The 115343-nt window shown below is 70.5% G+C and carries 82 protein-coding genes, 2 rRNA genes and 4 pseudogenes (2 of these 88 only partly in view); 33 read left to right on the forward strand and 55 right to left on the reverse strand.

Annotated elements, in window-relative coordinates; genetic code table 11:
* From NI25_RS10575 to thyX, 5 genes are all read right to left on the reverse strand, one after another.
* Positions 1–3050, reverse strand: a 23S ribosomal RNA gene (locus NI25_RS10575); it reaches 73 nt to the left of the window's first position.
* A gap of 306 nt (positions 3051–3356) precedes the next feature.
* Positions 3357–4883 (reverse strand): 16S ribosomal RNA (locus NI25_RS10580).
* The 16S and 23S rRNA genes sit together here, the layout of an rRNA operon.
* Positions 4884–5376: 493 nt before the next feature.
* Entirely contained in the window at positions 5377–7062 is a 1686-nt protein-coding gene (locus NI25_RS10585; RefSeq protein ID WP_061442222.1) for a ribonuclease J, read from the reverse strand.
* A 153-nt stretch (positions 7063–7215) separates the two neighbouring features.
* Positions 7216–8115, reverse strand: coding sequence for a 4-hydroxy-tetrahydrodipicolinate synthase (gene dapA / locus NI25_RS10590; RefSeq protein ID WP_061442223.1), 900 nt, complete (start codon positions 8113–8115; stop codon positions 7216–7218).
* A gap of 226 nt (positions 8116–8341) precedes the next feature.
* Positions 8342–9082 carry an FAD-dependent thymidylate synthase gene (gene thyX / locus NI25_RS10595; protein WP_061442224.1) on the reverse strand — a complete coding sequence of 247 codons (741 nt, stop codon included), beginning with the start codon at positions 9080–9082 and terminating at the stop codon, positions 8342–8344.
* 191 nt (positions 9083–9273) lie between these two features.
* Here thyX and NI25_RS10600 point away from each other — a divergent pair, with 191 nt between their 5' ends.
* Together NI25_RS10600 and NI25_RS10605 are read left to right on the forward strand one after the other, a co-directional pair.
* Positions 9274–9513, forward strand: a complete 240-nt coding sequence (locus NI25_RS10600) for a hypothetical protein (RefSeq protein WP_061442225.1) — start codon at positions 9274–9276, stop codon at positions 9511–9513.
* A 117-nt stretch (positions 9514–9630) separates the two neighbouring features.
* Positions 9631–10185 (forward strand): hypothetical protein, encoded by a 555-nt coding sequence (locus NI25_RS10605; protein WP_061442226.1) that lies wholly within the window; start codon positions 9631–9633, stop codon positions 10183–10185.
* A 75-nt stretch (positions 10186–10260) separates the two neighbouring features.
* Here the strand turns inward: NI25_RS10605 and NI25_RS10610 are convergent, their stop codons facing one another.
* The 6 genes from NI25_RS10610 to NI25_RS10635 form a co-directional block, all read right to left on the reverse strand.
* Positions 10261–10716, reverse strand: a complete 456-nt coding sequence (locus tag NI25_RS10610; RefSeq protein WP_061442227.1) for a hypothetical protein — start codon at positions 10714–10716, stop codon at positions 10261–10263.
* A 13-nt stretch (positions 10717–10729) separates the two neighbouring features.
* On the reverse strand, positions 10730–11482 hold the full coding sequence (dapB, locus tag NI25_RS10615) for a 4-hydroxy-tetrahydrodipicolinate reductase (protein ID WP_061442228.1): 753 nt from the start codon (positions 11480–11482) through the stop codon (positions 10730–10732).
* A gap of 39 nt (positions 11483–11521) precedes the next feature.
* Entirely contained in the window at positions 11522–12901 is a 1380-nt protein-coding gene (locus NI25_RS10620) for a M16 family metallopeptidase (RefSeq protein WP_061442229.1), read from the reverse strand.
* Positions 12898–15114: a polyribonucleotide nucleotidyltransferase gene (locus NI25_RS10625; RefSeq protein WP_061442230.1), complete on the reverse strand. Its 2217-nt coding sequence runs from the start codon at positions 15112–15114 to the stop codon at positions 12898–12900. Before NI25_RS10625 ends, NI25_RS10620 begins: the two co-directional genes overlap by 4 nt.
* A gap of 282 nt (positions 15115–15396) precedes the next feature.
* A complete protein-coding gene (gene rpsO / locus NI25_RS10630) occupies positions 15397–15684 on the reverse strand; it encodes a 30S ribosomal protein S15 (protein ID WP_003973291.1) in 288 nt (95 codons plus the stop codon).
* Between the two features lie 173 nt (positions 15685–15857).
* A complete protein-coding gene (locus tag NI25_RS10635; RefSeq protein ID WP_158508439.1) occupies positions 15858–17354 on the reverse strand; it encodes a PQQ-binding-like beta-propeller repeat protein in 1497 nt (498 codons plus the stop codon).
* Between the two features lie 182 nt (positions 17355–17536).
* Between NI25_RS10635 and NI25_RS10640 the strand changes: the two genes are divergently transcribed.
* On the forward strand, positions 17537–17833 hold the full coding sequence (locus tag NI25_RS10640) for a DUF397 domain-containing protein (protein ID WP_061442232.1): 297 nt from the start codon (positions 17537–17539) through the stop codon (positions 17831–17833).
* Positions 17834–17968: 135 nt separating this feature from the next.
* Here the strand turns inward: NI25_RS10640 and eccD are convergent, their stop codons facing one another.
* Positions 17969–19486 (reverse strand): type VII secretion integral membrane protein EccD, encoded by a 1518-nt coding sequence (eccD, locus tag NI25_RS10645; RefSeq protein WP_061442233.1) that lies wholly within the window; start codon positions 19484–19486, stop codon positions 17969–17971.
* A gap of 314 nt (positions 19487–19800) precedes the next feature.
* Here eccD and eccCa point away from each other — a divergent pair, with 314 nt between their 5' ends.
* Both eccCa and NI25_RS10655 read left to right on the forward strand, forming a co-directional pair.
* Positions 19801–23775 carry a type VII secretion protein EccCa gene (gene eccCa / locus NI25_RS10650; RefSeq protein WP_061442234.1) on the forward strand — a complete coding sequence of 1325 codons (3975 nt, stop codon included), beginning with the start codon at positions 19801–19803 and terminating at the stop codon, positions 23773–23775.
* Between the two features lie 336 nt (positions 23776–24111).
* Positions 24112–24876, forward strand: a complete 765-nt coding sequence (locus tag NI25_RS10655) for a hypothetical protein (RefSeq protein ID WP_061442235.1) — start codon at positions 24112–24114, stop codon at positions 24874–24876.
* A gap of 82 nt (positions 24877–24958) precedes the next feature.
* Here the strand turns inward: NI25_RS10655 and NI25_RS10660 are convergent, their stop codons facing one another.
* From NI25_RS10660 to NI25_RS10675, 5 genes are all read right to left on the reverse strand, one after another.
* Positions 24959–25258, reverse strand: a complete 300-nt coding sequence (locus NI25_RS10660; RefSeq protein WP_061442236.1) for a WXG100 family type VII secretion target — start codon at positions 25256–25258, stop codon at positions 24959–24961.
* Between the two features lie 113 nt (positions 25259–25371).
* Positions 25372–25725, reverse strand: coding sequence for a WXG100 family type VII secretion target (locus NI25_RS10665; RefSeq protein ID WP_061442237.1), 354 nt, complete (start codon positions 25723–25725; stop codon positions 25372–25374).
* Positions 25726–25781: 56 nt separating this feature from the next.
* Positions 25782–27077: a S8 family serine peptidase gene (locus NI25_RS10670; RefSeq protein ID WP_061442238.1), complete on the reverse strand. Its 1296-nt coding sequence runs from the start codon at positions 27075–27077 to the stop codon at positions 25782–25784.
* A gap of 24 nt (positions 27078–27101) precedes the next feature.
* A complete protein-coding gene (locus tag NI25_RS37510) occupies positions 27102–28790 on the reverse strand; it encodes a WXG100 family type VII secretion target (protein ID WP_078884587.1) in 1689 nt (562 codons plus the stop codon).
* Between the two features lie 2 nt (positions 28791–28792).
* Positions 28793–29239: a hypothetical protein gene (locus NI25_RS10675; protein WP_061442239.1), complete on the reverse strand. Its 447-nt coding sequence runs from the start codon at positions 29237–29239 to the stop codon at positions 28793–28795.
* Positions 29240–30715: 1476 nt separating this feature from the next.
* Between NI25_RS10675 and NI25_RS40760 the strand changes: the two genes are divergently transcribed.
* The 3 genes from NI25_RS40760 to NI25_RS39230 all read left to right on the forward strand — a co-directional run bounded on the left by NI25_RS40760 (position 30716) and on the right by NI25_RS39230 (position 31971).
* Positions 30716–30904 carry a hypothetical protein gene (locus tag NI25_RS40760; protein ID WP_420710818.1) on the forward strand — a complete coding sequence of 63 codons (189 nt, stop codon included), beginning with the start codon at positions 30716–30718 and terminating at the stop codon, positions 30902–30904.
* 327 nt (positions 30905–31231) lie between these two features.
* Complete coding sequence (locus tag NI25_RS10690) at positions 31232–31471, forward strand: hypothetical protein (RefSeq protein WP_107071686.1); 240 nt, start codon at positions 31232–31234, stop codon at positions 31469–31471.
* Positions 31472–31674: 203 nt separating this feature from the next.
* Positions 31675–31971, forward strand: coding sequence for a hypothetical protein (locus tag NI25_RS39230; protein WP_148315119.1), 297 nt, complete (start codon positions 31675–31677; stop codon positions 31969–31971).
* 59 nt (positions 31972–32030) lie between these two features.
* Here the strand turns inward: NI25_RS39230 and NI25_RS40130 are convergent.
* A pseudogene (locus tag NI25_RS40130) lies at positions 32031–32377 on the reverse strand (IS982 family transposase); the annotation flags it as partial.
* 59 nt (positions 32378–32436) lie between these two features.
* Here NI25_RS40130 and NI25_RS10695 point away from each other — a divergent pair.
* A complete protein-coding gene (locus NI25_RS10695) occupies positions 32437–32790 on the forward strand; it encodes a hypothetical protein (RefSeq protein WP_061442240.1) in 354 nt (117 codons plus the stop codon).
* A 131-nt stretch (positions 32791–32921) separates the two neighbouring features.
* Here the strand turns inward: NI25_RS10695 and NI25_RS10700 are convergent, their stop codons facing one another.
* Positions 32922–33539, reverse strand: coding sequence for a hypothetical protein (locus tag NI25_RS10700; protein WP_233520713.1), 618 nt, complete (start codon positions 33537–33539; stop codon positions 32922–32924).
* Positions 33540–33762: 223 nt separating this feature from the next.
* Between NI25_RS10700 and NI25_RS10705 the strand changes: the two genes are divergently transcribed.
* The 3 genes from NI25_RS10705 (at position 33763) to NI25_RS10715 (ending at position 37290) form a co-directional block, all read left to right on the forward strand.
* Positions 33763–34278: a hypothetical protein gene (locus tag NI25_RS10705; protein WP_061442242.1), complete on the forward strand. Its 516-nt coding sequence runs from the start codon at positions 33763–33765 to the stop codon at positions 34276–34278.
* A 78-nt stretch (positions 34279–34356) separates the two neighbouring features.
* On the forward strand, positions 34357–36672 hold the full coding sequence (locus tag NI25_RS10710; protein ID WP_061442243.1) for a hypothetical protein: 2316 nt from the start codon (positions 34357–34359) through the stop codon (positions 36670–36672).
* A 3-nt stretch (positions 36673–36675) separates the two neighbouring features.
* Positions 36676–37290 (forward strand): hypothetical protein, encoded by a 615-nt coding sequence (locus NI25_RS10715; protein ID WP_148315120.1) that lies wholly within the window; start codon positions 36676–36678, stop codon positions 37288–37290.
* 61 nt (positions 37291–37351) lie between these two features.
* Here the strand turns inward: NI25_RS10715 and NI25_RS10720 are convergent.
* Positions 37352–37747: pseudogene (locus tag NI25_RS10720) on the reverse strand (S8 family serine peptidase); the annotation flags it as partial.
* A gap of 197 nt (positions 37748–37944) precedes the next feature.
* Here NI25_RS10720 and NI25_RS10725 point away from each other — a divergent pair.
* Complete coding sequence (locus NI25_RS10725; RefSeq protein ID WP_078884588.1) at positions 37945–38568, forward strand: hypothetical protein; 624 nt, start codon at positions 37945–37947, stop codon at positions 38566–38568.
* A gap of 51 nt (positions 38569–38619) precedes the next feature.
* Here NI25_RS10725 and NI25_RS10730 read toward each other — a convergent pair.
* A pseudogene (locus tag NI25_RS10730) lies at positions 38620–39358 on the reverse strand (S8 family serine peptidase); the annotation flags it as partial.
* 84 nt (positions 39359–39442) lie between these two features.
* Between NI25_RS10730 and NI25_RS39675 the strand changes: the two are divergent.
* From NI25_RS39675 to NI25_RS37520, 3 genes are all read left to right on the forward strand, one after another.
* Complete coding sequence (locus NI25_RS39675) at positions 39443–39772, forward strand: hypothetical protein (RefSeq protein WP_199561144.1); 330 nt, start codon at positions 39443–39445, stop codon at positions 39770–39772.
* The gene (locus NI25_RS39235; RefSeq protein WP_148315121.1) at positions 39772–40467 is read left to right on the forward strand and encodes a hypothetical protein; all 696 of its coding nucleotides are present in this window, start codon (positions 39772–39774) and stop codon (positions 40465–40467) included. Before NI25_RS39675 ends, NI25_RS39235 begins: the two co-directional genes overlap by 1 nt.
* Positions 40468–41609: 1142 nt before the next feature.
* A complete protein-coding gene (locus NI25_RS37520) occupies positions 41610–42080 on the forward strand; it encodes a hypothetical protein (RefSeq protein ID WP_233520714.1) in 471 nt (156 codons plus the stop codon).
* A gap of 162 nt (positions 42081–42242) precedes the next feature.
* Here the strand turns inward: NI25_RS37520 and mycP are convergent, their stop codons facing one another.
* Positions 42243–43505 carry a type VII secretion-associated serine protease mycosin gene (gene mycP / locus NI25_RS10740; protein WP_199560877.1) on the reverse strand — a complete coding sequence of 421 codons (1263 nt, stop codon included), beginning with the start codon at positions 43503–43505 and terminating at the stop codon, positions 42243–42245.
* Positions 43506–43534: 29 nt separating this feature from the next.
* Positions 43535–45061 carry a type VII secretion protein EccB gene (gene eccB / locus NI25_RS10745; protein WP_061442248.1) on the reverse strand — a complete coding sequence of 509 codons (1527 nt, stop codon included), beginning with the start codon at positions 45059–45061 and terminating at the stop codon, positions 43535–43537.
* A gap of 218 nt (positions 45062–45279) precedes the next feature.
* Between eccB and eccE the strand changes: the two genes are divergently transcribed.
* Both eccE and NI25_RS10755 read left to right on the forward strand, forming a co-directional pair.
* Entirely contained in the window at positions 45280–46620 is a 1341-nt protein-coding gene (gene eccE / locus NI25_RS10750; RefSeq protein WP_078884590.1) for a type VII secretion protein EccE, read from the forward strand.
* Positions 46620–47396 carry a hypothetical protein gene (locus NI25_RS10755; RefSeq protein ID WP_061442249.1) on the forward strand — a complete coding sequence of 259 codons (777 nt, stop codon included), beginning with the start codon at positions 46620–46622 and terminating at the stop codon, positions 47394–47396. The genes eccE and NI25_RS10755 overlap by 1 nt, the downstream gene beginning before the upstream one ends.
* A gap of 46 nt (positions 47397–47442) precedes the next feature.
* On the opposite strand, the gene NI25_RS10760 is transcribed toward NI25_RS10755, so the two are convergent.
* Positions 47443–49020, reverse strand: coding sequence for a PQQ-binding-like beta-propeller repeat protein (locus NI25_RS10760; RefSeq protein ID WP_061442250.1), 1578 nt, complete (start codon positions 49018–49020; stop codon positions 47443–47445).
* 422 nt (positions 49021–49442) lie between these two features.
* On the opposite strand from NI25_RS10760, the gene NI25_RS10765 reads away from it, so the two are divergent.
* The 6 genes and pseudogenes from NI25_RS10765 (at position 49443) to NI25_RS10790 (ending at position 59260) form a co-directional block, all read left to right on the forward strand.
* Positions 49443–52715, forward strand: coding sequence for an SCO5717 family growth-regulating ATPase (locus NI25_RS10765; protein ID WP_420710811.1), 3273 nt, complete (start codon positions 49443–49445; stop codon positions 52713–52715).
* A gap of 304 nt (positions 52716–53019) precedes the next feature.
* Complete coding sequence (locus NI25_RS10770; RefSeq protein WP_061442252.1) at positions 53020–54885, forward strand: ABC transporter substrate-binding protein; 1866 nt, start codon at positions 53020–53022, stop codon at positions 54883–54885.
* Positions 54886–54979: 94 nt separating this feature from the next.
* Positions 54980–55936, forward strand: a complete 957-nt coding sequence (locus NI25_RS10775; RefSeq protein ID WP_233520846.1) for an ABC transporter permease — start codon at positions 54980–54982, stop codon at positions 55934–55936.
* Complete coding sequence (locus NI25_RS10780; RefSeq protein WP_061442254.1) at positions 55933–56865, forward strand: ABC transporter permease; 933 nt, start codon at positions 55933–55935, stop codon at positions 56863–56865. The genes NI25_RS10775 and NI25_RS10780 overlap by 4 nt, the downstream gene beginning before the upstream one ends.
* Positions 56862–57914 (forward strand): annotated as a pseudogene (locus NI25_RS10785) (ABC transporter ATP-binding protein); the annotation flags it as partial. The gene NI25_RS10780 and the pseudogene NI25_RS10785, both read left to right, overlap by 4 nt.
* Positions 57915–58228: 314 nt before the next feature.
* A complete protein-coding gene (locus tag NI25_RS10790; RefSeq protein WP_061442255.1) occupies positions 58229–59260 on the forward strand; it encodes an ABC transporter ATP-binding protein in 1032 nt (343 codons plus the stop codon).
* 81 nt (positions 59261–59341) lie between these two features.
* Here the strand turns inward: NI25_RS10790 and NI25_RS10795 are convergent, their stop codons facing one another.
* The 9 genes from NI25_RS10795 to rimP all read right to left on the reverse strand — a co-directional run bounded on the left by NI25_RS10795 (position 59342) and on the right by rimP (position 72073).
* Positions 59342–60298 (reverse strand): bifunctional riboflavin kinase/FAD synthetase, encoded by a 957-nt coding sequence (locus NI25_RS10795; protein ID WP_061442256.1) that lies wholly within the window; start codon positions 60296–60298, stop codon positions 59342–59344.
* Between the two features lie 156 nt (positions 60299–60454).
* Positions 60455–64696 carry a hypothetical protein gene (locus tag NI25_RS10800; protein WP_078884591.1) on the reverse strand — a complete coding sequence of 1414 codons (4242 nt, stop codon included), beginning with the start codon at positions 64694–64696 and terminating at the stop codon, positions 60455–60457.
* 255 nt (positions 64697–64951) lie between these two features.
* Positions 64952–65857, reverse strand: a complete 906-nt coding sequence (gene truB, locus NI25_RS10805) for a tRNA pseudouridine(55) synthase TruB (RefSeq protein ID WP_061442257.1) — start codon at positions 65855–65857, stop codon at positions 64952–64954.
* Entirely contained in the window at positions 65854–66336 is a 483-nt protein-coding gene (gene rbfA / locus NI25_RS10810) for a 30S ribosome-binding factor RbfA (protein WP_061442258.1), read from the reverse strand. The genes truB and rbfA overlap by 4 nt, the downstream gene beginning before the upstream one ends.
* A gap of 56 nt (positions 66337–66392) precedes the next feature.
* The gene (locus NI25_RS10815) at positions 66393–66686 is read right to left on the reverse strand and encodes a DUF503 domain-containing protein (protein WP_061442259.1); all 294 of its coding nucleotides are present in this window, start codon (positions 66684–66686) and stop codon (positions 66393–66395) included.
* A 152-nt stretch (positions 66687–66838) separates the two neighbouring features.
* Positions 66839–69898 carry a translation initiation factor IF-2 gene (gene infB / locus NI25_RS10820; RefSeq protein WP_061442260.1) on the reverse strand — a complete coding sequence of 1020 codons (3060 nt, stop codon included), beginning with the start codon at positions 69896–69898 and terminating at the stop codon, positions 66839–66841.
* 161 nt (positions 69899–70059) lie between these two features.
* Positions 70060–70365 (reverse strand): YlxR family protein, encoded by a 306-nt coding sequence (locus NI25_RS10825; protein WP_061442261.1) that lies wholly within the window; start codon positions 70363–70365, stop codon positions 70060–70062.
* 179 nt (positions 70366–70544) lie between these two features.
* Positions 70545–71543: a transcription termination factor NusA gene (gene nusA, locus NI25_RS10830; RefSeq protein ID WP_061442262.1), complete on the reverse strand. Its 999-nt coding sequence runs from the start codon at positions 71541–71543 to the stop codon at positions 70545–70547.
* Between the two features lie 2 nt (positions 71544–71545).
* Entirely contained in the window at positions 71546–72073 is a 528-nt protein-coding gene (gene rimP, locus NI25_RS10835) for a ribosome maturation factor RimP (RefSeq protein ID WP_061442263.1), read from the reverse strand.
* A 535-nt stretch (positions 72074–72608) separates the two neighbouring features.
* Here rimP and NI25_RS10840 point away from each other — a divergent pair.
* Genes NI25_RS10840 through NI25_RS10850 form a run of 3 tightly spaced genes read left to right on the forward strand, consistent with a single transcriptional unit; the run spans position 72609 to position 74602 of the window.
* A complete protein-coding gene (locus NI25_RS10840; RefSeq protein WP_061442264.1) occupies positions 72609–73142 on the forward strand; it encodes a hypothetical protein in 534 nt (177 codons plus the stop codon).
* Positions 73139–73651 (forward strand): ferritin-like domain-containing protein, encoded by a 513-nt coding sequence (locus NI25_RS10845; protein WP_061442265.1) that lies wholly within the window; start codon positions 73139–73141, stop codon positions 73649–73651. The genes NI25_RS10840 and NI25_RS10845 overlap by 4 nt, the downstream gene beginning before the upstream one ends.
* Before the next feature lie 39 nt (positions 73652–73690).
* The gene (locus NI25_RS10850; protein WP_061442266.1) at positions 73691–74602 is read left to right on the forward strand and encodes an aminoglycoside phosphotransferase family protein; all 912 of its coding nucleotides are present in this window, start codon (positions 73691–73693) and stop codon (positions 74600–74602) included.
* 713 nt (positions 74603–75315) lie between these two features.
* Here the strand turns inward: NI25_RS10850 and NI25_RS10855 are convergent.
* The 7 genes from NI25_RS10855 to NI25_RS10885 form a co-directional block, all read right to left on the reverse strand.
* Positions 75316–77019 carry a proline--tRNA ligase gene (locus tag NI25_RS10855; RefSeq protein WP_061442267.1) on the reverse strand — a complete coding sequence of 568 codons (1704 nt, stop codon included), beginning with the start codon at positions 77017–77019 and terminating at the stop codon, positions 75316–75318.
* Between the two features lie 73 nt (positions 77020–77092).
* Positions 77093–77638, reverse strand: coding sequence for a GNAT family N-acetyltransferase (locus NI25_RS10860; RefSeq protein ID WP_061442268.1), 546 nt, complete (start codon positions 77636–77638; stop codon positions 77093–77095).
* A 64-nt stretch (positions 77639–77702) separates the two neighbouring features.
* A complete protein-coding gene (locus NI25_RS10865) occupies positions 77703–78551 on the reverse strand; it encodes a GNAT family N-acetyltransferase (RefSeq protein ID WP_061442269.1) in 849 nt (282 codons plus the stop codon).
* A gap of 98 nt (positions 78552–78649) precedes the next feature.
* Positions 78650–79807, reverse strand: a complete 1158-nt coding sequence (ispG, locus tag NI25_RS10870) for a flavodoxin-dependent (E)-4-hydroxy-3-methylbut-2-enyl-diphosphate synthase (RefSeq protein WP_061442270.1) — start codon at positions 79805–79807, stop codon at positions 78650–78652.
* 255 nt (positions 79808–80062) lie between these two features.
* A complete protein-coding gene (locus NI25_RS10875) occupies positions 80063–81355 on the reverse strand; it encodes a M50 family metallopeptidase (RefSeq protein WP_107072043.1) in 1293 nt (430 codons plus the stop codon).
* A gap of 8 nt (positions 81356–81363) precedes the next feature.
* On the reverse strand, positions 81364–82620 hold the full coding sequence (dxr, locus tag NI25_RS10880; RefSeq protein WP_061442272.1) for a 1-deoxy-D-xylulose-5-phosphate reductoisomerase: 1257 nt from the start codon (positions 82618–82620) through the stop codon (positions 81364–81366).
* Positions 82621–82835: 215 nt separating this feature from the next.
* A complete protein-coding gene (locus tag NI25_RS10885; protein WP_061442273.1) occupies positions 82836–84785 on the reverse strand; it encodes an acyl-CoA dehydrogenase family protein in 1950 nt (649 codons plus the stop codon).
* A gap of 291 nt (positions 84786–85076) precedes the next feature.
* On the opposite strand from NI25_RS10885, the gene NI25_RS10890 reads away from it, so the two are divergent.
* Positions 85077–86090, forward strand: a complete 1014-nt coding sequence (locus NI25_RS10890) for a LacI family DNA-binding transcriptional regulator (RefSeq protein ID WP_061442274.1) — start codon at positions 85077–85079, stop codon at positions 86088–86090.
* Between the two features lie 58 nt (positions 86091–86148).
* On the opposite strand, the gene NI25_RS10895 is transcribed toward NI25_RS10890, so the two are convergent.
* The 6 genes from NI25_RS10895 to NI25_RS10920 are packed head-to-tail and all read right to left on the reverse strand — an operon-like array spanning position 86149 to position 94839.
* Positions 86149–86871, reverse strand: a complete 723-nt coding sequence (locus NI25_RS10895) for a glycoside hydrolase family 12 protein (RefSeq protein ID WP_061442275.1) — start codon at positions 86869–86871, stop codon at positions 86149–86151.
* A 38-nt stretch (positions 86872–86909) separates the two neighbouring features.
* The gene (locus tag NI25_RS10900; RefSeq protein ID WP_061442276.1) at positions 86910–89150 is read right to left on the reverse strand and encodes a glycosyl hydrolase family 95 catalytic domain-containing protein; all 2241 of its coding nucleotides are present in this window, start codon (positions 89148–89150) and stop codon (positions 86910–86912) included.
* Positions 89147–91117, reverse strand: a complete 1971-nt coding sequence (locus NI25_RS10905) for a beta-galactosidase (protein ID WP_061442277.1) — start codon at positions 91115–91117, stop codon at positions 89147–89149. The genes NI25_RS10900 and NI25_RS10905 overlap by 4 nt, the downstream gene beginning before the upstream one ends.
* Complete coding sequence (locus tag NI25_RS10910; RefSeq protein WP_061442278.1) at positions 91117–92091, reverse strand: carbohydrate ABC transporter permease; 975 nt, start codon at positions 92089–92091, stop codon at positions 91117–91119. The genes NI25_RS10905 and NI25_RS10910 overlap by 1 nt, the downstream gene beginning before the upstream one ends.
* A complete protein-coding gene (locus tag NI25_RS10915; protein ID WP_061442279.1) occupies positions 92088–93125 on the reverse strand; it encodes an ABC transporter permease in 1038 nt (345 codons plus the stop codon). Before NI25_RS10915 ends, NI25_RS10910 begins: the two co-directional genes overlap by 4 nt.
* A 28-nt stretch (positions 93126–93153) precedes the next feature.
* Positions 93154–94839 carry an extracellular solute-binding protein gene (locus tag NI25_RS10920; RefSeq protein WP_061442280.1) on the reverse strand — a complete coding sequence of 562 codons (1686 nt, stop codon included), beginning with the start codon at positions 94837–94839 and terminating at the stop codon, positions 93154–93156.
* Between the two features lie 331 nt (positions 94840–95170).
* On the opposite strand from NI25_RS10920, the gene NI25_RS10925 reads away from it, so the two are divergent.
* A complete protein-coding gene (locus NI25_RS10925; RefSeq protein ID WP_061442281.1) occupies positions 95171–98023 on the forward strand; it encodes a glycoside hydrolase family 3 C-terminal domain-containing protein in 2853 nt (950 codons plus the stop codon).
* 52 nt (positions 98024–98075) lie between these two features.
* Here the strand turns inward: NI25_RS10925 and NI25_RS10930 are convergent, their stop codons facing one another.
* Both NI25_RS10930 and NI25_RS10935 read right to left on the reverse strand, forming a co-directional pair.
* Positions 98076–98753, reverse strand: coding sequence for a response regulator (locus NI25_RS10930; RefSeq protein WP_061442282.1), 678 nt, complete (start codon positions 98751–98753; stop codon positions 98076–98078).
* Positions 98750–100000 (reverse strand): sensor histidine kinase, encoded by a 1251-nt coding sequence (locus tag NI25_RS10935; RefSeq protein ID WP_061442283.1) that lies wholly within the window; start codon positions 99998–100000, stop codon positions 98750–98752. The genes NI25_RS10930 and NI25_RS10935 overlap by 4 nt, the downstream gene beginning before the upstream one ends.
* Positions 100001–100142: 142 nt before the next feature.
* Between NI25_RS10935 and NI25_RS10940 the strand changes: the two genes are divergently transcribed.
* Together NI25_RS10940 and NI25_RS10945 are read left to right on the forward strand one after the other, a co-directional pair.
* Positions 100143–101273, forward strand: a complete 1131-nt coding sequence (locus NI25_RS10940) for a glycosyltransferase 87 family protein (RefSeq protein WP_061442284.1) — start codon at positions 100143–100145, stop codon at positions 101271–101273.
* On the forward strand, positions 101270–102484 hold the full coding sequence (locus tag NI25_RS10945) for a glycosyltransferase family 4 protein (RefSeq protein WP_061442285.1): 1215 nt from the start codon (positions 101270–101272) through the stop codon (positions 102482–102484). The genes NI25_RS10940 and NI25_RS10945 overlap by 4 nt, the downstream gene beginning before the upstream one ends.
* A gap of 46 nt (positions 102485–102530) precedes the next feature.
* Here NI25_RS10945 and NI25_RS10950 read toward each other — a convergent pair whose 3' ends face one another.
* From NI25_RS10950 to NI25_RS10960, 3 genes are all read right to left on the reverse strand, one after another.
* Complete coding sequence (locus NI25_RS10950; protein WP_061442286.1) at positions 102531–103976, reverse strand: aldehyde dehydrogenase family protein; 1446 nt, start codon at positions 103974–103976, stop codon at positions 102531–102533.
* A gap of 140 nt (positions 103977–104116) precedes the next feature.
* On the reverse strand, positions 104117–105766 hold the full coding sequence (locus NI25_RS10955) for a PucR family transcriptional regulator (RefSeq protein WP_061442287.1): 1650 nt from the start codon (positions 105764–105766) through the stop codon (positions 104117–104119).
* A 159-nt stretch (positions 105767–105925) separates the two neighbouring features.
* A complete protein-coding gene (locus NI25_RS10960; protein ID WP_061442288.1) occupies positions 105926–108352 on the reverse strand; it encodes a hypothetical protein in 2427 nt (808 codons plus the stop codon).
* Between the two features lie 267 nt (positions 108353–108619).
* Here NI25_RS10960 and gabT point away from each other — a divergent pair, with 267 nt between their 5' ends.
* Positions 108620–109954 carry a 4-aminobutyrate--2-oxoglutarate transaminase gene (gene gabT / locus NI25_RS10965; RefSeq protein WP_061442289.1) on the forward strand — a complete coding sequence of 445 codons (1335 nt, stop codon included), beginning with the start codon at positions 108620–108622 and terminating at the stop codon, positions 109952–109954.
* A 494-nt stretch (positions 109955–110448) separates the two neighbouring features.
* Here the strand turns inward: gabT and NI25_RS10970 are convergent, their stop codons facing one another.
* Positions 110449–111270: a tetratricopeptide repeat protein gene (locus tag NI25_RS10970; RefSeq protein ID WP_233520716.1), complete on the reverse strand. Its 822-nt coding sequence runs from the start codon at positions 111268–111270 to the stop codon at positions 110449–110451.
* A gap of 44 nt (positions 111271–111314) precedes the next feature.
* On the opposite strand from NI25_RS10970, the gene NI25_RS10975 reads away from it, so the two are divergent.
* The gene (locus NI25_RS10975; RefSeq protein ID WP_061442290.1) at positions 111315–112022 is read left to right on the forward strand and encodes a phosphatase PAP2 family protein; all 708 of its coding nucleotides are present in this window, start codon (positions 111315–111317) and stop codon (positions 112020–112022) included.
* Here NI25_RS10975 and NI25_RS10980 read toward each other — a convergent pair.
* The 3 genes from NI25_RS10980 to NI25_RS10990 all read right to left on the reverse strand — a co-directional run.
* On the reverse strand, positions 111961–113793 hold the full coding sequence (locus NI25_RS10980) for a chitinase (RefSeq protein ID WP_061442291.1): 1833 nt from the start codon (positions 113791–113793) through the stop codon (positions 111961–111963). The two genes, NI25_RS10975 and NI25_RS10980, sit on opposite strands and share 62 nt — an antisense overlap.
* Before the next feature lie 87 nt (positions 113794–113880).
* Entirely contained in the window at positions 113881–114348 is a 468-nt protein-coding gene (locus NI25_RS10985) for a hypothetical protein (RefSeq protein ID WP_061442292.1), read from the reverse strand.
* Between the two features lie 130 nt (positions 114349–114478).
* A protein-coding gene (locus NI25_RS10990; protein ID WP_061442293.1) for an NAD(P)/FAD-dependent oxidoreductase crosses the window boundary here: on the reverse strand, positions 114479–115343 show its 3' portion. It continues 563 nt past the right edge of the window; only the last 865 of its 1428 coding nucleotides appear in the window; its start codon lies beyond the right edge, outside the window; the stop codon is at positions 114479–114481.

A 115343-nucleotide genomic window follows, 5' to 3' on the forward strand; every position in this document is an offset into this window, starting at 1 on the left:
CCAGTCGTCTACTGGGAGCCTTACCCCATCAAGTGGGTGGGAGTCCTCATCTCGAAGCAGGCTTCCCGCTTAGATGCTTTCAGCGGTTATCCCTCCCGAACGTAGCCAACCAGCCATGCCCTTGGCAGAACAACTGGCACACCAGAGGTTCGTCCGTCCCGGTCCTCTCGTACTAGGGACAGCCCTTCTCAAGACTCCTACGCGCACAGCGGATAGGGACCGAACTGTCTCACGACGTTCTAAACCCAGCTCGCGTACCGCTTTAATGGGCGAACAGCCCAACCCTTGGGACCGACTCCAGCCCCAGGATGCGACGAGCCGACATCGAGGTGCCAAACCATCCCGTCGATATGGACTCTTGGGGAAGATCAGCCTGTTATCCCCGGGGTACCTTTTATCCGTTGAGCGACGGCGCTTCCACAAGCCACCGCCGGATCACTAGTCCCGACTTTCGTCCCTGCTCGACCCGTCGGTCTCACAGTCAAGCTCCCTTGTGCACTTACACTCAACACCTGATTGCCAACCAGGCTGAGGGAACCTTTGGGCGCCTCCGTTACTCTTTAGGAGGCAACCGCCCCAGTTAAACTACCCATCAGACACTGTCCCTGATCCGGATCACGGACCCAGGTTAGACATCCAGCACGACCAGACTGGTATTTCAACGACGACTCCACCCACACTGGCGTGCGAGCTTCACAGTCTCCCAGCTATCCTACACAAGCCGAACCGAACACCAATATCAAACTGTAGTAAAGGTCCCGGGGTCTTTCCGTCCTGCTGCGCGAAACGAGCATCTTTACTCGTAGTGCAATTTCACCGGGCCTATGGTTGAGACAGTCGAGAAGTCGTTACGCCATTCGTGCAGGTCGGAACTTACCCGACAAGGAATTTCGCTACCTTAGGATGGTTATAGTTACCACCGCCGTTTACTGGCGCTTAAGTTCTCAGCTTCGCCCAGACGAATCTGAGCTAACCGGTCCCCTTAACGTTCCAGCACCGGGCAGGCGTCAGTCCGTATACATCGCCTTACGGCTTCGCACGGACCTGTGTTTTTAGTAAACAGTCGCTTCTCGCTGGTCTCTGCGGCCACCCCCAGCTCAGAGTGCAAGACTCATCACCAGGCGTGGCCCCCCTTCTCCCGAAGTTACGGGGGCATTTTGCCGAGTTCCTTAACCATAGTTCACCCGAACGCCTCGGTATTCTCTACCTGACCACCTGAGTCGGTTTAGGGTACGGGCCGCCATGAAACTCGCTAGAGGCTTTTCTCGACAGCATAGGATCATCCACTTCACCACAATCGGCTCGGCATCAGGTCTCAGCCGTATGCAAGGCGGATTTACCTACCTTGCGGCCTACACCCTTACCCCGGGACAACCACCGCCCGGGATGGACTACCTTCCTGCGTCACCCCATCACTCACCTACTAACCGCTTGGGTCGGCGGCTCCACCACTCCCACTGACGGCAAAGCCGACAGCGGGCGGTTTCACGGCCTTAGCATCACGATGCTCGATGTTTGACGCTTCACAGCGGGTACCGGAATATCAACCGGTTATCCATCGACTACGCCTGTCGGCCTCGCCTTAGGTCCCGACTTACCCTGGGCAGATCAGCTTGACCCAGGAACCCTTAGTCAATCGGCGCAAACGTTTCTCACGTTTGTATCGCTACTCATGCCTGCATTCTCACTCGTCAACCGTCCACAACTACCTTCCGGTGCTGCTTCACCCGGCAGACGACGCTCCCCTACCCATCCATACAGGCGTTGGCCCTATTGTATGAATGACACGACTTCGGCGGTACGCTTGAGCCCCGCTACATTGTCGGCGCGGAATCACTAGACCAGTGAGCTATTACGCACTCTTTCAAGGGTGGCTGCTTCTAAGCCAACCTCCTGGTTGTCTGTGCGACTCCACATCCTTTCCCACTTAGCGTACGCTTAGGGGCCTTAGTCGATGCTCTGGGCTGTTTCCCTCTCGACCATGGAGCTTATCCCCCACAGTCTCACTGCCGCGCTCTCACTTACCGGCATTCGGAGTTTGGCTAAGGTCAGTAACCCGGTAGGGCCCATCGCCTATCCAGTGCTCTACCTCCGGCAAGAAACACACGACGCTGCACCTAAATGCATTTCGGGGAGAACCAGCTATCACGGAGTTTGATTGGCCTTTCACCCCTAACCACAGGTCATCCCCCAGGTTTTCAACCCTGGTGGGTTCGGTCCTCCACGACCTCTTACAGCCGCTTCAACCTGCCCATGGCTAGATCACTCCGCTTCGGGTCTTGAGCGTGCTACTGAAACGCCCTATTCGGACTCGCTTTCGCTACGGCTTCCCCACCCGGGTTAACCTCGCAACACACCGCAAACTCGCAGGCTCATTCTTCAAAAGGCACGCAGTCACGAGACACGTGCAAGCACGCATCCGACGCTCCCACGGCTTGTAGGCACACGGTTTCAGGTACTATTTCACTCCGCTCCCGCGGTACTTTTCACCATTCCCTCACGGTACTATCCGCTATCGGTCACCAGGGAATATTTAGGCTTAGCGGGTGGTCCCGCCAGATTCACACGGGATTTCTCGGGCCCCGTGCTACTTGGGTGTCTCACAAGCAAGCCGCTGACATTTCGACTACGGGGGTCTTACCCTCTACGCCGGACCTTTCGCATGTCCTTCGCCTACATCAACGGTTTCTGACTCGCCCTGTTGCCGGCAGACAACAGAAGTGAGATCCCACAACCCCGCACACGCAACCCCTGCCGGGTCTCACACGTGAACGGTTTAGCCTCATCCGGTTTCGCTCGCCACTACTCCCGGAATCACGGTTGTTTTCTCTTCCTGCGGGTACTGAGATGTTTCACTTCCCCGCGTTCCCTCCACACTGCCTATGTGTTCAGCAGCGGGTGACAGCCCATGACGACTGCCGGGTTTCCCCATTCGGACACCCCCGGATCAAAGCCTGGTTGACGACTCCCCGGGGCCTATCGTGGCCTCCCACGTCCTTCATCGGTTCCTGGTGCCAAGGCATCCACCGTGCGCCCTTAAAAACTTGGCCACAGATGCTCGCGTCCACTGTGCAGTTCTCAAACAACGACCAACCACCCATCACCCCGGGAAAAACTCCCGAGTGCACTGGGGCCGGCAACTGAAGGAAATTCATTCCCTCAGACACCCAACAGCGTGCCCGACCGCAACCCGTCCGGTGATCGTGCGTTCCACGCTCCGAAGAGCAGTACTAGCAGCCACCGACCCGTGGTGCCGACCGAGTAGTCAACGTTCCACCCATGAGCAACCAGTGCGAGACGTTCGCTCGCATGCTGGCCTCTGACCAGTCCGAAGACCGGTAAGAAGTGCTCCTTAGAAAGGAGGTGATCCAGCCGCACCTTCCGGTACGGCTACCTTGTTACGACTTCGTCCCAATCGCCAGTCCCACCTTCGACAGCTCCCTCCCACAAGGGGTTGGGCCACCGGCTTCGGGTGTTACCGACTTTCGTGACGTGACGGGCGGTGTGTACAAGGCCCGGGAACGTATTCACCGCAGCAATGCTGATCTGCGATTACTAGCGACTCCGACTTCATGGGGTCGAGTTGCAGACCCCAATCCGAACTGAGACCGGCTTTTTGAGATTCGCTCCACCTTGCGGTATCGCAGCTCATTGTACCGGCCATTGTAGCACGTGTGCAGCCCAAGACATAAGGGGCATGATGACTTGACGTCGTCCCCACCTTCCTCCGAGTTGACCCCGGCGGTCTCCCGTGAGTCCCCAACCTCCGAAGAGTTGCTGGCAACACGGGACAAGGGTTGCGCTCGTTGCGGGACTTAACCCAACATCTCACGACACGAGCTGACGACAGCCATGCACCACCTGTACACCGACCACAAGGGGGGCACCATCTCTGATGCTTTCCGGTGTATGTCAAGCCTTGGTAAGGTTCTTCGCGTTGCGTCGAATTAAGCCACATGCTCCGCCGCTTGTGCGGGCCCCCGTCAATTCCTTTGAGTTTTAGCCTTGCGGCCGTACTCCCCAGGCGGGGCACTTAATGCGTTAGCTGCGGCACGGACAACGTGGAATGTTGCCCACACCTAGTGCCCACCGTTTACGGCGTGGACTACCAGGGTATCTAATCCTGTTCGCTCCCCACGCTTTCGCTCCTCAGCGTCAGTATCGGCCCAGAGATCCGCCTTCGCCACCGGTGTTCCTCCTGATATCTGCGCATTTCACCGCTACACCAGGAATTCCGATCTCCCCTACCGAACTCTAGCCTGCCCGTATCGACTGCAGACCCGGGGTTAAGCCCCGGGCTTTCACAACCGACGCGACAAGCCGCCTACGAGCTCTTTACGCCCAATAATTCCGGACAACGCTTGCGCCCTACGTATTACCGCGGCTGCTGGCACGTAGTTAGCCGGCGCTTCTTCTGCAGGTACCGTCACTTTCGCTTCTTCCCTGCTGAAAGAGGTTTACAACCCGAAGGCCGTCATCCCTCACGCGGCGTCGCTGCATCAGGCTTGCGCCCATTGTGCAATATTCCCCACTGCTGCCTCCCGTAGGAGTCTGGGCCGTGTCTCAGTCCCAGTGTGGCCGGTCGCCCTCTCAGGCCGGCTACCCGTCGTCGCCTTGGTGAGCCATTACCTCACCAACAAGCTGATAGGCCGCGGGCTCATCCTGCACCGCCGGAGCTTTCGACCCGCCAAGATGCCTTGGCGGGTCAGTATCCGGTATTAGACCCCGTTTCCAGGGCTTGTCCCAGAGTGCAGGGCAGATTGCCCACGTGTTACTCACCCGTTCGCCACTAATCCCCACCCGAAGGTGGTTCATCGTTCGACTTGCATGTGTTAAGCACGCCGCCAGCGTTCGTCCTGAGCCAGGATCAAACTCTCCGTGAATGTTTACCCGTAATCGGGTGACACCACGAGAGCGGAACATCGGGAGGAATAATCCCGACGTTCACAGCGTCCTCGCTGTGTGTTTCAAAGGAACCTCAACCCGATCGAACCGATCAGGTCGGGGTATCAACATATCTGGCGTTGACTTTTGGCACGCTGTTGAGTTCTCAAGGAACGGACGCTTCCTTTGTACTCACCCTCTCGGGCTTTCCTCCGGGCGCTTCCCTTCGGTCTTGCGTTTCCGACTCTATCAGATCTTTCCGATCCGATTTCCTCGGTGCTTTCCAGGTTCCCGCTTTCGCGTTTCCCTTTCCGGCGAGTCCGACTTTATCAGAGATTCTGAGTCGGGATTTCCGCCCCCCGGGGCGGCTCCGAACCACGAAGTGATCGGGTGCCCGTCCGAGCGGAGATGTAAACGTACTGGAGCGGGGCGCCCCGATGCAAATCGGGGCGCCCCGCTCCAGGTTGGCGCTGTCGGTGGTCCGACGGGCCGTCAGACCTCCACGACGACCGGCAGGATCATCGGCCGGCGCCGGTAGGTGTCCGACACCCACTTGCCGAGGGTCCTGCGCACCAGCTGCTGGAGCTGGTGCGGCTCGACGACCCCGTCCTGGGCCGAGCGTTCCAGTGCCTCGGTGATCTTGGGGAGCACCGCCGAGAAGGCGGAGTCGTCGATGCCCGAGCCGCGGGCCTGGACATGGGGTCCACCGGTGATCTTGCCTGTGGAGGAGTCCATGACCACGAAGACCGAGATGATGCCCTCGTCGCCGAGGATCTTGCGGTCCTTGAGAGCCGGCTCGCCGACGTCGCCGACCGAGAGGCCGTCGACGTAGACGTACCCCGCCTGCACCTTGCCGGTGATCTTCGCCTTGCCCTCGACGAGGTCGACGACCACGCCGTCCTCGGCGATGACGATGCGGTCGTGCGGGACGCCGGTCAGGGCGCCCAGTTCGGCGTTGGCGCGCAGGTGGCGCCATTCGCCGTGGACCGGCATCAGGTTCTTCGGGCGGCAGATGTTGTAGAAGTACAGCAGCTCGCCGGCCGAGGCGTGGCCCGAGACGTGGACCTTGGCGTTGCCCTTGTGGACGACGTTGGCGCCCCAGCGGGTCAGGCCGTTGATCACGCGGTAGACCGCGTTCTCGTTGCCCGGGATGAGGGACGAGGCCAGGATCACCGTGTCGCCGTTGACGATGCGGATCTGGTGGTCGCGGTTGGCCATGCGGGACAGGGCGGCCATCGGTTCGCCCTGGGAGCCCGTGCAGACCAGGACCACCTCGCTGTCGGGCAGGTCGTCGAGCGTCTTGACGTCGACCACCAGACCCGGCGGCACCTTCAGGTAGCCAAGGTCCCGGGCGATGCCCATGTTGCGGACCATGGAGCGGCCGACGAAGGCGACCCGGCGGCCGTACTCGTGGGCGGCGTCCAGGATCTGCTGGATGCGGTGGACGTGGCTGGCGAAGCTCGCCACGATGATCCGCTTGCGGGCGCCGGCGAAGACCTGGCGCAGGACGTTCGAAATGTCCCGCTCGGGCGGGACGAAGCCCGGCACCTCGGCGTTGGTCGAGTCCGAGAGGAGGAGGTCGATGCCCTCCTCGCTCAGGCGCGCGAACGCGTGCAGGTCCGTGAGGCGGCCGTCCAGCGGGAGCTGGTCCATCTTGAAGTCGCCGGTGTGCACCACCATGCCCGCCGGGGTGCGGATGGCGACGGCCAGCGCGTCCGGGATGGAGTGGTTGACCGCGACGAACTCGCAGTCGAAGGGGCCGACGCGTTCGCGGTGCCCCTCCTCCACCTCGAGGGTGTAGGGGCGGATGCGGTGCTCCTGGAGCTTGGCCTCGATCAGCGCGAGGGTCAGCTTGGAGCCGATGAGCGGGATGTCCGGCTTCTCGCGGAGGAGGAAGGGGACGCCGCCGATGTGGTCCTCGTGGCCGTGGGTCAGGACGATGCCCTCGATGTCGTCGAGGCGGTCCCGGATGGACGAGAAGTCCGGCAGGATCAGGTCGATGCCGGGCTGCTCCTCCTCCGGGAAGAGCACGCCGCAGTCGACGATCAGCAGACGGCCGCCGTACTCGAAGACCGTCATGTTGCGGCCGATCTCGCCGAGGCCGCCCAGCGGCGTGACCCGCAGGCCGCCCTTGGGGAGCGCCGGGGGCCGGCCCAGTTCAGGATGCGGATGACTCAAAAGACTCTCCTCACCACGCGCGCCACGTACCGGTGGCACGTGGCGCGCGTGACGTTCGTGCAGAAGCAGTTGTCGTTGTGGGGTGCGGGCACCGGTGGCCCGCTTATTCAGTTGTGAAGTCCGTGCGGTCGTGCGGTGGTGCGAAGTCTGTTGTCAGAGCTGTACCCCGCCGGCTGCAAGATCGATCTTGAGCTGCTCGGTTTCCTCGGGCGTGAGGCCGACCATGGGGGCGCGCAGCGGTCCGGCGGGCAGTCCCTGGAGGGCGAGCGCGGCCTTGGTGGTCATGACGCCCTGGGTGCGGAACATGCCGGTGAAGACCGGGAGCAGCTTCTGGTGGATCTCCAGGGCCTTCTGTACGTCACCCGCGACGAACGCGTCCACCATGGCGCGCAGCTCGGGGGTGACGACGTGGCCGACGACGGAGACGAAGCCGACCGCGCCCACGGAGAGCAGCGGCAGGTTCAGCATGTCGTCGCCGGAGTACCAGGCGAGGCCGGAGCGCGCGATGGCCCAGCTGGCCCGGCCGAGGTCGCCCTTGGCGTCCTTGTTGGCGACGATCCGCGGGTGCTCCGCGAGGCGGACCAGGGTCTCCGTGTTGATCGGGACGCCGCTGCGGCCGGGGATGTCGTAGAGCATGACCGGGAGCCGGCTGGCGTCGGCGATGGCCGTGAAGTGCTGATACAGGCCCTCCTGCGGGGGCTTGTTGTAGTACGGCGTGACGAGCAGCAGGCCGTGGGCGCCGGCGCGCTCGGCGGCGCGGGCCAGCTCGATGCTGTGCTGGGTGTTGTTGGTGCCGACTCCGGCGACGACGTGCGCCCGGTCGCCGACGGCCTCCAGGACGGCTCGTACGAGGTCCGCTTTCTCCGCGTCGCTGGTGGTGGGGGACTCGCCGGTGGTGCCGTTGATGATCAGGCCGTCGTTGCCTGCGTCCACCAGGTGGGCGGCGAGCCGCTGCGCGCCGTCGAGGTCGAGTGCGCCGTCCGCCGCGAAGGGCGTGACCATGGCGGTGAGGACCCGCCCGAAGGGGGTCTGCGGAGTGGAGGTCGGAGCCATGGGTTACACGCTACTCGTTGCCTGGGCCGGGGTCTGCCCTCGGGGGAGGCGGCAGGTCGGAACGGAAGTGGAGCCCGGCACTGCCTGCTCGGGGGTTCAAGCAGTGCCGGGTCCCTTTGATCAGGCTAGATGAACTTCTCCAAACGCCGCAATCCGGACACTTCGGATGGTTGATGCGTACATCTGTGCCCGGCCGGGCGACGCCGGAGGCCGGCCCTCGCTCTCCTTACGGCGCCACGCGGCCGTTGGCATTGAAGGCGGCGTGGGTGAGCGGCATGAGCCTGGCCCACTCCTCCTCCATCTTCTCGCCGACCATCTCGATCTCCCGCTGCGGGAAGGAGGGCACCTTGGCCAGCTCGTGCTGGGTGCGCAGGCCCAGGAAGTGCATCAGCGAGCGGGCGTTGCAGGTGGCGTACATCGACGAGTACAGGCCGACGGGGAGCACCGCGCGGGCCACCTCCCGGGCTACGCCCGCGGCCAGCATCTTCTGGTACGTCGCGTAGGCCTGGCGGTAGGAGTCCTCCATCGCGCCGCCGACCAGTTCGTGCTGCTCGGGGGTGCCCTCGACGAACTCGTACTTGCCGGGACGGCCCTGCTGCACCAGCTTGCGGGAGGTGTCCGGCACGTAGAAGACCGGCTGGAGCTCCCGGTAGCGGCCCGACTCCTCGTTGTAGGACCAGCCCACGCGGTGCCGCATGAACTCCCGGAAGACGAAGATCGGGGCGCTGACGAAGAAGGTCATCGAGTTGTGCTCGAACGGGCTGCCGTGCCGGTCCCGCATCAGGTAGTTGATCAGGCCCTTGGAGCGCTCCGGGTCCTTCTTCAGCTCGTCCAGGGACTGCTCCCCGGCGGTCGAGACGCGGGCGGCGAACAGCACGTCGGAGTCGGTCGCGGCGCTCTTGACCAGCTCGACGGTGATGTCGCTGCGGAGTTCGATCTTGGGATCGTCGGCGGGGATGTCGGTCACGGTGTGGAGGGCCTTCCCAGTCAATCTCGGCGCTTGGCGAGGCCACTCTACGGCCCGCCACATGGCGCCGAATCGGGCGTTCGATGCTGTGCCGCAATGAAGTCGGTGAAACAGGGCACCTGGAGGGCCGTTCGTTCGTCTGTATGAGTAACAGCACTTCATTCCAGTCCCTGAAGGGAGACGCAGCCCCTATGATCCGCCGGCGTGAACCCGTGCCGTTCGCCTTCGTCGCCGAGGCCGACAGGTTCCGCAGCAATGTCACACCCCCGCCGCGCGAGCGGGCGTCCTTCGGCCAGCTGGCCGGACGCTGGCTCCTCGGCCTCACCGTCGTCGCCGGTCTCGTGGGTTCCCTGGTGATCGGGATGCCCGCCCTGTCCGCCGACCAGCCCTCCCCGCACAAGCAGCCGTCGCAGGCGTCCGAGGGGCGCTAGAGGTACGCGGGGGCGGACGGCCCGGCTCCGTCCGGACCCCCGAGGGTGGTGACGGGAGACACAGGTCGGTAGCCTCACCGGGCACAACACTTGCCATGGAACGAGTGAGGACCAGCCGTGCCCCTGCCCTTCCTGACGGCCGACCGCGCCTTTGACACGGCCGACGACGTCGCGCTGCCGTACGACGACCGCGACCAGTGGCGCCGGCCCTACCGCCCGGGGCCGTGGCGCGTGGGGGCGGCGGCGCTGATGCTGCTGCTGGCCTCGTTCGTCCTGTTCGCGGCGGTGATCATCGCGGCTACGGGCGGCCCGTCCTCCGCCGGGGTGGTCTTCGGCATCGCGGTCGTCGTCATCGTCTGCGCCCTGCGGATGCTGCGCATGGGCGCGTGGGTGAGCGCGCACGGGGTGCGTCAGGTGGGCTTCCTCAGCACGCGCACGGTGGCCTGGCAGCAGGTCGGGAGCGTGCGCACGGTGCAGCAGCCGGTGCGCTGGCTCGGACTGCCGCGCACGGTGCAGGGGCAGGCGCTGCTGCTCGTCCGCAAGGGCCGGTCCACGGAGCCCATGGCTCCCCTGCTGACCACGCACAACTCCGACTTCCTCGCGCGCGACGGCGCCTTCAACCGGGCCGCCGATGCGGTGGAGGCGTGGGCAGACGAGTACCGGCGGGGCTGAACGGCCGAGACCGAAAGGCCGGGGCCCGGACCGCACAGCTGCGGTCCGGGCCCCGGCCTTTCGGCTCCTGCCGGCTCAGGCGGCCTCGACCTGCTTGCCGTCGTGGAGGGCGATCGCCCGTTGCATCGCCTTGCGGGCGCGCGGGGTGTCGCGGGCGTCGTGGTAGGCCACGGCGAGGCGGAACCAGGTGCGCCAATCTCCGGGGCGGTCCTCCGTCTCGGCCTTGCGCAGGGCGAAGACCGCGTCGGCCGACTCCCGGTCGACACGGCCGCTCGGAGTGCGCTTCAGCTCGTCGACGGGCAGTCCGCCCTCGGCGTCGAGCTCGGCGGCGAGGGCGTTGGCCCGGCGGACGAACTGGGTGTTCTTCCAGAGGAACCACAGGCCGATCACCGGAAGGATCAGCACCGCGACGCCGAAGGTGACGGTGAGCAGGGTGCCGGTCTTGATGAGCAGCACGCCGCGGCTGCCGACCAGGACGAAGTAGAAGACCAGGACGGCGGCCGTGACGAGGTAGGTGATCTTCGCGCGCATCAGGGTGAGGGTCTCAGTTCAGGTCCAGGAAGTGTTCCAGGCCGAAGGTGAGGCCCGGGGTGCTGACCACCCGGCGGGCTCCCAGCAGGATGCCCGGCATGAAGCTGCTGTGGTGCAGGGAGTCGTGCCGGACGGTGAGGGTCTCGCCCTCGCCGCCCAGCAGGACCTCCTGGTGGGCGAGCAGGCCCCGCAGCCGGATCGCGTGGACCGGGACACCGTCGACGTTCGCGCCGCGCGCGCCGTCCAGGGCGGTGGCAGTGGCGTCGGGCGCCGGTGCGGAGCCTGCCTTCTGCCGGGCCTGGGCGATGAGCTGGGCGGTGCGGGTGGCGGTGCCGCTGGGGGCGTCCACCTTGTTCGGGTGGTGCAGCTCGACGACCTCGACGGATTCGAAGTACGGGGCGGCGATCTGCGCGAACCTCATGGTGAGCACGGCGCCGATGGAGAAGTTGGGCGCGATGAGCACGCCGGTCCCCGGGGAGGCGTCGAGCCACGCGTTGAGCTGCGCGAGCCGCTCGTCGGTCCAGCCGGTGGTGCCGACGACGGCGTGGATGCCGTGGCGCACGCAGTAGTCGAGGTTGTCCATCACCGAGACGGGGGTGGTCAGCTCGACGGCGACCTGGGCGCCGGACTCGGCCAGCGCCTCCAGGCCGTCGCCGCGGCCGAGGGCCGCGACCAGTTCCATGTCCTCGGCGGCCTCGACCGCCCGTACCGCCTCGGAGCCGATCCGGCCCTTGGCGCCGAGGACGGCCACGCGCAGCTTGCTCATGTCACATGCTTCCTTCTCGAACTTCTCGGAAAGGGACCGTCAGGCGACGGCGTCGTGCAGCCGGGCCGCCTGCTTGTCCTTGAGCGGGCCGATGACCGACAGGGACGGCCGTCGCCCCAGGACGTCGCGGGCGACGGCGCGGACGTCGTCCGGCGTGACCGAGGCTATCCGGGCCAGCATGTCGTCGACCGACATCTGCTCGCCCCAGCACAGCTCGCTCTTGCCGATACGGTTCATCAGCGCGCCCGTGTCCTCCAGGCCGAGGACCGTGGATCCCCGGAGCTGGCCGATCGCGCGGCCGATCTCGTCGTCCGTGAGGCCGTGCTCGGCGACGTGGTCCAGCTCGTCGCGGCAGATCTTGAGGACGTCGTGCACCTGGGAGGGCCGGCAGCCCGCGTACACGCCGAAGAGGCCGCAGTCGGCGAAGCCGGAGGTGTACGAGTACACGCTGTACGCCAGGCCGCGCTTCTCCCGCACCTCCTGGAAGAGGCGGGACGACATACCGCCGCCGAGGGCGGTGTTCAGGACCCCCATCGCCCAGCGGCGCTCGTCGGTGCGCGCCAGGCCCGGCATGCCGAGGATCACGTGGGCCTGCTCGGTCTTGCGGCCGATCAGCTCGACGCGCCCGGCGGCACGGACGGTGCGCCGGCCGTCGCGCGGGGCGAGCGGCCGCGCCGCCGGGTCCTTGAGGGCGCCGGCCTTCTCGAAGGCGGCGCGGACCTGGCGTACGACCTTGGTGTGGTCGACGTTGCCGGCCGCGGCGACCACCAGGTGGGTGGGGTCGTAGTGCTTCCGGTAGAAGCGGCGGATGCGGTCGGCCGTGAGGGCGTTGACCGTGTCGACGGTCCCGAGGACGGGCCGGCCGAGGGCGTTGTCGCCGAACATGGTGTGCGCGAACAGGTCGTGCACGCAGTCGCCGGGGTCGTCCTCGGTCATCGCGATCTCTTCGAGGATGGCGCCGCGCTCGACGTCGACGTCCTCCTCCCGGATCAGCGAGCCGGTCAGCATGTCGCAGACCACGTCGATGGCGAGCGGCAGGTCGGTGTCGAGCACGCGCGCGTAGTAGCACGTGTACTCCTTCGCCGTGAACGCGTTCATCTCGCCGCCGACCGCGTCGATGGCGGAGGAGATGTCCAGGGCGCTGCGCTTGCGGGTGCCCTTGAAGAGCAGGTGCTCCAGGTAGTGGGTGGCGCCGTTGAGGGCCGGGGTCTCGTCGCGGGAGCCGACGTGGGCCCAGATGCCGAAGGTCGCCGAGCGGACCGAGGGCAGGGTCTCGGTGACGATGCGCAGGCCGCCGGGGAGGGTCGTCCTGCGGACCGTGCCGATGCCGTGCTCGCCCTTGATGAGGGTTTGGGTACGGGCGACGGCCCGCGCCTCCGAGGAGGTGCGGGCCGTCGCCTTGGCGCTACGGGACGTCACTTGTCGGCGTCGTCCTTCTTGTCGTCGCCCTCTTCGCCCTCGATGACGGGGATGAGGGAGAGCTTGCCGCGGGAGTCGATCTCGGCGATCTCGACCTGGACCTTCTGGCCCACGCCGAGGACGTCCTCGACGTTCTCCACGCGCTTGCCGCCGGCGAGCTTGCGGATCTGCGAGATGTGCAGCAGACCGTCCTTGCCGGGCAGCAGGGAGACGAACGCGCCGAAGGTGGTCGTCTTGACGACCGTGCCCAGGTAGCGCTCGCCGACCTCGGGCATGGTCGGGTTGGCGATGCCGTTGATCGTGGCGCGGGCGGCCTCGGCGGCCGGGCCGTCGGCGGCACCGATGTAGATGGTGCCGTCGTCCTCGATCGTGATGTCGGCGCCCGTGTCCTCCTGGATCTGGTTGATCATCTTGCCCTTGGGGCCGATGACCTCACCGATCTTGTCGACCGGGATCTTCACGGTGATGATCCGGGGCGCGTTCGGGGACATCTCGTCCGGCGTGTCGATCGCTTCCATCATCACGTCGAGGATGTGGAGGCGGGCGTCACGGGCCTGCTTGAGGGCGGCGGCCAGGACGGAGGCGGGGATGCCGTCCAGCTTGGTGTCGAGCTGGAGCGCGGTCACGAACTCCTTGGTGCCGGCGACCTTGAAGTCCATGTCGCCGAAGGCGTCCTCCGCACCGAGGATGTCGGTGAGGGCGACGTAGTGCGTCTCGCCGTTGATCTCCTGGGAGATCAGGCCCATGGCGATACCGGCGACGGGGGCCTTGAGCGGCACACCGGCGTTCAGCAGCGACATGGTGGAGGCGCAGACGGAGCCCATGGACGTCGAGCCGTTGGAGCCGAGGGCCTCGGACACCTGGCGGATCGCGTAGGGGAACTCCTCGCGCGTCGGCAGCACCGGCACGATGGCGCGCTCGGCGAGGGCGCCGTGCCCGATCTCGCGGCGCTTCGGGGAGCCGACGCGGCCGGTCTCGCCGACGGAGTACGGCGGGAAGTTGTAGTTGTGCATGTAGCGCTTGCGGGTCACCGGGGAGAGGGTGTCCAGCTGCTGCTCCATGCGGAGCATGTTCAGGGTGGTGACGCCCAGGATCTGGGTCTCGCCACGCTCGAACAGGGCGGAGCCGTGCACGCGCGGGATGGCCTCGACCTCGGCGGCCAGGGTGCGGATGTCGGTGACACCGCGGCCGTCGATGCGCTTCTTCTCCTTGATGACGCGCTCGCGGACCAGGGACTTGGTCAGCGCGCGGTACGCGGCGGAGATCTCCTTCTCGCGGCCCTCGAACTCCGGCAGGAGCTTCTCGGCGGCGATGCCCTTGACGCGGTCCAGCTCGGCCTCGCGCTCCTGCTTGCCGGCGATGGTGAGCGCCTGGGCCAGCTCGGGCTTGACGGCGCCGGTCAGCGCCTCGAGGACGTCGTCCTGGTAGTCCAGGAAGATCGGGAACTCGCCGGTCGGCTTGGCGGCCTTGGCGGCGAGGTCGGCCTGGGCGCGGCAGAGGACCTTGATGAAGGGCTTCGCGGCCTCCAGACCGGCGGCGACGACCTCCTCGGTGGGCGCCTCGGCGCCGCCCTCGACCAGCTTGATCGTCTTCTCGGTGGCCTCGGCCTCGACCATCATGATCGCGACGTCGCCGTCCTCCAGGACGCGGCCCGCGACGACCATGTCGAAGACGGCGTCCTCGAGCTCGGTGTGCGTCGGGAAGGCCACCCACTGGCCGCGGATCAGCGCGACGCGGACGCCGCCGATCGGGCCGGAGAAGGGCAGGCCGGCCAGCTGCGTGGACGCGGAGGCGGCGTTGATCGCCACGACGTCGTACAGGTGGTCGGGGTTGAGCGCCATGACGGTGGCGACGACCTGGATCTCGTTGCGCAGGCCCTTCTTGAAGGACGGGCGCAGCGGGCGGTCGATCAGGCGGCAGGTGAGGATCGCGTCCTCGGAGGGCCGGCCCTCGCGGCGGAAGAAGCTGCCGGGGATCTTGCCGGCGGCGTACATCCGCTCCTCGACGTCCACCGTGAGCGGGAAGAAGTCGAGCTGGTCCTTCGGGTTCTTGGAGGCGCTGGTGGCCGACAGCACCATGGTGTCGTCGTCCAGGTACGCCACGGCGGAACCGGCGGCCTGACGGGCCAGGCGGCCCGTCTCGAAGCGGATGGTGCGGGTGCCGAAGGTGCCGTTGTCGATCACGGCTTCGGCGTAGTGGGTCTCGTTCTCCACTAGTGATTTCTCCGATGCTTGTCGTCTTTTGTCCCGCGCCGCCCGTGTGGCGGAGGGGACGGTACGGAGAAGCGTTCCGTGCAATGCGGGCCGGTCTTCGATCGAAGCACCCGGGGATCTGCCCCCGGGGGCCACTACCGAGGACCGGCGGCGGCGTGAGGGTCCGCTTCTCCTCATACGTCGTTGTGTTCTGTTACCACACTACAAAGGGGCGGCGACAGCACGCACGTACAGCAAAGGGAGCGGCCCCCGAACGATGGGAACCGCTCCCTTCACGGCGTCCTAGCGGGCGCCCGCCGCACCGCGGCGGATGCCGAGGCGCTCGACCAGCGCACGGAAGCGCTGGATGTCCTTCTTGGCGAGGTACTGCAGCAGCCGGCGGCGCTGGCCGACCAGGATGAGCAGACCACGACGGGAGTGGTGGTCGTGCTTGTGGGTCTTGAGGTGCTCGGTCAGGTCGGAGATCCGACGGGACAGCAGAGCGACCTGGACCTCGGGGGAGCCGGTGTCGCCCTCCTTGGTACCGAACTCGGTGATGATCTGCTTCTTCACTGCGGCGTCGAGCGACACGCGTACTCCTCTTGGTCTGTGACGGGCCACCGAGTGCCCCCGGTCTACGTCTCGGGGGATCTTCCACGACTCGGAAGGCGGGGATCCGCTGGGCGCGACCTCCAGGGCTCGGGGCTCCGGGGGCGCGTACACAAACGGCCGTCACACAGGGTACCAGTCGGGAGACGCGCCACTCACCCGGCGCTTTCGATGCCCACCGCGACCTGGTCGGTCGCACCGACCTCGCCCTCGTCGTAGGGGCCCACGACGGTGCGCGCGCCGAAGAATACGCGCCCGTGCTCGTACACGATGTCGTTCTGCGCCGGGTCGTCGAGTGCGCCGGTCTCCGCTCCCCCGGCGAACAGGAGCAGAAGGGTCTCCTCGCCGGAATCGGGGTCCAGGGCGACGACCGCGTCGGGGCGGCCCAGCCCCCGGCCCGGGCGGTAGGCGATCAGCCGCTCCCCGCTCATCCTCAGCGGGTGCATCTCGCCGCCGGCGGGCGCGTCGAACTTCCCGGCGGGCCGGCCGGTGGCCAGGTCGTGGGCGACGATGTGGTCCTCCTCCGACAGGTACAGCCGGTCGTCGTCGACGACGATCGCGCCGCAGCTCTCGACCACGGCGCTGAAGGTCCGGTCGCAGTCGAGGACCTGGTGGTCCCGGTTCAGGCGGATGGTGGCGCGGCGCTCGCCCCGCTCGTCGAGGGAGATCAGGTCGGTGACGACGACGTCGCCGGCGGCCACGGCGACGACGGCGGGTGAGCTGGAGACCAGGTAGACGCCTTGGACGCCCCGGGCGACCCGGTACGTCCACTCGGCGTCGCCGGTGCGCGGATCGATCTTCTGGACGCGGTAGGCGGGATCCGCCGAGTCGCCGCAGGAGAGGAGGGCGAGAAGGTCGCGGCCACCGGCGAAGCCCTCGTCCGCGCAGGCCGACGGGTCGGTGTCCGCCCACAGCCGCTTGCCGCCGGTCAGCTCGTACGCCGCCGAGCCCTCGCCCCATGCGGTGACGACGGTGCCGTGCGTCATCGTCACGTTGACGGCCAGGGAGGAGCCCGCTCCGGCCAGCCTCGTGTCCCACATCTTCTTGCCGGTGTCGATGTCGAACACGGCGAGCCGGTCGCAGACGCGGGTGAGCGGGTCGGTGTCCGGCCCGCCGTCCGCGGTCGCGTCCCCGCCGTCGCCCCCGCCTTCCCCGGCGTAGACGATGGCGGTACGGCCGTCCACGCTGACATGGCGGGTCACCGCGCAGAGCGGTCCCGGGAGGGTGAGGCGCCAGGCGATCTCCGACGCTTGGGAGCCGCCGAGCCGGAAGCCCTTGATCTCGTTGCCGAAGCCCTTGGCGAAGACCTCGTCCGTGGCCCAGGTGCCCATCGCCGAGACGTTCCGCCCGACGGTGCGGAGGGTCTCCTCGTACGACACGACCGCGGTGCCCTCCGGGGACGGCGGCCGTTTCTCGACGGTCTCCCGGATGTCGTCCGGTGCCTGGCGACCCGCCGCCGCACGCGCGTCCGACGGGGAGCCACCACCGGCCCCTCCCGGTCCGAACGCCCACACTCCGGCGGCCAGGGCCGCGAGCAGGACGGCCGCGACCGCACCGACGGCCGCCCTTCGGCGCCCGGTGCGCGGCGGCGGGCCGGAGGAGGCGTCCGAGCCGGGCACGTGGTAGGGGGTGGGCGGTGGCCCGAAACTCACGGCGGACGCCTTTCGCATCAAAGAGTCGGCATCTCGAGGGGTCGAGAGTCGAGGAGTCGAGGAGTCGACAGCGTCATCACTCCCGGCCTGGTGAGACCTGCGCGAACCGCGGGGCAGGGGGATGGGCAGCAAGTAGGGTAGCCGCACAGTTCGTTGGCACAGCAGGAAGGACCGCAGCCGCGATGGCCGATGCCGAGGACACGGAACTCCGAGCACGCAAGGACCGGGAGCGGGACGAGCTCTACGCCCTCGACATCTCCGGCGTCGAATGGCACAGCGCCCCCGGCACCGAGACCCATGAGGAGCGGGTCGAAATCGCCTACCTCCCGGAAGGCGCCGTCGCCATGCGGTCGTCCCTCGACCCGGACACCGTGCTGCGGTACACGGAGGCGGAGTGGCGGGCCTTCGTACTGGGCGCGCGGGACGGGGAGTTCGACCTGGAGCCGGCGCCCCGGGAGAGCGGGAACGGCGCCGAATGACGCTGCGGGCGGGTGGCGGCGTCGAATGACGCCCGGAGCGGGCGCGCACGATGCCGCCCGCCCGCCGTTCCGCGCGGCGGGAGGGCGAGATGCGGATCCGGCCGCCTGGCGCCCGGTGCCGCGTGGGCGCCGTTCTCAGTCGCTCGTCATCGACCGTACCGAGGCGTAGACGTCGAAGACCGCCAGAGCCAGGGGGATCAGCGTCAGCAGCACGAAGACCTCAGCGATCTCCATGAACCGGCCCCAGAACGGCGTCACACCGCGCCGGGGAGTGATCAGACCGATCGCGGTGACCAGGACCACCGCCACGCCCACCGCCGCGACCAGCCACACGCTGCGGATGTCGAGGGCTGCGGTGTCGCCCTGGAGCGCGTCGCGCCAGTACTCCACGGGCGGGCTCATCGCCAGCCCCAGGCCGAGGGCGATCAGGCAGGCGAGCCCTGCGGCCAGCGTGGCGGCGACCTGGGTGGTGTAGCGGAACAGCTGCGCCCGCATCACCATCGCGATCCCGGTGGCGAGCGTCAGCAGTTGCGCCCACACATTGTTCGTGAAGCCGAGGACGAGCGACGCGCCCACGGAGACCAGCGCGCAACCGCCGACCAGCCCCGCGAGGAGCTCGTGACCGCGACGGGCCTGGGCAGCGACACGCTCGGCGTCCACGGGCTCGGGCGCGGCGGCCTCGTCCGACGCGTAGGAGCCGCGCGGCTGGTTGGGCGGCTCGAAGCCGATCGGCAGTCGCGCGAAGCGCACCGACAGACCCGGCAGGAACGCCAGCGCGCACACGGACAGGACCGCACACACCGCGGCCGTCTCCATGGGCTTCAGGTGCGTCAGCATCCCCACGAACGTCGCGAGCAGACCGATCGCGGAGGAGAAGACGAATGCGACGAAGGCGCTGTCGCCGCTCGGTGATACCAGGGTGAGCACGACCGAGGCGACCAGGACCGCCGCGCAGGCGAGGAGGAACTGGAGCCGACCAATGCCCTGGCCGTCGCTGAGCGGGAGCAGTCCGGAGCCCGCCACGGCCACGTTCGCGAGTCCGCCCAGGCCGAGGGCGAGCGCGGAGCCCCGGTCCGTGTAGACGCGCGCCCGCACGCAGGCGAAGGTCACGAGCAGTACGCCGGCCACCGCGGCGAGAATGCCCTGCAGGCTGTGCATGTCGTGACGGACCTGGGAACTCCAGGCCACGAACGCCAGCAGGACGGGGAGGACCCCCGCCCCCACCAGGCAGGCCACCCGGGTGAGCGCACCGTCCCACAGCGTGCGGTCGTGGACGACGGCGGAGGCGACCGCCTCCGAGACGTCGTCGAAGACGGCCGGGGGCAGCGAGTCGGCGAACGGGCGCAGCGTGAGCAGCTCACCGTCAAGGATGCGCTGCGCCGCGAAGGAGCGGGCGCTGTCGAGGACGGTTCCGTCACGGCGTACGAGGTGGTAACCGACGGGCGCGCCCTCGGCGGGGCTCTGCCGGGAGAACCGCAGGATCTCCGGGTACAGGTCGGCGACCGGCACGTCGTCGGGCAGGGCCACATCGATACGGCTGTCGGGCGCCACGATCGTGACCCGGCAGAAGCCGAGCCCCGAACCCGCTGCGGCCGGGCTTCCGGCACCCGTGCGTGCTCCGCCTGTCGCGCCGGTCGGCGCGGAGGCCGTCATGCTCACCCGTCGTCCCCCTCGTGAGTGATGGCGGCAAGGTGCGGCACGGCGCGCCCTGCCTCTCGGTAACGATCCTGCTCGGTTGTTCGGCGGCGCCCCGCAGCACTGCGCGGGGAGCAGCCCGTGTCCAGCGTCGCGCCGCCCGCGGGATCTCATTCCCTCCCGGACGGGTTCGCAACTGCTCACGCGTCTCACGGCACCCTACCGCCCCCCGCCGTCCGCAGGTGTCAGTAGGATCGCCCTTTGCGATCGACGTGCACCGGGAGACGGGCGGTGGACGGAACGGGTCGGGCCGGCAAGGGAATTGGTGCGAAGTGAGTCACATCGTCGTCAAGCGCCCACCTCGGGCACTGCCGAAGAACGTGCCCACGGAGGAGGTCCACCTGCAGTCCCCGCCGGAACTCCCGCGCGGGCAGCAGGAGGGCGCGTGGATGCAACTCCTGCCCATGCTCGGCATGGGCGGGTCGGTGGTGTTCTTCTTCAACCCCTCGGCGCAGCCCATCATGAAGATCATGGGCATGGTGATGATCGCGTCCACGATCGCCATGGGCATCGCGATGCTGGTGCGCTACCGCCGCGGCAACCAGGGGCAGATGGCCGACACCCGCCGCGACTATCTCCGCTATCTGTCGCAGACCAGGCGCACCGCCAACGAGACGGCGAAGGCCCAACGTGACGCGCAGTTCTACCTGCATCCGTCGCCGGACCAGCTGTGGGCACTGGTCGCCGAGGGCAGCCGCCTGTGGGAGCGGCGCGCGGGCGACGAGGACTTCGCCCAGGTGCGCGTGGGTCTCGGCCCGCAGGCCCTGGCCACTCCCCTGGTGCCGCCGGAGACCGCGCCGGTGGACGAGCTGGAACCGCTGACCGCGGGCGCCATGCACCGCTTCCTGGCCACGCACAGCACCCTCGAGCACCTGCCGATGGCGGTCTCCCTGCGGGCGTTCTACCACCTGACGATCAGCGGCGACCCGGTCACCGCGCGCGGCACCGCCCGAGCTGTCGTCGCCTCGCTCGCCGCATTGCACTCCCCCGAGGATCTGGTGATCGCCGTCGCCACCGGGCAGGAGTCGGCGACGGAGTGGGAGTGGGCGAAGTGGCTCCCGCACGCACAGGCCAGCGGAGCGGAGGACGGCGCGGGCTCCCGGCGCCTGATGACGACCGACCCGACGGCACTCGAGGAACTGCTCGGTACCCGTCTCGAGGGCCGGCCCCGGTTCCATCCGGAAGGCCGCCCGGTACCCGACCAACCGCACCTGGTCGTCGTGCTCGACGGGGTCTCCTTGCCGCCGACGTCACTGCTGGCGAGCCCCGAGGGCATGCAGGGTGTGAGCGTCCTCGAGTTGATCCCCGGCACCCTCACCACAGGACGCGGGGACCTCTCGGTCGTCGTGCGACCGAATGAACTGCGCCTGGAGGCCGTACACGGTGCGGTCTACGAGGGCACCCCCGACGTCCTCTCCCAGGAAAGCGCGGAAGCACTCGCGAGGCAGCTCGCGCCACTGCGCGCGGGAACAGGCGGTGACGAGGACGAGCCGCTCCTCGCGAATCTGGAGTTCACCGATCTCCTCAACCTCGGCGACGCCGCCTCCGTCGATCCGCGGCGCACCTGGCGCCCCCGCTCACAGTCCGAACGGCTCAGGGTGCCGATCGGCGTCGGCGAGGACGGCCGTCCCGTGATGCTCGACCTCAAGGAGGCCGCGCAGGAGGGCATGGGCCCGCACGGCCTGTGCGTGGGCGCGACCGGCTCCGGCAAGTCCGAGCTGCTGCGCACCCTGGTCCTCGGCCTGGCCGTGACCCACTCCTCCGAGACCCTCAACTTCGTGCTCGCCGACTTCAAGGGCGGCGCGACCTTCGCCGGCATGGCGCAACTGCCGCACGTGGCGGCCGTGATCACCAACCTCGCCGACGACCTGACCCTGGTCGACCGCATGGGCGACTCGATCCGCGGCGAGCTCAACCGCCGTCAGGAGATGCTCCGGGACGCGGGCAACTACGCCAACATCCACGACTACGAGAAGGCCCGCGCGGCCGGCGCCGCGCTGCAGCCCATCCCTTCCCTCGTCCTCGTCATCGACGAGTTCAGCGAGCTACTCACGGCGAAGCCGGACTTCATCGAGATGTTCGTCCAGATCGGCCGTATCGGACGATCGTTGGGCGTCCACCTGCTCCTGGCCTCACAGCGCCTGGAGGAGGGCCGCCTGCGCGGCCTGGAGACGTACCTGTCGTACCGGATCGGTCTGCGCACCTTCTCCGCGGCCGAATCCCGGTCCGCGCTCGGTGTCCCGGACGCCTACGAGCTGCCGAACGTCCCCGGCTCCGGCTTCCTGAAGTTCGGCACGGACGAGATGGTGCGTTTCAAGGCCGCGTACGTCTCGGGCGTGTACCGCACGACCACTCAGCAGGCGGCGTCCCCCGGCGGTCCGCGACCGGTTGACCGGCGACCCGTGCTGTTCACCGCCGCCGAGGTCCCGGTGCGATACGTGGCGATACCGTCGCAGCGCGAGGAGACTCCGGACACGACGGGCGACGCCCTCGCCGACACCGTCCTCGACGTCGTCGTCCGGCGCCTGGAGGCGCAGGGTCCCGCGGCCCACCAGGTCTGGCTTCCCCCGCTGGACAGCCCGCCGTCGCTCGACACCCTGCTGCCCGGCCTCGCCCAGGTGGCGGGGCGCGGTCTGACCCAGCCCGAGTACGAGGGCGCGGGGCAGCTCGTCGTGCCCGTCGGCATCGTCGACAAGCCGTACGAGCAGCGCCGGGACCCGCTCTGGTTGAACTTCGGCGGCGCCGCCGGGCACATGCAGATCCTGGGCGGCCCGCAGTCCGGCAAGTCGACGCTGCTGCGCGCGATCGTCGCGTCCTTCGCGCTCACCCACACTCCGCACGAAGTGCAGTTCTACGGACTCGACTTCGGCGGTGGCGGCCTGTCGGCGCTGGCCGGCCTGCCCCACGTCGGCGGCGTGGCCTCGCGCCTCGACCCCGAGAAGGTACGGCGTACGACCGCCGAGGTCTACGGCGTGCTGACCCGCCGCGAGGAGTACTTCCGCACGGCCGGCATCTCGTCGATCGCGGAGTTCCGTGCACGCCGCGCACGTGGCGACATCTCGGTGACCGACCAGCCGTGGGGTGACGTCTTCCTGGTCATCGACGGCTGGGGCAACTTCCGCGCGGACTACGAGGGCCTGGAGTCGCTGGTCCTGGACATGGCTGCGCGCGGCCTCGGCTACGGCATCCACGTGATCCTCACCGCGTCCCGCTCCATGGAGGTCCGCAGCAACCTCAAGGACCACCTGATGAACCGCCTCGAACTGCGCCTCGGTGACACGATGGACTCCGAGTTCGACCGCAAGGTCGCGGCGAACGTGCCGACGGGCGTTCCGGGGCGTGGCCAGACGCCGCAGAAGCAGCACTTCATGGCGGCGGTCCCGCGCATCGACGGGCTGTCCTCCGACACGGACCTCGCCGAGGCCACGCAGGCACTCGCGACCGAGGTCGCGCGGCACTGGCAGCAGCCGGGCGCGCCCGCGGTGCGGCTGCTGCCGCGCGAGTTCCCGGCGCAACAGCTTCCCCCGGGCGACCGGTTCCCGCGCCGTGGGGTGTCCTTCGCACTCGACGAGGACAACCTGGAGCCGGTGTTCGTGGACTTCGAGCAGGACCCGTTCTTCCTCATCTTCGGAGAGAGCGAGTCCGGCAAGTCGAACCTGCTGAAGCTCCTCATCCGACGGCTCTGCGAGCGCTACGACGGCGACTCCTGCAAGCTGTTCGTCATCGACAACCGCCGTTCCCTGCTGGGATTCACTCCGCCGTCGCACCTGGCCGAGTACGTTCCGATGTCGAACCAGATGCAACACCACATGGAGGCGCTGGCCGAGCTGATGCAGCGCCGCACACCGACCGCCGACGTCACGCCGGAGCAGTTGCGCGACCGCAGTTGGTGGCAGGGGCCGACGGTGTACATCATCATCGACGACTTCGACCTGGTCGCTACGTCGAGCGGCAACCCGCTGGCCCACCTCACCGAGCTCCTGCCCTTCGCGCGGGACGTCGGCGTGCGCTTCATCATCGCCCGCTCGACCGCGGGCGCGGGCAGGGCCGGCTACGAGGCCTTCATGCAGCGCCTCAAGGAACTCGGCGCGCAGGGTGTCGTCCTCAGCGGCGACGCGGCCGAGGGTGACCTGCTGGGCGGGGTGCGCCCGCGTCCGATGCCGGCGGGCCGGGGCGTGTTCGTGTCGCGTCGGCGGGGGAAGCCGTTGGTTCAGGTGGGGTTGGTGGAGGACGGGAACCAGCGCTGAGAGCGCTCCGCAGCGTCGGGCTCTGCGGCGTCCTTCCTCTGGCGCTCGCCCTCACAGCCGCGTACGTCTGGTACCGGGTGAGCGACACCGGCGGAGCACGGCGGCCTGGTACCGGGTGAGCGACACCGGCAGAGGACGGCGGCCTGGTACCGGGTGAGCGACACCGGCAGAGGACGGCGGTACCAGGACAAGCTCGCGACGTACTGCGGCGGGCTGATCCCGCCACGACGAGTCGGCAGTCTTACCGGCCTCAGCACCGAGGTCGGCCTCTCGCATGACGCGGAACACGGGTAGGACGAGGACGAATTCCACTCCTGCCGCGTCGCGGACCTCACGGTGAGTGTCGGCCCGGTCCGTGCCGACGCGGTCCGGTCCGACGTCTCTCCTGGCGTGCTGAAGGTGCTGGACAGCGGTTCGTCAGACCACCCGCCCACCGCGCTGGGCGGCGGCCGGCACGGCTACACGGCTCTGCGCGACACGGGAGTCGTACCGCCGTGCGCCAACAAGGACGCGTCTGTGGTGGTGAGCGTCGCGGGCGACGCGTCGCATGAGAACGGCGAGGAGAGCCGCGCCGTGGCGGAGCTGGCCACCGCCGTTGCTCTCGAGGCAGCCGGCCGGCGATCGTGCGAGACGGCCTTCGGTGGACGCATACCGGAACTCTCGCTGTCGAAGGGACAGACAGCTCCGGCCGCCGCCTCGGGCACCTGCGAGGGTATCCGGATACCGGAGGCCCAGTGGGTCGACTGGCTCCAGGAGAGCGAGGCATCCGACGGCGCGCCACTGGAACGCTGTCTGCTGGGCGAGACGAAGGCGCGGGACGAAGTCCTCTACTCCCTGGAGGCCCAGTTAGGCCCCTACGCACAGTGTCTCCGGTCGGCCGACCATGACGAGCACTGGCCGGAACCGGGCATCACGCACGGCAGCGCTCAGGCCACGGCGTCCCGCCCCAACAGCAGCGTTCCGGCCGTCTTCCGCATCCACCGCATCCACGCGACGGTCTACGCCGCTCCGGCCGAGCAGTTCCTCCGCTCGGCCCTGCACACCTTCGCCGAACGGTTGGCGGTCCGGCACGGCTTTGCGAACCTCGAGCTGCCCGACTGACCGCGGCCCCGAAAACGCCGCGAGGGTGGGCGTCTCCCGCGCACGCCCACCCTCGTTGCTGTCCTTGCCGCTGTCCCCGCGACTACTGCAGGTACCTGGACGCAGCCAGGTCGCCCTCCATGTACGTACCGCCGGAGGTGCCGACGACATGTCCGATGCCCATGAGGGCCTGGTGGATGTCGCTGGTCTCCTTGCGCCAGGCTTCCAGCTTGATCTTGAAGGCATCCTGGGCCTTGCCCGCCCAGTACTGCTGGCTGCCTTCCACCAACTTGGTGAGGTGCTGAATGTCCTCGTCGAGCAGCTTCGCCTCGTTGGCGAGGGTGGTCGCCGCGAAGTCGAGTCCGTCGTACGTTACCTGCAGACCATCGGCGTTACGGCTCATCTCTGCCTACCTCGATTCGTTCCGGAGGTGATCCGGCTGTGGCTGATGTCTGCGCCCCGAGCTTGCCCGAGTCTTGCCCGAGCGGCTCATCGGCGCCTGTTTGACCGCGTGTCTCAGAACGAGCTGAGGGGCGACGTCTTGAGGCTGGAAGCACCGTCGTAGGCGTCGATCTTGTTCACGGCAGCACGGACTTCGTCTTCCTTGCTGTCCTTGATGTTGCGCGTCGCGGTCATCGCGTCCACGACTTCCGCGAGGATGCGGCCCATGTTCTGCAGCGAGGTGTTGATCTCATGCTGCTTCTTGTCGAACGCGGCACGGCCGACGCCCTGCCACTGACCACCGGACTCAAGGGTGTCGATCACACCCTGCAGGTTGTGCACCCGCTTACGGATGTTCTCGAACTTCTCGTACATGTCCTTCTGCAGCTTGACTACCGCTGCATCTTCGAGCTTCTGGTCGACGGCCATGATCCGCCCCTGCCCTCCCTGTTCCTTCTCTCGTTACGACACCGACGACGCCGGTGTCAGTTCGCGCGCTTGGCCCGCAGCACGGCGAAGGCGCCGCCTCCGAGCACGACCACGGCTGCAGCGACGCCGAGCACGATCCACAGCGTGCTGCCGCTGTCACTCGACGCGTCGGACGCCACGGTCTTCGCGTCATCCGATCCTGCGGCCGCCTGCCCGTCCTTGGGCGCCCCTTCCGCACCTTGTGACGTAGCTGTTGCACCCGCGGACGGCTCCTCGGAGGCGGCCGCGGACGCCGGCGGAATCTCCGTGACCAGCTTCTCCCCCTCCTGCATGTTCTCCTTACGCAGCGGGTCCGAGTACGGCTCGCCGGGGTCGTAGTCCGGGTTCGCCAGCACCGAGCGGGGGCGGATGGTCCCGTAGCCGGCGGTCGAGGTCGGCTTGTCCTTCGGCCACTTGCGACCGGCCGTGTCGATCAGTGCCCGGGTGACCTGGTTCGCCGTCCAGTCCGGGTGCGCGGACCAGATGAGGGCGGCTGCGGCGGAGGTGATGGCGGTGCTGAAACTGGTGCCGTTGAGGTTGTGGCAGTACGTCTCGAAGTTCCCGTTGCAATAGGCGGGGAGGTTCTCGCCCGGCGCCACCAAGTCGACGTAATTGCCCGACTGACCAAAGTCTGAGATGCGGCTCTTGTCGTCGATGGACGACACGCCAAGGACGTATGGGTACGCCGCTGGGTATTCAATGTAGCCGCTGTCCTGGCCACCGTTCCCAACGCTCGCGACCAGAATCTTGCCCTTGGACGCGGCATACTTCACTGCTTCTGCATCTTCTGCTTCATAGGCCACGGAGCCGATGGACATGCTGATGATGCGTGCGTCGCTGTCCGCGGCTGCCCTGATCGCTTCGGCTGAGGTCGGCGCCAGTTTCTCCTCCTTGGCGCTGAGCTCGTTTCCCAGCGGAACTCTGTAGGGCACGACCTCCGCGCCAGGCGCCAACCCTCGAAGTCGTCCACCCGCCCCGGTACCGACGATCAACTCCGCCATGGTCGTCCCGTGGCCTGCATAGTCGTCGGTGGCACCGTACGCGACTTGCTTCGGTACTTCGTCAGTCAGAACCTGCCCTTTGAGGGAAGGCGTGTCGGGGTTAACTCCGGTATCGATTACTGCGACCTTGATGCCCTCCCCCGTACTGGTCTTCCACATCTTCTCGGCCTGCATCGGTCCCAGGTACCACTGCTCCGACTGCACGTCGGCCGCAGTGGCACCTGGAGCGAAGCTCACGCCAACGGCAATCAGGGCACTCGCGACGGCGCCCGCTACGCGTACTCGCAGCCCTCGGCGTGTTGCTGACTTCATGATGGGGTGAGTCCTCGCTCGCGCTCAGTTGACAACCGGCGGCACGTCGCGCCGCGGATTCGTAGGCAGGTGTGTCTCTTCGTCCTCGACCAGGTAGTCGGGTCGCTCCGCACCTTCCTCCCTGCGTTCGTCACGACGGCGCCCACGCCCGCCCGGTCCGCGCACGAGCCCCGCACCACCACGGGTCATGCCGTTCCGTTCGGCACGGGCGGCAGACCCCGCCCCCGTAGGCGCACCGGTGATACCGGGCTTCGCCGTGGAGCGACCCTTGCCCGGCTGAGACCCGGCGTCGGCCCCGACGACCGTGCCACGGGGAAGCTTCGGCCCACTTCGTCCCGTTGCACCTGTGGTGCTCGTCGGCCGACCGCCGACCACACCACCGGTCCGGCCGGCTCCGGTGACCGGGCCGCCCGCCGGTCTCGGCGCCATCGCTGGGTTAGGACGCGGAGTACCGCCGCTCACCCCGGGCCCCATGAGGGACGGCTTGGCTCCTGACGCAATTCCCCTCGCGACGGGCTGCTGCCCGGCAGGCGTCGGACGTCCCACCTGATTGAAGGGCCCCTGGCCGCCCTGACGCCCCGGGCCCCCGCCCTGGGCGGGAGGAGTCACACGCCCCTGGGCCGAAAACGGCGCCCTGGTACGACCGGGTCCGCCATCAGCCCGGCCGGAGCGTCCAGGAGGCAGCGGAGAACCGAAACTCGGACCGAACGGGCCAGTCGGTCCACCACCGTCGCCCGGGGGTAGCGTGGTTGGCAACGCGGGGCCGGGAACGGGAGCCGTAGGGAGCGTTGGCGTACCAACACTGTCGATGTTCGTCGCAATGGGAACGTCGGTGTAAACGGCCGGCTGTGTGATGCTCCCCGATGCGTCAGCGGTGCCGTCCGTTGTATTCGGCCGAGCCCTGTCCTCCATGACGGTGCGCGAATGATCGCCCGTAAAGCTTCCGCTCTCACGCTCCTGAACGGGGCCCGGTTGGCGAACATCAGGCATCCCGATTCGGTAATCCTTTTGAGGCTTCGGCACTCCCACATCCGGCATGGCCGTGAACTTGGGCGGCTCCATCCCCGCGAGCAATTCCTCAGACACGGCGTAGTAGGACGACAACCGATTCATCTGGTTGATCGCCTCTTGGCGGTTCTTCTCGACACGAACCGCTTCCGCGTACTCGCTGTTGCCCTCGACCTGCTTGGGCGCGGGGAGCTGCTCGGGCCGCAGAGCCTTGCTCGTCGGCCTCGTATCACGTTCCGGCATGGCCGTGCGCACATTCGCCAGGCCGACGGCGGCAGCGGTGATCTGGTCTCCCGCCCCGCCGGCAAAGGCACTCAGGCCATGCGTGCTGGTGACAAGAGCGCGCCCCCACTTGCGAAAGGCTTCACCCGCCTCGCCTACCCAGCGAACATTACCGATGTGACCGTCCAGCTCCTTGGCTGCCTCTTTGATGGCGTCCCGCGCGTCCCACAGCGCTTTGCCGGAGCTCTCCAGATCTTCTGGATTCGTCTGTTCTACAAGGTCGACCATCTCGTTGAGGTCGTGATTTTCGAAGTTTGTCCGGCCTCGCATGGCCGAACCCAGCGGCGTCGATTCGACAGCAGACTTCAGTATCCCACCGAAGAGCCCGAACGAAGGGCGTTCTTCCAGGCCCCGCGTCAGGTCGGCAGCGGTGTTCTGCCGAGAAATTCGGTCGTAGTCCGCCTCGTGACGCTTGTCGGACATGTCTACAGGCCCCCGCTGACTGTCGATTCGGTGCGCTGCTTGCCGCCCCTGGCATCCTCGATCTGCTTGAGCTGGGTCTGGATCAACTCGAAGCGGCGGCGCTGTTCCTCTTCGAGGTTGTCGAAGCCCACGTGCGCGCCCCGGACGGCGATGCCGATCGCCTCGATCTGAAGGTGCAGTGTCTTCGAGAGGCTGGTGAGCTCTTCGTGGACCCGGTTGTACTGCAGGTACAACGCGTGGGCCTCCGGGAAGGCGGACGCACTGCCGCTGTTGAGCGAAGAGGGCTTGATCCTCTGCGCGCCGATGCGCGTCGGGTCACCCGCCGAACCCTCGAGATTGCGAAGCGCGCTGTCCACCCGCTTCACGAACGTCGACAGCGCCTCGCCCGTGACCTCCAGGTTGGCCGCCCTGGCGGCGGACACCCCTCCCGCCATTTCAGCTGGAAGCATGCTGCTACCTCCCCCGCTTCCCCGTACACCCATCGGCTGAGCCGGACTGAACGGCTCCACCCACAACTGATCGTAACCTTGAGGCTTCGACACTGTAGTCACCGGGTAGCCCGCATCCAACTGCCATTCGTGCCAGCCTTGTTGCAATCGCGCAATGGTTGCAAGTTCTACTATTTTGGCCGTCGAGCCTCGCCGCTTCCCGCCGACCTCACTGTCGGCCGGTTTCCCCGCCCCCAGCGCACCGGACACGCTTCCCTGGCGGGGAAACCACCTCCGACCCAACTGCACGAGCAGAGCGCCTGAGCCAAGCCTGACCGTTGCGTCACCGACGCGCCATGAGTATGCGTACTCACTTCAGGTGCCGACCGCACTACAAAGGTGCCATGTCACCGGGCTCCCCACTACCCCACTGCGTGCGGAGAGCGATCGTTCGGTGCCGTATGGGGCAGCCTCCAGTAAGCGACACTCAGCGTGTCCTGCGCAGCTACACAGGAGCGAAGCGCATGCGCAGCAGGGTTGCTGAAATTCGAGCCCGCCCAGGGCAAGTGCCGTCAGCACCACCTTGACGCGGCGATCGACTGGCCGCCGCCCGACGCTGCGACTCGTTCACAGCTGCCAACCCAGCCGCGTGTAGAAGTGTTCGGTTCCTGATTGACGTATTGCTCCGAAACGGTTTGGGTTCTGGGTCGCTGGTGGTGTGTGAGCGAGCTGGTGGGGCACGCGCGGCATCTGTCGCCGTCGGCGCAGGAGACCGTGCGGTTGCGGGCGGTGGCCACGTTGGTGGCTGGGCGGGACCGTGAGGACGTAGCGGCGGTGTTCGGGGGGGTCGCTGAGGGCGGTCGACATCTGGTGGGCGAAGTGGCAGGCGGGTGGGCGTGAGGCGCTGGTCATGCGTCCTCGCGGCAAGCCGGTCGGGGTGCACCAGGTGCTCGGGGCGGCCGAGCGGGCCGCAGTGCGGCAGGCCGTCCTCGATCACCGGCTCCGTGACGTGGGGCTTTCCGGTCGTTGTGGACGTGGCGGCTGGTGGGCGACTGATCGCGAAGCTGTACCGGGTGCGGCTGACCGAACCCGGGGTGGGCAAGTACCTGAAACGGTGGGGGCTGTCCTTCCAGCGCCCGGACAAGCGGGCCGTGGGACAGGACCCGCAGGTCGTGCGTCGCTGGCACGAGGAGACCTGGCCAAAAATCCGGGCGAAGGCGAAGAGGGACGGCGGCGAGTTTCTGTTCTCCGACCAGGTCGGCATCCGTTCCGACCAGGTCACCGGCCGCACCTGGGGCCAGAAGGGGAAGACGCCCGGTGGGCGGCGGCCCGGGAACGGGTTCTCGGTGAACGCGATGCCGGCGATCAGCACCAGGGGCCGGATGCACTTCATGGTCTTCACCGCCGAGGTGATATGCCGTTCCCGGACCGGCTCGCCGGCCACTTCGACCACAAGGTCCACCTCGTCGTCGACGGACACTCGCCCACCGTTCCAAGATGGTCCGCGACTGGCTCGCCGCTCACCCCGACGAACTGATCAACGCCGACCTCAAGCACAGCCTGCCCAAGCAGCACCGGGCTCGCGATCAGGCCGAACTCGCCGCCGAGACCCGCCGCTTCTTCCACAGACGCCAGCGCCAGCCGCGCATCGTCCGCGGCTACATCGCCGACCCGCACGTCCGCTAAGTCCTCGATGAGACCCCATCAGCTTCTGACCAATAGCCAGGAGGCTCGATTGCGCTCTTCATCAAGTGCGGGCCGTACTGGAGCCATGACCGAGAGTCCACGCCGTGTAGCCTCTCCTCTGCTGTGACCGTATGCACTCACGCGTCGACAGATGCGTTGTCAACCGTTAACCGAACGGGGCCGTTGGCGGTGGATGCTGAAATGGGCGGGACAGTCGGTATGAGACTCAATCAGCTCCCGGCCGATCCAGGTGGGCCGACCGACGTCACGGGACCTGCGGGCCGGAAGAAGGACCTGGCCTCATCGCCTGCAGAGAAGGCAGCCGCAGTGAAGGCGATCGAGGAACACATCCAGCCCGACACGGCCAAGGCCGGGAGGTGGGCGGACGAGGACACGGGGAGCGCGGTCAAGACCTTCGGCCCCAAGGACGGAGACGGATGGGTGATCTCCACGGCGCTGAAGACGGCGCACAAGACCTGGGGCGCACAGGTGAAGAACCTGATCGACCGGCTCGATGCGGAGAAGGGCGCGCTACACATGTTCAACGACACTCGATGCGGGCAATAGCTGCATTGTCGATGATCCTTCCCGTGACATCGTGCACTCATTCCTCACCCCCGACAGTTCCCGAAAGAATCTGTGGGACCGCCGTCGCCCCTGCACTCACCGAGACGCTCGTCGAGTCCGGCGGAGAATGGAACGAGTACAATAAGGTGAACCGAGGAACAATGATTTCAGCTCCATGCGTTCTACTGTCCGGCAAGGAGCGGGTGCTCGAATTTCGTTTCTGGTGGACAGAAGATAAGCCCGACCTGATGTACCTGGCTCGGAGTGGATCAGTCGCAGGCATCAATTATCCGCAACGTATCGACCTTGCAGAAGATTCGATGACAGGAATCGACGGCGCACTCTCGACGACTGCATGTAAGACGGAGAAGGGAGAATACTTCACTCTCACTCTGCAGTTGCCTCAGATTCAGCTCACCGACAGCAGCCACCGCAAAGACATCGAAACGTTCATGCGCGCCTACTTCCCCGCCACCGTCAAAACACTGAATTGCGAGTGAACTCCACCCATGAGGTTGCTGCCTCCAGGGCCAGGAACATATCCGGCGCCTGAAGAACAGTCCCCTGCGAAGGCTTCGAACTCCCAGTCGGCGAAGCCTTTGTCGGCCAGGATCACCTGTCCTGCCCGGGCGAGGTGATGATCGCGTTCCAGCAGTGCGGTCATCACCGCTTGTTCCCCGAGTTTTGGGTTGGCCAGGCACCAGGTGACAGGGATGCCCCGGCGGTGGTGACCTGGTAGAGCCGGAATCCCCAGAAGAACCGGGAGTGGCTGCGGCAGTAACCGTAACCGGCGTGCCCCGCCAGGCCGGAGCGCTTGACGGTCTCGCGGGACGCAGCACAGGGCAGCGACGTCGAGTCGATCAGCCGGAGGCTGTCGTGCCAGGCCGGCACCTGCCTGCCCAGGGCGCAACTCGGCAGCGTCCCTGGACTTCTTCAACGCCTCGACCGGCCAGGGCGACGACAAGATGAGCAACTTCGACTACCTCGCCGGGCACGAAAAGGGTGCCCGTGAATGGCCGGAGGGCGACGATGGAAAGCCGATCGGTTACGACAACCTCGGCCACGCACTGGAGTCCGCGGCCCTGGGGTACGCCTACGACGATCCGAACCCGCAGATCCCACCGATGAAAACCGAGCAGCAGATCGCGGCCCGCGAGGCCCGCCTGGACTTCGTCTCCGACGTCATGGGCAACTACAAGACGTCCGACATCATCGACTCCCAGCCCGGTGTCCGGGACAGCCTCGCCAAGATCGCGGCAGGCAACATCGACAGCATCAACTACTCCAATGAACCCTCCGTTCCCCAGCAGCTGCCCTGAATCCTGCCCAACGACCGGAACAGTCTGGAATTTCGTCCGTCACCGAGCAGCACGCCCCGGACATCCTCCGCGGAGCGGGGAACAGTCCCGTCGACGGGGCGACAAGTACCAGCGGTGGCGACCAGGACGTCTCAGCAATCGCCTGGTCGGCTCGACACGGCGAATGTGTACTTCGGCAGCTTCACCGCCGCTGCGTCGCCGGAGAGTCCGGGCGCCACCGTTTCGATGTACCCGTCGTGCGTACGCTTGACGTCCATGCAGAAGACCGCGTCCGCTCCGTCGGCTGTGATGCGGTACTCGCCCTGGTCGGACATCGCCGGGCCGACCGATGTGGCGGCCACGCCCATTTGAGGAGCGTCCCCGCCACCGTGCTCGACGACCTCCTGCTCGACCTTCCTGGCGTACTCACCGTCGAAGTCTGCCGGCGCTCCGTCCTTCAGTGGGTCTCCGTAGGTGAAACTGCCGTCCAGGGCCTGCGTCGCGCCCTCGACCGCGCTCGTCAGTTCGTCGTCGCTCCACTCCCCGTCGTCCTGCACGGCCAGCCCCTGGAAACCGACGACGACACAGACGGCGGCCATGAGGATCAGGACAGCTCGTCCGACCACGAAGGCCGCGTCCGGGAGGTCAGGAGCGGAGGGGTTCAGCACCTCGCGCCAGGAACGTACGCGGTCCGCCTTGACGCAGGCCATGAGGACCAGCAAGGCGGCGAGCACGAACAGGAAGATCGCCAGCCCTGTCAGTTCTGACACGTGTGGCCTGCCCTTCTGCAGCATGGCCGCCGGGCACGGGGGCGCGTCATAGCCAGGTACCCCCCTGAGAGCCGTCGGCGCAGATTCGTATGTCCGTGACTGGCCTTGGCCCTACGCCGCTCCGCCCAGCCATTGCTAGGTTATGGCACAGTCCGGTCACCGCACGGCGTCCTCCGATCAGCGACGGCGTCGACGGTCCTGCACACGGGGAAGGTAGCCGTCCATGGCATGGGACGAGTGGGAGCAGCTCAAGGCCGACGCGTTGGAGCGGCAGCAGGGTGGCTCCGCGCACATGCAGTTGAACCAGTTGGACGGCGGTGGTCCCGTGCGGGCACCGAGCCAGTACGGGGATCTGAAGGTGCAGAACGATGCCCTGACCAAGGTCGGCAAGGACGCTCACACCCTGTACAACCAACTCTGGGACAAGGCGCGCGTCCACATCGTCAGCAGCGACAGCGCCGCTGGGGATCTGTCGAAGCAGGGCTTCGCGCTGGGTGCCGGGCTCAAGCACGTGTCGACGCGGTGGGACGAGCAGTTGAAGTCCCTGATGGACGCGTGCGCCCAGATCTCCAACCACATGCAGGTCACCAAGAAGACCCATGACGGTGACGAGGGCTACATCCTGAGGCAGATGAGCAGCATCGCCACGCTGGACGCCGGTTTCGACGAGCGAGTCGGGCCGCCCGGAAAGCACAACGACATCTACGGCGAGCAGAGCAAGGAGAAGAAGAAGGACTGATGCGCCACGCCCGCCGCCGTTGGGCGCGGCCGATCCCGGTTCTCCCTCGTCTCCGACTCATGAGGAACGAATAGCTCGATGGAACTCGAAGCACTGCGCGATGCCAACTTCAAGCTGATCGACGATGCTCTGACGGACTGGTCGACGCTCGTCCGCAGTCTGGCGGAGATGAAGAAGGACGCCGAGGACAATCTGCACCAGGGTGCCAACAAAGCCGACTGGGCCGGCGTGAACGCCAAGGTGTCCAAGGAGTTCATCGGGAAGACGGCGGGTGAGTTTGCCGACGCCCACACCCAGGCGGAGTCCATCTACAAGATCCTCAACGACACGGTCGGGGAACTGAAGGACTACCATCGCCAGCTCCTCGATGCCCTGGAGGGCGGCCGCAAGAAGAACCTCACGGTCATCGGCTACGAGGGCGGCTTCACCGTCACCACGAACGCACCGCCCGAAGCTCGCAGCAAGATGGACCAGGACAACAAGGGCGACATCACCGCGCTACGGGACCAGATCCAGGGCATTCTCAACAAGGCCACTGAGAGTGACAACTCGGCCAAGACCGTCCTCCAGGCCATCGCCGACCAGAGCTCGCTGGGCTTCTCCGACGCCAACTACAAGGACAGGGACTCCGCCGCCGAGGCCTTGAAGCAAGCCGAAGAGCTGGCGGCACTGGCGAAGAAGAATCCCGACGACCTCAGTGTCAAGGACTTCGACAAGCTCACCGCGGGACTCAAGAAGTACGCCGACGACGAACTGTTCGCCGAGCGGTTCGCCACGACGCTGGGCCCCAAGGGGACGTTGGAGTTCTGGACTGGAGTCACCGACCCGCAGCGGGGGAACTGGGACTTGGGGCGTGAGCGCCTCGACAAGTTCGACGACCTGCAGCGCAGTCTGGGCATGACGCTGGCCACGGCGTCTCAGAGCGACTCGACGGCGATGGGCACCTGGAAGCACACGATGATCGATATCGGTGACAAACCCCTGTACGGCGACCGGGGTGGACCGATGGGCTTCCAGGTCATGAGCAACCTGATGCGGACCGGAGACTACGACGACGGGTTCCTCAGGGACTACGGCACCAAGCTCATGGAGACCGAGCGGAAGCTGACTGGCAATGGCGAGCACCCCAACCTTATGTGGCGTCGCACGGGTATGGACCCGTACCTGAACCGAATCGGGGACGACAGCGGATCGGACCCACTGACGGGTTACTTGAAGGGGCTCTCCAACAGCCCGGACGCCGCCACCGACTTCTTCAACCAGCAGTTCGTGTCGAAGGACGACCCAGACAACCCGTTCGAGCGCGACACCGACGACGACAACGACTACAAGGGCAAGGTTTCCTTGTCCAACTTCCAGTACCTGTTCGAAGAGCGGGACTGGCCTCAAGAGGCCAACCTCAAAGGCGACGAACTTCACACGGGGCAGAATAATCTGGCGCTTGCCCTGGAGGCAGCGACCACAGGACACCCGGCGGGCGAGATGCCGACTGCGGACACGCCAGCGCACAACGACGGCCAGGCCAAGCTCATGCAGAGTGTCGTCTCTTCCATCTCTGACGACCCGTCCCGACTTACAAAGAATAGCTATATGTCCGACAGTATGGGTCAGATCGCTGCCGAATACATGCCGGACATGCATCGCGCCCTGCACCCAGGCGTGGAGGGTGAGGAAAAACTATTTCCTGTCGCAGGATCGGCAGCCCGACTTAGCGAGACGGATACCACCCGCTTTCTGTACTCTGTGGGCCGAAATCCGGAGGGGTACGCGGCCGTCAACCTGGGTCAACACAGTTACACGACAAGCCTCATGCAGTACCACTTCCAACATCCGGACGCGTATCTCAACGATCCGAACTTCTCGCCAGATGAGAATCTCAAAAAGACCATCGAAGATGTTGCACGCACTGCTGGTGAGATCGAGGGAATGATCGGAGCAGGTCGAGCCTACGAAGGTGAGCTCGAAGGGGGCAAGAAGGACGAGGACTATAACGCAGTCATCGATAAGATCGGTACCTGGGGCGGAACCGCTGTCGGAATCGGTGTCGGGCTCGGCACTGCTCCGTTCACTGGACCTGGCGGTGTGGTTGCAGGCGGCGTAGCTGGAACGGCGGCGGACGAAATCATCGGCGCCATCATCGGCGGCACCGTCAAGGATAGTTCAGAAGAAGTCATTTACCGTAATGGGCAGGATTTCGAAGGCACCAAGGACTCGACCTACATGCTGGTCGAGTCAGCAGCCAAGAAGGCCGGCGAGAACACCGGCAATCCCTCTCCCATGATCGTATCTGCTGCGGCTACAGCAGCAGAGCAAGGTTTCAATAATGCAGGGAAGAATGTCCACGACGCTCTTGAAGGCGAAGGAATTCCTCGGCAGCTGGAAAAGGAAAACTGACCTGTGAATGCCAAACGCAACGGGTATGTGGTCACTATCGCCGCCGTCGCAATCGCAGGCGTGTGCGCAGCCGCTGCCCTCCTCAAAATCCCGCCGTTCAGCGATGATGCGGGGAAAATTGAGGCAAGTGAGGTGTGCGAGTCACTGGGATCGACATCCAAGTCTGTCGACGCACTGAGGTCCGTACTCCCGGAAGAATCGTCGTACTCTTTCAACGACGACGTGAACGTTCGCGTGGACATCCACGACGACAGCTACCGCTCGGATTGCTTCGTCTCGGCCGGTGGTCGCCAGCTCCTGGGAGCACGTACGCAGATGATGCGCGACGAGCCGACCCAGAGCTGGATCGATAGCGAAGTGGCCGGGAAGACGGACCAGCTGAAGCCGTTCTCCTCGGACGTCCATGGTGTTGCCTCGTCATCCGTGGCTGCCGTCTTCCTGCCCTGTACTTCGGCCGGAAACATCCCTGGCGGCCAGTACAACTTGAGTATCGTCATCCACCTCGAAGAGGCAGGCAGCACAGGAACTCCCGAAACGCGAGCGGGTCTTGTCGAGCTGGCGAAGAGTGCGGCCTTTTTTGCACACGAAAAGGCGAAGTGTGACATCTCTCTGAGCTGACTGGGGAGGAGACGTAACGTACCGGCCCGCGTGCGCGGATTTAGGCGCGTGATCGCCGCGGTCAATGTGACGGCGACTTACTTCCCCGCCGTCGCGAATCCCGTACCGCCACCGCCGTTCCGCCCAGGCCGGCTGTCAGGACCAGGGCGCCGACGGCTACGTAGGTGCCCAAGCGGGTGTTGCGTTCCTCTGCGGTCTCGCCGAGGTGGAGGGGTGGGACGTCGGGGGCTTTGGCGTGGACGTCTGATTGTTCGGCTGCGGGGGACTCCACCGGGTGGGCCGGGTCCACGTCCGTCAGGGCCTTGACCGGGTCGATCACGCCCCAGCCGACGAGGCGGTCGTGGCCGGGGATGGAGCGTTCGGCAGTCTGCTCGATCTGGGCGACGATCTGCTCGGCGGTCCACTTGGGGTAGGCCGACTTCAGCAGCGCCGCCACCGCCGCCACGTAAGGCGCGGATACGCGGAACTCTACCTACCAGGTAGTCGAGGAAGCTTCCCAGAAGGCAGGAAAGGCGGCCGGCAACCGCCATCCTCTCATCGAAGCATCCGTTGGATCAGCTGCAGAAAGTGGCTTCAGTGCCGCCCGGGACAAGGTAAGGGTCTACCTCAAGGGCGAGGGTATCCCTGGAGAACTCGACAAGGAAGACTAACAAAATGAAGATCACTGACCGAATGGTCACCGTTCCTCTCGGGATCTCTTTGGTCTTGGCCCTTGGCGTCGGACTCCTCTACGCTCTCGACTTGCCGCCCTTCGGAAAGGAACGAGGGGCGATCCGGACCGACGCGGTGTGCGCCACGCTTGGGGATGACAAGTCTGCTGCCGACGCTCTCAACGAGATCTTGCCGGATGCATCGTCCTACGACTTCGAGGACAGCACGACAGACCGGCGCGCAGGAGGACTGGACGACACGTACGAAAGCTCCTGCTTTGTGGATGATGACGGCCCCCTGCTTCTCTCGGCAAGGGTGACGATGCTGGAGTACGAGGACCCGGACGATTGGATGAGGGATGCGGTAGTACCCTTCGAATCGGAAAACGCACTTGAACCCTTCACCGCTGGTGAGAAGTCCGTCGCTTCGGACAAGGTCGCCGCCATCTACAGCCGTTGTACGTCCCACGGCAGGAATCGCCACCTCAGTGTGATCGTTCGCCTGACACGGGAAGGCGGCGCCGGTGCGGCAGCACAGCGACAAGGATTGATCGACCTGGCCCGGGGAACTGCGTCCTACGCTCACGACGCCGCGCGTTGTGACGTGGCCGTCGACTCCGCACAGTGAGTTTGGATCCGATCACCCGTCTCCGGACAGCTGAGCGCTCGGGAAGCACTGTCATCCTCGGCTCTCCCGTCCGTCCCGCCGCCGCGAATCCCGTACCCGCCACCGCCGTTCCGCCCAGGCCGGCTGTCAGGACCAGGGCGCCGACGGCTACGTAGGTGCCCAGGCGGGTGTTGCGTTCCTCTGCGGTCTCGCCGAGGTGGAGAGGTGGGACGTCGGGGGCTTTGGCGTGGGCGTCTGGTTGTTCGGCTGCGGGGGACTCCACCGGGTGGGCCGGGTCCACGTCCGTCAGGGCCTTGACCGGGTCGATCACGCCCCAGCCGACGAGGCGGTCGTGGCCGGGGATGGAGCGTTCGGCAGTCTGCTCGATCTGGGCGACGATCTGCTCGGCGGTCCACTTGGGGTAGGCAGACTTCAGCAGCGCCGCCACCGCCGCCACGTAGGGCGCGGAGAAGCTGGTGCCGTTGTCGGAGCAGTGGCCGCCGCCGGGGACCGTGGAGATCATGTCGACGCCGGGGGCGGCCACGCCGATGAACTCGCCGGCCTGTGAGAAGGACGCCCGTTCGTTGTTGCGGTCGGAGGAGGCGACGGCCAGGACACCGTCGTACGAGGCCGGGTAGGTCGTCTTGTCCTTGCCGCCCAGGCCGTCGTTGCCCGCCGAGGCGACGACCACGACCTCCTTGCCCAGGGCGTAGTCGACGGCGGACTCCAGGGACGAGTCGGGTTTCACCGCCTTGGCCGTGTCCTGGGAGATGTTGATGACGTCGGCGCCTGCGTCCACGGCGTAGATGATGAAGAGGCACGTAACAAAGCGCTCGAAAAGCAGGGCGAGTGGTGCAAGTTCGCCGCTGGTGCCGCGATCGGGGTCGGTGTCGGCGTGGCTTCCGGAGTCGTCATCCCCGCCGGGGTGGCGGCGGCCGTAGCGGTCCCTCTGGGCTTTGAGACGCTGGGCGGAGCCGGCGAGACGGTCATGGGAACCCACACGATCGACTGGCTCCAAGAGAACGAGTACAAGAACGACCAGGAATCGATCGATTCGATTCAAGATGCCAAGGAACAGGGGCAGCGCAACGCCATGACGCCGCTCCTGAATTATGCGGAAGACGAGAACATGTCTCCGCACGAAGTGCGCAGATTGACCCAGGACCCACAGGCTCGGTACCTGATTGGCGAAGATCACACCGACACCGACAACAGTCGAGGTTAATGACGTTGAACAGTAAGAGCACCATCGCTACGTCGACACTCGTCGGTCTACTGATCGCCACCACGGCATGTGATGCCGGGACGAAGAACAGCAGTTCACCGAGCGCTTGCGAGCGGCTGCTCGGACAGTCTGGTATCGCATGGCTGGAGCGCAGTCGAGGGCAAGAGGCTGACTCCTCCGAACGTGGCGGCCTGAAGGACGCCAAGGAGGATTTCTACCGATATGCAAGGGATTGGAAACCCGGCAGCGATAAGACCCCCGCATTCCTCCGCACAGAGGTGTGCAGGTTTTCGACGCCCGACAAGAGCAACGAACAGAGAGCTCTGTCGCTTAGCTACGGCGCCTCGATACTCCCCTTCGACTACCCGTTCAATGAAGAAAAAGACATCTACTCGTCTGTTTCCGTCGTATCCGTGAACTCTGATGTGAAGCTGGTGACCCGGGACGACGACGGAACGCTCGAATACTCCGTCTACGTCAAGTGCCAGGTGTCCGACGCATCGCCAGGTCAGGAACGGGGCGTACCCATCGAGGGGACCATGCGGGACGCACTCACCGGCGACACCGACACCAACACACATCTCACCTACTTGCTGAAGTCGGCACGGGCGGTCGTCGACGATTTCAGCTGCAAGAAACGAACCCTCTGTTCCCGCGCAACTACCTTCGGACTGACAGCGCCTAACAACGGCTAACACGATGAGGTGGATCGCTCCTGGTTGCCGTGACCGGGGCGGGAGTTGAGCGTTCGGTCGGGTGTGGGGGCGTCGCCGTGGCTCGTGTCGGGGCAATGCGCCTCTTCACCTGGACCAGCCGTTTCGCGTGCTCGTGACGGGTACACAGGGCGGCCGTCAGCACGGCGCTGGTCAGGTCGAACGGGGCCGGCACGGCGCGGTGACCGCGAAGATCTTGTTGTCTTGTCCAGCACCCGGAGTTGACTTCGCGACCCGGCCCACGGCCGTGACGACGGACGCCGGGCAGGCGGCGGGGCGTAATCGGTATATGAGCCGCGGACCCTACAAAAGGCCGCGTCTGCCCCCCATCGGCTGTGAAGCGACACTCGCGCCGGTCGGCCACCGCCGGGCCGACCGATGTGGCGGCCAAACCCAGTTGTGGAGCGTCCCCGCCATTGTGCTCGAGGGCCTCCTGCTCCGCCTTCCTGGCGACTCACCGTTGCAGTCGGCCGGGGCCTCGTCTTTCAGTGGGTCTGAGGGAGATCGTCGGCTCTGTCAGTTCTGGCACCTGCGGCCTGCCCTTCTCCAACATTGTCGCCGGGCAAGAGGGGTGCGTCATGGCCAGGGATCCACTCAGAGAGCCTCGAAGAAGACTCGTGTGTCCGCGGCTGGCCCCCGGGCCTTACGTCTCCCTGCCCAGCCGTTGCTAGGTTATGGCACAGTCCGGTCACCGCACGGCGTCCTCCGATCGCACTGGCGTCGACGGTCCTGCACACGGGGAAGGTAGCCGTCCATGGCACGGGACGAGTGTAATCGAGGAGGTTTTCAAGGACGCCGAGGGTCACGCCTTGGATAAAGCTGCTGACGAAATGGGGGACCGTTGGCAGGCGGCCCTCACGCAGAATAATAGCTATGTAGGCGTAGGCGCGAGAACCACTGCGGAGCAGTACGGGCTGGGAAATACCGACGACATCGAAGCTTGGGCTCGCGGGGGCGCAAGGCAGGGGTTCATCAACGCACGCGCCTTGTTGGATGGTCAGGCCCCTGGCAGTACGACCAACTTCGGATAGCTCTGCACTTCGAGTGAAATAAAAGTGACAAGACTTCGCAATTGTAGCCACCATGCCCGTCTTGTTGTTACAGCGGGAACCACTCTCCTCCTGTTGGCTATTTCCGCATGCAGCGGCGACCAGGAGCACCGGGAGTACGCGGTTCCGGACTCACTATGCGGAACTGAAATTGACGCGCAGAAGTTCTCCGCCTTCTTGCCTTCCGGGGAGAAGCTAACAACCAAGGCTTCCAGCCCGACGCCGAATTCCAAGAAGTGTGCCATCTCTGTCGACGGGGAGCTGATCGCCCAAACCTCGCAGGAATGGTGGGATGATATGGGCATTCAAGAATTCGCTCGTGGCCTGACGTTGGACAGTCAAGCGAACCAGTCGAAAGATGGAAAGTACGCGTATTCCGGTGACCAGGCGTTTGGAAAAACAGCAGGATGCACCTCTAACGAGCATCCGAGCCAGGTCCTCTACACCGCCATCCAGTTCCCTGGCTCCGACCATCGTGACGCAGACAGCATGAAGGAAATGATCACTGCCTACACCAAATCTGTCCAGGAGTCTTCCGCTTGCTGATGTGTAGCGGGCAGCATAGAGGGGATAGGTCCTACGCCATCACACTCTGCACTCCAGCCACCCCATCAACCTCTTCCTGATCTCGTGACCAGATGACGCCGGGCGCTCTGCCATCTCAACGCGGGCTATGAGGCTCCTTAATTCTGCGGGGTGAGTACGCCGTCAACTCCGGTTCGCCCGCCGCCGCGAGTCCCGTACCGCCACCGCCGTGCCGCCCAGGCCGACTGTCAGGACCAGGGCGCCGACGGCCACGTAGGTTCCGAGGCGGGTGTTGCGTTCCGCTGCGGTCTCGCCGACGTGGAGAGGTGGGACGTCGGGGGCCTTGGCGAGGGTGCCTGGTTGTTCGGCGGTGGGGGACTCCACCGGGTGGGCCGGGTCCACGTCCGTCAGGGCCCTGACCGGGTCGATCACGCCCCAGCCTACGAGGCGGTCGTGGCCGGGGATGGAGCGTTCGGCCGTCTGCTCGATCTGGGCGACGATCTGCTCGGCGGTCCACTTGGGGTACGCCGACTTCAGCAGTGCCGCCACCGCCGCCACGTAGGGCGCGGAGAAGCTGGTGCCGTTGTCGGAGCAGTGGCCGCCGCCGGGGACGGTGGAGATCATGTCGACGCCGGGGGCCGCCACGCCGATGAACTCGCCGGCTTGCGAGAAGGACGCGCGTTCGTTGTTGCGGTCGGAGGAGGCGACGGCGAGGACACCGTCGTACGAAGCCGGGTAGGTCGTCTTGTCCTTGCCGCCCAGGCCGTCGTTGCCCGCCGAGGCGACGACCACGACCTCCTTGCCCAGGGCGTAGTCGACGGCGGACTCGAGGGTCGAGTCGGGTTTCACCGCCTTGGCCGTGTCCTGGGAGATGTTGATGACGTCGGCGCCCGCGTCCACGGCGTAGCGGATCGACGTGGCGAGAGTGGCGGCCGTGCCGTTGCCCTCCGCGTCGTTCTGCTTGATGGGGATGATCGTGGTCTCCGGCGCCAGACCGACGAATCCGGTGCCCTCGGCGGGGCGGGCCGCGATGATGCCGGCCACGCGTGTGCCGTGGCCGACGGTGTCGGTGGTGCCGTGGGCGTTACCCCGGTCGATCTTCTCGCCCTTGTCGTTCTTCTCGGGCAGGTAGTTCTTGCCCTTGGAGGCGTTGACGGCGTCGGTGAGTTGGGGGTTCTTCACGTCTACGCCGGTGTCGATCACGGCAACCTGGACGCCTTTGCCCTTCGACTGTGCCCACAGCTCGTCCAGGTTGACGCGCTGGAGGGTCCAGGGTCTGCCCTCGTAGTCCTTGGAGGGGAAGGTGCACTGTCCGCTGTCGGCCGCTCGGGCCGCGGGGGCGGCCGGGAGGAGCGTGAGTACGGTCGGTGCGGCCAGCACGGTGGCGGCAAGTATGGCTGTCGTCATACTCCGGGCGCCGGCGCGGGTGGCCTTCTGCTTCTGCATGGTTTCCGTCTTCCGGGGAGCCACGGTCGTCACGAGCCCTGCGGCTGGCGTGCGTCCGCCTCGGACAGGCGTGGGCCGGTGGGCAGGAACGTCGACCACTGCACCGGAACGGGTGATGGTTCCACCTTCTCGTAGCCGAGCCGTGTCTGGGCGATCCGGGACTCGCTCAGTTGCCGCTCGCGCTTCTTGTCGGACGTGCCGATGCCCTTGTCGTCGCCGGCGCTGTCGCTGTTGGACTGCAGGGCGTAACGCAACCCGGTGTCGGTGACCAGGAAGACACCGCCCGCCTTCGTCTCGCTGCCCTGGAACTGCCGGTAGAGCTGGCCGGAGCCCGGGGTCACGTACGCGCTGGAGGAGCCGGTGGGCAGTTGGGCCGGGAAGTCGGTGCTCGCCCAGGTGGACAGGGTCGTCGTGCCGTTCTTGGCGTCCACCGCGCGCAGGACGTTGCAGACGGTGTTGCGGCCGGAGGTCGCGGAGGTGCCGTCGTTCACCGTCTTCGGACGGTACGTCGGCCAGTTCCGTTGCCCTTCGAACTCAACGCTGTCGACGACCGCCCCGGGGCTGACCTGCTGGGCCTCTCCGGCCTGGCCGACGTCGACGAGGGCTCCGCTGTTGAGGAACAGGGTGGCCGTGAACTCCGAGATACGGGCCACGGCGCCGCTCTGAACGACGTAGTACTGCATTCTCCGGCCGTCGTACGCCTTGATGACCATGCCGACCTTGTCGTACTGCCCGAGGGCGTCGGAGGCTCCCGCGTCCGCGCCGGGCGTGCCCTTGATCCGGGGGATCTCGATCGGGTCACCCTTGTGGAGGGTATCCAGCCAGTCCTGGGAGACGCGCTGCGGTGCCCGGCCCTGGGTGTCCAGGGCCTTGAGGAGTTCCTTGTCGGCCGGGTCGGCCAGCGGGTAGGCAGAGCCGCGGGAGTCGACCACGTAGGGCGACTTGCCGTCCGGTCCGACGACGTACATCAGGTCGCCGCCGGTGAGTTTGTTCTTGCCCTCCGTCCTGGACCATTCCTTCTCGGCGAGTACGAACGCCGCCTTCTGGATGGCCCGGCCGCCGGGGCCGGGGCGTTCGCAGACCGCCCAGCGCTTGGCCTTCTCGGCCTCGTCGGGGCCGGGCAGGCGGTCAGGGGCGTACGGGATGCCGATCGTGGCGCCGTGCGGTGGTTCGCCGCTGTCGAGGACGCCCTCGTCGACCGTGATGACGCTGTCCTTGTCGGGGTCGAGGAGAAGCTTGGCGGAGGCCATGTTGAGGACCGGGTGCAGCTGCTTCTTCCCATCGGTCTTCAGGACGACGTACCGCGTCGTGGAGTCGCTGGCCACGATCACGTGCCCTCCGACATCGTCCCAGCCCTTCGGTGCGGTCGGGCTGAACAGTCCTATCGCACCGAACACGGCGAGGACGACGACCCCGACGACCGCGCCGGGCACGATCGCCCGCAGCGGCCTGGGAGCGCCTTCCTCCGAACCGGAGGGTGACGGCTGCAGGAAGGACGCGAGTGTGCGGCGCTTCGCGAAGATGTAGGCGTTCAGTTCATCGCGCCGTGATGCCATGTGTGTTCGTAGTCTCCCCGTACGCGGGCTTGGCGGAGCGGGGGCGCAGTGGTCGCCACTGTTCCCTCTCCCGCTCCGGCTGCCTCCGGAACCTCGGCTGTCGGACCCGGCCCCTACTATGCCTGTTGCCGGACAGTGCGGGTGGCACGGGTAGGCTTCGGGGGGCTGCCGTGTGCTGAGCACACTATCTTCGGTGAGAGTTCGGGGGAATTGGAGTGATGGCTTCCGCGTCGCGGACCCGGTCACGCATGCATCCGGCACCTCGGCGTGCCGGCACGCAGCCGGACGCGCCGCCGGACACCGCTCGCACGGCCTCTGCTGCGCGAGCCTCTGTCACACCGCGCTTGCAGGCGCGTCCGGCGCGCGGTGGTTCTTCCGTCCTGCAGCGTTTGGTACTGCTCGAGTTCGCCGCCGCGCTGGCCGTCTGCGGCTGGCTGGGCGGGCCGGTGGCGATGGTGCCGTCGATGGTGGTCGCCGTGGTGCTGGTGCTGCTGGCGGTGGTACGTCGGCGTCGGCGCTCGCTGCCCGAGTGGCTGGCCAGCCACCTCGCCCTGCGCGCCCGTCGACGAGGCGCAGCACAGGTTCCGGTGCCGCAGGGCATCGATGCCGGCCTGGTCCCGGCGGTGGAGTGTGAGCCGAACCTGCGCACGTACAGCTTCGTCCACCGGGGCGAGCGCGATCGTCGGCCCGTGGGGATGGTGGGTGACGGGGGTTTCCTCACCGCCGTGCTTCAGGTGGAGGCCGACGCAGGGGCCCTGCGTGCCGAGCGCGGCCGCAGACCTGTGCCTCTGGCGCTGGTCCGGGACGCGCTCGACGTGGACGGCATTCGTCTGGAGTCGGCGCAGATCGTCTTGCACACGCAGACCGCGCCCGCGCCCCATCTGCCGCGGCAGTCGGTCGTGGTGGCCAACTACGCGCAGTTGCAGTCCGAGGTCGCCGCCCCCGCCGTCCGCATCATGTGGATCGCCTTGAAGCTCGATCCCGAACTCTGCCCCGATGCGGTGGCCATGCGGGGCGGCGGACTGCCCGGCGCGCAGAAGTGTCTGGTGCGGTCGGCCGAGCACCTGTCCAGCCGACTGACGGGTGCTGGTTTCCGGGTGAACCTGCTGACCGAGGAGGAGGTGTCGTCCGCCCTCGCCACCTCGATGTGCGCCAATCCGATGGTGACCGTCCAGTCGGGGCAGGACGACACGCCCCGGCGGCGGACCGAGGAGTCGAGCCGCAGCTGGCGCTGTGACAACCGGCGGCACACCACGTACTGGGTGCGTCGCTGGCCGCAGTTGGGTAGTCAGGGTGCCGGCTTGCCCCAGTTGGTGGCCCAGTTGACCGCGGTGCCCGCGCTGGCGACCACGTTCAGCCTCACTCTGGCGCCGAGCGGGCACCAGGACGTGGCGATCACCGGGCATGTGCGGGTCACCGGCCGCAGCAGCACGGAGCTGGCCGACGCACGCCGGGGCCTGGAGAATCTCGCACGCCAGGCGCGGACCGGACTCGTACGTCTGGACCGGGAACAGCTGCCCGGCCTCCTTGCCACCCTGCCCCTCGGAGGTGCCCGCTGATGGCTGCCACGCCGTCCATCGCTCCCACTCCCCCGGCGGCCTCCTCCGGGCAGCCGGTCACGACGCTTCGGGAGCGTCTGCGCGCCGGGTTCGGGCTCCTGGGCCCGCGTCATCCGCGGCACACTCTCTCCATGGCGCAGGTCGACACGCTCGGTCTGCCCGTCGGGGACGACGGTGTCGTGGTGGGGGTCAACAGCGAGGGCCAGCCCGCCGTGCTCGGGGTGAACCGCCCGACGCCCTTCGACATCCTGCTGATCGGCGGACTGTGGACGACGCAGGTCCTGGCGTTGCGCGTCGCGGCGACCGGGGCCCGGGTGGCCGTGGAGACGGGCCGCCCGGCGCACTGGGCACAGGTGGTACAGGCGGTCGGCGGCGGTCAGTCCGGCATGACCGTGCACGAGGTGGGCCGGGTCCCTCCCCAGGGCGCGTCGGCGACGGCCCCGGTCCTGGTCATCCGGGACTGCGGCATGCGTCCGCCCCGCGGACGGGTGGTTTCGGCACCCTGGCAGTCCGTGCTGACACTGCTGCCCTACCTGAGCCCCCTCGCGCCACGGTTGATGCGTCAGGCGCGCCTGGTGGGCGTGCAGCGTGTCTCGCCGGACGAGTCGGTGGAGATCGGACGAGTGACCGGCCTGCCCCGCTCCGAGTACGAGGCGTTGCCGACCCTCGCCGACGGGGTCACCCTGTGGTGTACAGAACGGGACCGGCAGTACGTGATGACGCAGCCGACCGATGTGGAGGCCGGGCTTCTGGGAACCCCTCGCCGGATGGACTGATCGACTGGTGCCTCACCCCATCATCCGGCCGGTCCGGGCCGGTCCGTCAAGGCTTCCGCAGTGCGCTGCTTCCGATACCCAGGACGACGTAGCTCCACTGCTTGGTCTTGGCGTCGGCGGGGCCGTCCACGGCTTTGACACCGAAGAAGAGGCGCCCGTTCTGGTACACGATGTCGTTGTGCTCCATCATCCTCATCAGCCGCGCCTCGTCGGGCAGTCCGAAGTAGAGGTACGGCACTTGCGCGCCCGTACTCGTGTCCAGGGCGACCAGCGCGTTCGGTGCGATGTTGTCCTCGCTCACGCTCAGGGCGAGGAGCCGGTCACCGCTCATGCGCACCGGGTAGAGCAGTGCGCCCCGGCCGGAGTCGAACTTCTTGGTGGTCTTTCCGGTCGCGAGGTCGAAGCCGATGATCCAGTTCCACGTCGGCACCTCCGACTGGTCCTTGCTCCGGATGAAGACCTGGCCCTCCCCCACCGTGATGGTCGGGCAGTCGTCGATCAGGAGATAGTCGGTGAGGAGGCACTCGGCGACATAGGCGCCGTCGCGGAGGCTGATGGTGGCGCGGTTGTGGCCCTGGTCGTCGAGGGAGATGAGGTCGGTGATCTCGCTGTCGCCGGCGGAGACGGCGACGACCGCCGGGTCGACGGAGGGCACCTGGACGTCGCGGACGCCCTTGGCGGGCGAATACGTCCACAGGGCCTTGCCCGTGGCCGGGTCCAGCTTGCGCAGTTTGTACGTGGTGGACCGCCAGGTTCCCGCGGAGAGCGGGTCCTCGCCGCTCGCGCACTGTTCCCGGACGATCAGTCCGCGGCCCCCCGCCACCCCCATGTCCTGGCAGGGCGCGGTGGTCGTCGTGGACCACCGGGTGTCGCCCTTCTCCATGTCGTACCCGAGGGTGCCGCCGCCCCAGGTGACGGCGACCGTCCCGTGCGCGAGGGCGACGCCGGGCCGGTCCTTGTCGGTCCCCGTGGCGTCGCCCGACTCGGGTCCGGCCTGGGAGACGGGGACTTCGGCCTCCCAGACCATGCGGCCGTCGTCGAGGTCGACGAGGGCGACCTGGTTGCAGAGGGCTTCGTCCGCCCAGTCGTTCGCACGGAAGAGGACGGCGGTGCGGTTGTCACCGGTGACGTCGCGTGTGTAGCCGCAGATCGGGCCGTCGAGTGCGAGCCGCCACTTCTCGTCGCCCGGCGCGGCGTCGGTGCCGATGCTCAGGCCGACGAGTGTCTTGTTGATGCCCTTGGCGAGGATGCGGTCCGTGGCCCACATTCCGGGCATCTCCACGTGCTCCCCGGGCTTCATGTCGTCCACGGAGAACCGGAACGCCATCTTGCCGCTGGTGCTCGCGGGCTTCTTCTCGACCGTCTCGCGGACGTCGAGCGGTCCCTGTGGGGCCGGTGCCTGCGCCTTGCCCGACGCGTCGGAGCCTTCGCCGTCGCGCCCCCAGAGCAACCAGCCGCCGGAGCCCAGGGCCCCGACGAGGATGACCGCGAGCAGCCCGATCAGCAGCTTCCGGGGACTCTTCCGCCCCGCACCGCCGCCGTCGAGGGGGCCGTGCCGGTTTTCGGTGGGCTCGGGGGCGGTTGCGGGGCCCGGGGGCATGGACGGGGGCGGGCCGAAGCTCACTCGGGGCCTCTTCCTCTTTCTGGGAATTCCGGTGGCTCTGTCATGGAATTCGTGCGACGGGACGACGAGATCGTCCCCAACTATGCCGGGTTCACGATCACCCGTTGGAACCGGGTCGTGACGGGCGGGGTCATCCTCCTTACGGGGGCGGGCAGATGAAGCGGTGTGACGCTCACGAGACGCCAGGGACGCGGTGGGCGGGACTTCGGGGGAGGGCGGGGGCTGCCGGGGCGGGGCTCGTGATGATTAGGCTGGTGTCGGGCGCGACACCAGAACCCGTCAGCGGGCGTCGGCGTCTCAGGGGGAGAACCGGTGGATCGGACGACCTCGGACAACTTCGGATGACATGCAAGGGTCGCCCCAGCACGGCTTGAGGGTGCTCGACCACACCAGGAGGAACTGTGAGCAGCGATCGGGACGGGATGCGCGGGGGCTGGGCTACACCCGGCGATGACCAATCCGACGCGGAGTCCTCCGTCGAGACGACCGGCGAGTTCACCATCGACTACGCGCCGCCCGCCTGGTACACGCAGAACGCGTCCGGCGACGGTGGGCAGGCGGAGAGCGGGGGTGAGGGGTCCGAGCCGTCTTCCGGGTCCGCTTCCGGTTCGTCTGCTTCGTCCGCTGCCGCCTCCGGTTCGGCCACTCCTTCTTCCTCTTCCGGTCCGGCCGTTCCGCCGCTGCCCGGGTTGACTCCGCCGCCGCACGCGACGCCCAACGGGGCTTCCTCCGCTCCGGCTTCCACTCCGGGGGCGCCGTTCACGCCGCCACCGCCGGCTCCTGCTCCGGGTGCCGCCTTCACGCCCCCGCCGCCGGCGCCCCCGCCGCCGGCGCCCGCGCCGGAGGCCTCGTTCACGCCGCCCCCGCCGCCGGGGCCGGGTGCGCCGTTCACGCCGCCCGCGCCGCCCGCGCCGCCGAGCGGGGTGCCGGCCGGGGTGCCCAGGCTGCCGGTGGGCAGCGGGTTCGAGCCGCAGGCTCAACCGGCGGCGCCGGCGGAGCCCGAGGCCGAGCCGGAGCCGCAGGCCCGGACGCCGGAGCCCGAGCCGGAGGCCGAGCCGGCGCCTGCCGCGGATCTCGGGTCTCCCACCGCCCTGCCGGCGTTTCCCGCCGGCGGGTTCCAGCTCCAGGCCCCCGCTCCGCCCCCGCCGCCGGCCGCGAAGCCCGAGGCGGTCGCCGAGACCTCGGCAGCCGCCGAGCCCGACGCCGGTGATCTCGGCAACGGCGACCTCGAGAGCGGCGCCACCATGCGCTTCTCCGCGGCCGCGCTCAAGCGTGAGATCGCCGAACGGGCCGCCGCCGAGGACGGCATCGAAGACGGCACCGAGAAGGAGTCGGCCGACGGTTCCGACGCGGTCGACGACACTCCGGACGAGGTGTCCGCGCGTGCCGAGGACGTCTCCCGGTCCGAGGACGTCTCCCGGTCCGAGGACGCCGACCTTCCCGAGTCCCCCGCACTGGACGACACGGACACCGACGGCGTCTCCGGGAAGGCCTCCGACGAGGCCGCCACCGGTGCCGGGGACGGCGACGTGGACGCCCCGCGCGTCGACGGGCCGGCCCAGGACGCCGAGCCGGAGCCGGTCGCCCTGGCCGCCGTGCCCGACCCCGCCCCCGTGGCCGAGGACGTGCCCGCGGACGAGACCGGGGAGGAGCCCGAGGACGGCCTTCCGTCGGTGGACGAGCCCGAGGACGCGGTGCCTTCCGACGCCGCGCCGCCGGCCGACGGTGTGCCCCAGGACGCCGTTCCGCAGGCCGCGCCCTCGCCGTCGCCCGGAGGAATGCCGCCGCTGCCTCCGTCGTACCCGCCGGCCGCGCCCGCACCGGCCCAGCAGTGGCCCGCCCAGCCGCAGCCCGCGCCCACCGCTCCCGAGCAGCCGGCGGTTCCGGCCCAGCAGCCTCCTTTCCAGCCGCAGGCTCCGCAGCCGGCGCCCGCCGCATGGAACCAGCCGGCCGCCGCGCCGGACCGGTCGGCCGCACCGGCCGCACCTCCGGCCCCGCAGCCCGGATACGGCTTCCCGCAGCCCGGTGCGCCGGCTCCCCAGCCGCAGCCTCCGGTTCAGCCGCACTCCCCCGCCCAGCCCGGCGGGTACGGCTTCCCGCAGCCACCGCACGGGCAGGCACCGCAGCAGCCGTACCCCGGCGTGCCTCAGCAGCCACAACAGACCCCACCGGGCCAGCCGGGTCAGCCTCCCAACGCGGCGCACGCGGCTGCTCAGGCCCCCCAGCCCATGCCGCAGCCCGGGCAGCACCCCGCACCCCCGGCACCGCAGCCGGAGTACCAGCCTCAGCCCCACCAGCCGCAGCAGCAGGCGCCGCAGCCTCACCCCCAGGCCCAGCCCCAGCAGCCCGCCGATCCCCGGCTCGGTGCCGCCTGGCCGCAGCCCATGCAGCACGACCAGCGCCAGCCCACCAACCCGGGGGCCGCGCCGCTCGGTTACACGGCGGCCGTGGAGCTGTCGTCCGACCGGCTGCTCAACAACAAGCGGCAGAAGGCGAAGAGCAGCCGTCCGGCGGCCGCCGGGTCGCGGTTCAAGCTGGGCGGGAAGAAGGAGGAGGCGGAGCGGCAGCGGAAGCTGGACCTGATCCGCACCCCGGTGCTTTCCTGCTACCGCATCGCCGTGATCAGCCTCAAGGGCGGCGTCGGCAAGACGACGACCACCACGGCGCTCGGCTCCACGCTCGCCACCGAGCGGCAGGACAAGATCCTCGCGATCGACGCCAACCCGGACGCCGGTACGCTCGGTCGCCGGGTGCGCCGGGAGACCGGGGCCACCATCCGTGATCTCGTCCAGGCGATCCCGTACCTCAACTCGTACATGGACATCAGGCGGTTCACCTCGCAGGCCCCGTCCGGTCTGGAGATCATCGCCAACGACGTGGACCCGGCCGTGTCCACGACGTTCAACGACGAGGACTACCGGCGCGCGATCGACGTGCTCGGGCAGCAGTACCCGATCATCCTCACCGACTCGGGCACCGGTCTGCTCTACAGCGCCATGCGCGGCGTGCTCGACCTCGCCGACCAGCTCATCATCATCTCGACGCCGTCCGTGGACGGTGCGAGCAGCGCCAGTACGACGCTGGACTGGCTCTCCGCGCACGGGTACGCCGACCTCGTCTCGCGGTCGATCACGGTCATCTCCGGGGTCCGCGAGACCGGCAAGATGATCAAGGTCGACGACATCGTCGGACACTTCCAGACCCGGTGCCGAGGCGTGGTCGTGGTGCCGTTCGACGAGCATCTCGCCGCCGGCGCCGAGGTCGACCTCGACATGATGCGGCCGAAGGTGCGGGAGGCGTACTTCAACCTCGCGGCGATGGTCGCCGAGGACTTCGTCCGCCACCAGCAGTCGCACGGTCTGTGGACCTCCGACGGGAACCCGCCGCCGGTCGCCGCCCCTCCCATGCCGGGCCAGGCGGCGCCCGGCCAGCCCGTGCCCGGCCAGCCGGCGCAGGGGCAGCCGTACCCGCCGCAGCAGGCACAGCCGGGTCAGCCGGTGCCGGGTCAGCCCTACCCGCCGCAGCCCGGCGGTCCCGAAGCCGGACAGCAGCCGTACCCTCAGCCCGGTTACGGGCAGCAGCCCTACGCCCCGCCCGGCTACGGATATCCGCAGCAGGGGCAGCAGGGGCAGCAAGCACAGCCGGGGCACCCGGGGCAGCCCGGGCAGACACCCCCTCCGCCGCCCCAGCAGTAGCTCGACACCACCTCCGAAGGCCCGCGCCGTCCCCGACGGCGCGGGCCTTCGAGCGTGTGCGAACGGCAACGTCCGCCCCAGCCGTCACGCTCTCACCAGGGAGGCGCCAGTGGTCTGCACCAATGAGGGTCACACCTTGGTCAAGTAGCCGTTTCCGCAGGCCACATGGGGTTTGACATACCGTTGACGCGCGCAGACTGCCGCTGGTAGACACACACTTCATTCCGCGTTCACCACCGTTCAAGCCCGCCCCACGCGAGGACGCCCGGCGTCTGCGCGTGCGATGACGCGAGGTCAGGTAGTCATGGACAGACAGGATCAGCACGGCAGCCGACGGACCGGCCACCGGCCGTGGAGAACCCGCCTCCTCGCGGCAGCAGGCGCCGGGGCGCTGCTTCTCGCGTCGGGGACGCTCGCCCCCGCTGCCTCGGCGAAGGAAGGCGACGGGGGCGGCGGAGGCGACAAGGTGCTCACCGTCGCCGTGGCGCAGAGCGTGGACTCGCTCAGCCCCTTCCTGGCGGTACGGCTGCTCAGCACGAGCATCCACCGGCTGACGTACGAGTACCTGACCAACTACGACCCCGAGGACAACCACGTCATACCGGGGCTCGCCACCGAGTGGAAGTCCTCGCCGGACAAGCTGACCTGGACGTACACGATCCGCTCCGACTCCAAGTGGTCGGACGGGGAGCAGGCCACCGCCGAGGACGCGGCGTGGACGTTCAACAAGATGATGACCGACCCGGGCGCCGCCACCGCCAACGGCAGCTTCGTCGGCAACTTCGCGAAGGTCACCGCGCCCAGCCCGACCCAGCTGGTGATCCGGCTGAAGAAGCCGCAGGCCACGATGACGGCGCTGGACGTGCCGATCGTGCCCAAGCACGTGTGGGAGAAGGTCGACGACTTCTCGAAGTTCAACAACGACGAGAAGTTCCCGATCGTCGGCAACGGGCCGTTCGTGCTCACCGACTACAAGCCGGACAGCTATGTGCGGCTGAAGGCCAACGAGGACTTCTGGCGCGGCGCACCGAAGTTCGACGAGCTGGTCTTCCGCTACTACAAGGACCAGGACGCCGCCGTCGCCGCCCTGCGCAAGGGCGAGGTGTCGTTCGTCGCCGGGTCCCCGTCGCTGACCCCGGCCCAGGCCGACTCGCTCAAGGACGAGGAGAACATCCACGTCAACGACGCCCCCGGCCGCCGCTTCTACGCCCTCGCCACCAACCCGGGCGCGCGGGCGAAGGACGGCACGAAGTTCGGTGACGGCGATCCGTCGCTGCTGGACCAGCGGGTGCGCAACGCGCTGTTCATGGCGGTGGACCGCAAGGCGATCGTCGACAAGGTCTTCCAGGGCCACGCGGTCGAGGGGGCGGGATACATTCCGCCGCGCTTCTCCTCGTACTTCTTCGAGCCGTCGGCCGGCCAGAAGCTCGCCTACGACTCGGAGGCGGCCGCCAAGCTGCTCGACGAGGCGGGCTACCGGACGAACGCCGACGGCAAGCGCCTCGGCAAGGACGGCAAGCCGCTGAACTACCGTGTCCTGTGCCACGCCACCGACCCGAACGACAAGGCGGTCGGCAAGTACCTCCAGGAGTGGTGGGGCGAGCTGGGCATCTCCATCACCCTCGACTGCCTGGACAACGTGACCGACCCGTGGCTGGCCGGCAAGTACGACCTCGCCTTCGACGGCTGGTCCGTCAACCCGGACCCGGACTTCGTGCTCTCCATCCACACCTGCGACGCGCTCCCGGCGACGCCGAAGGACACCGGGGCCACGGACAACTTCATCTGCGACAAGACGTATGACGAGCTGTACGCGAAGCAGTCGGCCGAGTACGACGCCGGCAAGCGCGCGGAGATCGTCAAGCAGATGCAGTCCCGGCTGTACGACACCGGGTACATGAACGTCATGGCGTACCCGAACGCCGTCGAGGCCTACCGCACGGACCAGATCGAGTCGATCACGACGATGCCCTCCGCCGCGGGCAACATCTACGGGCAGGACGGCTACTGGAGCTGGTGGTCGGCGGTTCCCGCGGACTCCGGGGACTCCGGGGGCAGTTCGTCGTCGACCGGGACCGTGATCGGGATCGCGGCCGGAGTCGTCGTCCTCGTCGGTCTCGGCGTGCTCTTCGCCGTCCGCCGCCGTGCGTCGGCCGACGACCGTGAGTAGCGTCACCGGCCCGGTCGTCGAGAAGCGCGAGGAGGACGGGAGGCGCGCGCCCGCGGCATCGCGGGGCCGCTCCCGCAGCGGGTATCCGCGGTATGTGGCGGGCAAGGTGGCGGGCGCGGCCGTCTCCCTGTTCGCCGTCCTCGTCACGAGCTTCTTCCTCTTCCGGCTGATTCCCGGCGACCCGGTGAAGTTCATGACCGGCGGCCGCCCGGTCTCGGCCGAGCAGCTCGCCGTGTACCGGGAGGAGTTCGGGCTCGACCTGCCGCTGTGGCAGCAGTTCACGGACTACTGCGCCAAGGCGCTGACCGGGGACCTGGGCACGTCGTACCAGTTCCACGCGCCCGTCGTCGACAAGATCACCGAGGCGCTGCCGAACACGCTGCTGCTGACCGGAACGGCCTTCGTGCTGTACACCGCGCTGGGTGCCTTCCTCGGCACCCGGTCGGCCTGGCGGCACGGCGGGCTCGGTGACCGGCTCAACACCGGTCTGGCGCTGACGCTGTACTCCATCCCGTCCTTCTGGCTGGGGCTGCTGCTCATCATCGTGCTGTCGGTGGGCGTGGACCCGGTTCCGGGTCTCTTCCCGACCGGCGGGATGGAGTCGGGCCGGGAGGAGGGGCTCGCTCACGTGCTGGACGTGGCGCACCATCTGGTCCTGCCGGTGGTGACGCTGGTCGCCGTGGAGTACGGGCAGACGCTGCTGGTCACCCGGTCGGCGCTGCTGGACGAGATGGGCAGCGACTATCTGACGACGGCGCGGGCCAAGGGGCTCAGGGACGACCTGGTACGGCGCCGGCACGCGGTGCCCAACGCGCTGCTGCCGACGGTGACGCTGGTCTTCGTCAATCTCGGGCGGACCGTGGCGGGGGTCATCCTCGTCGAGACGGTCTTCTCGTGGCCGGGGCTCGGCGGGCTGTTCTACCAGGCGTTGAGCGTGCCCGATCTTCCGCTGGTGCAGGGGTTGTTCTTCGTCTTCGCCGCCGCGGTGATCCTGATGAACACGCTGGCCGACCTGTTGTATCCGATGCTCGATCCGAGGGTGGGCCGATGACCGCCGAGACCACCGAGCCTTCTGTGAAGCCGGGTGCGCCCGGGCCGCGTGCCCTCGCGCGGCGGCGGCGCCGTGCCTCCGTATCACGCTTCTGGAGGGAGTACCGCAAGCACCGCGCGGGGGTGTTCGGGCTGGCCGCGCTGGTGCTGTTCGTGCTCGTGGCACTGACCGCGCCGCTGACCGTCGGGTCGGACGTGGACAGCGTGACCGACGCGCCCGGGCAGCCGCTCCAGAGCCCGAGCGGCCGGTTCCCGCTGGGCACCGACCAGTTCGGGCGGGACCTGCTGGGTCTGCTGGTCTGGGGCTCGCGGGTCTCCCTGCTCGTCGGGCTGCTCGCGGCGGCGCTGTCCGTGCTGATCGGCGCGCTCATCGGCATCACGGCCGGGCACTTCCGCGGCTGGTACGCCACGGTGATGATGCGGATCACGGACTGGTTCCTGGTGATGCCGACCCTGGTGCTGGCGATCGTGCTGGCGACGGTGCTGTCCCGGTCGCTCGGCACGATCGTGCTCGCGATCGGCGTGACGACGTGGCCCACCACGGCGCGGCTGGTGCGGGCGCAGACGCTGGCGGTGGAGTCGCGGCCCTACATCGAGCGGGCGAAGGCGCTCGGGGGCGGGCACTGGCACATCATGTCGCGGCACGTGCTGCCCAACGTCATGCCGCTGATCCTCGCGCAGACCACCCTGATCATCTCCTCCGCCATCCTGGCCGAGGCCACCCTGGCCTTCCTCGGGCTCGGGGATCCGACGGTGGTGTCCTGGGGCGGGCTGCTGCAGGACGCGCGGGAGGCGGGCTCGGTGAGTTCCGGCGACTGGTGGTACCTGGTGCCGCCGGGCGTCGGGATCGCGGTCGTGGCGCTGGCGTTCACGCTGTGCGGGCGTGCGGTGGAGGCCGTTCTCAATCCCAGGCTGGGGGTGTCCCGTTGAGTCTGCTCGAGGTCCGGGACCTGAAGGTGACGTATCCCGGGGGTGCGGCCGCCGTGCGCGGGGTCGACCTGGCCGTGGCGGCGGGCGAGAAGCTCGGCATCGCGGGTGAGTCCGGCTGCGGCAAGTCCACGCTGGCACTGGCGTTGCTGCGGCTGCTGCCGCCGGGTGCGCGGGTCGGCGGGGAGATCCTGCTGGACGGCGAGGACGTGCTCGCGATGAAGTGGGGCCGGCTGCGGGCGGTCCGGTGGGCGGGGGCGTCGATCGTCTTCCAGGGCGCCATGCACTCACTGAACGCCGTCCACCGTGTCGGCGACCAGATCGCCGAGCCGATCGTGCTGCACCGCAGGGCCACCGCGGCCGGTGCGCGCCGGAGGGCCGGGGAGCTGCTGGAGCAGGTCGGTCTGCCGGCGGCACGGGCGAGTGCCTACCCGCACGAGCTGTCCGGTGGTCAGCGGCAACGGGTGATGATCGCGATGGCGCTGGCCTGCGACCCGCGTCTGATCGTCGCCGACGAGCCGACCACGGCGCTCGACGTGATGATCCAGGCGCAGATCCTGCGGCTGATCGAGGGCCTGGTGGGCGCGCAGGACGTCGGCCTGATCATGATCAGCCACGATCTCGCGGTGCTGGCCGACACCTGCGACCGGCTCGCGGTGATGTACGCGGGCCGGGTGGTCGAGGAGGGCCCGGCCCGGCAGGTCTACGACGACGCCCGGCACCCCTACGGTCGCGCCCTGTCCGGGGCGTTCCCCAGGATCGGGGACCCGGCCTCGCGGTTCGCGCCGCGCGGCCTGCCGGGCGACCCTCCCGACCCGGCGGCGGTGCCGTCCGGGTGCGCCTTCCATCCGCGCTGCCCGGTCGCGCTGGACCTCTGTGCCACCGAGGACCAGCTGTTGCGGCCGGCGGGCCCGGGACGCCGGGCGGCGTGCGTGCACGTGGGTGCGGACGGCACGGGGACGCCGGGCGGCAACGGGGCGGCTGCCGAATCCGAGGCGCCCGACGAGGGCGCCCAGAGCGCCGACGGCCCGGATGCGCACGGCGAGGCCGCCGCTGCGACCGGGTCGGGCGCCCGGAGCGCCGACGGCGGGGGCGTGGAGCCCGGAGTCGCCGCCGCGCGCACCGGGACGGCTGCCGGAACCGGCGCCAAGGGTGCGGACGGTGGGGAACCTGCCGGGAACGGCGCCGCCGTCGACGGCGGGCCGCCGGGCGAAGGCGCCGAGTCCGCCGGGAACGGCGCTGCCGGAATGGCCGGGGGCGCCGGCGCGAGCGGGGCGGGGGCCGGGCGCGGAGCCGCCGACGACCGGGCGGGCGGGACCGGCGGGGCCACGCCGGCACGGGACCACGGAGTGAGGAGCAGTGCCCCATGAGCGGCAGCGAAGCCGGCAGCACAACCGGTACCGAGGGCCCGCTGTTGAGCGTCCGGGGCCTGCACGTCGCGTTTCCCGGACGGCGCGGGGCGGCCGCCGCGCGGGCCGTGGACGGGGTCGACCTCGACATCCGGCGCGGTGAGATCGTCGCGCTGGTCGGCGAGTCGGGCTGCGGCAAGACGACCCTCGCCCGTGCGCTGCTCGGCCTGGTCAGGCCGACCGGGGGGCGCGTGACCTTCGACGGCGCGTCCCTCGCGTACTCCGCCCGCGCGCTGAAGGCGTACCGCAGGCGGGCGCAACTGGTCCTGCAGGATCCGAGCGGCTCGCTGAACCCGCGCCACACGGTGTACGACATCGTCGCCGAGGGCCTGCGCATCCACGGGCACGCAGGGGACGAGCGGACGGCGGTCGCCGAGGCGCTGGCGCGGGCCGGGCTGCGGCCGCCGGAGCGGTTCTTCCTGCGCTACCCGCACGAGCTGTCCGGCGGGCAGCGTCAGCGGGTCGTCATCGCGGGCGCGCTGGTCTTGCAGCCGGAACTCCTCGTCGCCGACGAGCCGGTGGCCTCCCTCGACGCGTCGGTGCGCGGCGAGATCCTGGCCCTGCTGCTGCGGCTGCGCACCGAGCTGGGCCTGTCCGCGCTGGTGGTGACCCACGACCTGGGGCTGGCCTGGAACATCGCCGACCGGGTCGCGGTGATGTACCTCGGCCGGATCGTCGAGACGGGCCCGGTGGAGCAGGTGCTGACGGCGCCCCGGCACCCGTACACCCGGGCCCTGCTGTCCGTGCTCCCGGAGGCGCCCGGCACCCCCGTGGTGCTCACCGGTGAGCCGCCGGACCCGTCGTACGTCCCCGGCGGCTGCCGCTTCCATGTGCGCTGCCCGGTCCTGGCGGGCGGCGAGGCCGAACGCGCCGGGGTCGCGGACGCGTGCCGGACCACGGAGCTGGAGATCCTGCGCGGCGGCGGCGAGTCGCAGGTCGCCTGCCACTGGGCCCGGGCGGATCGGCCCGCGGCCCGGCAGCCGGGCTGACGGGACGTCGGCCGGGCGGGGCAGCCGGCGGTGACGGCGAGGAACGCCGTCGTCGCCCGGCGGCGGGAAGAGCGCCTGGGCTCAGCGCTCGGGCGCGTCCGCCGCGGTGATCTCCCGGCACCGGTCGACGTCCTCGGCCATCTGCACGAGCAGCGCGTCCAGCGTCTCGAACTTCGCCTGTCCGCGTACGAACGCCACGAAGTCCACGGCGACGTGCAGGCCGTACAGCTCCAGGCCCACGCGGTCGATGGCGTACGCCTCGACGGTGCGCTCGGTGCCCTCGAACTGCGGATTGGTGCCGACGGAGATCGCGGCCGGCATGGCCTCGCCCTGGGCGTGCAGCCAGCCGGCGTAGACGCCGTCGGCCGGGATCGCGGTGTGCGGGAGGGTCTCGACGTTGGCCGTCGGGAAGCCCATCTCACGGCCCCGCTGGGCGCCGCGCACCACCACGCCCTCCACGCGGTGCGGGCGGCCCAGGATCTCGGCGGCGCCCGCCACGTCGCCCTCGGCGACCAGGCGGCGGGTCAGGGTGGAGGAGAACGGCTCGCCGCCGCCCGCCTCGCCGGTGACGTACAGGTCGACGACCTCGACCTCGAAGTCGTAGACCTTGCCCTGCTCGATGAGGAAGTCCACGTTCCCGGCGGCCTTGTGGCCGAAGCGGAAGTTGGGGCCCTCGACGACGGCCTTGGCGCGCAGCCGGTCGACCAGGACCTTGACCACGAAGTCGGCCGCGGAGAGCTTCGAGAACTCCTTGGTGAAGGGGAGGATCAGCACCGCGTCCACGCCCAGGTCCGCCATCAGTTCGGCCCGGCGGTGGTGCGGGGCGAGCAGCGGCGGGTGGCTTCCGGGGCGGACGACCTCGCTGGGGTGCGGGTCGAAGGTGACGACGACGGCGGGGACGCCCAGCTCGCGGGCGCGGTCCACGGCGTGCCTGATGATCAGCTGGTGCCCGCGGTGGACGCCGTCGTAGGAGCCGATGGTGACGACGCTGCGTCCCCAGTCCTCGGGGATGTCCTCCAAGCCACGCCAGCGCTGCACTGTGTCCGCTCCTTGGTGCTTCCGTGGTTTCCATGGTTTCCGTGGTGACCCTTGCGCAGGACTAAGGGTGCCATGCCGTCCGGCTCCCGCCCGCATCGGCATCGGCGCTGTGACCGGGTGCACGCCGTGCGGGCCCGGTGGGCGGTGGCGGCCGGGTCAGGCCGGGACGCGGGCGCCCGCCAGCCGCTCGATCGTGCGGCGGGTGCTCGGGCCCACCAGCGCGGCCCAGTCCTCGGGTGCGTCGGTGAGCCAGCCGGTCAGGCGGGTGGCGAACCCGGGGACGTGGCGGGCCAGGTCGACCAGGCCCCGGTCGAAGCGGGTGGCGCCGTCCGGGGTGCTGACCAGGATCAGCCCGATGCGGTGGACGAGGGCGCGCAGTTCCCCGCGGTCGCACCGGGCTGCGGCGTGCAGCAGCGCGTCCAGGACCGCGGGTTCCCGCTCGTGGGCGAACAGGTGCTCCCGCAGTGCGCGGCGGAGCGGGGCGCCTGCTGCGGCCCCGTCGGCGGCGAGGACGGTGGCGAGCGCGGCCCGCACCGGCTCGGGACCGTCGTCCAGGAGGCGGGTGACCAGCGGAAGGAGTACGGCGCGGGGTGCCGGGTCCCGGTCGAGGCGCCGGTCGACGTACGCGGCCAGGTGCCCGGCGGTCTCGGGGCGTTCCGCCACGGCCCGCCCCACGAGCGCGGCCACCCGGTGGGTCAGCGCGGGCGTGGTGGCGTCGGCGAGCCTGCGCAGCGCCTCCCCGGCGTCCGGGCCGAGCAGGCGGGCCCGGAAGGCCTCGAGGACGGGCTCGGGATGGGTCGGCAGGGCGGTGGCCACCGCGCTCGGCGGAAGGTACGGGTCGCAGGCGGCGAAGTGGTCGAGGGCTCTGGGGAGGTGGCGGTCGCGGCAGCCCGGGTCCTGGACGAGCAGGGCGAGCGCGCCACCGCGCAGGGGGCTGTCGGAGGGGCCGGCGAGCAGCACCAGGGCGGCGTGGCGGAGCAGGGTGCGGTCGGCGCCGGTGCGGGCGTGCGGGGCGGTGCGCAGTCCGTGGGTGACGGCCGCGATCTGCCGTGCCGGGCGCTCGTCGCGGGCCCACCGCTCCACGGCGCGGCAGAGCGCGGACGGCTCTTCCTCGGCCAGGACGGCGAGCAGTTCGTCGGCGCGCCGGTGCGCGCTGTCGACGAGCACGTCCGTGAGGCCGTCCAGCGCGCGGTGGCGGTGGGTGTGCAGCAGTGCCTGCGCGGCCGTCGCGACGGTGGCGTGCGGGGTGGCGGGCAACGGCCGCTCGTCGTCGAACCAGCGGACGAGGAGCGGTTGGACGGCCGGGGGGTCGGCGGTGAGCAGCCCGGCCACGGTGTCCAGGTGGCGGGGGCCGGGCTCGTGCGGGGGGCGGTCGGCGAGGACGAGGCGGCGCAGCAGGTCCAGGCGGGTGGACTCGGGCAGGCGCAGGGCCGTCCAGAAGCCGGGCCCGAACACCTGCGGCGTCGGCTGCCCTTCCGCTCCCCGTTCCGCGATGCCGTCGGCGAGCAGTCGCAGCACCTCCGTGTACGGCGTCGCGTCGGGTACGCGGGTGAGCACCCCGGCGAGCAGTCGGGCGGCCCACCAGGAGTGCGGGTCGAGGTCGAGGGCGTGCACCAGCTCCTCGAGGGTCAGGGCGAGTTGGGGGACGCCGTGCTGCCGGGCGAGGAGCAGGACCGCCTCGACGACGGAGCCGATGCGGTGGTGCGGGACGGGGAGGGTGCGCGTGCCGTGCGGGGTGTCGCGGCGGTGGACGAGGGCGCGCAGGGCCCCGTCCAGGTCCAGGTGGGTGCCCTGGATCCAGTCGGCGAGTGCCTCGTGCGCGAAGCGGTAGCCGCTGCCCGCGGGGACGAAGAGACCTTCGGCGAGCACGGCCGACGCCCAGCCGGTGCCGCCGCCCAGCCGGGCCGGGGCCGGTCCCCACGGGAACAGTGTCTCGAACGACTCCCGGTCCAGTCCGCCCTGCCCGGGTCCGAGGCTGCGCCGGGCCGCCTCGTGGACCTGTCCGGAGACCTTCGCCGCGAGCCGGCGCACGGCGGTGCCGCGCAGGCCGTTCTCCGCGGCCAGGCGGGTGGCGACGCGCAGGCACATCAGGTCCAGGTACGCCGCGAAGACCGCGTCCCGGGTGACGGGGACCGGGGCCGGGGAGCCGGGGAGGGCGGCGTGGACCTCCGCGAGCAGGCGGAGGGTGAGGGGGTGCCCGGCGTCCGCCTCCGCCAGGACCCCTTCCGGTACGCCGAGGCGGGCTCGCACCCGGCGGGCCTCGTCGTCGCGCAGGCCGTCCAGGCGGACGCAGGGCGGGAGCCCGGCGTGGCCGCGTCCCCGGGGGCCCGCGGACACCGGCTCGGAGTGCGTCGGCCCGGCGGAGGCCCGCCCGGGGTACGCCGGCTCGGCGGACACCCGCCCGGAGCGCGCCGCCTCGGCAGACACCAGCCCCGAGCGCGCCGCCTCAGCAGACACCAGCCCCGAGGACGTCGGCTCGGCGGACACCGGTCGCAGGTCGGTGGCTTCGGATCCCCGCGTGGCTGCGGCGGCCGTGCCGGCCGGCGCTTCCGGTCCCCCCGCGTCACCGGTGCGACGCGGCCACGGCGCTCCGCCGGGCTCCCCGTGTGCCCCGGGCGCGGCGGCTCCGACGCCGACCGTCCCGGACAGGGGCGCCCCGTCCTCCGCCCAGTCCGACGCCCCCTCCCCCGCCCGGAACACCGGCACCCGACCGAAGGAAACACCGCCGGCCGACACACCACCGACCGGCACATGACCGGCCGCCTCCGCAGGCCGGGTTCCGCCGATCGCCCCGTGCGCCGCCGCACCGTGGCCCACCCCCGGCACCTGCCCCCAAAGACCCGTTCCGGACGAGGAGACGGCACCCGCCTCCCCCGTCCCCCCTGCGGCGGCCACCCCGGGCGACGGGAGCTGCGCCACCCACCCGGACCCGCGCGCAGCGGTCGCCGGACCGGACGTCGGCGCACCGGTGGACCGAGGGGTCGACGGCGGCGTCCCCGACCCCGCCCCGTACAGCAGCTCCCCCGGGAACTCCGCCCCCGCGTGCTCCCAGTACTCCGGGCGGCAGGCCACCACGAGCCGTGCACCCGTCTCCCGCAGCCAGGTGGCCGTGCTCTCGGTCCACTCGGGGAGCCGGTGGGCGAGGACGGGCGGCATCTCCTCGGGGCCGTCGAGGAGGACCAGCAGGGGCCGGCCTGCGGCACGGGCCAGGTGGGCGAGGCGTTCCGGGGTGATGTCGCCGAGGCCGGCGGGGCGGGAGGGGTCCGAGGCGGCCACGATGCGGGCCGCCCTGGCCAGGGTCCGGCGGGCCGCGTCCGCCACCGACGTGTCGTCGTCGAGCAGGTCGGCCCCGCGCAGCCACAGCGTGGGCGCCGCCTCCGGGCCTCCGGCACGGCGGGCGGCGAGGGCCGCCAGCTCCGTCGTACGGCCGCTGCCCGGCTCGCCGACCAGGCCGAGGACGTGGGCGTGGCTCGCGGCGAAGGCGGCGAATTCGCGGGCCGTTCCCGCGCGTTCGACCGGTTCCGGCGCCCAGGCCCCGCCGCCGGGGCCGGTGGCGGGGCCGGTGGCGGGGCCGGTGGCGGGGCCGCCCTCCCGCACCGACGTCGCCGTCAGGGCCAGCACACCGGCCAGGTTGAGGTCGGCGCCGTACGCCGGGACCGTCGCCTCGTTCTCGGCGAGGAGGCCGGCGAGCGGGCCCGTCGCCGGGCGGCGCAGGGGCAGGGCGAAGCCGACGTCGCTGTGGCCGGAGCTGAGGGCGGTGCCGAGGACGCCGAGGACGGCGCCGGTCGCCACGTCGAGCACGGGACCGCCGGCCGCGCCGCCGCCCAGTCGCAGGGCGTCCCGCCCGGACGTGCCGACGGCGAGTTCCAGGGCGTCGCCGACGAGGTGGAAGCGGTCGGTGGCGGCGTAGGTCACGTCGGTGGCGCCCAGGACGCGGGCCTCGCGCCAGCCGCCGGCGGCGATGCGGACGTAGGTCCCGGCCTCGACGCGGTCCCGCGTGGTGAGGGGCAGCGGGTCGACGCCGAGGCCCCCGGTGCGGACGAGGGCCAGGCCGAGGGCGGGCAGCGGGGTCACGTCGGCGGCGGCCACGACGCGCCGCCGGTCACCCGCGGTGCTCAGGACCAGCCGGGAGAGTCCGTCGACCGATTCGTGGCTGGTGAGGACCGTGCCGTGGTGGTCGGCGACGAACCCGGTGCCGCGGGGACGGCCGGCGAGGTCGTGGAAGCGGATCAGGGAGGCGTCGTCGGACGCGCATCCGGCCGGACCGGACGCATACTCCTCCGCCGGATCGGAGTCCCGGACGACCGGGGATCCGTCTCTCGCTCCCCGGGAGCCGTCCGCGGGCCACTCCCCCGCCGTGCCGCCCGTCACCCCCCGGGACCGGTTCCGCGACGCCATCGTCGAGCCTCCCCGCCGTACACCCGTGCTGTGTGTTCGACGGTAGGCGCGTGATGATCAGCGGGACAGATGCCGTGGCCAACGCGCCCCCTTCCACTCCCCCGGTTCACTCCGAGCGCCTGCCCGGACGGGTGAACAAAAGGGGTGGGCTGGATAGACCCTAGGGGGTGGGGGAACCGAGGGGGGACCGTGGAGCGGCGACAGTGGCAGTCCCCGTGATCGCCGCTCCACGGGCGGACCCGGCGGTGTGCCGGCTCAGCCGAACACGGCCAGGCTCTTCGCCTTGCCCTTCTGCTCCTCCACGAGGGCGAGGAGGCGCCCGTCGGGATCGAAGACGGCGACGGCACCGGCGCCCGCGTACTCCTCGGGCATCTCCAGTCGTACGCCGTTGGTGAGCAGCCGGGCCCGCTTGGTGTCCACGTCCCAGCGCGGGAAGGCGGCACCGGCCGCGTCCGCGACGGGCATGACGGTGAGCTCCTGCTGGAGCTGGTCCAGCGTCCGGGCACGGTCCAGCTTGTACGGCCCGACGCGGGTGCGGCGCAGCGCCGTGAGGTGCCCGCCGACGCCGAGGTCGGCGCCCAGGTCCCGGGCGAGGGCGCGGATGTAGGTGCCGGAGGAGCAGGTCACCGAGACCACCAGGTCGAGCACCGGGGTGCCGTCGTCGGCGACGGCGTCCCGGACGTCGTACACCGCGAAGGAGGAGACGGTGACGGGGCGGGCGGGGATCTCGAAGTCCTCGCCCTCGCGGGCCCGCTTGTAGGAGCGCACTCCCTTGATCTTGATGGCGCTGACCTTGGACGGCACCTGCATGATGTCGCCGCTCAGCTTGGCGACACCGGCGTCGATCGCCTCCCGGGTGACCTTGGAGGCGTCCCGCGACCCCGTGATCTCGCCCTCGGCGTCGTCGGTGAGCGTCGTCTGCCCGAGCCTGATGGTGCCCAGGTACTCCTTCTCGGTGAGGGCGAGGTGCCCGAGGAGCTTGGTGGCCCGCTCCACCCCGAGGACCAGGACGCCCGTCGCCATCGGGTCGAGCGTGCCGGCGTGCCCGACGCGCCGGGTGCGGGCGATGCCCCGCATCTTGGCGACGACGTCGTGCGAAGTGAAGCCCGACGGCTTGTCGACGATGACAAGGCCGTCGGGCGTGGTGTGCTTCTCGGTCATTTAGCGGTGTCGTCCGTCTCGTCGGCCTCGACGGCGCCCTCGGTGTCGGTCTCGTCCTCGCCCGGCTTGCGGTACGGGTCCGCGTCGCCCGCGTACGTGGCGCCCGCGGACGCCTCGCGCACCTTCTCGTCGGACTGGCGCGCCCGGTCGAGGAGGTCCTCGATGTTGCGGGCGGTGTCCGGCAGGGCGTCCATGACGAAGGTCAGGGTCGGCGTGAACTTCACGCCCGCCGCCTTGCCGACCTCGGAGCGCAGGATGCCCTTGGCGCTCTCCAGGCCCGCCGCGGCGGCCTTGCGCTCCTCGTCGTCCCCGTAGACCGTGTAGAAGACGGTCGCCTCCCGCAGGTCACCGGTGACCCGGGTGTCCGTGATGGTGACGTGCGAGCCGAGCCGCGGGTCCTTGATCCCGCGCTGCAGCTTCTGGGCCACCACCTCTCGGATGAGGTCCGCCAGCCTTTTCGCCCGCGCGTTGTCGGCCACTGGTCCGTCTCCCGTTCTTTCTTCTCTTGCCTGATCTGGTCTTCTGCCCGATCTGGTCAGTCGTCGTCGCCGTGGAAGCGCCGTCGCACCGACAGCAGTTCCACCTCGGGGCGGCCGGCCACCAGCCGCTCGCACCGGTCGAGCACGTCGCTGAGGTGGCCCGCGTCGCCGGACACCATGGCCAGGCCGACGACCGCCCGGCGGTGGAGGTTCATGTGCTCCACCTCCGCCGCGCTCACCGCGTACTTCCGCTGGAGTTCGGCGACGATCGGACGGACGACGGAGCGCTTCTCCTTCAGCGAATGTACGTCGCCGAGGAGGAGGTCGAAGGACAGCGTCCCCACATACATGTGAAACCGGTTCACCCGCCGGTCCGGGATCGATGGCCCCGCCGCGAACGGGCGGGATCATCTGAACCGTACAACGAACGGCCGGGGCCGATCGACGGATATTGTGCTCCGCCGACCGGCCCCGGACCGGTCACTCCCGGAAGGCGCGGTGCTTACACCCGCGGCTTCTCGCGCATCTCGTACGTCGCGATGACGTCGTCGACCTTGATGTCGTTGAAGTTTCCGAGGTTGATACCGCCCTCGAAGCCTTCGCGGATCTCGGTGACGTCGTCCTTGAAGCGACGCAGACCCTCGATGTTGAGGTTCTCCGCGATGACCTTGCCATCGCGCAGGAGGCGCGCCTTGGTGTTGCGCTTGACCTCGCCGGAGCGGATGAGGACACCCGCGATGTTGCCCAGCTTGGAGGAGCGGAAGACCTCGCGGATCTCCGCCGTGCCCAGCTCGACCTCTTCGTACTCCGGCTTGAGCATGCCCTTGAGGGCCGCCTCGATCTCCTCGATCGCCTGGTAGATGACCGAGTAGTACCGGACGTCCACGCCCTCGCGCTCGGCCATCTGCGCGGCACGCCCGGCGGCGCGCACGTTGAAGCCGATCACGATGGCGTCGGAGCCCATCGCCAGGTCGATGTCGGACTCCGTGACCGCACCGACACCGCGGTGCAGGACGCGGATGTCGACCTCTTCGCCGACGTCCAGCTGGAGCAGGGAGGATTCCAGCGCCTCGACCGATCCGGACGCGTCGCCCTTGATGATCAGGTTGAGCTGCTGGACCTCGCCGGCCTTGAGCACCTTGTCCAGGTCCTCGAGGGACACGCGGCGGGTGCGCTTGGCGAACGCGGCGTTGCGCTCGCGGGCGGCGCGCTTCTCCGCGATCTGGCGGGCCGTACGGTCCTCCTCGACCACGATGAAGTTGTCACCGGCGCCCGGGACGTTGGTCAGACCCAGCACCTGGACCGGCGTGGACGGACCCGCCTCGGCGACGTTGTTGCCGTTGTCGTCGAGCATGGCGCGGACGCGGCCGTAGGCGTCGCCCACCACCATCGTGTCGCCGACCCGCAGGGTGCCTCGCTGCACGAGGACCGTCGCCACGGCACCGCGGCCGCGGTCGAGACGGGACTCGATCGAGATACCCTGCGCGTCCTGGTTCGGGTTGGCCCGCAGGTCGAGCGAGGCGTCCGCGGTGAGGACCACGGCCTCCAGCAGGGAGTCGATGTGCAGACCCTGCTTGGCGGAGATGTCGACGAACATGGTGTCGCCGCCGTACTCCTCGGCCACCAGGCCGTACTCGGTCAGCTGGCCGCGCACCTTGGTCGGGTCGGCACCCTCGACGTCGATCTTGTTGACCGCGACGACGATCGGGACCTCGGCCGCCTTGGCGTGGTTGAGCGCCTCGACCGTCTGCGGCATGACGCCGTCGTTGGCCGCGACGACCAGGATCGCGATGTCGGTCGACCGGGCACCGCGGGCACGCATGGCGGTGAACGCCTCGTGACCCGGGGTGTCGATGAAGGTGATCTTGCGCTCTTCGTCGTTGACCTCGGTCGCGACCTGGTAGGCACCGATGTGCTGGGTGATGCCGCCGGCCTCGCCCGCGATGACGTTCGTCTTGCGGATGGCGTCGAGCAGTCGGGTCTTACCGTGGTCGACGTGGCCCATGACGGTGACCACCGGCGGACGGACGACCAGGTCCTCCTCGGAGCCCTCGTCCTCGCCGAACTCCAGGTCGAAGGACTCGAGCAGCTCGCGGTCCTCCTCCTCCGGGCTGACGATCTGAACCGTGTAGTTCATCTCGTCGGCGAGGAGCTGGAGCGTCTCGTCGGAGACGGACTGGGTCGCGGTGACCATCTCGCCGAGGTTCATCATGACCGCGACGAGCGACGCCGGGTTGGCGTTGATCTTCTCCGCGAAGTCGGTGAGCGACGCGCCGCGGGAGAGACGGATGGTCTCGCCGTTGCCGCGCGGCAGCATCACGCCGCCGACGCTCGGGGCCTGCATGGCCTCGTACTCCTGGCGCCTCTGCCGCTTCGACTTGCGACCGCGACGCGCGGGACCGCCGGGACGGCCGAAGGCACCCTGCGTGCCACCACGGCCACCGGGACCGCCGGGACGACCGCCGAAGCCGGGACGGCCACCGCCGCCGCCGAAGCCACCGCCGGGACGGCCGGCGAAGCCGCCGCCGCCACCCGGACGACCGCCGCCGCCACCGGGACGACCGGCGAAGCCGCCGCCGCCACCGGGACGACCGCCGCCGGGACGACCGGCACCGCCGGGACCGCGACCGCCGCCACCGGGGCCGGGACGCGGGCCGGCAGCGGGACGCTGCGGCATCATGCCGGGGTTCGGACGCGGGCCGCCGCCGGGACGGGGACCGGCGCCGCCGCCCTGCGGACGGGGCATCGAGCCCGGGGTCGGACGGTTGCCGCCCGGAGCCTGGGGACGGGGACCGCCGCCCTGGCCGCCGGGACCCTGCGGACGCGGACCGCCGCCGGGAGCACCCGGACCGCCCGGACGGGGACCGCCCTGCGGACGGGGCGCCTGCGGGCGCGCCATGCCGGCGTTGCCGCCGGACGTGAAGGGGTTGTTGCCCGGACGCGGACCGCCGGGACGGCCGCCGGGGCGCTGGCCCGGGGCGGCGGGACGCTGGCCACCGGGACGGCCCTGGCCGCCCTGCTGACCGCGGTCCTGACCCGGACCGGCCGGACGGCGCTCGCCGGGCTTGGGGGCACCGGGACGCGCGCCACCGGGCTTCGGACCGGCCGGAGCCTGGGACGAAGCGGCCGGGGCGGCCGGCGGAGCGGTGAACTCCGGGGCGGCCGGGGCCGGACGCGGCGCGGGCTTGGGACCCGGCGTCGGGCGCGGACCCTGGGACGGTGCCGGCGCGGGGGCCGACGGTGCCGCGGGCTGCTGGGCGGCCGGCGGCTTGGGAGCCGACGGAGCCGCGGGGCCCGGACGGGGCGCAGCCGGGCGGGCCGCCTGCGCCGGGGAGGGCGCCGACGGCCTGGGGGCAGCCTTCTTCGGGGCCGCGGGACGACCGGCGGACCGGCCGTTGCCACCACCCTGCTGGAAGGCGTCTGTCAGCTTGCGTACTACGGGCGCTTCGATCGTCGAAGACGCCGAACGGACGAATTCACCGAGTTCCTGGAGCTTGGCCATGACGACCTTGCTCTCGACGCCGAACTCCTTGGCGAGTTCGTAGACCCGGACCTTAGCCACTTCGCTCCTCTGAGGTCCGGGTTGCGTCCGGACCGTCGCTAGTTCATGGGCGTACTCATCGCGTACTCATCGAGTGCTCATCGCAATCTCGACCTGCTTTCGACTCGCGAGGTACCAGACCGCGCGGGGTTCCGCGCGGCATGTCTTCCTTACCACGTTGCTCACATGCTGCTTTCAGCAGCCTTGCTGCAACCTTGTGCCTGCTCGACGTAGTGGCGCAACGCCTTTACGTCGAGCGGACCCGGGACGCGGAGCGCCCGCGGGAACGCCTTGCGGCGCACTGCCTGGTCGACACAGACCGGCACGGGGTGGACGTACGCACCCCGGCCGGGCAGCGTACCGCGCGGATCAGGGGTGCAATGACCCTCGACCGCGACGGTGCGCAGCAGCTCGCTCTTGACCGCTCGCTCCCGGCACCCCACGCAGGTGCGCTCGGGGCATGCTCGGGTACGTGTCCGGCCAGACACTCCTAAGTCTACCTCCCCGGATCGACCTCACCCCTTCGGGGCAAGAATCGAACACGTGCCGCAAGCAAAGCTGTCGTGATCTCAGCGGCCTGCGGCTTGGATCTATTCCCCGGCGCCTCGGACGGCCGGTCGTCCGGTGCCTCGGACGGCCGGTCGTCGGGTGCCTCGGACGGCCGGTCCTACTCGGACGGCTGGTCGTCAGGCTGCTCGGTGTCCGGGCGGATGTCGATCCGCCAGCCGGTCAGCCGGGCCGCGAGCCTGGCGTTCTGGCCCTCCTTGCCGATGGCCAGCGAAAGCTGGTAGTCGGGCACGATCACGCGGGCGGAGCGGGCCGCCAGGTCGACGACCTCCACCTTGGAGACGCGGGCCGGGGAGAGCGCGTTCGCCACCATCTCGGCCGGGTCGTCCGACCAGTCGACGATGTCGATCTTCTCACCGTTCAGCTCGCCCATGACGTTGCGCACCCGGCCGCCCATGGGGCCGATGCAGGCACCCTTGGCGTTCAGGCCGGAGCGGGTGGAGCGTACGGCGATCTTGGTGCGGTGGCCGGCCTCGCGGGCGATCGCGGAGATCTCGACGGACCCGTCGGCGATCTCCGGCACCTCAAGGGCGAACAGCTTCTTCACCAGGTTGGGGTGCGTGCGGGAGAGCGTCACGGAGGGGCCCCGTACGCCCTTGGCGACGCGGACGACGTAGGACCGCAGCCGCGTGCCGTGCGGGTAGGTCTCGCCGGGCACCTGCTCCTGCACCGGCAGGATGGCCTCCAGCTTGCCGATGTCGACCAGCACGTTCTTCGGGTCGCGGCCCTGCTGGACCACGCCGGTGACGATGTCGCCCTCACGGCCGGCGTACTCGCCGAGCGTCGCGTCGTCCTCGGCGTCGCGCAGCCGCTGCAGGATGACCTGCTTGGCGGTGGTGGCTGCGATGCGGCCGAAGTCGGACGGGGTGTCGTCGAACTCGCGGGCCGCCTGGCCCTCCTCGAGGTCGTCGGGGTCCTCCTTCGCCCACACGGTCACGTGCCCGGTGTTCCGGTCGAGCTGCACGCGCGCGTGCCGACGGCTTCCCTCTGTGCGGTGGTAGGCGATGAGGAGGGCCGACTCGATCGCTTCGACCAGCAGGTCGAAGGAGATCTCCTTCTCCCGTACCAAGCCCCGCAGGGCGCTCATGTCGATGTCCACGGCTACGCCTCCTCCTCTTTCGTGTTGTTGTCGGTGCTGTCGGTGTTCTTGGTGTCCTTGCGGTTGAACTCGACCTGGACGCGCGCCTTGTCGATGTCACCGAAGGGCAGCCTGCGGGTGGTGGCCTTGCGGCCCTTGACACCCGGGACTTCGAGGTCGAGTCCGTCCTCGTCCACGGCGAGGATGCGGGCGACCAGTTCGCCGCCCTCGTGCAGCTGGAAACGGACCAGGCGGTCCGTGGCGCGCACGTAGTGGCGGTGCTGGGTGAGTGAGCGCTCCGCGCCCGGGGTGCCGACCTCGAGGGTGTACTCCCCCTCGCCCATCGCGTCGGTCTCGTCGAGCTTCGCCGAGAGCGCGCGGCTCACATCGGCGATCCGGTCCAGGTCCGCCCCGGTGTCGGAGTCGACGACCACGCTCAGCACACGCCTGCGGCCGACCGAGTCCACCGCGATCTCTTCGAGGTCCAGTCCCTGGGAGGCGACGAGCGGCTCCAGCAGCTCTCGCAGCCTCTCGCTCTGGGTGGTGCTCATCCGGGTGACTCCTCGGCCGCGTGTGCTGTTGTGGGACGGTGCGCGTGTCTGGTCAAAGGGTATCCGGTCGCGGGGGGTGTTGCCGTCCACCCCGGGGGTGGGGCGGGTTCGCCGGCCGGGGGCGGGTGGGGGGGTGGTTCGAGGGGTGCCGGTTCGGGCGGGGTGCCGGTGGGGGGGTGCGTGGGGGTTCGGCGCGGGGTGCGGGGTGCGCGGGGGGCGGGCGGGGTGCGGGGTGCGTGGGGTTCGGCGCGAGGTGCGTGGGTGGTGCGGTGCGGGTGGGTGGTGCGGGCGGGGTGCGTGGGGGGGGTTCCGGGCGGGGTGCGGGGTGCGTGGGGGTTCGGCGCGAGGTGCGTGGGTGGTGCGGTGCGGGTGGGTGGTGCGGTGCGGGTGCGTGCGTGGTGCCGATGAGTGGTGGTCGGGCGGCGCACGGGTACCGTGATCACTGGCGGGCCGCAGGCCGTAGGCCGTATCGCGCTCCCGTCGTCGCCCGTCGCTCCGCCGCCGCTTCCGTACGAGCCTGTCGAGGTCGTCTGCCGTGTCGCTTTCCCCATCGCCGCGCTCTCCCCGGGGGCCGCGCAGAAGGAGCCTGCTCGCGTCGGCCGCCGGGGCCGCGCTGCTCGTCGGCTGTACCGGGGGGTCGGGCTCCGACGAACCCGGGACCGGGACCTCGGCCGCCGACCGGGTACGCGCGCGTGCGGCCCGGGACAGCGAGGCGCTGGCCGAGCGGTACGCGGCGGTGATCGCGGCCCATCCCGGGCTGGCGGAGCGGCTGGGGCCGCTGCGGGACGAGGTCGTACGGCACGCGGAGGCGTTCGGTGGTGTGCGGGCGGCCTCGCCGGCCTCGCCCTCGGTCTCCGCGCGTGCCGCCGGGCCGACGGCCCGTGACTCCGGTGCCGTGCCGGGGGACGAGAAGGGTGCTCTGGCTCTGCTCGCCGACGCCGAGCGGAAGCTCGCCGACCGGCGGGCCGAGGCGCTGCTCGACGTCCCGGGCGAGTCGGCGCGGCTGCTGGCCTCGGTCGCCGCGGCCGGGGCGGCCCACGTGTTTCTGCTGACGGAGGGTGACGGGTGAGCGAGGCGGAGAACCGGCGGCTGGACGCGCTCCAGGCCGCGTTGGCGGCGGAGCACGCGGCGGTGTACGGCTACGGGGTCGTCGGTGGGCGCGTCGGCGAGGAACGGCACACCGAGGCGCGTGCGGCGTACGACGCTCACCGCGCGCGGCGGGACGCGCTGGCGCGCGACGTGCGGGACCTGGGCGGCGAGCCGGTCGCCGCGGCGGCGGGGTACGCGCTTCCGTTCTCGGTGCCGGACTCGGCGGCGGCCGTGCGGCTGGCGGCCGAGCTGGAGGACCGGGTGGCCGGGGTCTACTCCGACCTGGTGCGGGCGGCCGAGGGCGACGGGCGGGCCACGGCGGCCGGGGCCTTGCGCGAGGCGGCGGTCCGCGCGGCGCGCTGGCGGAGCGGGAGCGTAGCCTTCCCTGGGCTCGCCGAGCGGGCCGGCACGCCGACCGGGCAGGGTCGTCCTGACCCGGATGCCTCCGACACGGCGACGTCATCGGCTACGGCTTCACCGACTGCGTAACGCGTACGGCTTTCCGTACGGGAAGGGAACGGCTCGCGCATGGCTTTCGAACCGCCGCGGCGTTTGATCCGAGCGCTCGGCGAGACGGCACCGGACGGTGACGACTGGTTGGCGAAGCTGCCCGAGGCGGCGGAGCGGGCCGTGGCGGTGCGCGGGCTGACCGTGGAGCGGGTGCAGGTGCCCGGCGGGCGCAGCAGTCTGGTGGTGCTCGTGCGGACGGCCGGGGGTTCCCCCGCGGTGCTGAAGCTCGCCCCGCGCCGGGCCCGTCCGGAGGGCGAGCGGGCCGCGCTGGTGCACTGGGGTGGGCTGGGGGCCGTGCAGATGCACGATGAGGGCGCCGAGGGGGTGTCCGAGGAGGGCGTGCTGCTGCTCGAGCGGCTGCATCCGGACGTGTCGGTGCGGTCGTTGCCGGAGGCGAAGGCGCTGCTGGAGGCCGCGGGGACGTTGCGGCGGCTGTGGGTGGAGCCGCCCGCTTCCCATCCCTTCGAGACCGTGGCCGAGCGGACCGGGCGGCAGGCCGAGGCCATGCGGGCGGGCGCGGCGGCCGACGCGGAGGTGGCGCCGCTGGTCGACGCGGCGCTGGCGGCCCGTGCGGAGTTGCTGGCCGGGCCGTCGGAGCAGCGGCTGCTGCACGGCACGTTCCGGCAGAGCAAGGTGCTCGCCGGGGATCGGATGCCGTGGCTGGCGGTGGGGCCCGATCCGGTGGTCGGGGAGACCGCGTTCGACCTGGCGCGGCTGGTGCGGGACCGGGTGGAGGATCTGATCGCCCAGCCGTCGGGGGCGTCGACCACGCGGCGGCGCATCAAGCGGCTCGCGGAGTCGCTGGAGGTCGATCAGGAACGGCTGCGCGGCTGGACGCTGTTCCGGGCGGTGGAGTCGGGGGTGCGGGCCCGGCGGGTGGGGCGCGAGCAGGACGCGGAGCTGCTGCTGGAGTTCGCGGGCTGGCTGTAACGGGACCGGGTGCCTCCGGCGGTGGCGCGGGATGCCTGCGGCGCCGGTGCGGGTGCCTCCGGCGGTGGGGGCGCGGGGTCCCTGCAGCGCCTGTACGGGTTTGGTGGGGTGCGGGGTGCCTGTGGGCGGTGGGGGTGCGGGGTGCCTGCGGCGCCTGTGCAGGTGCCTCCGGCGGCGGCGCGGGATGCCTGCGGCGCCTGTGCGGATTCGGTGGGGGTGCGGGTAGCGCTTTGGGTTCGGTGGGTGGGTCGGGGTCGGGCCGGGGGGTGTCCGTCCTCGGAACGGCGCGGAATCGGTGGGCCACAGATCTGTACGGCGTTGACGCGCCAACCGCTGCGGGCGGACACCCCCCGACCCGCCCCCTCCTCGCCGTACGCGGCCGCCGGCCGCCCACGCCGGTGCCCGGTCCGCGCCGTACGCGGCTGCCGGCCGCCGTCGCCGCCCCAGCTGCGGGCCGTCGCCGTGATGACGCCCCCGCTGCGGGCAGTCGTGCCGCTGGGGCGGCACGGGTGGGCGCAGCGGCACCCCGGCAGCGCCGGGCCGCGCTCCCCACCCAGGCACCCACGCCGGGCACCCCGCGGGCGCCGGGCCGCGCGACCGGCCCCGCGCCCACACCCACGCCGGGTGACCGGGCAACCCGGGCCGGGGCCCACCCCGCCCACACCCCCGCCGGGTGCACGGGACGTCGGGCGGCCACGCGGCCCACCGCGGCGTCAGCCGGTGAGGCGGGCGAGGGCCTCCTCGACCGTTACCTCCTCGCGCTCCCCCGTGCGGCGGTCCTTGAGTTCGACCACGCCCTCGGCGGAGCGGCGGCCCGCGACCAGGATCTGGGGGACGCCGATGAGTTCCGCGTCGGTGAACTTCACGCCCGGGGAGACCCCCGCGCGGTCGTCCACCAGGACGCGCACGCCGGCCGCGGCCAGCTTGTCGGAGACCTCCAGGGCCAGCTCGGTCTGCAGCGCCTTGCCGGCGGCGACGACGTGGACGTCGGCCGGGGCGACCTCCTTGGACCAGACGAGGCCCTTGTCGTCGGCGTGCTGCTCGGCGAGGGCGGCCACCGCGCGGGAGACGCCGATGCCGTAGGAGCCCATGGTGACGCGGGCCGGCTTGCCGTTCTGGCCGAGGACGTCGAGCTTGAGCGCGTCGGCGTACTTGCGGCCAAGCTGGAAGATGTGGCCGATCTCGATGGCGCGGTCCAGCTTCAGGCCGGTGCCGCACTTCGGGCAGGGGTCGCCATCGCGGACGACTACGACGTCGACGTACTCGTCGACCTCGAAGTCGCGGCCCGCCACGACGTTCTTGGCGTGCGTGTCGGCCTTGTTGGCGCCGGTGATCCACGCGGTGCCGGGCGCGACGCGGGGGTCGGCGATGTACGTGACCTTCTCCCCCAGGCCCTGCGGGCCGACGTAGCCGCGGACCAGGTCGGAGCGGCCGACGAAGTCCTCGGCGGTGACCAGCTCGACGGCGGCGGGGGCGAAGTGCGCCTCGACCTTGTCCATGTCGACCTCGCGGTCGCCGGGGACGCCCACCGCCACGATCTCGCCGTCCACCTTGACCAGGAGGTTCTTCAGCGTGGCGGACGCCTCGACGCCGAGGGAGGCGGCCAGGGTCTCGATGGTGGGGGTGTCGGGGGTCGGGATGTCCTCGGCGGCGGGCACGTCCGTGGCCTCGACCGGCGTGAGGGGGTAGGTGATCGCCTCCGTGTTGGCGGCGTAGTCGCAGTTCGGACAGTCGGCGAAGGTGTCCTCGCCGGCCTCGGCGGGGGCGAGGAACTCCTCGGACTTGGAGCCGCCCATGGCGCCGGCGGTGGCCGCGACGATGCGGTAGTCGAGGCCCAGGCGCTCGAAGATGCGCTGGTAGGCGGCGCGGTGCAGGGCGTAGGACTCGGCGAGGCCCTCGTCGGCGACGTCGAAGGAGTAGGAGTCCTTCATCAGGAACTCGCGGCCGCGCAGGATGCCGGCCCGGGGGCGGGCCTCGTCGCGGTACTTGTTCTGGATCTGGTAGAGGATGACCGGCAGGTCCTTGTAGGACGATGCCTGGTCCTTGACCAGGAGGGTGAAGATCTCCTCGTGGGTCGGGCCGAGGAGGTAGTCGCCGCCCTTGCGGTCCTGGAGGCGGAAGAGTTCGGGGCCGTACTCGTCCCAGCGGCCGGTGGCCTCGTACGGCTCGCGCGGCAGCAGGGCGGGGAGCTGGACCTCCTGGGCGCCGATGGCGTCCATCTCCTCGCGGACGATGCGCTCGATGTTGCCGAGGACCTTCTTGCCGAGGGGCAGCCAGCTCCACAGGCCGGCGGCGGTGCGGCGCACATAGCCGGCGCGGACCAGCAGCTTGTGGCTGAGGACCTCGGCGTCCGCCGGGTCGTCGCGCAGCGTCTTCGCCATCAACTTCGACATGCGCTGGACCGGTGCGTTGGCCATGGTTCTCGTGTCTCCTGCTGCGTAAGGGTGGTGCTAGGAGGTTAGCCGGGCGGTCCGGTGCGGTGGAAATCGGTTATCGACCGGCCGGTGACCGCCTGCGCAGCGGGAGCGTGGCGCCCATCACCGCGTACGGCTTGGGGGCGCTGGGGAAGAGGACCTTGCGGGCGAGGTCCTGGTAGCCGAGGGAGTGGTAGAGGCCGCGGGCGGGGCTGTCCCGGTCGATCGCGGAGAGGATCGACCGGGGCTGGGTGGCGGCGTCGGTGATCGTGGTGATCAGGGCGCGGCCGACGCCCCGGTTCTGGTGGGCCGGGTGGACGTGGAGCTCGGTGATGACGAAGGAGTCGTCGAGCCAGGCGTCGTTGTCCCGGGCACGGAGGTAGGGCTCGACGACGGTGGACCACCAGTGGGCGCGGTCGTTGGGCATGCCGTAGACGAAGCCGACGAGCCGGCCCTGCTCGGTGGCGCCGAGGGCCCTGGCGCCCGCGTAGGTCATGTGGCGCAGGACGATCTGACGGCGGACGGCCACCTCGTCGGGGCCGAGGCCGAAGGCGGCGGCTTGGACGGCCAGCGCCTCGTCCACGTGCGCGGAGAGGTCCAGTGGGCCGATCACGAGGTCCATGCCGGGGAGCCTACAGGGGCGTTCCGGTTGTCGTCCGGGTGCGGGCCGCCGTCTGCTTCGGAGTTCAGAACAGGACGCTCATGAAGGCGCCCACTTCCCGGAACCCGACCCGCAGGTACGTCCTTCGCGCCGCCGTGTTGAAGTCGTTGACGTAGAGGCTCGCCACCGGGGCGGTGTCCGCGAGGGCGTGGCGCAGGACCGCCGCCATGCCCGGTGCCGCCAGGCCCTTGCCGCGGTACTCGGGGTGCACCCACACGCCCTGGATCTGGCAGGCGCGGTCGGTGGCGGCGCCGATCTCGGCCTTGAAGACCACCCTGCCGTCGGCGTCGAAGCGGGCGAAGGAGCGGCCGGAGCCGACGAGTTCGGCGACCCGGGCCTGGTAGAGCAGGCCGCCGTCGCCGGCCATCGGGGAGATGCCGACCTCCTCGGTGAACATCGCCACGCAGGCCGGCATGATCCGTTCCACCTCGTCCTTGCGGACACGGCGGACGTACGGGTCCGGGGCGATGTCGTCGGGGAGCCGGTCGGTGACCATGAGGGGCTGGTGGGAGCGGACCTCGCGGGCCGGGCCCCAGCCCGGTTCGAGCAGCCGCCACAGCTGGGCGGTCGGCTCGGCGGGGCCGACGATCGAGGAGCAGCGGCGGCCGGCCCGCCGGGCGCGGTCGGCGAAGGCGCGGACGGCGCGCGGGGTGGCGCAGATGGGGACGAGGTTGGCGCCCGCGTAGCACAGGGACGTGAGCATGCCGTGCTCGTACCAGCCCCACATCTCGCCGCCGAGGCGCCACGGGTCGAGGCCGGCGATCTGGACGCGTGCGGTCACGAAGGCGTTGGCGACCGGCTCGCGGTCGAGGACGGCGAGCGCGGCGTCCAGGTCGCTCGGTTCGAGCACGCGGGAAGTGGTCTGCGTCAACACGGTGCGGGGGCCTCACCCTGAGATCTGCTGGTCTCCGCACTGTACCTGTCGTGCATATGCCGCGCCGCCCCCAGGGCGACGCGGCATATCCGGGCGGATCAGCCCGCGACGGAGACCGAGGGCTCGCCGGAGATCACGCCGTCCTTCTCCATCTGCTCGGCGATCTTCATGGCCTCCTCGATGAGGGTCTCCACGATCTTGGACTCGGGGACGGTCTTGATGACCTCGCCCTTGACGAAGATCTGGCCCTTGCCGTTGCCGGAGGCCACGCCGAGGTCGGCCTCGCGGGCCTCGCCGGGGCCGTTGACGACGCAGCCCATGACGGCCACGCGGAGGGGGACCTCCATGCCCTCCAGGCCGGCGGTGACCTCCTCGGCCAGCTTGTACACGTCGACCTGGGCGCGGCCGCAGGACGGGCAGGAGACGATCTCCAGGCCGCGCTGGCGCAGGTTGAGCGACTCCAGGATCTGGATGCCGACCTTGATCTCCTCGACCGGCGGAGCGGAGAGGGAGACGCGGATGGTGTCGCCGATTCCCTGGGAGAGCAGCGCGCCGAAGGCGACCGCCGACTTGATGGTGCCCTGGAACGCGGGGCCCGCCTCGGTGACGCCGAGGTGGAGAGGGTAGTCGCACTGGGCGGCGAGCTGGCGGTAGGCCTCGACCATGACGACCGGGTCGTTGTGCTTGACCGAGATCTTGATGTCCCGGAAGTCGTGCTCCTCGAAGAGTGACGCCTCCCACAGGGCGGACTCGGCGAGGGCCTCGGGGGTCGCCTTGCCGTACTTCTGGAGCAGGCGGCGGTCCAGGGAGCCCGCGTTCACGCCGATGCGGATGGGCGTGCCGTGGTCCTTCGCCGCCTTGGCGATCTCCTTGACCTTGTCGTCGAACTGCTTGATGTTGCCCGGGTTCACGCGGACCGCCGCGCAGCCGGCCTCGATCGCGGCGAAGACGTACTTGGGCTGGAAGTGGATGTCCGCGATCACGGGGATCTGCGACTTCTTCGCGATCACCGGCAGCGCGTCGGCGTCGTCCTGGGTGGGGCAGGCCACGCGGACGATCTGGCAGCCGGCGGCCGTCAGCTCGGCGATCTGCTGGAGGGTGGCACCGATGTCGGAGGTGCGGGTCGTGGTCATGGACTGCACCGACACGGGGGCGTCGCCGCCCACCGCCACGGGTCCGACCTGGATCTGCCGGCTCTTGCGGCGCTCCGCGAGCCTGGTCGGAACGTCCGGCATGCCGAGAGAAATCGCAGTCATCTGCTGTGCAACCCCAAGTCGTGGATCAAGGTCCGGTCCCGTTCAGCGGCGGGCTCCGGCATCCGAGATTACGGCACCGACGCGAACGCGGGGCACGCGGCGTACGGGAGATGCACCCTATGGCGTCCTTCTGCCGGGCGATGCGAGTGAAGCCCGGTCCGGAGGGACATGCTCTCCGGATCGGGCTTCTCATCGGATCGGTCGGACGGTCTGCGGATCGGGTGATCGTTCCGGGCTGCGGCGGCCGTCCGGCGGTCAGGTTATGCGGACCGGGTTGACGACGTCCGCCACCAGCACGAGCAGGGTGAAGCAGACGAAGACGCCCGCCACCACGTAGGCCACCGGCATCAGCTTCGCCACGTCGAAGGGCCCGGGGTCGGGCCTGCGCAGCACCTTCGCGGTGGCGCGGCGCAGCGACTCCCACAGCGCGCCCGCGATGTGGCCGCCGTCGAGCGGCAGCAGCGGGAGCATGTTGAAGAGGAACAGGGAGAGGTTGAAGCCGGCCACCAGCATGACGAACATGGCGAGCTGCTGGGTGGGCGGGATGTCGAGGGTGGCGATCTCGCCGCCGACGCGGGCGGCGCCGACGACGCCCATCGGGGAGTCGGCCTCCCGGGGTCCGTCGCCGAAGGCCGCGTCCCACAGGGCGGGGATCTTGGCGGGCAGGGCGGCGAGGTTGTCGACGGCGTCGCCGATCCGGTCGCCCATCCAGGTCACGGACTGGCCGAAGTCCTGCTTCACCACGCCGGTGGCGGAGCTGAAGCCGAGGAAGCCCGCGGTGACGTACTCGCCCTGGACGATCTGTCCGTTGGAGTCCTTCTTGGCGACCTTGTTGGTGGCGATGGTCGCGTGGAGGGTGATCTCCTCGCCCTTGCGCTCGACGACGACCGGCACGTCCTCGCCGGGGTTGGCGCGGATCAGGTCGGACAGCTTGTCCCAGTCGTCGGTCCGGACGCCGTCGAAGGCCAGGATCTTGTCGCCCGCCCTGAGGCCCGCGGCGGCGGCCGGGGAGGCCGGGTCGGACTTGGTGCAGTCGTCGCGGTTCTCGCTCTGCGAGATGACGCACTGCGAGACCGAGCTGACGGTGGTGGTCTGCTGGGAGATGCCGAAGCCCATCAGCACCGTGAGGAAGAGCACCACGGCGAGGATCAGGTTCATGAACGGGCCGGCGAACATCACGATGACGCGCTTCCACGGCTTGCGCGTGTAGAAGAGGCGCTTCTCGTCACCGGGCTGCAGTTCCTCGAAGGCGGCCGAGCGGGCGTCCTCTATCATCCCGCGCCACGGCGAGGTGGAGCGTGCCTCCATGCGGCCGTCGGGGCCGGGCGGGAACATGCCGATCATGCGGATGTAGCCGCCGAACGGGATGGCCTTGACCCCGTACTCGGTGTCGCCCTTCTTCCTCGAGAAGAGCGTCGGCCCGAAGCCCACCATGTACTGCGGCACGCGGATGCCGAACATCTTGGCCGTGGACAGGTGGCCCAGCTCGTGCCAGGCGATGGAGAAGAGCAGGCCGACGGCGAAGAGGACTATGCCGAGGATGAACATCAGGGTCGTCATGCACGGGCCTCCGCCGTCTGTGCCGCCAGTTGCCGGGCCCGGGCGCGTGCCCAGGTCTCCGCTTCGAGGACGTCCGCGACGGTGAGCGAGGTTCCCGTACGGGGGGTGCCGTGCTCCTCGACCACCCGCGTGACGGTCTCCATGATCCCGAGAAACGGCAGCGCGCCGGAGCGGAACGCCTCGACGCACTCCTCGTTGGCGGCATTGAACACCGCCGGGGCCGTGCCCGCGAGCTGTCCGACGTGCCGGGCCAGGTTGACGGAGGGGAAGGCCTCGTTGTCCAGCGGGAAGAACTCCCAGGTCGAGGCCTTGCTCCAGTCGAAGGCGGGCGCGGCGTCGGGGACGCGTTCGGGCCAGCCGAGGCCCACGGCGATGGGCCCGCCCATGTCGGGGGGCGTGGCGTGGGCCAGGGTCGATCCGTCCGTGTACTCAACCATCGAGTGGACATACGACTGCGGGTGCACGACCACCTCAATGCGGTCGAAGGGAATGTCGTAGAGCAGGTGGGCCTCGATCACCTCCAGGCCCTTGTTGACGAGGGTCGCGGAGTTGATCGTGATCACCGGGCCCATGGCCCAGGTGGGGTGGGCGAGCGCGTCCTCGACGGTGACGGCCGCCAGCTCGTCCCTGGTCCGGCCCCGGAACGGGCCGCCGGAGGCGGTGACGACCAGCTTGCGCACGTCGGCGCGGGTGCCGGCGGCCAGCGCCTGGAAGAGGGCGGCGTGCTCGGAGTCCACCGGGATGATCTGCCCCGGCTTGGCCAGCGCCTTGACCAGCGGGCCGCCGACGATGAGCGACTCCTTGTTGGCCAGCGCGAGGGTGCGGCCCGCCTCCAGGGCGGCGAGGGTGGGCGCGAGTCCGATGGAGCCGGTGATGCCGTTGAGCACGGTGTGGCAGTCGGAGGCGGCGACCTGGGTGGCCGCCTCCGGTCCGGCGAGGATCTCGGGGAGCGGCTCGCCCGTCCCGTACTGGGCGGTGAGCGCCTCCCGCAGCGCCGGTACGACGTCCTCGCGGGCGACGGCGACGGTCCGCGCCTTCAGCCGGTACGCCTGCTCGGCGAGGAGGGCGACCCGGCCGCCGTTGGCGGACAGGGCGGTGACCCGGAAGCGGTCCGGGTTGCGCAGCACGAGGTCGATGGCCTGGGTCCCGATCGACCCGGTGGACCCGAGGATCACCACGTCCTTCGGGCCGTCGCCCGCCACCGGGTCGTAGACGAGGTGGGGGTCGGCGAGTGGGGCTGGACTGTCGCTCATCCCCCCATTGTGTCCGCAACGGCCCTCCGGGAGGACAGCGCGTCCCTCGGTCGGGTGTCGCGCGACCGCCCGCTGGAGCCCCCGGTCGGTCCCCCACGCCCCGGCCCCCGCCGGACGGGGCGGGAACCGGCCGGCGGCGGACCGTCCCGCGTGGCCCTCCGGCGCCGCGGGCCGAGGCCCCGGCGCCGGAGGTGACCGCCGGTGGGCCGGGCCGGTCAGCCGATGGCGCGGCGGACGTTCTCCTTCGTGCTGGCGCCCGGTGTCGCGTCCGCGATCCACGGACCGTCGCCGGACGGGTCGACGACGCCCTGCTCCAGCCACTCGTACGCACCGCCCAGCACGCCCTTGACGACCTTGCGGTCCAGGTCGTCGGTGTTGGTCCACAGGCGGCCGAAGAGTTCCTCGACGCGGATGCGGGACTGGCGGCAGAAGGCGTCGGCGAGCTGGTAGGCCTCGCGGCCGTGGTCGCCCTCGGCGCGCAGGTGCTCGGCGCGTACGCAGGCGGCGCTCATCGCGAACAGCTCCGCGCCGATGTCGACGACCCGCCCCAGGAAGCCCTGCTTGGTCTCCATCCGGCCCTGCCAGCGGGACATGGCGTAGAAGGTGGAGCGGGCGAGCTTGCGGGCCGTGCGTTCGACGTAGCGCAGGTGGCCGGAGAGGTCGCGGTGGCCGGAGGGGTGGAAGTCGGCGTACGAACGCGGGAGCTGTCCCGGTCCGGCGACCAGCTTCGGCAGCCACTTGGCGTAGAAGACGCCGGCCTGCGCGCCCGCCTTCGCCTTGTCGGAGAGGGTCTTGTCGGGGTCGATCAGGTCGCCGGCGACCGAGAGGTGGGCGTCGACGGCCTCGCGCGCGATCAGCAGGTGCATGATCTCGGTGGAGCCCTCGAAGATGCGGTTGATCCGCAGGTCCCGCAGGAGCTGCTCGGCGGGGACCGCGCGCTCGCCGCGTGCTTCGAGGGAGGCCGCGGTCTCGAAGCCCCGGCCGCCGCGGATCTGGACCAGTTCGTCGGCCATCAGGCAGGCCATCTCGGAGCCGTACAGCTTGGCGAGGGCCGCCTCGATGCGGATGTCGTTGCGGTCCTCGTCGGCCATCTGGGAGGAGAGGTCCAGGACCGCTTCGAGCGCGAAGGTCGTCGCCGCGATGAAGGAGATCTTGGAGCCGACCGCCTCGTGCAGCGCGACCGGCTTGCCCCACTGCTCGCGCACCGCCGACCACTCGCGGGCGATCTTCAGGCACCACTTGCCGGCGCCGACGCACATCGCGGGCAGCGAGAGGCGGCCGGTGTTGAGGGTGGTCAGGGCGATCTTGAGACCGGCGCCCTCCGGACCGATGCGGTTGGCGGCGGGCACCCGGACCCGGTGGAAGCGGGTGACGCCGTTCTCCAGGCCGCGCAGGCCCATGAAGGCGTTGCGGTTCTCGACCGTGATGCCCTCGGAGGCGGCCTCGACCACGAACGCCGTGATGCCGCCCTTGCCGCCCTCCGACTTCGGGACGCGGGCCATGACCACGAGCAGGTCGGCGACGACGCCGTTGGTGGTCCACAGCTTCACGCCGTCGAGGACGTAGTCGTCGCCGTCCCGGACGGCCGTGGTGGCCAGTCGCGCCGGGTCGGAGCCGACGTCCGGCTCGGTCAGCAGGAAGGCCGAGATGTCGGTGCGGGCGCAGCGCGGCAGGAAGGTGTCCTTCTGCTCCTGGGTGCCGAACATCTTCAGGGGCTGCGGCACGCCGATCGACTGGTGGGCGGAGAGCAGCGCGCCGATCGCCGGGTTCGCGGAGCCGACCAGGGCGAGGGCCTTGTTGTAGTAGACCTGGGTCAGGCCGAGGCCGCCGTACTTGGTGTCGATCTTCATGCCGAAGGCGCCCAGCTCCTTCAGCCCGGTGATCACGTCGTCGGGGATGCGCGCGTCGCGCTCGATCACCGCGCCGTCGATCTTCGTCTCGCAGAAGTCCCGCAGTTTGGCGAGGAACTCCTCGCCCCGCTGGACGTCCTCCTCGGCGGGAAGCGGGTGGGGGTGGATGAGGTCGAGGCGGAAGCGTCCGAGGAAGAGTTCCTTGGCGAAGCTGGGCTTGCGCCAGTCCTGTTCCCGGGCCGCCTCCGCGACCTGGCGGGCCTCACGTTCGGTGACGGTGGGTCGGGAGGAAGAGGGGGTGGGTGGTGCGGACATGAGGCTCACCTCGTCACGATTCGCCCTGCACGAACTGGCGGACGTACGTTACTTGTCGGTGCTACTCGATCGTATGTACCCGATCCCGGGCGACCCGGCCACCCTTCGTGCGGCCGTTCGGCCGATACTGCGTGGGGAGGGCGGAAGAGAGAAACGCGGGAAAGGAGCCTGTCGAAGCGCTTCGACACGCTATGGACAGCCATCCTCGCTGCGGCTACTGTCGAACCACCCTCACCTACACCCATTGGTCCCGCGCGCTGTCGAAGCGCTTCACATAGCTTGGAGAGCTGGATGGTCACCCTCGCCGAGGTCGCCAAGCACGCCGGAGTCTCGGCCAGTACGGTGAGCTATGTCCTCAGCGGCAAGCGGTCCATCTCCACCACCACCCGGCAGCGGGTCGAGGAGAGCATCCGGAAGCTCGGCTACCACCCCAACGCGGGCGCCCGCGCCCTGGCCAGCAGCAGGTCCAACATCATCGCCCTCATGATCCCGCTGCGCACCGACATGTACGTGCCGGTGATGATGGAGATCGCCATCGCGGTCGCGGCCGGCGCGCGCACCCACGGGTACGACATCCTGCTGCTCACCGGCGAGGAGGGCCCCGACGCGGTGCGCCGCGTCACCGGCAGCGGTCTCGCCGACGCGATGATCCTCATGGACGTCGAACTGGACGACGAGCGGCTCCCGCTGCTGCGCGGCACCCACCAGCCGTCCGTGCTGATCGGGCTCCCCGCCGACACCGAGGGCCTCACCTGCGTCGACCTCGATTTCCGGGCGACCGGCGCGCTGTGCGTGGAGCATCTCGCGCGGCTGGGGCACCGCGACATCGCCGTCATCGGCGAGGCCGCCGCCGTCTACGAACGGCACACCGGCTTCGCCGAGCGCACCCTCGACGGTCTGCGCACCCGTGCGCGGGAGCTGGAACTGCGGCTGCTGCACCGGCCCTGCGAGGGCGGGTACGACGCGATGGCCGTGACGCTGGCCCGCATCTTCGACGAACGCCCCGGCACCACGGGCTTCGTCGTCCAGAACGAGTCGGCGGTGGAGCCGCTGCTCGCCCTGTTGCGCCAGCAGGGCCGGGCGGTGCCGGAGGACGTGTCGGTGGTCGCGGTCTGCCCCGAGGAGGTCGCCACCCAGGCCTCCGTGCGGCTCACCTCGGTCTCGGTGCCCGCGCAGGAGATGGGCCGGCGGGCCGTGGAGCAACTGGTCGCCAAGCTCGACGGCCGCGGGAGCGACGAGGTCGTGCTGCTCGCGCCGGAGCTGACCGTCCGGGCCAGCTCCGGACCGGCGCCCGTCCGGCCGTAGCGCCCTGCCGGCCCCGGAGGTCCGCCCGCGCACCACGACGGTGCGCGGGCGGTCCCGCTCAGCCGCCGCTGACCGTCAGGCGGTCGGTGCGGAAGTCCAGTCCGCCGGCGGACGAGGTGATCTCGTAGCCGAACTGCACGTCTCCGATGGTCTCGTCGCCCATCCAGCCCTTGGTGTCCTTGATCCACTTCAGGATCGGAAGGATGTTCACCGTGCCCGAGTCCGAGTCCGAGGTGCGCAGGAACGAGAAGACCTCGTTGGCGCCGTTGTCCCCCTTGTAGACGTTCCAGGTGTGGCCGCCGAGGCTGACGGTGCCCTGCGAGGTGCCGAGGGGGCCGACGGCTCCGTGGTGGTTGACCCAGAGCATGATCTCGTAGTCGTAGTCCGTGTCCCAGATGTCGTACGACGTGTTGTAGGCGCCGGACGACGGGACGGTGACGTCGTAGCTGCTGGTGAGCGAGGAGAGGGCGGAGATCGGCTTGTCGATCACCTTCTTGGCGTTCGGGTAGGACTTGATGCCGCCCGTGTCGGGGTGGTCGGCCCACACTCCCCAGTTGGTGCCGGAGTTGGCCCACACGCACTGGCTGCCGGCGCCGGAGCCCCAGATGTTGTTGTAGAGGGTGTAGCCGTTCAGGGTGGTGTTGCCCCACTGGTCGCAGGTGTTCCAGACGGCGGCCTGGGCGGGGGCGGAGGCCAGGCCGACGGTGGCGCCGAGCGCGAGGGCCGGCGCGAGGAGAGCCGTCAGCGTGCGGGTGCGGGTGGTGCGCGTGCGTGGTGCCATGGCGTTTCCTTCCATGGGTGGGGGGAGGTGCGCGGGTGTTACCGCGTCCTGACGCTGATGACGCGGTCCTCCCCGGCGACGAGGTCGAGCGGTTCGGCGCCGGAGGGAGTCCGGAGTTCGATGCGGTGGCTGCGGTGCGGGCGCAGAACGGCGGTCGCGCTGCCGTCCGGGGCCCAGGTGAGGTCGAGTGACGCCCCGAACCGGGTGCGTACGCCCCTGAGTTCGCCCCGCGGGCAGGAGTCCGGCAGGGCGGGCAGCAGGACCAGCCGGCCGGGGGCGGACTGCACGAGCATCTCGATGAGCACGGCGGGCAGGGCGTGGGCGGCGTCCGCGTTGTAGACGTCGCGGTGGGGGTAGTGCGCGCTCATCAGGGAGGCGTGGAAGTAGTCCCCGTCGAGGACTCGTCCCAGGGCGTGGGCGACCCGGGCGCCGTCCCTCAGGCGGGCCGCGACCAGGGCGTGGTGGAGGTGGCCATGGGCGGAGTCGTTCTCGGCACCGCGCAGTTCGAGGGCACGGAGCGCGGCCTCGGCGAGGTCGGGGGTGTCGTACGGGTTGATCTCGTCGAGCGGCCAGACGGCGTAGAGGTGGCTGAGGTGGCGGTGGTCGTAGGTGTCCGCCAGGCCGGGCCACGCCCACTCCGCGAGGGCGCCGTCGGCGTTGACGCGGTGCGGGGGGAGACGGTCGGCGAGGGCGCGCAGGCGGTCGGCGTGCTCGGGCCGGCGGTCGGCGGCGGTCAGCAGGGCGTGCCGGGCCGCTGAGAGGTCCATGGCCGCGTTGAGGGCGCCCCAGCTCGCGTTCGCGGGGCGGTTCTCGGGCGAGTAGGAGGGGACGACGACCAGGTGTCCGGCGTCGTCGGTGCGGGTGAGGAAGTCCTCGTAGAAGAGGGCGGCTTCGGCGAGCGCGGCGGTGGTGCGGGGGTCGCGCGTGCCGTAGGTCTCGTCGTGGTCGACGAGGGGACCCAGCAGCCAGTCGGCGCCCGCGGTCCACAGGTGCAGGGGGTACTCGCGGCTGAAGTGGTACGTGTGGCCGCACTCCCCGTCGGTGTGGGAGGGGGCGACCGCTCCCCGGGCGCCGAAGATCTCGCGGGCGTTGTCCCGCCAGTGCGGGAGCTGGCGGTGGACCAGGGCGGCGTGGGCCTCGGTGACCTCGGGGAGGGCCGCTGCGGCGGCGGAGGCGGTCTGGAGGTTGAGGTTGGCGTTGGTGGTGAAGGCGCCGGACCAGGCGGTGTTCCAGTCGCCGGTCCACAGGCCGGTGAGGCGGGGCGGGAGCAGGCCGCTCGCCGACAGCAGGTGGTAGCGGCCGGCGGCGAAGAGGCGTTCCAGCAGGGCGGTGCTGTGCGGCCGGGCGAGCAGCTCCGAGCCCGGCAGGGCGCGTTCGGCGGGGTCGGCGGCGAGGTCGAGGGTGACGCGGTCGTAGGCGGTGCGGTGGTGGGTCAGATGCCGGGCGAGGAGGTCGTCGTACGCGGCGGAGCAGGGCGCCGGGTGCAGGGCCGCGTACGGGGCCACGGGCAGCAGGGCACGCAGGGCGCGGCTCTCGGCGACCGTGTCCAGCTCGCCGGTGTGGCGGTGCACCCGGGTGAGCAGCAGCACCTCGGTGGCGCCCTCGACGAGGACGCCGGGCGGCACGAGCCTCGTGGTGCCGCCGGTGACGGCGGCCAGGGTGACGCCGGTGTAGGCGAGGTCGCTGCCGGGGTAGCGGGCGCGCAGGGTCAGCAGGGCGCCCTCGGGCGTGAGGACCGCGCCGTGGCCGATGCCGAGTCCGGCGGGGGCGCCGGGGAGACGGGGGTCGAGGGACAGGTCGAGGGTGAGGTGCGGGGCGGTGACGTGCTGGACGATCACGTCGTCGGCGCGGGAGACGAAGACGCGGCTGGTCCAGCCGGCGCGGGTGGCGGTGGTCTCGCCGGTGGTGAAGTCGACGGCGCGGCGGTAGGGAGCGTCCGTGCCGTCGGGGGACGGTCTGTTCAGGCGGAGCTGGAAGGCCGGGTGGAAAGGGCGTACCCATTGCAGGGGGCGGCCGTCCGAGAAGTCCTCGGCGGCCGCCCGGTCCCCGGCCAGCAGGCGGTCCTGGAGGGCGGGGAGTCGGGCGGCGAGGGCGGGTGGGCGGCGGTGCTCGTCGTCGCCGCCCGGGCGGACGAGGGTGTGGTGGGTGACGATCACCCGGTCGGCGTCGGGATCGCCGTGCACGAGGGCGCCGTGGTGGCCGTTGCCGGTCAGGAAGGCGTCCTCCCAGCGGTCGGCGGGCTCGGGCTCCCAGGTGCCGTGGACGGGGGTGGCGCTCACGGTGTCAGCACCGCCGCGCCGTAGCGGCCGAGGGTGATCCGGTCGGTGGCCGTCGTCCCGGTCAGCAGGTCGTGGTGGGTGCCCGGGAGGTCGACGGTGACCGGCTCACGGCCGTGGTTGAGCAGGAAGAGCAGGTCGCCGCGCAGGACCGCCTCCACGCCGTCCGGGCGTGCGTCGAGCACCGGCCGGACACCCGCGCCGGCGGCGACGCGGGCCAGCAGGGCGCGCAGCGCGTCCGGCTCGGGGAGCGTGGAGACGTACCAGGCGCGGCCCTTGCGCAGCACGGCGGGCAGTCCGTCGAGTTCCCCGCCCCTGTACGGCACGGTCTCGTCGGCGGTGCCGTCGGGCTCCAGTTCCTCGGACCACAGGGTGCCGCGCAGGCCGCCCTCGCACTCGGCCCGCTCGCCGGGCCGGAGCGGCCACCACTCGTGCAGCGTGCGGATGCCGAACAGCTCGCGCAGCCGGGCGTCCATGGCGCCGGGCCGTATGCGGTCGTCCTCGTCTGCGACTCCGGTCAGGAAGCCGCAGACGAGGGTGCCGCCGCCGCGCACATACGCGAGGAGGTTGTCGACGGCCGCGTCGGTGAGCAGGTAGAGCTGCGGGACGACGACGAGGCGGTAGCGGGTCAGGTCGTGGTCGGGGTGGGCGAAGTCGGTGGTGAGACCGGCCTGCCAGAGCGCGCGGTGCCAGGCACCGAGGACCTCCGGGTAGTCGACCTCGCGGGAGGGCCGGGCCTCCTGGTCGCCGGCCCACCAGGAGTGCCAGTCGTGCAGCACGGCGACGTCCGCGACGACCGGGCTGCCGGTGACGTGCGGCGCGATCCGGGCCAGGTCGGCGCCGAGCTCCTTCACCTCCTGGTACGTACGTCCCCGCTCACCGGCGTGGGAGACCATCCCGGAGTGGAACTTCTCCGCGCCCTGCCGGGACTGCCGCCACTGGAAGCAGCAGACGGCGTCGGCACCGCGGGCCACCGCCTGCAGCGACCAGAGGCGATGGAGCCCGCGCGGCTTGGGGTGGTTCACGCCACGCCAGTTGACGGCTCCGGCCGCCTGTTCCATGAGCATCCACGGGCCGCACGCCTGGGAGCGGGTCATGTCCTGGACGAGGGCGCCGTGCTGGGCGCCGGACGGGTCGCGCGGGTCGGGGTAGAGGTCGACGGAGACGACGTCCTCCTCCTCGGCCCAGCGCCAGGCGTCCTGTCCCGCCCACAGCGGCATGAAGTTGGTGGTGACCGGCAGGTGCGGGGTGTGGCGGCGGACGATGTCGCGCTCGGCGGTGAAGCACTCCAGGAGCATGTCGGAGGTGAAGCGCCTGAAGTCGAGGACCTGCGCCGGGTTCTTGAGGTAGTGGGTGCGGCGGGCCGGCAGGATCTCCGCCCAGTCGCCGTACCCCTGGCTCCAGAAGGCGGTGCCCCAGGCGGTGTTGAGGGCGTCGAGGGTGCCGTAGCGGCCCCGCAGCCAGCGGCGGAACCGGGTGGCGGCCTCGTCGCCGTGGTCGTAGGTGCAGTACTCGTTGTTGATGTGCCACATGGTGAGGGCCGGGTGGTCGGCGTAGCGCGCGGCCAGGGCCTCGGTGATGGCGGCGGCGTGGCGGCGGTAGACGGTGCTGGAGTGCGAGAAGTGCTGCCGGCCGCCCCACCACTCGGTGCGGCCGTCCTCGTCGCGGGCCAGGGTGTCGGGGTGCAGGTGCCCCAGCCACGGCGGGGGCGAAGCGGTGGGGGTGGCGAGGACGACGCCGACGCCGGCCTCGTGCATCAGGTCCATGAGGCGGTCGAGCCAGGTGAAGTCGTGGACGCCGGGGCGCGGTTCGAGCCTGGACCAGGAGAAGACGCCGAGGGTGACGGAGTTGACGCCGGCGGCCTTCATCAGGCGGACGTCCTCGGACCAGGTCTCCTCGGGCCACTGCTCGGGGTTGTAGTCGCCGCCGTAGAGGATGCGGCCCCGGGTGGCGTCGGACAGGTGCGGCATCAGCCCTTCACCGCCCCGGTGAGCATGCCCTTCTTGAAGTGGCGCTGGACGAAGGGCGACAGGACGGCGACCGGCAGCAGGGCCATCACCATGACGGCCATCTGCACGGCGAGTCCGGACAGCTCACCGGTCTTGATGGCCTGTCCCAGACCGACCGGCGCCTCCTGCTTCTGCACCAGCTGGATCATGACGTTCTGCAGGGGCAGCATGTCCTGGTCGTTGAGGTACAGGGAGGCGTTGAACCAGGCGCTCCAGTAGCCCACGGCGTAGAACAGGGTGATCACCGCGACGACCGCGCGGGACAGCGGCAGCACGATCTGCCACAGGATGCGCAGGTCGCCGGCGCCGTCGATGCGGGCGCTGTCGATCAGTTCCTGGGAGATGCCCATGAAGAAGCCGCGCAGCACCAGGATGTTGAAGACGCTGATCGCGCTCGGCAGGATCAGCGCGAGGTAGCTGTCGGTGAGGCCGAGGGACTGCACCAGCAGGTAGGTGGGAATCAGGCCCGCGCTGAAGAACATGGTGGCGAGCAGCACCATGAGGATCCAGCGGTGGCCCAGCGAGCCGCTGCGCGAGAGTCCGTAGGCGCACAGCACGGACACCGCCATGGAGAACAGGGTGCCGACGAGGGTGATGCCGATGCTGACGAGCGCGGCGCGGGTGACCTGGCCGCCGCTGAGCAGTTCCTGGTAGGCGACGAACGTGAGGTCCTTGGGGATCATCACCAGGCCGCCGGCCTCGTCGATGGTCTTGCGGGTGGACAGGCTGGTGACGATCACGATCCACAGCGGGAAGAGGATGCCCAGGCAGGCCAGGAGCAGCACGAGCCCCTTGCCGGCGAGTCCGGCGCGGCTGGGCTTCTCCTCCCACACGGGGCGGGGCGGGGCCGCCCACCGGCGGGGCTGGCGCGCCGGCTCGCCGGCCGCGGGTGCCGTCGCCTCTCCTACGGCGGTCGCTTCGGGTACGGCGGTCACTTCTTGTACACCCCCTGCTCGCCCATGAGGTGGGCCACCTTGTTGGCCGCCAGGACCAGGCCGAGGCTGATGACGCCCTTGACGAGACCGGCGGCGGCCGCGTAGCCGAAGTCCTGGTTGCGTACGCCGTTCCACCACACGAAGGTGTCCAGGACCTCCGCTGCGCCGGGTCCCACGGCGCCGCGTTGCAGGAGGATCTGTTCGAACCCGACGGTGAGGGCGTCGCCGACGCGGAGCACGAGGAGCAGGGCGACGACCGGCCGCAGGGCGGGCAGGGTGACGTGCCACATGCGGCGCCAGCGGTTCGCGCCGTCCATCGCCGCCGCCTCGTACAGGTCGGGGCTGACCGAGGCGAGGGCGGCGAGGAAGACGATGATCCCCCAGCCGGCGTCCTTCCACACGCTCTGCGCGGTGATCAGGAACTTGAAGGTCTCGGGGTCGGTCATGATGTCGAGCCCGTCGTACCCGTGCTGCCGCAGCAGCTGGGAGAGGAGCCCGGCACCGCCGAGGAGCTGCTGGAAGACGGCGACGACCAGCACCCACGAGAAGAAGTGCGGCAGATAGAGGATGGCCTGCGAGATCGCCCGGACCCGGGGCCTGACCACGCTGTTGATGAGCAGCGCGAGCAGGATGGGGACGGGGAAGTACAGCAGGAGCTGGAGGACGAAGAGCACGAGGGTGTTCTGGACCGCGTTCCAGAAGGCGGAGTCCTCGAAGATCCGCTGGAAGTTCTCCAGGCCCACCCACGGGCTGTGCAGGATGGAGACGACGCCGTTGTCACTGAGGTAGGGGTCGTACTCCTGGAAGGCGACGACGTTGCCGAGGATCGGCACGTAGTTGAAGACCAGGAGCAGTACGACGGCCGGCAGGGTCATCAGCAGCAGGACGCGGTCGCGGCGGAACCTCAGCCGCAGGCTGAGGTTGCCGGTGGGCGGCCTGTCGGGAGTCCCGGTGTCGCCGCCGTTCGCCTTCGGAGGGTTCTTCTTGCCTTCTTCGGCCTCGGTGTCGGTCCGAGGCACCGTGCTGTGGGACACGGCGGGTTCTCCTTGCCTCGGTACCTGGTCAGCCGGCCGCCGATCCGTTCTCGTCGAGAATCTTCCGGTACCAGTCGCGGAGCTTGTCGCCGCCCTTGCTCTTCCAGTCGGAGACGGCCTGCTGCACGTCGCTGATCTTCTTGCGGCCGCGGACGACGTCGTCCTCCAGCTGCTCGAAGTCGTTGGACAGGTTGGTCCAGCGGGCCGGTTCGGTGATCTGCATGCCGTAGAACGACGGCTTCCTGGTGACGGCGCCCATGCGCTGCTGCCACTCGACCTGTCCCTTGGCGACCTGGGGGAAGTCGGGGTGGGCGATGGTCGCGGCGGGGCTCGCCACCATCACGTAGGCGTTCATCACGTCGATGTTGCCCTGGTCGGTCTTGGTGGGGACGCCGTCCTGGACGGTGTAGTGGGTGCCCTCCACGCCGTAGTTGGTGGCCATGTACTCCTTGGTGCCGTACGGCGCCGCGGTGACGTTGGCGACGGCCAGCACGTCGCGGATCACGGCCTCGGAGGCCTTCTTGTTGACGAAGGCGAAGATGCCCGCCGGGTTCTGCGCCCAGAGCGTGGGGGCACCCCCGTCGTGACCCCAGACGTCCATGCCCCAGATCTCGAACTCCGGATTCTGGGTGGCCTGTTCGGCGGTGCGGCTCCACCACTGCGACATGTCCTGGTTGTAGATCAGGAACTCGCCGGCGGCGAACTTGGGCCCGGGGTCGGCGGCGTTGGACTTGCCGAGCTTGGCGTCGGGGTGGACGACGCCGGCCGCGAACAGCTTGCGCGTCCATTCCAGGGCTTCGAGGTACTCGTCGGTCTCGATGCGGTAGACCAGCTTGCCGTCGACCTCGTTCCAGCCGAGGGACTTCTCGTTGCCGGAGAGCACCCCGAAGGCGTTGAAGGCGGTCCACTTCATGTCCAGGCAGGCCCAGCGCTTGGCCCTGGCGTTGGTGGCGTCCTTGGCCAGGGACATGAACTCGGCGCACGAGCGCGGGACTTCGTAGCCCTGCTTCTCGAAGATGTCCCGGCGGTAGAGCGGCACGATGCCGGTGACGTAGGAGGAGGGCATGGGCAGGCCGCGCAGCTTGTCGCCGAAGATGGAGCGCTGCCAGGCGTCGGTGGGGATCGCGGCGAGATTCGGGTACTCCTTGACCGCGTCGCCGGAGAGGTAGGGGCCGAGGTCGGCGAACTTGCCGATGATGGCGCTGGGGATCTTGCCGGTCATGTTCCAGCCGGGCACGACCACGACGTCGGGCACCTCGCTGGAGGCGAGGACGGCGCCGAGCTTCTGGTCGTAGGTGTTGCCGTCCTGGTTCTGCCAGACCACGTCGACGCCGATGAGGTCGTTCATCGCCCGGTAGTAGGCGTTGTCCTCCTTGGGCGGGGATCCCCAGAAGGGCGACATGACGGTGACCTTGCCGCCCTTGCCGAGCTTCTTCGGCACCGAGGTCTTCAGGTCCGCCAGGTCGAGCTTGCCGGTGAAGCCGACCGCGGAACCGTTCTTGCTGGGGATGTCGGGCGCGACCACGTTGCTCGCCACGTACGCCGGGAGGATCTTCTCGGCGTCCTTGCCCGACGTGGTGCCGTCACGCGAGCCTCCGTCGGATCCGCCGCAGGCGGAGAGCAGCGGCACCCCTCCGGCCACCGCTGCGGTGGCGACCGCGGTGGAGGCGAGGAAACTTCTCCGGCTGGGACCGGAGGCGGCGTTCGGCGTCATGTGCGTCAACCCTTCGTGCCTTCGTGGCGCACCGGACACCCGACGGCGGCCGTCGGGTGCGGTGTCTTGAGGGAACTGGGACCAGTTTGTGTCGAAGCGCTTCGATGTTGCAGCGAGGTTAAGTTAACCCCCCAGGGGGCACAAGGGTCCGTCCCCAAGATTCCTGCTCGGCGCCACGGCGAGAGGTCTCGACCACACTCCTCCTTGCCATACCGAACTTGGGCCCGAGCAGGGGCGGGATTGAGCGCGATGTCTTGACACTTACCCAGGGCTGCACAGAGCATCGAAGCGCTTCGACGTCCTACCCGCTCCATCGCAAGGGGACCTCCACGTGACCGCACCCACGCCGCCGTTCCGTGATCCGCGACTGCCGTTCGCGAAGCGCGTCGACGACCTGATGTCGCGGCTCACGCTCGACGAGAAGACCGCCTTCCTGCACCAGTTCGCGCCCGCGGTCGAGCGTCTGGGCATCGCCGCCTTCCGCACCGGCCAGGAAGCACTGCACGGCGTGGCCTGGATGGGCCCGGCGACCGTGTTCCCGCAGGCCGTGGGGCTCGGCGCCACCTGGAACGAGGATCTCGTGCGCCGGGTCGGCGAGGCGGTGTCCAAGGAGGCCCGGGCGATGCGCGCGCGGGACGAGCGCGTCGGCCTCAACGTCTGGTCCCCGACGGTGAACCTGCTGCGCCACCCCCTGTGGGGCCGCAACGAGGAGGGCTACTCCGAGGACCCGAAGCTGACCTCCGCCATCGCCACCGCCTACACCCGGGGGCTGCGCGGCGACGACCCGGTGTACTGGCGCACCGCGCCCGTCCTCAAGCACTGGCTCGCGCACAACAACGAGACGGCGCGGGACACTTCCTCCTCCTCCGTCCGCCCGCGCGTACTCCACGAGTACGACCTGCGGGCCTTCCGCGAGACGGTCGAGGCGGGCGCGGTGGCCGGGGTGATGCCGGCCTACAACCTGGTCAACGGGCGCCCCAACCACCTCTCCCCCCACCTCGGCCGGCACCTGCGCACCTGGACGGAGGAAGACCTGCTGGTCTGCTCGGACGCGGGCGCGCCCTCCAACCTGGTCGACTCGGAGCACTACTTCGACACCCACGAGGAGGCCACCGCCGCCGCGCTGCGGGCCGGTGTGGACAGCTTCACCGACCACGGAACGGACTCCTCGAAGATCGTCGCGCGGGTGCGGGGCGCCCTGGAACGGGGTCTGCTGACGGAGGCGGACGTGGACGCGGCGGTGCGGCGGCAGTTGTCGGTCCGCTTCCGGCTCGGCGAGTTCGACCCGGAGCACGACCCGTACGCGCAGGTGCGCGACTTCGACACGCCGGAGCACCGGGCGCTCGCCCGGGAGGCGGCCGAGCAGGCGATCGTCCTGCTCAAGAACGACGGCGTCCTGCCGCTGGCCCCCGGCACCCGCGTCGCCGTCGTCGGACTGCTCGCCGACGAGTGCAAGCTCGACTGGTACAGCGGCACGCTCATCCACCGCTCGACCCCGCTGGAAGGCCTGTACGAGCGGTTCGGCGCCGATCGCGTGAGCTTCGCCGAGGGCGTGGACCGGGTCAGGCTGCGCACGGCCGACGGCACGTTCCTGCACGTCCTGCCCTCGGACGACGCACCCGACGGGGCGCACGGCACGGAGGGCGCCCTCGACCCGGCGCTGCTCGCCGGCCGCACCGACCTGCCGCCCCTGACCACCGACGCCACCGGCACCGAGCTGGCGATGATCGACTGGGGCGAGGGCGTGCTCACGCTGCGCGCGCCCGACGGCCGCTATCTCTCGGTCGCCGAGGACGGCTACGTGCGCGCCTCCGCCGACCAGCCCGGCGGCTGGATCGTGCAGGAGACGTTCCGGCTCGAACCGCACGCTGACGGTCACCTCCTGAGGCACACGGGAACGGGTCGTCCGGTCCAGGTCGCCGCCGACGGCGTGAAGGTTGCCGCGGACACCGGAGAGACCACCGCCGTCCCGGACGCCGCGGTCTTCGAGGTGGTCGTCGCCGAGCGCGGCGAGGACGCGGTGACGCGGGTGGCGTCGGCGGCGGACGTGGTCGTCGTGGTCGCGGGCAACGACCCGCACATCAACGGCCGCGAGACCGAGGACCGTACGACGCTGCGCCTGCCCGGCCAGCAGGAACGGCTGCTGCGCGCGGCCCGCGCCGCCAACCCGGCGACCGTGCTCGCGCTGGTGTCCGCCTACCCGTACGCGGTCGACGCCGACTCCCTCCCGGCGGTGCTGTGGACCGCGCACGGGGGCCAGGCGGCCGGCACCGCACTGGCCCGGGTCCTCGCGGGGGACGTCTCCCCGGCGGGCCGGCTCCCGCAGACCTGGTACGCCGACGACGCCGACCTCGCCGGCCTCCTCGACTACGACGTGATCGGCGGCCGCCAGACCTACCTGTACTTCGAGGGGACGCCGCTGTTCCCCTTCGGGCACGGCCTGTCCTACGCGTCCTTCGGTTACGCGGACCTGGCGGCGGAGGCCGGAGACGGGACGGTGTCCGTGTCCTTCACGGTCACCAACACCGGTGAGACGGCCGCGGACGAGGTGGCCCAGCTCTACGTCCGTGCCGAGGCCCCGTCGGTTCCGCGTCCGCGCCGCGAGCTGCTTGCCCACCGCCGGTTCACCCTCGCCCCGGGCGCCTCGACGCGGGTCGCCTTCGAGGTCCCGCTGTCCGCCCTCGCGTTCTGGGACGTCGCGCACGGCCGGTGGCGGCTGGAACCGGGCCCGTACGCCCTGCTGGTGGGCGCCTCCAGCGAGGACGTGCGGCTGTCGACGACCGTCACCGTCGACGGCGAGCCGGCCGCACCGCGCCCGGTCGGCGAACGCGGCCTGGAGGCGGCCGACTTCGACGAGCAGAGCGGCACGGAGATCGTCGACCGGACGAAGGCGGCGGGTGACGCGGTGATGCCGACGGCCGGAGGGACGGGCGAACTGCTCTACCGCTCCTGCGACTTCGGCGCCGGTGTGACGCGGACGACCCTGTCGGTCGCGGGCACCGGCACCGTCGAGATGTCCCTCGACGGAGGGCCGTGGACGGCGGCACCCTCGCCGGCCGCGCCGACCGCGGGGCCGTACGACTACACGGAGCTGGACGGCGCCTTCACCGCCGGGGGCGTCCACGACCTCCGCATCAGACTGCGCGGCTCACTGCGGCTCGCGCACGTCGGCTTCTCCGGTTGAGGGTCCGGAGAGGTCCGGCACGGGGACGGGGCCCGGTACCGGTGGCCAAGAGCTACCGGCCCCGGGCCCCCGACTCGTGTCCCGCTCGGACCAGGCCCAGCTCGTAGGCGACGATCACCGCCTGGGCGCGGTCGCGCAGCTCCAGCTTGGCGAAGAGCCGGTTGATGTGGGTCTTCACGGTGTGGTCGGTGATGGTGAGGTGTGCCGCGATCTCCGCGTTGGACAGGCCGCGCGCGATCAGGGTCAGCACCTCCGTCTCCCGGGCCGTGAGGTCGGCGGCCGCGGGGACGGGCAGCCGCGAGCCGCGCGCGTGCACGAACTCGGCGATCAGCCGCTTGGTGATCTCCGGCGACAGAAGGGCGTTGCCGCTCGCCACCACCCGTACCGCGTGCAGCAGTTCGGGAAAGGTGGCGTCCTTGAGCAGGAAGCCGCCCGCCCCGGCCGCGAGCGCGTCGTAGACGTACTCGTCGAGGCCGAAGGTGGTCAGCATCAGCACCTTCGTCGCGCCGCCGGAGTCGGCCAGGATCTCGCGGGCCGCGTCGATGCCGTTCTTGTGCGGCATCCGGATGTCCAGGAGCGCGAGGTCGGGCCGGGTGTCGCGGGCCGCCCGCACCGCCTGCGCCCCGTCCTCCGCCTCGGCGACGACCTCGATGTCCTCCTGGGTGGCCAGGAGGTTCACGAAGCCGGTGCGGACGACCGCCTGGTCGTCGGCGACCAGTGCCCTGATCACGCGCTGCTCCCTTGCTCGTCCCCCATCGCTCGCCCGCTCCCCCACGGCAGCTCCGCCTCCACCAGGAATCCGCCGTCCGGTCCCGCCCCCGCACTGAGCCGGCCGCCGACCAGGGCGGCCCGCTCCCGCATTCCGGTCAGGCCGTGCCCCGTGCCGCCGGCGGAACGGGAGCCGGACCCGGCCCCGGTGCGGGGACCGTCGTCGCGGACGCGGAGGGTGAGCAGCCGGTCGGCGCCGTAGTCGACCTCGACCACGGTACGGGCGCCGGGGGCGTGCTTGCGCGCGTTGGTCAGCGCCTCCTGCGCGATCCGGTAGGCGGACAGCTCCCACGCGGCGGGCAGCGACACCCGCTCGCCGGTGATCCGCAACTCGGCCGTGCCGCCCACCGCCCGGTGCTGCTCGACCAGTTCGGGGAGATGATCGAGCGTGGGCTGCGGCGCGGTGAGGGTGGCGGGTCCGGTGTCGCCCTGGGGCGTGCGCAGGACGCCGAGCAAGCGGCGCAGTTCGGCCATCGAGGAGCGGGCGGTGCCGGCGATCTGCTGGAAGCCGTCGCGGGCCTCCGGGGTGAGTCCGGGCGTGGTGTACGTGGCGCTCTCGGCCTGGACCGCGATCATCGACACCGAGTGGGAGACGATGTCGTGCAGTTCGCGGGCGATCGCGGCGCGTTCCGCCTCGGCGGCCTGCTGCCGCTCCATGGCGATCAACTTGGCCTGCGCCAGACCGCGTTCGATGCGCGTCTCCTCCCGGGAGCGGACCGCGTCGCCCATCATCACCGCCCCGAAGACGACCACGGTGAGCAGGAACGACTCGGCGAAAAGGCTCAGCGACCCCTTCTCCCACAGCGCCGGCACCGGCAGGTCCATCCGCGACCAGGTGTTGATGTGGACCAGGTTGACGCACAGCGCGCCGAGCGCGCCGCCCGCGACGGTGAGGGCCGGGTGCAGCACCCGGTTGCGGCCCAGCGAGTAGCAGCCGGTCAGCCCGCTCACCATGATCGAGACGTACAGGTTGACGTCGCCGGCGAAGCCGATCAGCCCCGCCGCGACCGTGAGCATCGCGACGGGCGGGAAGGAGCGCCGCCACATCAGCGAGGCCGCGGACACCAGCGCTCCGAGGGTGGTGGTCACGCCGCCCGGAATGGCGATCAGCTCCACCACCGCGCCCGCCGTCACGGCGCCGCCGGTGATCCAGGGGTAGGCGGGTGCCGCGATCCAGTCGCGCAGCCGCTGTTGGGGCGACGTCCTCATCCCCCCATGATCCCGGCCGCGGCCGAGGCGCGCGTCACCGCTCGGGTGGAGTCTCAGTGCGGATGTCGTACCACGGGTTGAGTCCCGGGTGCGGAGCCTCGGTTGACGCCCTGCGACCTGCGGATTCCTAGCGTCGACGGACATGGGGAAGACCTTTGGGGAACGAGTCGCCGGGTGCGTGCCGCGCCCCGTCGAACGGTATGCGTGGGCCGGGTGCGCGGTGGCGGCGACGGGCTTCGCCCTGGTCTCCGGCCCGGCGACGCACCGGGTGTGGGGATGGTCGGCCGGGGCGGGGTACGCGCTCGCGGCGCTCCTTGCCTCGGGGCCCGGGCCGCTCCGGGCGGCTCGCGCGGCGGCGGTCGCGGGGGCCGCGGTACTGCCGCTCGTCGGCCTGGTGGCGGCGGGGCTCGGGCAGTCCGAGGTCGCCGTGGTCGAGCGCTCCGGGCGGCTGCTGGCCGCCACCGGGAGCCCGTACGTCACGGCCCCCGCGGCCGTGGGCGACTTCAACCCCTACCTGCCGGGGATGGCGCTCTTCGGCGTCCTGCCGGGTGATCCGCGCTGGTGGACGGGGGGCGCGTTCGTCGGGGCCCTCGTCGCCGCCGGAGTGCGCCGTGTCGGACCGCTGCTCGCCTGCCCCCTGGTCGCGCTGCCCCTCGCGGTGGGCGGCGTCGACCTGCCGGTGGCCGGACTGATGTGCCTGGGCCTCGCACAGGCCGGGCGGGGCCGCCCGGGCGGGGCCGGCCTCGCGCTCGGAGCCGCCGCCGCCCTGAAGTGGACCGGCTGGCTCGCGCTGCCGGTGGCCCTGGCGCTGATCGCCGTACGGCAGGGCGGCCGGCCCGCGCTGCGGTGTGCGGGCACGTGCCTGGGTACGGCGTCGGCGGTGGTCCTGCCCGTCGCACTCACCGATCCCGCGGGCTTCTTCCGGAACGTCGTCGCCTTCCCGTTCGGGCTCACCGCCACCGCCTCGCCCGCCGACAGCCCGCTGCCCGGTCATCTGCTCGCGGCGCACGTACCCGGCGGCACGGTGATCGCGCTCGCCCTCCTGACGGTCGGCGCACTGCTGATCGGCGGCTCGCTCGCGCTACGCCCGCCGGAGACGCTGCGCGCGGCGGCCGGGCGGCTCGCGCTCGGTGTGGGCCTGGCGACGGTCCTGATGCCGGCGACGCGCTTCGGCTACCTGGTCTACCCGATGGTCCTGGCCGTCCTGGCCCACGGGACGGTGCACCGCGACACCGGCGTCACCGGCCGCACCGTCGAGAGGAACGCCGCATGACGGACGACGCCCGCACCCGGGGCCGCACGCTGATCGTCACCAACGACTTCCCGCCCCGGCAGGGTGGCATCGAGACCTTCGTCCGGGAGCTGGCCGATCGCTTCCCGCCCGACGAGGTGGTCGTCCTCACCTCCACGCCGACGGCCACGGCGGACCGCGACGCCCGCTTCCCGTACCCGGTGATCCGCGACCCGGCCCGCACCCTCCTGCCCACCCCGCGCGCGACCGAGCACGCCGCGGAGGTGGCCCGCCGGTACGGCTGCGACCGGGTGTGGTTCGGCGCGGCGGCGCCCCTCGCGCTGATGGCGGGACGGCTGCGCCGTACGGCGGGGATCCGCACCGCCGTCGCCACCACCCACGGCCACGAGGTGTGGTGGGCCCGCGTGCCGGGACCCCGGAGCCTGCTGCGCCGCCTCGGCGCCCGGGTGGACACGCTGACCTGGCTGGGCGACAGCACCCGGGGCCCGATCGAGGCGGCCCTCGCCCCCGGCACCCGCACCGCCCGCCTGGTCCCCGGCGTGGACACCGGGGCCTTCCACCCGGCCGTCGACGGCACCCCGGTCAGGACGAGGTACGGCCTGGGCCACCGCCCCGTGGTCCTCTGCGCGGCCCGGCTGGTCCCGCGCAAGGGCCAGGACACCCTGATCAGGGCGCTGCCCTGGGTGCGCAGGGCGGTGCCGGACGCCGTACTGCTCCTGGTCGGTGACGGTCCCCACGGCTCCGGGCTCCGGCAACTGGCGCTGCGGGAGGGCGTTCTGGACGCGGTCTTCTTCGCCGGCGGCCATCCCCACCACGCGCTCCCGGCGTTCTACGCCGCCGCCGACGCCTTCGCGATGCCCTGTCGTACGCGCAGGGCCGGTCTGGAGGTGGAGGGCCTGGGCATCGTGTACCTGGAGGCCGCCGCCTCCGGGCTGCCGGTCGTCGCGGGCGACTCGGGCGGCGCCCCCGACACGGTGCTCGAGGGCGAGACCGGGTACGTCGTCGACGGCCGTTCGGTCGCGGCGACGGCGGACCGGCTGATCAGGCTCCTGCGCGATCCCCGGCTCGCCCGGGCCATGGGCGAGGAGGGGCGCCGCCGGGTGCGCGCCGAGTGGTCCTGGGACCACTCGTACGCGACGCTGCGGCACCTGCTGGCGGGGCGTACGGCGGGCTGCCGCACGGTGGGGCCGCGGCCTCCGCACGCGCACCGGCCGACGGCCCCCGGCACCTGACGGGGGAGTCGCACCCCGACGGCTCGGCGCGGGGTGTGACCCGCTGTCAGAGAGCCAGCCCCGTGAGGACCAGCACCCGCTCGTAGGTGTAGTCGTCCATCGCGAAGCGCACGCCCTCGCGGCCCACACCGGACTGCTTGGCGCCGCCGTACGGCATCTGGTCGGCGCGGTAGGAGGGGACGTCGCCGATGACGACGCCGCCGACCTCCAGGGCGCGGTGGGCGCGGAAAGCGGCCTGGAGGTCGTGGGTGAACACGCCCGCCTGGAGGCCGTACTTGGAGTCGTTGACGGCGGCGAACGCCTCGGCCTCGCCGGACACCTTCTGCACGCTGAGCACCGGGCCGAAGACCTCCTCGCGGGCGAGGGTGGTGCCGGCGGGCAGGTCGGTGAGGACCGTCGGGGCGTAGGAGGCGCCGTCGCGCTTGCCGCCGGTGAGGAGCTTCGCGCCCGCGTCGACGGCCTCCCGCACCCACGCCTCCACGCGCTCGGCGGCGGCCTCGCTGACCAGCGGGCCGACGTCCGTGGCGTCGTCGTTCGGATCGCCGGTGACCTGGGCCTCGACGGCGGCGACGATGCGGGGCAGCAGACGGTCGTAGACGGCGGCGTCGGCGATGACACGCTGCACGGAGATGCAGGACTGGCCGCCCTGGTAGTTGGAGAAGGTCGCGATGCGCGCCGCGGCCCGGTCCAGGTCCTCGTCGCTCGCCCAGTCCCCGAGGACGACGGCCGCGCCGTTGCCGCCCAGCTCCAGGGTGCAGTGCTTGCGGGGCACCGAGTCCATGATCGCGTAGCCGACGGTCTCGGAGCCGGTGAAGGAGATGACCGGCAGGCGCTCGTCCTGGACGAGGGCTGGCATCCGGTCGTTGGGGACCGGGAGGATGCTCCACGAGCCGGCGGGCAGTTCGGTCTCGGCGAGCAGCTCGCCGAGGATCAGGCCGGAGAGGGGGGTGGCGGGGGCCGGCTTGAGGATGATGGGGGCGCCGGCGGCGATCGCGGGGGCGATCTTGTGGGCGCAGAGGTTGAGGGGGAAGTTGAAGGGCGCGATGCCGAGGACGACGCCCTTCGGGAAGCGGCGGGTGAGGGCGAGGCGGCCCTGACCGCCGGCGTCCGTGTCGAGGCGCTGGGCCTCGCCGCCGTTGAAGCGTCGGGCCTCCTCGGCGGCGAAGCGGAACACGGAGACCGCGCGGCCGACCTCGCCGCGGGCCCACTTGATCGGCTTGCCGTTCTCGGCGGAGATCAGACGGGCGATCTCCTCGGTGCGCTCCACCAGGCGGCGGCTGACGTGGTCGAGCGCGGCGGCGCGGGTGTGGGCGGGGGTGGCGGCGAAGTCCTCGCGGACGGCGTACGCGGCGGCCACGGCCTCTTCGACCTGGGCGTCGGTGGGGAGGCTCACCGTGCCGACGGTGGTGCCGTCCCAGGGGGAGGTGACGTCGAAGCCGGACTCGCCGGTGGCCTGGCGGCCGGCGAGCCAGAAGGCGTGGGTGGAAGTCATTGTCGAGTCCCGGCCCTTCCGCGTTGTTGGTGGTGGTGACTGCGGGTGCGGGTCCACGGTAGGGCGGGGCGGGGCGAGGGGCGTTTGTCCGGGGTGTAGTGGTGGGGGCGGGGTGTTCGACGTGGTGGCCAGGTGGGGTGTCAGTCCGGTGCCGTCGCTTTCAGGGCCAGCCAGAGCTCCATGCGTACGTCCGGGTCGTCCAGGGAACGGCCGAGGATCTCCTCCACGCGGCGCATCCGGTAGCGCAGGGTGTGGCGGTGGACGCCGAGGTCGGCGGCGGCCGCGTCCCACTGGCCGTGGCGGGCGAGCCAGGCACGCAGGGAGGCCACCAGGTCGCCGCGGCCGGTGGCGTCGTGGTCGCGCAGCGCCCGCAGGAGGCCGTCGGCGAAGGCGCGTACCGCGTCGTCGGCGAGGAGCGGCAGGACGGAGCCCGCCGCCACGTGCTCGTGCTCCACGCAGACGCGGCCGCGCCTGCGGGCCACCGAGAGTGCCTGTTCGGCCTGCTTGTACGCGGCGGACGCGGCGATGGGTCCGGACGGTGCCGACAGACCGACGACCAGGCTCTCCTCGTCGCCGCCCGCGAGGGACTCGGACGCCGGGCGGGCGGCCTCCAGGGCCGACGCGTGCTCGACGCAGGCGGCGACGGCCGCGCCCCCGTCGGTGGCCAGCACCACCAGGCGTTCGCCGTCGGGGACGACCAGGACCGCCTCGCCGGCCCGGGCCGCCGCGGACTCCACGACCTCGGTGAGGGTGCCGAGGGGGTCGCCGCCCGTCTCGGCGGCCGTGTCACCGGCGGATTGCGCGGCCGTGGAGGCCCTGGTCCTGGCCGCCGGGGACTCGGCGACGGCGATCCGGAACGGCGCGTCCAGCAGGCCGCCGTACAGGTCGCCGGCGACGGTGCGCGCGTGGTCGGGTTCGCCGGCCAGCAGCATGCGCAGGACGGCCCCGTCGATGCGGAGCCCCGCCTCGTGCAGGGACCGGGAGCGCTCCGTGGTGAGGGTCAGCAGGGCGATGGCGGAGTGGACGGCGTACCGCTCGGCGGTGCCGGGGGCGGCGGCCGTGCCGACCGCGAGCGCGGAGCGGGGCCTGCGGGAGGTGCCCAGGGAGTGCAGCTCGACCCGGTCGGCGTTCTCCGGGTGCTCGGCGTTCGCGGTGCCGCCGACGACGGAGGAGGCGGGAGCGGGCCGCTCGCGCAGCCGTTGCACGTCCGCGGTGAGCCGCGCCGCCCTGCGGCCCGCCCACTCCGGTGCCGCGGCGACGACGGCGCCCGAGGCGTCGTACAGCGCCGCCCAGCCGTCGACCTGGGCGGCGAGCGCGGCCAGCAGGCCCTCCGGGCCGTCGGTCAGGGCCCGCCGGGTCAGCTCGCGCTGGGCGGCGAAGCCCGCGGTGACCGCGCGGTACTGGTCGGCGGCGATGGCGGCGGAGACGGCCTTGCTGATGGCGAGGAAGGGGGTGCGGCGCGGTACCTCGAGGAGCGGCAGCCCTTCCTGCCGGGCCGCTTCCACCAGGGCCCGGGGGATGTCGTCGTAGTTGACCCCGACGGCGAAACCCAGCCCCACCACTCCGGCGCCCACCAGCCGCTTCACGTAGCGGTGCATCGCCTCGGCGTCCTCGGCGTCCAGCTTGAGCGCGGTGATCAGCAGCAGCTCCCCGCCCTCCATGTAGGGCACGGGGTCGGCGAGTTCGCTGACGTGGGCCCAGCGCACCGGCACGTCGAGGCGGTCCTCGCCGGCGCGCACGGTCAGCTTGAGCGCCGAGTGGTGGACGAGCGAGGCGAGCGTCGGGGGCATGGGGCCTTGGCCTTCGGGTCTGCGTCGGGGGCGTGAGGCTGTCGCGGGGTCGGTGGTCGGTGTGGAGTCGCTGTGATCTTTTGGCCGCCGCGTATGAACGACCTGTGTCGATTCTGCCTCACTGTACGGTCCCCGGGTGCCCGCCCCGGCCCATGGGGCTCACCCGTGCAGGTCGACCAGCAGCGGTGGTGCGTGCTCCCCCTTGACGCTGGTCAGCGACAGCACGGCGTGCCCGGCCGGCACGGCGTGCGCCAGTTCGGAGGCCGACCAGCGTTCCCGCTCCACCTGGCGGACGGTCACGGCGTCCGTGGTCACCGCCTTGCCCGTCACCAGTTTCCGCACGGCGTGGAAGAACCGGGTCATCGGCTGGTCGGCGAAGACCGTGTGCTTGGCGACCTCGGTCGTCTCCACCCACTCGGTGCCCCAGGACTGCGCGAACCGGCTGCCGTCCCAGGTGGAGACCCCGCAGAAGGCCATGCGACAGCCGACGGCTCCGTACAGCGGGCCGTGCAGCGCCTCCGGTACGTCGCCGACGGTGCGCAGGGCGAGCAGCACACCCGCGTTCTGCGAGCGCAGTCCCTGGATGCGGCGCACGGACTGCGGCGTGACCGCACCCGTCGCGTCGTCCAGGACCAGGCAGACGAAGTGCTCCCGGCGGCCTTCCCTGACGACGGCGTGGAACTGCGCGAGGACCAGCCGGGTGATCAGCCGGGCGGCCTCGTCGTGTCCGCGCTCGGGGACGTCGATCCGGACCCGCAGCGGATGGTGGGCGATCGCCCGCAGGGAGAACGGCCGGGCCGTTCCGCGGCCGCCGAAGAAGTCGGCGAACACCGGGCGGTTCAGCAGCGCCAGCCGGTCCGCCAGGGCCCGGCCCGCGTCACCCGGCGCGCCGGTCTGCCGCAGGCGCGCGTCGAGTTCGCGGCGCATGACGTCGTTCCCGCTCGCCGCGAGCGCTTCCCCGAGCCGGGACAGCGCCGTCTCCTCGCCCTCCAGCAGCGCGTGCAGTTCCGGCAGGGAGGGAAATCGGCCGTGCACCGCCCGGAACGGGCCCAGCAACTGGGCCAGGGTGGTGACGGCGCCCTGAGCTCCGACCGTGTCGAGGTCGCCCACCAGGGCTTCGGCGAGGATCGCGGCCGCGTCGTCCGGGTCGCCGGACTCGGCGTACAGGTCCAGGTCGTGCGCCGAGGACGGGTCGCCGATGCGGATGATCACGTCGAAGGCCTCGTCGTCGCACACGGGGGCCCCGGGGGCGGACACCACCACCACCGCGCAGCCCCCGGTGAGCGCGCGCAGCGCGAGCGCCTCGGTCACCGGCTGGACGAGGGAGCGGGTCTTGCCCGACCCGGGAGGGCCCACGGCCAGCAGCGAGGTGCCGAGCACATCCGGGTCGAGGGCCGCCCCGGCGTCCCGGTAGGGCAGCGGGGTCTGCTCGGCGGCCGACCAGCGGCCGATGCGCACCTGCCCGGTCAGCAGGTCGTGGCGGGCGGACCGGCGCCGCAGGTCCCGGGCACCGGACGGGTGGGTCCAGGCGGCGCCGCCCCGGCGCAGCACGGTGTCGCGGAACGCGTCCAGTGTGGCGCCGCGCCGAGCGGCGGCGAAGGCGTGCTCGACCCGCGTGCAGTCGACGTCGTTCATGCTGCCGCGGACGACCTCACCGGTGAGCAGGTCGGCGGCCTCGTACTGGCCGACGTCCCGCAGCGCGGGCCACTGCGAGCGGGGCCGGGCCTGCGGGGTGGCCGCGGTGGGGACGGCCCGGCGGGCGGCGAGCAGGGTCCGCGCGTACGGCAGCCAGCCTCCGAGGCGGGCGAACGGCCACAGCACGAGCAGGGTGACGACCACGTACAGCGTGTCCGTGTACAGGCGGGATGCCATCAGGTCGTAGCCGTCCGAGACGAGCACGGTGAAGGAGAGCAGCGGATCGACGACGGGCACCGGGGACCATCCGACCACCGGGAAGGCGTCGGGGAAGACGAAGCTCAGGACCAGGAGGGCCAGAAGTGCCGCGATCAGGGCGCGCGCGGGCTGGGGCCTGCGGGCCACGTAGTGGCTGACGACGGCGCGCCAGCTGCCGAGCACGGCCACGAGGAGAACGAGCGCGGCGAAGGCGAGACCCTCGTAGATCACCAGGGCTTCGGCACCCGGAGAGGGCACGTTCCGCCCCTCGAACACCTTGGGCGAGGCGAGCGTGCCGCCCCACCACCAGTCGTCCGGCGTGAACAGACGCAGGAGGGCGTACTGGTAGGAGGTGACACCGCGCCGCCACAGCGACCAGACCAGCATCGCCAGGCCGAGCGGAACCAGCATGCCGACGACCGTCACGGGTGCGACCCGCTGCGGAGTCTCCTTGGGGGGCCGGTAACCGAACCGCCAGATCCCGGTACGGGCGGCCGGCCTCTCCGTGTCGAGCCAGGTGGCGACGGCGGACGCGGGCCGGGGAGCGTGCCCGGGCACGGCGGGCACACCCGGCGCACCCGCCGGCCGGGGAGGCACCGCGGGCGCCTCCGCGGGCATCTCGGGAGGTCCCGCCGGACGCGGTACCGGATTCGCATGCGTGCCCCGCGCGTCCCGGGTCCCGTCGCCGTCCATCGCCCTTGCCCCCTGACCTGCCGCTCCGTCCACCATCAGCGAGCCAATCTAACGCGCCCCCAGGGGGAGTTCACCGCTTACGCGGCCGGGCCCGCGTCGACGTGTCCACATGTCGCCGTTCCGGCCACCTGTCCATGTCGGACAAGCGACCGCTCGGACAACGCCCACATGGAGCATGCCCACCCCACGGCGCCGGTCCTAGCCTGCGAGAAAAGAAGGCAAGCGTTCGTAAGATCCCGCAGATCGCGCAAGACCCCAGGAGCCCTCATGACCGCACTTCCGCAGGAGCGCCGCGTCGTCACCGCCATTCCCGGCCCGAAGTCGCAGGAGCTGCAGGCCCGCCGTACGGCCGTGGTCGCGCAGGGTGTGGGCTCCACGCTGCCCGTCTTCGTGGCGCGCGCCGGTGGCGGTGTCATCGAGGACGTCGACGGCAACCGTCTGATCGACTTCGGTTCCGGCATCGCGGTGACCTCCGTCGGCGCCTCCGCCGAGGCCGTCGTGCGCAAGGCGTCCGCACAGCTCGCCGACTTCACCCACACCTGTTTCATGGTCACGCCGTACGAGGGCTACGTCGCCGTCGCCGAGGCGCTGGCCGAGCTGACGCCGGGCGACCACGCCAAGAAGTCGGCGCTGTTCAACAGCGGCGCCGAGGCCGTCGAGAACGCCGTCAAGATCGCGCGTGCGTACACCAAGCGGCCGGCCGTCGTCGTCTTCGACCACGGGTACCACGGCCGGACCAACCTGACGATGGCCCTGACCGCGAAGAACATGCCGTACAAGCACGGCTTCGGCCCCTTCGCCCCCGAGGTCTACCGCGTGCCGGTCGCCTACGGCTACCGCTGGCCGACCGGCGCGGAGAACGCCGGCCCGGAGGCCGCCGCGCAGGCGATCGACCAGATCACCAAGCAGGTCGGCGCGGAGAACGTGGCCGCGATCATCATCGAGCCGGTGCTCGGCGAGGGCGGCTTCATCGAGCCGGCCAAGGGCTTCCTGCCGGCGATCCGCGAGTTCGCCTCGGACAACGGCATCGTCTTCGTCGCGGACGAGATCCAGTCCGGCTTCTGCCGTACCGGCCAGTGGTTCGCCTGCGAGGACGAGGGCATCGTCCCGGACCTGATCACGACGGCGAAGGGCATCGCGGGCGGCCTGCCGCTGTCCGCCGTCACCGGCCGCGCCGAGATCATGGACGCCGCGCACTCCGGCGGCCTCGGCGGCACCTACGGCGGCAACCCGGTGGCCTGCGCGGGCGCGCTCGGTGCCATCGAGACGATGAAGGAGCTGGACCTCAACGCCAGGGCGAAGAACATCGAGGCGGTCATGAAGTCCCGCCTGGCCGCCATGGCGGAGAAGTTCGACGTCATCGGCGACGTCCGGGGCCGCGGCGCGATGATCGCGATCGAGCTGGTCAAGGACCGCGACACCAAGGAGCCGAACCCGGAGGCGACCGCCGCGCTCGCCAAGGCCTGCCACCAGGAGGGGCTGCTGGTCCTGACCTGCGGCACCTACGGCAACGTGCTGCGGTTCCTGCCGCCGCTGGTGATCGGCGAGGACCTGCTGAACGAGGGCCTCGACATCATCGAGCAGGCCTTCGCCGGTATCTGAGCGGGGCCGCCCGCGAGGCCGGGAGCCGGCCGTCCCGCCGGGGATTGCGCCGGGGCGTACGCCGGGGCGCGGGCGAGCGCCTGCGCGAGGGGTCGAACGCGCATCTGAGCTGGGCTTCGCACGCCTGGCGCAGTGACCGGCAGAGCGTGTGAAGAACGTGTGCGAGGTGGATGTCAGGACGCCGATGGCCCTGTCCTGAGCGCACCCCCTGCCGTAGGTTCTACGCAGATGAGAGATGGACCCGCCCACAGGGGACTGTGGGCGGATCATCAGGACGGGGCCTCCCCAGCTTCGACCTGGTCGTGCCTCGCGCACACAACCGGAGCCCGCGGGTTCCGGCTTCCTCACCGATCGGACGGTCGCCCGCCCCAAACCCCCCGGGGCGCGCGGCGTTCCGGTCAGGACGGCCGCCTCGGCACTCGGGACGGTGGTTCACCGAAGGGCCGACACACTCCCCCCCTTGTGCCGGCCCTTCGGTGTTCACTCCCCAGGCTTCACTCCCCCGGCTTCACGCCCCGGTTCCTCCCCGGTGATGCGGGCGAGCAGGGCGCGGGCCTCGCCGGTGCGCGGATGGGACGGGTGCAGCTGCCGTTCGCAGTCGGCCAGCGACCGTCGTACGGCGTCCTCCGCCTCGGTGCGGCGTCCCAGTCCGTACAGGGCCTCGGCGGTGACCAGGTCCGGGTACCCGCCGGCGTAACGGGCGGCGGCTGCGTGCCCCGGCGGACCTCGGCCAGCGCCTCCTCGTAGCGGCCCTGCCCGTTCAGCCCGTGCGCCAGCGTGGTGTGCAGGACGCCGGCGGCGGGCCCTTTCGCCCGGGGCAGGTTGCCGCGGGCGACCGCCTCCGCCTCCTCGTGGCGGCCCAGCCCGCACAGCACGACGGCCAGGTGCCCCAGGGTGTTGATCTCCAGCGCCGCGACCGGGGCGCGGTGGGCGATCTGGTTCAGCTCCCTCAGGACGCCGTTCGCCTCGGTCTCCGCCTCCGTGTAGCGCCGCAGAGCGGACAGGGCGACCACGCGGTTGCTGCGGGCGATCAGTCGCAGCATCCGCGAGTTGAGGCCGACCGGCTCCAGTTCCGCGACGAGCGCGTCCAGTTCGTCCAGCGCCTCGGCCATCCGGCCGTGCATGACGGCCGCTCCGGTGGCCAGCACCCTCGCCTCCCAGTGCGGCGGACGCCTGCGCCAGGGGCGCCGCGGGAGCGCGGCCAGGGCCCGTGCCTCGGCCTCGACCTCCTCGTACCGCCCCTCACTGGTCATCGCCTTCAGGCGGGCGAAGGTCTCTCCCCACCGACTGTCCCGTGCCGTTCGTATGGTCGTCACGGGCGGTGAGAATACGGGAGGGCGGACCTGCGAAGCTGGGCGTCATGCCGGTTCCCGCCCGCTCCCGCGTCCTGCCCGCCCTCGTCGGGCTGCCCGCCCTCCTCTTCGCCCTGATCACCTGGCAGGTCGTCGCCGACGGCCCGCTGGCCGGGGCGGACGAGCGGCTGAGCGGGGCGCTCGTCCACCCCGACCGGCTCTCCGAGCTGCTGTCCGACCTGGGCAACGTACAGGTGGCCGTGCCGGTCCTGGCCGTGGCGCTGGTGTACGCGGCGTGGCACGGGCGGGCCTCGGGTGCGGACCGCTGGTGGGTGCCGCCCCTCGCGGGGGTGGTGGCGATGGCCCTGGTGCCGGCGCTGGTCGCGCCGCTGAAGGAGTGGACCGACCGCCCCGGCACCCCGGCGGTGCCGCCGGCGACCGGCTACTACCCCTCCGGTCACACCGCCACGGCGGTCGTCGCGTACGGCACGGCGACGCTGCTGCTGTTGCCGCTCTTGCGCTCGCCCGCCGTACGCCGGACGCTGGTCGTGCTGTGTGCCGTACTGGTGCTGGGCACCTCCTACGGGCTGGTGCGGCGGGGTTACCACTGGCCGCTGGACGTGGTGGCGAGCTGGTGCCTGGGCGTGGTGCTGCTCGCGGGGGTCCGGACGGTGGCCCGCCGGACCCCGGGCGGCGGCCGGACCCCGGCGGGGGTCAGCCGAAGTAGGCGTCGAAGTTCTTCTGGAACTCCCAGTTCGAGTAGCGGTCCCAGTTGATCGACCACGTCATCAGGCCGCGCAGGGCGGGCCAGGTGCCGTGGGTCGCGTACGAGCCGCAGTCGGTCTTCTTGGTCAGGCAGTTCAGGGCCTTGTTCACCTCGGCCGGGGAGACGTGGCCGTTGCCCGCCTGGGTGGAGGCCGGCATGCCGATGGCGACCTGGTCCGGGCGCAGCGGCGGGAAGACGTTGTTCGCGTCGCCCGCGACCGGGAAGCCGGTGAGCAGCATGTCGGTCATCGCGATGTGGAAGTCGGCGCCGCCCATGGAGTGGTACTGGTTGTCGAGGCCCATGATCGGGCCCGAGTTGTAGTCCTGGACGTGCAGCAGGGTCAGGTCGTCGCGCAGGGCGTGGATGACCGGCAGGTAGGCCCCGGCCCGCGGGTCCTGGCCGCCCCACTTGCCGGTGCCGTAGTACTGGTAGCCGAGCTGGACGAAGAAGGTCTCCGGGGCCATGGTCAGCACGAAGTCGTCGCCGTACTCGGCCTTGAGGGTCTTCACGGCCGAGATGAGGTTGACGATGACGGGGGTCTTCGGGTTCTTGAAGTCCGTGTCGTCGGCGTTCAGGGAGAGGGAGTGGCCCTCGAAGTCGATGTCGAGGCCGTCCAGTCCGTACTCGTCGATGATCGCGGAGACGGACGAGACGAACTTGTCGCGGGCGGCGGTGGTGGTGAGCTGCACCTGGCCGTTCTGGCCGCCGATGGAGATGAGCACCTTCTTGCCGGCCGCCTGCTTGGCCTTGATCGCGGCCTTGAACTCGGCGTCGCTCTCCACGTTCGGGCACTCGGCGACCGGGCAGCGCTCGAAGCGGATGTCCCCGGAGGTGACCGAGGTGGGTTCGCCGAAGGCCAGGTCGATGACGTCCCAGCTGTCGGGCACGTCGGCCATGCGCGTGTAGCCGGAGCCGTTGGCGAAGCTGGCGTGGAGGTAGCCGACCAGGGCGTGCGCCGGGAGGTCGGAGGAGCCGCCGCCGTCGTCCGGGCGCTGGGCGGTGGTCGCCGTGACCGTGGCCGAACGCGCCGACTCACCGGCGTCGTTGACCGCGGTGACCTGGAAGGAGTACGCCGTCGAGGGGGTCAGGCCGGACACCGTGGTGGAGGTGCCCGTGACCGTGCTGACCTTGGCGCCGTCGCGGTAGACGGCGTAGCCCGTCGCGCCCGGCACCGGTGACCAGGACAGGGCGACGCTGGAGGAGGTCACCGAGCCGGCCTTCAGGCCGCCGGGGGCCGCCGGGGGCTGACCCGTCTCGCCGCCGGGGCCGGTGAGGGAGATGTCGTCGGCGTGATAGGCGCCGGTGCCGTACCAGCCGTGGGTGTAGATCGTGACCTTGGTGGTCGACGGACCGGTGCGGAACGTGGTGGTGAGCTGCTGCCAGTCGGGGGCGGACTGGGCCCAGGTGGAGACGTCGGTGGTGCCGGTGCCGCTCGCGCCCAGGTAGACGTAGGCGCCCTGGACGTAGCCGGAGAGCGTGTACTGCGAGTCCGGTTTGACGGACACCGTCTGTGCGCAGCGGGCGTTGTCGGCGCCCGCCGGGGTGGCCTTCAGCGCCGCCGTGCCGCCGTGCACGGGTGAGGTCACGGTCGTGCCCGCCGTACAGGTCCAGCCGTCGAGGGCGGACTCGAAACCGCCGTTGCGGGCGAGGTCCGCGTCGGCCGCACGGGCGGCCGACGTGAGCGCGGTCAGACCGGACGCGGCGAGGGCCGCGGCCGTGAGCACCGTGACGAGGGGGCGACGGGAGAGAGGTCTGGCGCGTTGTACGCGTGCGCGTTCCACAAGTGCCTCCGGACATGGGGGAGATGGGGAGGGTGGAGCGCGCCCAATTTGGTCCAGACCAATTCTGTTGTCAACCCCTCGTGCACGTCACTCCCGCCGCCCCTCGCCCTCCTCCCCCGCCAGGGCCGCCGCCGCCTCGTGCATCGCCAGCTCCAGCAGCGAGGGGTCGGTGAGCGTGCCGGTGCCGTCCGGCGGGATCAGCCAGCGGGTGCCTCCGGTCGACAGTCCACCGGGGTACGGCACCACGATCCAGGTGCCGAGCCCGGCGGTCCTGATGCCGGTGCCGACCCAGCGGGCGGCCGTTCCCGGCGGGACGAAGAAGCCCGTGCGCGCGTCGCCGAAGTCGGCGAGCACCGGGCCGGGCTGGTCCAGGACGCGGGAGAGCACGTCCAGGGTGGGATAGCCGAGCCGGCTCGGCAGGATGAGCACGTCCCAGGCCTTGCCTGCGGGCAGCAGCGCGACGCCCGAGGGGTCGCGCTCCCAGTCCCTGCGGCAGGACTCGGGATCCGGTGCGACGGATGCCAGCCACGCGACCGCCGTCTTCGCACCAGGCATGTGAAACCTCCCTTTCACTCGTCGACGCGGGGTGCGTCACGAGGGAGAGGGAGGTCTCCCGGCGGCATTACGCGGGTTGGCGCACCTCGTTGGGGTGAACCGGGTCACACGCCCGCTCACCCGGCGCGGCTCAGCTGTCGAAACCGAGCCCCAGCCGGTCCATCGTGCGCAGCCACAGGTTGCGCCGGCCGCCCTGCGCGTCCGCGCGGGCCAGCGACCACTTGGTGAGGGCGATGCCGGTCCAGGCGAAGGGCTCGGGCGGGAACGGCAGCGGCTTCCTGCGCACCATCTCCAGCTCGGTGCGCTCCGTCCGCTCCCCCGACAGCAGGTCCAGCATCACCTCGGCACCGAACCGGGTCGCGCCGACGCCGAGGCCGGTGTACCCGGCCGCGTACGCCACCTTCCCCCGGTGCGCGGTGCCGAAGAACGCGGAGAAGCGCGAGCAGGTGTCGATGGCGCCGCCCCAGGCGTGGGTGAAGCGGACGCCCTCCAGCTGCGGGAAGCAGGTGAAGAAGTGCCCGGCGAGCTTGGCGTACGTCTCGGGGCGGTCGTCGTACTCGGCGCGCACCCGGCCGCCGTAGGGGTAGACGGCGTCGTAGCCGCCCCACAGGATCCGGTTGTCGGAGGAAAGGCGGAAGTAGTGGAACTGGTTGGCGCTGTCCCCGAGGCCCTGCCGGTTCTGCCAGCCGACCGAGGCGAGCTGCGCGTCGGTGAGCGGCTCGGTCATCAGGGCGTAGTCGTAGACGGGGACGGTGTACGAGCGCACCCGCCGGACCAGGTTCGGGAAGATGTTGGTGCCGAGCGCGACCGTGCGGGCCCGGACCCCGCCGTAGGGCGTGCGTACGGCCATGCCCGCGCCGTACGGCTTGAGGGTGAGCGCCGGGGTGTGCTCGTAGACGCGGACGCCGAGGGCGAGGCAGGCGCGCTTGAGACCCCAGGCCAGTTTGGCGGGGTTGACCATCGCCACGCCGCGCCGGTCCCAGAGGCCGGCCCGG

It is taken from the genome of Streptomyces sp. CCM_MD2014 (assembly GCF_000772045.1).
In the GTDB taxonomy this organism is placed as follows: Bacteria; Actinomycetota; Actinomycetes; order Streptomycetales; family Streptomycetaceae; genus Streptomyces; species Streptomyces salinarius.

Excerpts from the sequence above, each read along its gene's own strand:
- NI25_RS10790 (WP_061442255.1), top strand. The coding sequence starts at position 58,229 with ATGAGCGGCAGCGAAGCCGGCAGCACAACCGGTACCGAGGGCCCGCTG.
- eccD (WP_061442233.1), bottom strand. The coding sequence starts at position 19,486 with ATGACGGCCTCCGCGCCGACCGGCGCGACAGGCGGAGCACGCACGGGT.
- NI25_RS10950 (WP_061442286.1), bottom strand. The coding sequence starts at position 103,976 with ATGACTTCCACCCACGCCTTCTGGCTCGCCGGCCGCCAGGCCACCGGC.
- ispG (WP_061442270.1), bottom strand. The coding sequence starts at position 79,807 with ATGACTGCGATTTCTCTCGGCATGCCGGACGTTCCGACCAGGCTCGCG.
- NI25_RS10985 (WP_061442292.1), bottom strand. The coding sequence starts at position 114,348 with ATGCCTGGTGCGAAGACGGCGGTCGCGTGGCTGGCATCCGTCGCACCG.
- NI25_RS10765 (WP_420710811.1), top strand. The coding sequence starts at position 49,443 with ATGCGCGGGGGCTGGGCTACACCCGGCGATGACCAATCCGACGCGGAG.
- rimP (WP_061442263.1), bottom strand. The coding sequence starts at position 72,073 with ATGAGCACCACCCAGAGCGAGAGGCTGCGAGAGCTGCTGGAGCCGCTC.
- gabT (WP_061442289.1), top strand. The coding sequence starts at position 108,620 with ATGACCGCACTTCCGCAGGAGCGCCGCGTCGTCACCGCCATTCCCGGC.
- NI25_RS10955 (WP_061442287.1), bottom strand. The coding sequence starts at position 105,766 with ATGCCCCCGACGCTCGCCTCGCTCGTCCACCACTCGGCGCTCAAGCTG.
- NI25_RS10815 (WP_061442259.1), bottom strand. The coding sequence starts at position 66,686 with ATGTATGTGGGGACGCTGTCCTTCGACCTCCTCCTCGGCGACGTACAT.
- NI25_RS40760 (WP_420710818.1), top strand. The coding sequence starts at position 30,716 with ATGGTCCGCGACTGGCTCGCCGCTCACCCCGACGAACTGATCAACGCC.
- NI25_RS39235 (WP_148315121.1), top strand. The coding sequence starts at position 39,772 with ATGACGTTGAACAGTAAGAGCACCATCGCTACGTCGACACTCGTCGGT.
- NI25_RS10885 (WP_061442273.1), bottom strand. The coding sequence starts at position 84,785 with ATGTCCGCACCACCCACCCCCTCTTCCTCCCGACCCACCGTCACCGAA.
- NI25_RS10895 (WP_061442275.1), bottom strand. The coding sequence starts at position 86,871 with ATGGCACCACGCACGCGCACCACCCGCACCCGCACGCTGACGGCTCTC.
- NI25_RS10770 (WP_061442252.1), top strand. The coding sequence starts at position 53,020 with ATGGACAGACAGGATCAGCACGGCAGCCGACGGACCGGCCACCGGCCG.
- NI25_RS10960 (WP_061442288.1), bottom strand. The coding sequence starts at position 108,352 with ATGGACGGCGACGGGACCCGGGACGCGCGGGGCACGCATGCGAATCCG.
- truB (WP_061442257.1), bottom strand. The coding sequence starts at position 65,857 with ATGACCGAGAAGCACACCACGCCCGACGGCCTTGTCATCGTCGACAAG.
- NI25_RS10710 (WP_061442243.1), top strand. The coding sequence starts at position 34,357 with ATGGAACTCGAAGCACTGCGCGATGCCAACTTCAAGCTGATCGACGAT.
- NI25_RS10755 (WP_061442249.1), top strand. The coding sequence starts at position 46,620 with ATGGCTGCCACGCCGTCCATCGCTCCCACTCCCCCGGCGGCCTCCTCC.
- NI25_RS10940 (WP_061442284.1), top strand. The coding sequence starts at position 100,143 with ATGGGGAAGACCTTTGGGGAACGAGTCGCCGGGTGCGTGCCGCGCCCC.
- NI25_RS10610 (WP_061442227.1), bottom strand. The coding sequence starts at position 10,716 with ATGCGCGCGAAGATCACCTACCTCGTCACGGCCGCCGTCCTGGTCTTC.
- NI25_RS10660 (WP_061442236.1), bottom strand. The coding sequence starts at position 25,258 with ATGAGCCGTAACGCCGATGGTCTGCAGGTAACGTACGACGGACTCGAC.
- NI25_RS10905 (WP_061442277.1), bottom strand. The coding sequence starts at position 91,117 with ATGCCGCACCTGTCCGACGCCACCCGGGGCCGCATCCTCTACGGCGGC.
- eccE (WP_078884590.1), top strand. The coding sequence starts at position 45,280 with ATGGCTTCCGCGTCGCGGACCCGGTCACGCATGCATCCGGCACCTCGG.
- NI25_RS10890 (WP_061442274.1), top strand. The coding sequence starts at position 85,077 with ATGGTCACCCTCGCCGAGGTCGCCAAGCACGCCGGAGTCTCGGCCAGT.
- NI25_RS10665 (WP_061442237.1), bottom strand. The coding sequence starts at position 25,725 with ATGGCCGTCGACCAGAAGCTCGAAGATGCAGCGGTAGTCAAGCTGCAG.
- NI25_RS10725 (WP_078884588.1), top strand. The coding sequence starts at position 37,945 with ATGAAGATCACTGACCGAATGGTCACCGTTCCTCTCGGGATCTCTTTG.
- NI25_RS10850 (WP_061442266.1), top strand. The coding sequence starts at position 73,691 with ATGGCTTTCGAACCGCCGCGGCGTTTGATCCGAGCGCTCGGCGAGACG.
- dxr (WP_061442272.1), bottom strand. The coding sequence starts at position 82,620 with ATGAGCGACAGTCCAGCCCCACTCGCCGACCCCCACCTCGTCTACGAC.
- NI25_RS10705 (WP_061442242.1), top strand. The coding sequence starts at position 33,763 with ATGGCATGGGACGAGTGGGAGCAGCTCAAGGCCGACGCGTTGGAGCGG.
- NI25_RS10780 (WP_061442254.1), top strand. The coding sequence starts at position 55,933 with ATGACCGCCGAGACCACCGAGCCTTCTGTGAAGCCGGGTGCGCCCGGG.
- NI25_RS10945 (WP_061442285.1), top strand. The coding sequence starts at position 101,270 with ATGACGGACGACGCCCGCACCCGGGGCCGCACGCTGATCGTCACCAAC.
- NI25_RS10920 (WP_061442280.1), bottom strand. The coding sequence starts at position 94,839 with ATGACGCCGAACGCCGCCTCCGGTCCCAGCCGGAGAAGTTTCCTCGCC.
- NI25_RS10855 (WP_061442267.1), bottom strand. The coding sequence starts at position 77,019 with ATGGCCAACGCACCGGTCCAGCGCATGTCGAAGTTGATGGCGAAGACG.
- NI25_RS10860 (WP_061442268.1), bottom strand. The coding sequence starts at position 77,638 with ATGGACCTCGTGATCGGCCCACTGGACCTCTCCGCGCACGTGGACGAG.
- NI25_RS10975 (WP_061442290.1), top strand. The coding sequence starts at position 111,315 with ATGCCGGTTCCCGCCCGCTCCCGCGTCCTGCCCGCCCTCGTCGGGCTG.
- NI25_RS10675 (WP_061442239.1), bottom strand. The coding sequence starts at position 29,239 with ATGCTTCCAGCTGAAATGGCGGGAGGGGTGTCCGCCGCCAGGGCGGCC.
- NI25_RS10800 (WP_078884591.1), bottom strand. The coding sequence starts at position 64,696 with ATGGCGTCGCGGAACCGGTCCCGGGGGGTGACGGGCGGCACGGCGGGG.
- mycP (WP_199560877.1), bottom strand. The coding sequence starts at position 43,505 with ATGCAGAAGCAGAAGGCCACCCGCGCCGGCGCCCGGAGTATGACGACA.
- NI25_RS10875 (WP_107072043.1), bottom strand. The coding sequence starts at position 81,355 with ATGTTCATCCTCGGCATAGTCCTCTTCGCCGTCGGCCTGCTCTTCTCC.
- NI25_RS10935 (WP_061442283.1), bottom strand. The coding sequence starts at position 100,000 with ATGAGGACGTCGCCCCAACAGCGGCTGCGCGACTGGATCGCGGCACCC.
- NI25_RS10640 (WP_061442232.1), top strand. The coding sequence starts at position 17,537 with ATGGCCGATGCCGAGGACACGGAACTCCGAGCACGCAAGGACCGGGAG.
- NI25_RS10695 (WP_061442240.1), top strand. The coding sequence starts at position 32,437 with ATGAGCAACTTCGACTACCTCGCCGGGCACGAAAAGGGTGCCCGTGAA.
- dapA (WP_061442223.1), bottom strand. The coding sequence starts at position 8,115 with ATGGCTCCGACCTCCACTCCGCAGACCCCCTTCGGGCGGGTCCTCACC.
- NI25_RS10600 (WP_061442225.1), top strand. The coding sequence starts at position 9,274 with ATGATCCGCCGGCGTGAACCCGTGCCGTTCGCCTTCGTCGCCGAGGCC.
- NI25_RS10670 (WP_061442238.1), bottom strand. The coding sequence starts at position 27,077 with ATGAAGTCAGCAACACGCCGAGGGCTGCGAGTACGCGTAGCGGGCGCC.
- eccB (WP_061442248.1), bottom strand. The coding sequence starts at position 45,061 with ATGGCATCACGGCGCGATGAACTGAACGCCTACATCTTCGCGAAGCGC.
- NI25_RS37510 (WP_078884587.1), bottom strand. The coding sequence starts at position 28,790 with ATGTCCGACAAGCGTCACGAGGCGGACTACGACCGAATTTCTCGGCAG.
- dapB (WP_061442228.1), bottom strand. The coding sequence starts at position 11,482 with ATGAGCAAGCTGCGCGTGGCCGTCCTCGGCGCCAAGGGCCGGATCGGC.